Source organism: Streptomyces sp. LBL (genome assembly GCF_029893585.1).
GTDB lineage: Bacteria > Actinomycetota > Actinomycetes > Streptomycetales > Streptomycetaceae > Streptomyces.
Genome location: NZ_JARXYX010000006.1, coordinates 114668 through 230010, shown reverse-complemented (window position 1 = coordinate 230010; position 115343 = coordinate 114668). Strand labels below are relative to the sequence as shown.

The 115343-nt window shown below is 69.9% G+C and carries 104 protein-coding genes, 5 tRNA genes, 1 pseudogene and 1 riboswitch (2 of these 111 running past the window's edge); of the genes and pseudogenes, 36 read left to right on the top strand and 74 right to left on the bottom strand.

The genetic code is table 11. From position 1 onward, the window contains the following. Both M2271_RS09725 and M2271_RS09720 read left to right on the top strand, forming a co-directional pair. Positions 1–459, top strand: the 3' end of a protein-coding gene (locus tag M2271_RS09725) for an LOG family protein (RefSeq protein WP_280886707.1). The gene continues 663 nt to the left of window position 1, outside the view; only the last 459 of its 1122 coding nucleotides appear in the window; its start codon lies beyond the left edge, outside the window; the stop codon is at positions 457–459. Positions 460–614: 155 nt separating this feature from the next. Beyond that, the gene (locus tag M2271_RS09720; protein WP_280886706.1) at positions 615–1337 is read left to right on the top strand and encodes an LAETG motif-containing sortase-dependent surface protein; all 723 of its coding nucleotides are present in this window, start codon (positions 615–617) and stop codon (positions 1335–1337) included. Positions 1338–1541: 204 nt separating this feature from the next. Here the strand turns inward: M2271_RS09720 and M2271_RS09715 are convergent, their stop codons facing one another. The 9 genes from M2271_RS09715 to rpsB all read right to left on the bottom strand — a co-directional run bounded on the left by M2271_RS09715 (position 1542) and on the right by rpsB (position 11727). Further along, positions 1542–2564, bottom strand: coding sequence for an ABC transporter ATP-binding protein (locus M2271_RS09715; RefSeq protein ID WP_280886705.1), 1023 nt, complete (start codon positions 2562–2564; stop codon positions 1542–1544). After that, positions 2565–4166 carry an iron ABC transporter permease gene (locus M2271_RS09710; protein WP_280886786.1) on the bottom strand — a complete coding sequence of 534 codons (1602 nt, stop codon included), beginning with the start codon at positions 4164–4166 and terminating at the stop codon, positions 2565–2567. A gap of 47 nt (positions 4167–4213) precedes the next feature. Beyond that, on the bottom strand, positions 4214–5293 hold the full coding sequence (locus M2271_RS09705) for a thiamine ABC transporter substrate-binding protein (RefSeq protein ID WP_280886704.1): 1080 nt from the start codon (positions 5291–5293) through the stop codon (positions 4214–4216). 88 nt (positions 5294–5381) lie between these two features. Further along, positions 5382–5489: riboswitch (TPP riboswitch) on the bottom strand. 71 nt (positions 5490–5560) lie between these two features. Next, positions 5561–6667, bottom strand: coding sequence for a 23S rRNA (adenine(2503)-C(2))-methyltransferase RlmN (gene rlmN / locus M2271_RS09700; protein WP_280886703.1), 1107 nt, complete (start codon positions 6665–6667; stop codon positions 5561–5563). A 290-nt stretch (positions 6668–6957) separates the two neighbouring features. Continuing rightward, a complete protein-coding gene (locus M2271_RS09695; protein ID WP_280886702.1) occupies positions 6958–8163 on the bottom strand; it encodes a phosphatidate cytidylyltransferase in 1206 nt (401 codons plus the stop codon). Next, positions 8163–8720 carry a ribosome recycling factor gene (gene frr / locus M2271_RS09690; protein ID WP_280886701.1) on the bottom strand — a complete coding sequence of 186 codons (558 nt, stop codon included), beginning with the start codon at positions 8718–8720 and terminating at the stop codon, positions 8163–8165. The genes M2271_RS09695 and frr overlap by 1 nt, the downstream gene beginning before the upstream one ends. A 167-nt stretch (positions 8721–8887) precedes the next feature. Then, positions 8888–9646: a UMP kinase gene (gene pyrH, locus M2271_RS09685; protein ID WP_280886700.1), complete on the bottom strand. Its 759-nt coding sequence runs from the start codon at positions 9644–9646 to the stop codon at positions 8888–8890. A 190-nt stretch (positions 9647–9836) separates the two neighbouring features. Beyond that, positions 9837–10673 (bottom strand): translation elongation factor Ts, encoded by an 837-nt coding sequence (gene tsf, locus M2271_RS09680; protein WP_280886699.1) that lies wholly within the window; start codon positions 10671–10673, stop codon positions 9837–9839. A 94-nt stretch (positions 10674–10767) separates the two neighbouring features. Continuing rightward, positions 10768–11727, bottom strand: coding sequence for a 30S ribosomal protein S2 (gene rpsB, locus M2271_RS09675; RefSeq protein ID WP_280886698.1), 960 nt, complete (start codon positions 11725–11727; stop codon positions 10768–10770). 272 nt (positions 11728–11999) lie between these two features. Here rpsB and M2271_RS09670 point away from each other — a divergent pair, with 272 nt between their 5' ends. Continuing rightward, a complete protein-coding gene (locus M2271_RS09670; protein ID WP_280886697.1) occupies positions 12000–12602 on the top strand; it encodes a M23 family metallopeptidase in 603 nt (200 codons plus the stop codon). Positions 12603–12678: 76 nt separating this feature from the next. Here the strand turns inward: M2271_RS09670 and M2271_RS09665 are convergent, their stop codons facing one another. The 18 genes from M2271_RS09665 to proS form a co-directional block, all read right to left on the bottom strand. Continuing rightward, the gene (locus M2271_RS09665; RefSeq protein WP_280886785.1) at positions 12679–13236 is read right to left on the bottom strand and encodes a helix-turn-helix domain-containing protein; all 558 of its coding nucleotides are present in this window, start codon (positions 13234–13236) and stop codon (positions 12679–12681) included. A 94-nt stretch (positions 13237–13330) separates the two neighbouring features. Beyond that, positions 13331–14173 carry an RNA polymerase sigma factor WhiG gene (whiG, locus tag M2271_RS09660; RefSeq protein ID WP_280886696.1) on the bottom strand — a complete coding sequence of 281 codons (843 nt, stop codon included), beginning with the start codon at positions 14171–14173 and terminating at the stop codon, positions 13331–13333. A gap of 271 nt (positions 14174–14444) precedes the next feature. Then, a complete protein-coding gene (dprA, locus tag M2271_RS09655; protein WP_280886695.1) occupies positions 14445–15605 on the bottom strand; it encodes a DNA-processing protein DprA in 1161 nt (386 codons plus the stop codon). Then, positions 15602–17227 carry a YifB family Mg chelatase-like AAA ATPase gene (locus M2271_RS09650; RefSeq protein WP_280886694.1) on the bottom strand — a complete coding sequence of 542 codons (1626 nt, stop codon included), beginning with the start codon at positions 17225–17227 and terminating at the stop codon, positions 15602–15604. Before M2271_RS09650 ends, dprA begins: the two co-directional genes overlap by 4 nt. 1 nt (position 17228) lies before the next feature. Then, positions 17229–17591 carry a YraN family protein gene (locus M2271_RS09645; protein ID WP_280886693.1) on the bottom strand — a complete coding sequence of 121 codons (363 nt, stop codon included), beginning with the start codon at positions 17589–17591 and terminating at the stop codon, positions 17229–17231. A 137-nt stretch (positions 17592–17728) separates the two neighbouring features. Further along, positions 17729–18037, bottom strand: coding sequence for a DUF2469 domain-containing protein (locus M2271_RS09640; protein ID WP_005311352.1), 309 nt, complete (start codon positions 18035–18037; stop codon positions 17729–17731). 56 nt (positions 18038–18093) lie between these two features. Beyond that, the gene (locus tag M2271_RS09635) at positions 18094–18621 is read right to left on the bottom strand and encodes an NUDIX hydrolase (protein WP_280886692.1); all 528 of its coding nucleotides are present in this window, start codon (positions 18619–18621) and stop codon (positions 18094–18096) included. Beyond that, positions 18611–19387 (bottom strand): signal peptidase I, encoded by a 777-nt coding sequence (lepB, locus tag M2271_RS09630; protein ID WP_280886691.1) that lies wholly within the window; start codon positions 19385–19387, stop codon positions 18611–18613. The genes M2271_RS09635 and lepB (M2271_RS09630) overlap by 11 nt, the downstream gene beginning before the upstream one ends. Positions 19388–19466: 79 nt before the next feature. Then, complete coding sequence (lepB, locus tag M2271_RS09625) at positions 19467–20471, bottom strand: signal peptidase I (protein ID WP_280886690.1); 1005 nt, start codon at positions 20469–20471, stop codon at positions 19467–19469. After that, on the bottom strand, positions 20359–21462 hold the full coding sequence (lepB, locus tag M2271_RS09620; protein WP_280886689.1) for a signal peptidase I: 1104 nt from the start codon (positions 21460–21462) through the stop codon (positions 20359–20361). Before lepB (M2271_RS09620) ends, lepB (M2271_RS09625) begins: the two co-directional genes overlap by 113 nt. Continuing rightward, the gene (gene lepB, locus M2271_RS09615; protein WP_280886688.1) at positions 21455–22180 is read right to left on the bottom strand and encodes a signal peptidase I; all 726 of its coding nucleotides are present in this window, start codon (positions 22178–22180) and stop codon (positions 21455–21457) included. The genes lepB (M2271_RS09620) and lepB (M2271_RS09615) overlap by 8 nt, the downstream gene beginning before the upstream one ends. A gap of 45 nt (positions 22181–22225) precedes the next feature. Beyond that, positions 22226–22576 (bottom strand): 50S ribosomal protein L19, encoded by a 351-nt coding sequence (gene rplS, locus M2271_RS09610; RefSeq protein ID WP_280886687.1) that lies wholly within the window; start codon positions 22574–22576, stop codon positions 22226–22228. A gap of 133 nt (positions 22577–22709) precedes the next feature. Continuing rightward, the gene (gene trmD, locus M2271_RS09605; protein ID WP_280886686.1) at positions 22710–23543 is read right to left on the bottom strand and encodes a tRNA (guanosine(37)-N1)-methyltransferase TrmD; all 834 of its coding nucleotides are present in this window, start codon (positions 23541–23543) and stop codon (positions 22710–22712) included. Beyond that, positions 23543–24097: a ribosome maturation factor RimM gene (rimM, locus tag M2271_RS09600; RefSeq protein ID WP_280886685.1), complete on the bottom strand. Its 555-nt coding sequence runs from the start codon at positions 24095–24097 to the stop codon at positions 23543–23545. The genes trmD and rimM overlap by 1 nt, the downstream gene beginning before the upstream one ends. Positions 24098–24203: 106 nt before the next feature. Next, positions 24204–24443, bottom strand: coding sequence for an RNA-binding protein (locus M2271_RS09595; RefSeq protein WP_005479813.1), 240 nt, complete (start codon positions 24441–24443; stop codon positions 24204–24206). Between the two features lie 5 nt (positions 24444–24448). Then, positions 24449–24877, bottom strand: coding sequence for a 30S ribosomal protein S16 (gene rpsP / locus M2271_RS09590; protein WP_280886684.1), 429 nt, complete (start codon positions 24875–24877; stop codon positions 24449–24451). A 337-nt stretch (positions 24878–25214) separates the two neighbouring features. Beyond that, positions 25215–25817: a hypothetical protein gene (locus tag M2271_RS09585; protein ID WP_280886683.1), complete on the bottom strand. Its 603-nt coding sequence runs from the start codon at positions 25815–25817 to the stop codon at positions 25215–25217. Positions 25818–26193: 376 nt separating this feature from the next. Then, the gene (gene proS / locus M2271_RS09580) at positions 26194–27609 is read right to left on the bottom strand and encodes a proline--tRNA ligase (RefSeq protein ID WP_280886682.1); all 1416 of its coding nucleotides are present in this window, start codon (positions 27607–27609) and stop codon (positions 26194–26196) included. A gap of 199 nt (positions 27610–27808) precedes the next feature. On the opposite strand from proS, the gene M2271_RS09575 reads away from it, so the two are divergent. Continuing rightward, on the top strand, positions 27809–28657 hold the full coding sequence (locus tag M2271_RS09575; RefSeq protein WP_280886681.1) for an SAM-dependent methyltransferase: 849 nt from the start codon (positions 27809–27811) through the stop codon (positions 28655–28657). A gap of 232 nt (positions 28658–28889) precedes the next feature. On the opposite strand, the gene ffh is transcribed toward M2271_RS09575, so the two are convergent. Then, on the bottom strand, positions 28890–30440 hold the full coding sequence (ffh, locus tag M2271_RS09570; protein WP_280886680.1) for a signal recognition particle protein: 1551 nt from the start codon (positions 30438–30440) through the stop codon (positions 28890–28892). Between the two features lie 341 nt (positions 30441–30781). Here ffh and M2271_RS09565 point away from each other — a divergent pair, with 341 nt between their 5' ends. The 5 genes from M2271_RS09565 (at position 30782) to M2271_RS09545 (ending at position 37144) form a co-directional block, all read left to right on the top strand. Next, positions 30782–31516 (top strand): iron-containing redox enzyme family protein, encoded by a 735-nt coding sequence (locus M2271_RS09565; RefSeq protein WP_280886679.1) that lies wholly within the window; start codon positions 30782–30784, stop codon positions 31514–31516. 235 nt (positions 31517–31751) lie between these two features. After that, positions 31752–32183, top strand: a complete 432-nt coding sequence (locus M2271_RS09560) for a DUF2000 domain-containing protein (RefSeq protein WP_280886678.1) — start codon at positions 31752–31754, stop codon at positions 32181–32183. Between the two features lie 28 nt (positions 32184–32211). Next, entirely contained in the window at positions 32212–32616 is a 405-nt protein-coding gene (locus M2271_RS09555; RefSeq protein WP_280886677.1) for a CU044_2847 family protein, read from the top strand. Between the two features lie 25 nt (positions 32617–32641). Next, on the top strand, positions 32642–33382 hold the full coding sequence (locus tag M2271_RS09550; RefSeq protein ID WP_280886676.1) for an SUMF1/EgtB/PvdO family nonheme iron enzyme: 741 nt from the start codon (positions 32642–32644) through the stop codon (positions 33380–33382). Between the two features lie 72 nt (positions 33383–33454). Further along, the gene (locus M2271_RS09545; RefSeq protein ID WP_280886675.1) at positions 33455–37144 is read left to right on the top strand and encodes an NACHT domain-containing protein; all 3690 of its coding nucleotides are present in this window, start codon (positions 33455–33457) and stop codon (positions 37142–37144) included. Positions 37145–37226: 82 nt separating this feature from the next. Here M2271_RS09545 and M2271_RS09540 read toward each other — a convergent pair whose 3' ends face one another. From M2271_RS09540 to M2271_RS09525, 4 genes are all read right to left on the bottom strand, one after another. After that, complete coding sequence (locus M2271_RS09540; protein WP_280886674.1) at positions 37227–39674, bottom strand: [protein-PII] uridylyltransferase; 2448 nt, start codon at positions 39672–39674, stop codon at positions 37227–37229. A gap of 26 nt (positions 39675–39700) precedes the next feature. After that, a complete protein-coding gene (locus M2271_RS09535) occupies positions 39701–40039 on the bottom strand; it encodes a P-II family nitrogen regulator (RefSeq protein ID WP_280886673.1) in 339 nt (112 codons plus the stop codon). Further along, on the bottom strand, positions 40036–41379 hold the full coding sequence (locus M2271_RS09530) for an ammonium transporter (protein ID WP_280886672.1): 1344 nt from the start codon (positions 41377–41379) through the stop codon (positions 40036–40038). The genes M2271_RS09535 and M2271_RS09530 overlap by 4 nt, the downstream gene beginning before the upstream one ends. Before the next feature lie 328 nt (positions 41380–41707). Further along, positions 41708–43132 (bottom strand): hypothetical protein, encoded by a 1425-nt coding sequence (locus tag M2271_RS09525; protein ID WP_280886784.1) that lies wholly within the window; start codon positions 43130–43132, stop codon positions 41708–41710. A 529-nt stretch (positions 43133–43661) separates the two neighbouring features. Here M2271_RS09525 and M2271_RS09520 point away from each other — a divergent pair. Further along, positions 43662–44318, top strand: a complete 657-nt coding sequence (locus M2271_RS09520) for a bifunctional DNA primase/polymerase (protein WP_280886671.1) — start codon at positions 43662–43664, stop codon at positions 44316–44318. A gap of 263 nt (positions 44319–44581) precedes the next feature. Here the strand turns inward: M2271_RS09520 and ftsY are convergent, their stop codons facing one another. Continuing rightward, entirely contained in the window at positions 44582–45793 is a 1212-nt protein-coding gene (ftsY, locus tag M2271_RS09515) for a signal recognition particle-docking protein FtsY (protein ID WP_280886670.1), read from the bottom strand. 296 nt (positions 45794–46089) lie between these two features. Between ftsY and M2271_RS09510 the strand changes: the two genes are divergently transcribed. Then, positions 46090–47061, top strand: a complete 972-nt coding sequence (locus M2271_RS09510) for an LLM class flavin-dependent oxidoreductase (RefSeq protein WP_280886669.1) — start codon at positions 46090–46092, stop codon at positions 47059–47061. Positions 47062–47185: 124 nt separating this feature from the next. On the opposite strand, the gene M2271_RS09505 is transcribed toward M2271_RS09510, so the two are convergent. The 4 genes from M2271_RS09505 to M2271_RS09490 form a co-directional block, all read right to left on the bottom strand. Beyond that, positions 47186–48604, bottom strand: coding sequence for a sugar porter family MFS transporter (locus M2271_RS09505; protein ID WP_280886668.1), 1419 nt, complete (start codon positions 48602–48604; stop codon positions 47186–47188). Between the two features lie 222 nt (positions 48605–48826). Continuing rightward, the gene (gene smc / locus M2271_RS09500; RefSeq protein ID WP_280886667.1) at positions 48827–52423 is read right to left on the bottom strand and encodes a chromosome segregation protein SMC; all 3597 of its coding nucleotides are present in this window, start codon (positions 52421–52423) and stop codon (positions 48827–48829) included. A gap of 253 nt (positions 52424–52676) precedes the next feature. Further along, positions 52677–52880 (bottom strand): hypothetical protein, encoded by a 204-nt coding sequence (locus M2271_RS09495; protein WP_030667279.1) that lies wholly within the window; start codon positions 52878–52880, stop codon positions 52677–52679. A gap of 378 nt (positions 52881–53258) precedes the next feature. Beyond that, complete coding sequence (locus tag M2271_RS09490) at positions 53259–53540, bottom strand: acylphosphatase (protein WP_280886666.1); 282 nt, start codon at positions 53538–53540, stop codon at positions 53259–53261. 169 nt (positions 53541–53709) lie between these two features. Here M2271_RS09490 and M2271_RS09485 point away from each other — a divergent pair, with 169 nt between their 5' ends. Both M2271_RS09485 and M2271_RS09480 read left to right on the top strand, forming a co-directional pair. Further along, positions 53710–54960, top strand: coding sequence for a CAP domain-containing protein (locus M2271_RS09485; protein WP_280886665.1), 1251 nt, complete (start codon positions 53710–53712; stop codon positions 54958–54960). Positions 54961–55092: 132 nt separating this feature from the next. Further along, entirely contained in the window at positions 55093–55494 is a 402-nt protein-coding gene (locus tag M2271_RS09480) for a helix-turn-helix domain-containing protein (protein ID WP_280886664.1), read from the top strand. 74 nt (positions 55495–55568) lie between these two features. Here the strand turns inward: M2271_RS09480 and M2271_RS09475 are convergent. Continuing rightward, positions 55569–56790, bottom strand: a pseudogene (locus tag M2271_RS09475) (RNA-guided endonuclease TnpB family protein). A gap of 486 nt (positions 56791–57276) precedes the next feature. Here M2271_RS09475 and M2271_RS09470 point away from each other — a divergent pair. Genes M2271_RS09470 through M2271_RS09460 form a run of 3 tightly spaced genes read left to right on the top strand, consistent with a single transcriptional unit; the run spans position 57277 to position 61719 of the window. Further along, positions 57277–58554 (top strand): MFS transporter, encoded by a 1278-nt coding sequence (locus M2271_RS09470; protein ID WP_280886663.1) that lies wholly within the window; start codon positions 57277–57279, stop codon positions 58552–58554. 32 nt (positions 58555–58586) lie between these two features. Beyond that, positions 58587–61022 (top strand): glycoside hydrolase family 3 C-terminal domain-containing protein, encoded by a 2436-nt coding sequence (locus M2271_RS09465; RefSeq protein ID WP_280886662.1) that lies wholly within the window; start codon positions 58587–58589, stop codon positions 61020–61022. A 37-nt stretch (positions 61023–61059) separates the two neighbouring features. Next, positions 61060–61719 (top strand): TetR/AcrR family transcriptional regulator, encoded by a 660-nt coding sequence (locus M2271_RS09460; protein WP_280886661.1) that lies wholly within the window; start codon positions 61060–61062, stop codon positions 61717–61719. Between the two features lie 427 nt (positions 61720–62146). On the opposite strand, the gene M2271_RS09455 is transcribed toward M2271_RS09460, so the two are convergent. The 10 genes from M2271_RS09455 to recG all read right to left on the bottom strand — a co-directional run bounded on the left by M2271_RS09455 (position 62147) and on the right by recG (position 70656). Then, positions 62147–62359 (bottom strand): cold-shock protein, encoded by a 213-nt coding sequence (locus tag M2271_RS09455; RefSeq protein ID WP_280886660.1) that lies wholly within the window; start codon positions 62357–62359, stop codon positions 62147–62149. Positions 62360–62654: 295 nt separating this feature from the next. Beyond that, positions 62655–62891 carry a hypothetical protein gene (locus tag M2271_RS09450; protein ID WP_280886659.1) on the bottom strand — a complete coding sequence of 79 codons (237 nt, stop codon included), beginning with the start codon at positions 62889–62891 and terminating at the stop codon, positions 62655–62657. Positions 62892–63280: 389 nt separating this feature from the next. Then, the gene (gene mutM / locus M2271_RS09445; RefSeq protein ID WP_280886658.1) at positions 63281–64156 is read right to left on the bottom strand and encodes a bifunctional DNA-formamidopyrimidine glycosylase/DNA-(apurinic or apyrimidinic site) lyase; all 876 of its coding nucleotides are present in this window, start codon (positions 64154–64156) and stop codon (positions 63281–63283) included. An 84-nt stretch (positions 64157–64240) separates the two neighbouring features. Further along, positions 64241–65056 carry a ribonuclease III gene (rnc, locus tag M2271_RS09440; protein ID WP_280886657.1) on the bottom strand — a complete coding sequence of 272 codons (816 nt, stop codon included), beginning with the start codon at positions 65054–65056 and terminating at the stop codon, positions 64241–64243. Positions 65057–65075: 19 nt separating this feature from the next. Further along, positions 65076–65249 (bottom strand): 50S ribosomal protein L32, encoded by a 174-nt coding sequence (gene rpmF / locus M2271_RS09435; protein WP_003951102.1) that lies wholly within the window; start codon positions 65247–65249, stop codon positions 65076–65078. A 2-nt stretch (positions 65250–65251) separates the two neighbouring features. Continuing rightward, positions 65252–65914, bottom strand: a complete 663-nt coding sequence (locus tag M2271_RS09430) for a DUF177 domain-containing protein (RefSeq protein WP_280886783.1) — start codon at positions 65912–65914, stop codon at positions 65252–65254. Between the two features lie 151 nt (positions 65915–66065). Further along, positions 66066–67211: a cell division initiation protein gene (locus tag M2271_RS09425; protein WP_280886656.1), complete on the bottom strand. Its 1146-nt coding sequence runs from the start codon at positions 67209–67211 to the stop codon at positions 66066–66068. Positions 67212–67268: 57 nt separating this feature from the next. Then, the gene (gene coaD, locus M2271_RS09420) at positions 67269–67748 is read right to left on the bottom strand and encodes a pantetheine-phosphate adenylyltransferase (protein WP_280886782.1); all 480 of its coding nucleotides are present in this window, start codon (positions 67746–67748) and stop codon (positions 67269–67271) included. A 26-nt stretch (positions 67749–67774) separates the two neighbouring features. Then, positions 67775–68362, bottom strand: coding sequence for a 16S rRNA (guanine(966)-N(2))-methyltransferase RsmD (gene rsmD, locus M2271_RS09415; protein ID WP_280886655.1), 588 nt, complete (start codon positions 68360–68362; stop codon positions 67775–67777). A gap of 80 nt (positions 68363–68442) precedes the next feature. Next, positions 68443–70656, bottom strand: coding sequence for an ATP-dependent DNA helicase RecG (gene recG, locus M2271_RS09410; protein ID WP_280886654.1), 2214 nt, complete (start codon positions 70654–70656; stop codon positions 68443–68445). A 170-nt stretch (positions 70657–70826) separates the two neighbouring features. Between recG and M2271_RS09405 the strand changes: the two genes are divergently transcribed. Further along, on the top strand, positions 70827–72656 hold the full coding sequence (locus tag M2271_RS09405; RefSeq protein ID WP_280886653.1) for an HSP90 family protein: 1830 nt from the start codon (positions 70827–70829) through the stop codon (positions 72654–72656). After that, positions 72653–75709 (top strand): tetratricopeptide repeat protein, encoded by a 3057-nt coding sequence (locus tag M2271_RS09400; protein ID WP_280886652.1) that lies wholly within the window; start codon positions 72653–72655, stop codon positions 75707–75709. Before M2271_RS09405 ends, M2271_RS09400 begins: the two co-directional genes overlap by 4 nt. A 227-nt stretch (positions 75710–75936) precedes the next feature. On the opposite strand, the gene M2271_RS09395 is transcribed toward M2271_RS09400, so the two are convergent. Continuing rightward, a complete protein-coding gene (locus M2271_RS09395) occupies positions 75937–77856 on the bottom strand; it encodes a DAK2 domain-containing protein (protein WP_280886651.1) in 1920 nt (639 codons plus the stop codon). Between the two features lie 257 nt (positions 77857–78113). On the opposite strand from M2271_RS09395, the gene rpmB reads away from it, so the two are divergent. Next, positions 78114–78299, top strand: a complete 186-nt coding sequence (rpmB, locus tag M2271_RS09390; RefSeq protein WP_107021922.1) for a 50S ribosomal protein L28 — start codon at positions 78114–78116, stop codon at positions 78297–78299. 273 nt (positions 78300–78572) lie between these two features. Here the strand turns inward: rpmB and thiD are convergent, their stop codons facing one another. Then, positions 78573–79376, bottom strand: coding sequence for a bifunctional hydroxymethylpyrimidine kinase/phosphomethylpyrimidine kinase (gene thiD / locus M2271_RS09385; RefSeq protein ID WP_280886650.1), 804 nt, complete (start codon positions 79374–79376; stop codon positions 78573–78575). Then, positions 79373–80338 carry a thiamine-phosphate kinase gene (locus tag M2271_RS09380; protein WP_280886649.1) on the bottom strand — a complete coding sequence of 322 codons (966 nt, stop codon included), beginning with the start codon at positions 80336–80338 and terminating at the stop codon, positions 79373–79375. The genes thiD and M2271_RS09380 overlap by 4 nt, the downstream gene beginning before the upstream one ends. A 206-nt stretch (positions 80339–80544) precedes the next feature. On the opposite strand from M2271_RS09380, the gene M2271_RS09375 reads away from it, so the two are divergent. Continuing rightward, a complete protein-coding gene (locus M2271_RS09375) occupies positions 80545–80778 on the top strand; it encodes an Lrp/AsnC ligand binding domain-containing protein (protein ID WP_020138723.1) in 234 nt (77 codons plus the stop codon). 20 nt (positions 80779–80798) lie between these two features. After that, entirely contained in the window at positions 80799–81305 is a 507-nt protein-coding gene (locus M2271_RS09370; RefSeq protein ID WP_280886648.1) for a DUF3515 domain-containing protein, read from the top strand. A gap of 207 nt (positions 81306–81512) precedes the next feature. Here M2271_RS09370 and M2271_RS09365 read toward each other — a convergent pair whose 3' ends face one another. Genes M2271_RS09365 through M2271_RS09355 form a run of 3 tightly spaced genes read right to left on the bottom strand, consistent with a single transcriptional unit; the run spans position 81513 to position 84581 of the window. After that, entirely contained in the window at positions 81513–82670 is a 1158-nt protein-coding gene (locus tag M2271_RS09365) for a D-alanine--D-alanine ligase family protein (RefSeq protein WP_280886647.1), read from the bottom strand. Between the two features lie 58 nt (positions 82671–82728). Beyond that, entirely contained in the window at positions 82729–83739 is a 1011-nt protein-coding gene (locus M2271_RS09360) for an NAD(P)H-dependent glycerol-3-phosphate dehydrogenase (protein WP_280886646.1), read from the bottom strand. Further along, positions 83736–84581 (bottom strand): lysophospholipid acyltransferase family protein, encoded by an 846-nt coding sequence (locus tag M2271_RS09355; protein WP_280886645.1) that lies wholly within the window; start codon positions 84579–84581, stop codon positions 83736–83738. The genes M2271_RS09360 and M2271_RS09355 overlap by 4 nt, the downstream gene beginning before the upstream one ends. 154 nt (positions 84582–84735) lie before the next feature. Here M2271_RS09355 and cofC point away from each other — a divergent pair, with 154 nt between their 5' ends. Next, entirely contained in the window at positions 84736–85374 is a 639-nt protein-coding gene (gene cofC / locus M2271_RS09350; RefSeq protein ID WP_280886644.1) for a 2-phospho-L-lactate guanylyltransferase, read from the top strand. A gap of 9 nt (positions 85375–85383) precedes the next feature. Then, positions 85384–85587 carry a hypothetical protein gene (locus M2271_RS09345; RefSeq protein WP_280886643.1) on the top strand — a complete coding sequence of 68 codons (204 nt, stop codon included), beginning with the start codon at positions 85384–85386 and terminating at the stop codon, positions 85585–85587. 187 nt (positions 85588–85774) lie between these two features. On the opposite strand, the gene M2271_RS09340 is transcribed toward M2271_RS09345, so the two are convergent. From M2271_RS09340 to leuC, 4 genes are all read right to left on the bottom strand, one after another. After that, positions 85775–86422, bottom strand: coding sequence for an HU family DNA-binding protein (locus M2271_RS09340; protein ID WP_280886642.1), 648 nt, complete (start codon positions 86420–86422; stop codon positions 85775–85777). 136 nt (positions 86423–86558) lie between these two features. After that, positions 86559–86789 carry a hypothetical protein gene (locus M2271_RS09335; protein ID WP_280886641.1) on the bottom strand — a complete coding sequence of 77 codons (231 nt, stop codon included), beginning with the start codon at positions 86787–86789 and terminating at the stop codon, positions 86559–86561. Between the two features lie 307 nt (positions 86790–87096). Next, positions 87097–87690 carry a 3-isopropylmalate dehydratase small subunit gene (gene leuD / locus M2271_RS09330; protein ID WP_280886640.1) on the bottom strand — a complete coding sequence of 198 codons (594 nt, stop codon included), beginning with the start codon at positions 87688–87690 and terminating at the stop codon, positions 87097–87099. Positions 87691–87695: 5 nt separating this feature from the next. Continuing rightward, the gene (gene leuC / locus M2271_RS09325; protein WP_280886639.1) at positions 87696–89126 is read right to left on the bottom strand and encodes a 3-isopropylmalate dehydratase large subunit; all 1431 of its coding nucleotides are present in this window, start codon (positions 89124–89126) and stop codon (positions 87696–87698) included. 187 nt (positions 89127–89313) lie between these two features. Here leuC and ndgR point away from each other — a divergent pair, with 187 nt between their 5' ends. Further along, positions 89314–90030 carry an IclR family transcriptional regulator NdgR gene (gene ndgR, locus M2271_RS09320; protein ID WP_280886638.1) on the top strand — a complete coding sequence of 239 codons (717 nt, stop codon included), beginning with the start codon at positions 89314–89316 and terminating at the stop codon, positions 90028–90030. A gap of 128 nt (positions 90031–90158) precedes the next feature. Here ndgR and M2271_RS09315 read toward each other — a convergent pair whose 3' ends face one another. Next, positions 90159–90644, bottom strand: a complete 486-nt coding sequence (locus M2271_RS09315) for a DUF4188 domain-containing protein (protein WP_280886637.1) — start codon at positions 90642–90644, stop codon at positions 90159–90161. A 126-nt stretch (positions 90645–90770) separates the two neighbouring features. Between M2271_RS09315 and M2271_RS09310 the strand changes: the two genes are divergently transcribed. Then, entirely contained in the window at positions 90771–91418 is a 648-nt protein-coding gene (locus tag M2271_RS09310) for a MerR family transcriptional regulator (RefSeq protein WP_280886636.1), read from the top strand. A 47-nt stretch (positions 91419–91465) separates the two neighbouring features. On the opposite strand, the gene M2271_RS09305 is transcribed toward M2271_RS09310, so the two are convergent. The 9 genes from M2271_RS09305 to M2271_RS09265 all read right to left on the bottom strand — a co-directional run bounded on the left by M2271_RS09305 (position 91466) and on the right by M2271_RS09265 (position 95541). Next, positions 91466–91538 (bottom strand) — tRNA-Glu (locus M2271_RS09305). A 30-nt stretch (positions 91539–91568) separates the two neighbouring features. Beyond that, positions 91569–91640, bottom strand: a tRNA-Gln gene (locus M2271_RS09300). A 20-nt stretch (positions 91641–91660) separates the two neighbouring features. Further along, positions 91661–91733 (bottom strand) — tRNA-Glu (locus M2271_RS09295). Between the two features lie 64 nt (positions 91734–91797). Then, a tRNA-Glu gene (locus M2271_RS09290) sits at positions 91798–91870 on the bottom strand. Between the two features lie 42 nt (positions 91871–91912). Beyond that, positions 91913–91984: transfer RNA gene (locus tag M2271_RS09285), tRNA-Gln, on the bottom strand. 90 nt (positions 91985–92074) lie between these two features. Continuing rightward, complete coding sequence (locus M2271_RS09280) at positions 92075–92806, bottom strand: HAD family hydrolase (RefSeq protein ID WP_280886635.1); 732 nt, start codon at positions 92804–92806, stop codon at positions 92075–92077. 97 nt (positions 92807–92903) lie between these two features. Beyond that, entirely contained in the window at positions 92904–94388 is a 1485-nt protein-coding gene (gltX, locus tag M2271_RS09275; protein WP_280886634.1) for a glutamate--tRNA ligase, read from the bottom strand. Further along, entirely contained in the window at positions 94372–95166 is a 795-nt protein-coding gene (locus tag M2271_RS09270) for a fumarylacetoacetate hydrolase family protein (RefSeq protein WP_280886633.1), read from the bottom strand. The genes gltX and M2271_RS09270 overlap by 17 nt, the downstream gene beginning before the upstream one ends. A 180-nt stretch (positions 95167–95346) precedes the next feature. Next, a complete protein-coding gene (locus M2271_RS09265) occupies positions 95347–95541 on the bottom strand; it encodes a hypothetical protein (protein WP_280886632.1) in 195 nt (64 codons plus the stop codon). Positions 95542–96143: 602 nt separating this feature from the next. On the opposite strand from M2271_RS09265, the gene M2271_RS09260 reads away from it, so the two are divergent. The 8 genes from M2271_RS09260 to M2271_RS09225 all read left to right on the top strand — a co-directional run bounded on the left by M2271_RS09260 (position 96144) and on the right by M2271_RS09225 (position 106926). Further along, positions 96144–100052 carry a nitrate- and nitrite sensing domain-containing protein gene (locus M2271_RS09260; protein WP_280886631.1) on the top strand — a complete coding sequence of 1303 codons (3909 nt, stop codon included), beginning with the start codon at positions 96144–96146 and terminating at the stop codon, positions 100050–100052. A gap of 9 nt (positions 100053–100061) precedes the next feature. After that, positions 100062–100475 carry a roadblock/LC7 domain-containing protein gene (locus M2271_RS09255; protein ID WP_030667329.1) on the top strand — a complete coding sequence of 138 codons (414 nt, stop codon included), beginning with the start codon at positions 100062–100064 and terminating at the stop codon, positions 100473–100475. A 110-nt stretch (positions 100476–100585) separates the two neighbouring features. After that, entirely contained in the window at positions 100586–100981 is a 396-nt protein-coding gene (locus M2271_RS09250) for a DUF742 domain-containing protein (protein ID WP_280886630.1), read from the top strand. Further along, complete coding sequence (locus M2271_RS09245) at positions 100962–101537, top strand: ATP/GTP-binding protein (protein WP_280886629.1); 576 nt, start codon at positions 100962–100964, stop codon at positions 101535–101537. The genes M2271_RS09250 and M2271_RS09245 overlap by 20 nt, the downstream gene beginning before the upstream one ends. Before the next feature lie 389 nt (positions 101538–101926). Continuing rightward, the gene (locus M2271_RS09240) at positions 101927–105259 is read left to right on the top strand and encodes a nitrate- and nitrite sensing domain-containing protein (RefSeq protein WP_280886628.1); all 3333 of its coding nucleotides are present in this window, start codon (positions 101927–101929) and stop codon (positions 105257–105259) included. 10 nt (positions 105260–105269) lie between these two features. Next, a complete protein-coding gene (locus tag M2271_RS09235) occupies positions 105270–105683 on the top strand; it encodes a roadblock/LC7 domain-containing protein (protein ID WP_280886627.1) in 414 nt (137 codons plus the stop codon). A 96-nt stretch (positions 105684–105779) separates the two neighbouring features. After that, complete coding sequence (locus tag M2271_RS09230; RefSeq protein ID WP_280886626.1) at positions 105780–106364, top strand: DUF742 domain-containing protein; 585 nt, start codon at positions 105780–105782, stop codon at positions 106362–106364. Continuing rightward, complete coding sequence (locus M2271_RS09225) at positions 106345–106926, top strand: ATP/GTP-binding protein (protein ID WP_013000463.1); 582 nt, start codon at positions 106345–106347, stop codon at positions 106924–106926. Before M2271_RS09230 ends, M2271_RS09225 begins: the two co-directional genes overlap by 20 nt. A 612-nt stretch (positions 106927–107538) precedes the next feature. Here M2271_RS09225 and M2271_RS09220 read toward each other — a convergent pair. After that, on the bottom strand, positions 107539–107895 hold the full coding sequence (locus M2271_RS09220; protein ID WP_280886625.1) for a hypothetical protein: 357 nt from the start codon (positions 107893–107895) through the stop codon (positions 107539–107541). A 147-nt stretch (positions 107896–108042) separates the two neighbouring features. Here M2271_RS09220 and M2271_RS09215 point away from each other — a divergent pair, with 147 nt between their 5' ends. Together M2271_RS09215 and M2271_RS09210 are read left to right on the top strand one after the other, a co-directional pair. Further along, on the top strand, positions 108043–108894 hold the full coding sequence (locus M2271_RS09215) for a helix-turn-helix transcriptional regulator (protein ID WP_280886624.1): 852 nt from the start codon (positions 108043–108045) through the stop codon (positions 108892–108894). Positions 108895–108903: 9 nt separating this feature from the next. Next, positions 108904–109092: a DUF397 domain-containing protein gene (locus M2271_RS09210; protein WP_280886623.1), complete on the top strand. Its 189-nt coding sequence runs from the start codon at positions 108904–108906 to the stop codon at positions 109090–109092. Between the two features lie 192 nt (positions 109093–109284). Here the strand turns inward: M2271_RS09210 and M2271_RS09205 are convergent, their stop codons facing one another. The 3 genes from M2271_RS09205 to M2271_RS09195 all read right to left on the bottom strand — a co-directional run bounded on the left by M2271_RS09205 (position 109285) and on the right by M2271_RS09195 (position 111618). After that, on the bottom strand, positions 109285–109479 hold the full coding sequence (locus M2271_RS09205; protein WP_280886622.1) for an acyl-CoA carboxylase subunit epsilon: 195 nt from the start codon (positions 109477–109479) through the stop codon (positions 109285–109287). A gap of 65 nt (positions 109480–109544) precedes the next feature. Continuing rightward, entirely contained in the window at positions 109545–111140 is a 1596-nt protein-coding gene (locus tag M2271_RS09200) for an acyl-CoA carboxylase subunit beta (protein ID WP_280886621.1), read from the bottom strand. A gap of 154 nt (positions 111141–111294) precedes the next feature. Then, positions 111295–111618 (bottom strand): hypothetical protein, encoded by a 324-nt coding sequence (locus M2271_RS09195; protein ID WP_280886620.1) that lies wholly within the window; start codon positions 111616–111618, stop codon positions 111295–111297. 102 nt (positions 111619–111720) lie between these two features. Between M2271_RS09195 and M2271_RS09190 the strand changes: the two genes are divergently transcribed. Next, a complete protein-coding gene (locus M2271_RS09190) occupies positions 111721–112329 on the top strand; it encodes a YceI family protein (protein WP_280886619.1) in 609 nt (202 codons plus the stop codon). A 195-nt stretch (positions 112330–112524) separates the two neighbouring features. Here the strand turns inward: M2271_RS09190 and M2271_RS09185 are convergent, their stop codons facing one another. Both M2271_RS09185 and cimA read right to left on the bottom strand, forming a co-directional pair. Next, positions 112525–113904 (bottom strand): hypothetical protein, encoded by a 1380-nt coding sequence (locus M2271_RS09185; RefSeq protein ID WP_280886618.1) that lies wholly within the window; start codon positions 113902–113904, stop codon positions 112525–112527. A 215-nt stretch (positions 113905–114119) separates the two neighbouring features. Continuing rightward, positions 114120–115343, bottom strand: the 3' portion of a protein-coding gene (cimA, locus tag M2271_RS09180) for a citramalate synthase (protein WP_280886617.1). Its footprint extends 381 nt past the window's final position; the window shows 1224 of its 1605 coding nt (coding positions 382–1605); its start codon lies off the right edge, out of view — the gene reads right to left on this strand; the stop codon is at positions 114120–114122.

The following is a 115343-nucleotide window of genomic DNA, read 5'->3' as shown; positions in this document are numbered from 1 at the left end:
CTCGGCAAGACACCCGGGTTCACGCCCTCGGTCTCCGAGTGGGCGCGGGCCGCCTTCGACGTGCGCGACCGCTGGCCGAAGGGCGGACCCTCCGTCGGCATCCCGACCTGGTTCTACGGCCATGAGCCGCCGAACGCCTTCGCCGGGCACATCGCCAAGTACTTCGCCAACGCCACCCGTGAGGACGGTCTGCTGGCCCGCTGCACCGCGGGCGTGGTGTTCCTGCCGGGGGCCGCCGGGACCGTACAGGAGATCTTCGACAATGCGACGCCGAACTACTACGAGTCGCGTGGCGAGCCCACCCCGATGGTCCTCGTGGACCGGACGCACTGGACGGAGAAGCTGCCCGCCTGGCCGCTGTTGCGGGCGCTCGCGCGGGAGCGGTCGATGGAGGCCCGAATAGCCCTGGTTGACCGGATCGAGGAGGCTGCCGGGGAACTGAAACGCCTCGGTGGTTAATGAGAAGGTAAAACCAACACCTGTACCCTGCATCTGCGTTGACACTACTTATGCAACGCTTATAGACCTGTGAGCCTCCTGGGGAATCGGTGATGGTGACACCACCTCACCTTCCCCTCCACCCCCCGCATTTGCGCTTCCTGTGAAGGACAAACGTGGCAGTCCTGTCCATATCCCGCCGTAACGCCAAGCGCACCGCGCGCATCCTCGGTGTCGCCTCCGCCTCGGCCGCGCTCGCACTCGGTGCCGCCGGCAACGCGCTTGCCTGCAACATCAGCGAGTTCTCGGCCGAAGCCAAGTGTGACGGCACCAAGGGCGTCATCACCGTCACCGACGTGGACCGCTCGGGCACCCCGGCCGTCGTCTCCGTGTTCCTCGAGAACAACGGCGCCGACGTGAAGAAGATCGGCCAGCAGGAGGTCAAGGGCGAGGCCGGCGGTGTCACCCTCTCCTTCGACGAGGACTGGCAGCCGAACGCCGTCTACCGCGTCCACGTCAAGGCCGGGAACCAGGTCGACGAGGACATCAAGCCCAACCTGACCACCCCGTCCACGGCCTGCAAGACCGAGGACACCCCGACCCAGCCCCAGACCCCGACCCAGCCCGAGACCCCGAAGCCGTCGGCCTCCGCCTCGACCCCGGCCGAGGACACCGACAGCCCCACCCCGGCCCCGACGCCCTCGCAGAGCGAGAGCACCGCCCCGGCGGGCGCGGCGAGCAACGCCCCGTCCCCCGCGACCGGTGACTCCAACCTCGCCGAGACCGGCGCGGACTCCAACACCGGCATCATCGCCGGCGTGGCGATCGCCCTGGTCGCCATCGGTGGCGGCGCCGTCTTCTTCGGCCTCCGCCGTCGCGGGGCGAACAGCGCCCGCTGACCCGCCCCACGCACACAGCTGTGGCCCGTCCCCGCACGAGGTTCTCCAGGGGGCGGGCCACAACTGTGTCATCAGAAGATCTCGCCGGTTACAGCCAGAACTCCCGCTGGACCCAGAACACGACCCAGAACACCCACGGGGCCCGCTCGCCCGACACCTGCGGCTCCGGGTCCACCGCGCCGACGCCACCCTTGCGCGTCCGTCTCAGTCGAGCACGACGATTTCCGCCGCGTCGAACTCCACTCCGACCATGTCCCCGACCTCCGGCGCCGCCCGCAGCGCGCACGCCGCCTCCAGCCGGGGCGCGTCCTCCTCGGGCCGCAGACGGACGGCGACATGTGTGCCCTTGAACGTCCGCGCGGTCACCGCGCACCGCAGCCCCTCGTCCGTGCCCACCAGCCGTACGCCCGCCGGCCGCACCAGCAGGCGGCGCACGCCCTGCGCGGCCCCCACGGGGACCGGCAGCTTGCCCCACGGGGTGTCGGCGGCCTCCCCGGCGACCGTGCCCTCGACCACGTTCTCGAAGCCGAGGAAACGGGCCACGAACTCGTCCGCGGGGCGCTGCCACACCTCAAGTGGTGTACCGGACTGGGCGATCCGTCCGTCCCGCATCACGACGACCCGGTCGGCGAGCGCGAAGGCCTCGCCCTGGTCGTGGGTGACCGCGAGCACGGTGGTGCCCAACCGTCCGAACACCTCCCGCAGTTCGACGACCAGCCGCTCCCGCAGCGACCGGTCCAGCTGCCCGAGCGGCTCGTCCAGCATCAGCAGCCGCGGGCGGGGCGCCAGCGCCCGGGCCAGTGCCACCCGCTGCTGCTCACCCCCGGACAGCGAGGCGACGGCCCGGCGTCCGGCCCCCGGCAGCCCGACCAGGTCCAGCAACTCCCGTACCCGATCGCCCTGTTCCCCCTTCGACGCCCCGTGCATCCGCAGCCCGAACGCCACGTTCTGGCCCACGTCCCGCTGCGGGAACAGCTGGTGGTCCTGGAACATCAGCCCGACCCCCCGCTTGTGCGCGGGCACCCCGGCCTGGTCGCGGCCGCCCAGCAACACCCGCCCGCCGTCCAGGGGTTGCAGTCCCGCCACCGCCCGCAGCAGGGTCGACTTGCCGCTGCCGCTGGGCCCGAGGACGCACACGATCTCCTCCTCGGCGACATCGAGGCCGACCCGGTCCAGCACGGCCCGCCCACCGAACCGTACGGTCGCGTCCTCAAGACTCAGCAGCATCTAGAACTCCCCGGTCCCCTCGGTGCGCAGCCGCTCAAGGACCAGCAGCGCCACCGCGCACACGATCATCAGAATCGTCGAAAGGGCCATCGCCTGCCCGTAGTTGACCTCGCCGGCCCGCCCGAGCAGCCGGGCCACGGCCACCGGCAGCGTCGGGTTGTCCGGTCGCGCGATGAACACCGTCGCCCCGAACTCCCCCAGTGACACCGCGAAGGCGAACCCCGCCGCGATCAGCAGCGCCCGCCGCACCATCGGCAGATCCACCTCGCGCCACACCCGCCAGGGCGACGCCCCGAGCACCGCCGCCGCCTCCCGCAGCCGTACATCCACCGCCCGCAGCACGGGCAGCATGGTCCGTACGACGAACGGCACGCCGACCAGCGCCTGGGCCAGCGGCACCAGGATCCACGAGGACCGCAGGTCCAGCGGCGGTTCGTCCAGCGCGATCAGGAACCCGAACCCGACGGTCACCGCGGACACCCCGAGCGGCAGCATCAGCAGCGCGTCGAAGCCCCGTACGAACCGCCCCGCGTCCCGCCGGGTGAGCGCGACCGCGGCGAGAGCGCCGATCACCACGGCGATGGCGGTCGCGGCGACCGCGTACTGCAGGGAGTTGCCGATCGCCTCGACGGGCGGGACGAGGAAGAGCCCGCCGTCCTCGCGGGTCAGCGCCCGGTAGTAGCCGAAGTCGGGCGCGTCCAGGGACCGCCGCACCAGCACGGCCAGCGGCAACAGGAGCAGGACGACGATCGAGACGAGGACACCGGCCAGCAGCGCCCACTGGCCCGCCCCGCGCGGCCGGCGCGCGGTCGTCGCGGCGTCCACCAGCCGCAGGGCGGTCTCCCGCCGTCGTACCGTCCACGCGTGCAGGGCGAGGACCGCACCCACCGCCACGAACTGGATGATCGTCAGCACCGCCGCCGTGGACAGGTCGAAGATGTCCGTCGTCTGCCGGTAGATCTCCACTTCGAGCGTCGAGAAGGTCGGTCCGCCGAGGATCTGCACGACCCCGAACGAAGTGAAGGTGAAGAGGAAGACCATCAGCGCGGCGGCGGCCACGGCGGGCGCCAGCGCGGGCAGCGTGACCTGCCGCCAGGCCCGTAGCCGGGACGCGCCGAGCATCCGCGCGGCCTCCTCCTGCCGAGGATCGAGCTGCGCCCAGAGCCCGCCGACGGTCCGGACGACCACCGCGTAGTTGAAGAAGACATGCGCGAGCAGAATCGCCCACACCGTGGTGTCCAGCCGTACGCCCCACAGCTCGTCCAGCAGCCCGCCGCGCCCCACCAGCGCCAGGAACGCCGTCCCGACCACGACCGTCGGCAGCACGAACGGGACCGTGACGACGGCCCGCAGGACCTGCTTGCCGGGGAAGTCGAAGCGCGCGAAGACATACGCGCCCGGCAGCGCCACCAGCAACGTGAGCGTGGTGGAGGCGACCGCCTGCCAGGTGGTGAACCACAGGACGTGCCGGACGTCGGACTGCGCCACGACCTCCGCGATCCGCCCGAACTGCCAGCTCCCGTCGACCTTCAGGCCGCGCGCGACGATCGCGGCCACCGGGTAGGCGAAGAAGACCGCGAAGAACGCGACGGGCACGACGATCAGCCCGAGCCGCGCCGCCGCCTTCCTCTTGAAGCCCTGGCGGGGGGCTACTTCAGTACGAGCGAGGTCCACGACTTGACCCACTGGTCACGGTGGTCGGCGATCCGGGCCGGATCCAGAATCTCGGGATCCTTGGCCTGCGGCCCGAACTTCACGAACTCCTCGGGCACCTGCGCGCCCTTCCGCACCGGGTAGACGAACATGTTCAGCGGCATGTCGTCCTGGAACTCCTTGGTGAGCAGGAAGTCGAGGAACGCCTTGCCGCCCTTGGTGTTCTGGGCGTTGCTCAGCAGGCCCGCGTACTCGACCTGCCGGAAGCAGGTGCCGGTGGCGACGCCCGTGGGCGCGGTCTTCGGCTTTGGATCGGCGTAGATCACCTCGGCGGGCGGCGAGGAGGCGTAGGAGACGACCAGCGGCCGGTCGGCCTTGGCCTTCTTTCCGCCTGCGGAACCGGAGAACTCCTCGTTGTAGGCCTGCTCCCAGCCGTCGACGACCTTGACGCCGTTGGCCTTGAGCTTCTTCCAGTAGTTGGGCCAGCCTCCATCGCCGTACCGCGCGGCGGTGCCGAGCAGGAACCCGAGGCCGGGCGAGGAGGTGGAGGCGTTCTCGGTGACGAGGAGGTTCTTGTACGCCGGCTTGACCAGGTCGTCGAAGGAGCCGGGCGGGGCCAGCTTGTGCTTGCTGAAGTACGCCTTGTCGTAGTTGACGCAGATGTCACCGGTGTCGATCGGCGTGACCCGGTGCTTGTCCTGGTCGACCCGGTACGCGGGCAGGACCAGATCGGAGCCCTTGGCCTCGTACGACTGGAAGAGGCCGTTGTCGAGCGCCCGGGACAGCAGGGTGTTGTCGACGCCGAAGAAGACGTCGCCCTGCGGGTTGCCCTTGGTCAGGATGGCCTTGTTGACGGCCTGTCCGGCGTCGCCGTCCTTGAGGACCTTGACCTTGTAGCCGGACTGCTTCTCGAAGTCCGCGAGGACGTTCTTCGACACGACCCACGAGTCGTGGCTGACGAGGGTGACGGACTTGGAGCCACCGCCGCTCCCGCTGGCGGACGATCCGCACGCGGACAGGCCCGCCAGACCCAGTCCGACGACCACGGCCGCGAACCGCCTGCTGGTGATGCTCACTGAATTCCTCCTGGGTTGACCAGGAAGAGACGCGGCCCTGCCCGGGGCCGTCGGAGGATTCCACCGGTTCCCGGGCAGGGCGCAACAGCTTGAGTGATGACCGAACTTCCTACCCAGAATGACCTGGGCAAGGTTCAGAGGGTCTGCGGCCTGGTTGCCGCACTCTCAGCGCTGTGGCGCTCCCCTGTCGGAATATGAAGATGTCGGGCTGTGAAGATGTCGGGCTGTGAAGTTGTCGGGCTATGAAGATGTACGTACGGCCTCAGGTTACCGCTCGGTGGCCGCGAGCTGGCCGCAGGCCCCGTCGATCTCCTGTCCCCGGGTGTCCCGGACGGTCACCGGCACACCATGGGCGGCGATCGCCTCGACGAACGCCTTCTCGTCCTCGGGTCGGGAAGCGGTCCACTTCGACCCCGGCGTCGGGTTCAGCGGAATGAGATTGACGTGCACGGGCTTGCCCCGGAGCAGCCGCCCGAGCCGGTCGCCCCGCCAGGCCTGGTCGTTGATGTCCCGGATCAGCGCGTACTCGATGGACAGCCGCCGCCCGCTCTTCTCGACGTACTCGAAGCCGGCGTCGAGGACCTCGCGCACCTTCCACCGGGTGTTCACGGGGACGAGGGTGTCGCGCAGCTCGTCGTCGGGAGCGTGCAGCGAGATGGCGAGACGGCACTTGAAGCCCTCGTCGGCGAAGCGGTGGATCGCCGGGACAAGTCCGACCGTCGAGACGGTGATCCCACGCTGCGAGAGCCCGAGGCCGTCCGGCTCGGGGTCGGTGAGCCGCCGGACTGCCCCGACGACCCGGTTGTAGTTGGCGAGGGGCTCGCCCATGCCCATGAACACGATGTTGCTCAGCCGCGCCGGACCGCCCGGGATCTCGCCGTCCCTGAGGGCCCGCATCCCGTCCACGATCTGGTGCACGATCTCGGCGGTGGACAGGTTCCGGTCCAGCCCCGCCTGCCCGGTCGCACAGAACGGGCAGTTCATCCCGCATCCTGCCTGCGAGCTGATGCACATGGTCACCCGGTCCGGGTAGCGCATCAGCACCGACTCGACGAGCGTCCCGTCGAACAGGCGCCACAGCGTCTTGCGGGTGGTGTCCTGGTCGGTCGACAGATGCCGGACGACCGTCATCAGCTCCGGAAGCAGCGCCTCCTGAAGCCGGCCACGGGAGCCGGCCGGGATGTCCGTCCACTCCTGCGGGTCGTGCGCGTACCGCGCGAAGTAGTGCTGCGAGAGCTGCTTGGCACGAAACGGCTTCTCACCGACCGCGGCCACCGCTTCCTTACGCTCGGCAGGCGTGAGATCGGCAAGGTGCCGCGGCGGCTTCTTGGCTCCGCGCGGGGCGACGAAAGTGAGTTCTCCGGGTGCAGGCATAACCCGTCCAGTGTCGCAGATCAACTCCGGCAGCCCAGGCCAGTGCGGGGTGGGGGTGGTCACCCGTGGGTGCCGTCTGTCAGCTGTGGTCGGCCTCGGACGGCCCAGGGACGGCCCAGGGACGGCCCAGGGACGGCCCAGCTCTGAAGCGAGGATGCCGTGATCACTGCTCTGTCCATACGGATCCGGTCCGCACGGACCGCGCTGAACCGCCGTTCCGGTAGGTGGCAGGGGCCCATGACACCTCACCCGGAACGCGTGGGGCCCCCGCCGAAGCGAGGGCCCCACGGTCAGCCCGACCCGACGAAGATCACCAGCAGCAGCCACACCACAGGAGCCGTCGGCAGAAGCGAGTCCAGCCGGTCCATGATTCCGCCGTGGCCCGGCAGCAGTGAGCCCATGTCCTTGATGCCCAGGTCCCGCTTGATCATCGACTCGCCCAGATCGCCCAGCGTGGCCGTGGCCGCGACCGCGAAGCCGAGCAGCAGACCCTGCCACCAGGTGCCGTCGTCGATCAGGAACTGCATGCACAACGCGCCCGCCACCATCGCGAACGACACCGCGCCCAGCAGGCCCTCGCGGGTCTTGCCGGGGCTGATCCGCGGAGCGAGCTTGTGCTTGCCGAAGCGCCAGCCGACGGCGTACGCGCCGGTGTCGCTGACGACGGTCAGGAGCAGGAACGTCAGCACGCGACGCGGTCCGTCGTCGGCGGTCAGCATCATGGCGACGAAGGTGGCCAGGAACGGGACGTAGAAGGCCGCGAAGACACCCGCCGTGACGTCCTTGAGGTAGCCCTCCGGCGGTTCCGTCATCCGCCACGCCAGGACGGCCAGCGCGGTGAGCGCCATCGCGATCCAGGCGCCCTCGGCGCCCCGGGCGTACCCCGAGACGACCATGGCCGCGCCGCCGACCGCGAGCGGGACGAGGGGCGCCTTGATGCCCTTGCGCTCCTCCAGCCGACTGGTCAGCTCCCACAGGCCGACGACCACGGCGACCGCTATCACGCCGACGAAGACGGCCTTGACGACGAACAGGGAGGCGACGATCACCACACCGAGTCCGACCCCGACCCCTATGGCCGCACCCAGGTCACGGCCCGCGCTCTTCTTCTGCGGCGCGGACGCCGGCTGCGAGGCGTCGGGCATGGGCTCCGGATTCTGCGGCGCCGTCCCGTAGGGCCGCGCCTGCGGCGTGTCGTAAGGCCCATGGGACAGGACCTGCGGCGTGTCGTCGCGGAACAAGGGGCCGCCCGCCCGAGCGGCCCCCCGGACGTCATCCTGGTCTGAGCCGTACCCGGGTTCGTCGGGCACGACGGGCATGGGGCGAGTGTGCTGCGCGTCATGCGCATCGTACGCCGGACCCGCCGGGGCAGCCCCCTGGACAGGCCTCTGGTCGGACGGTCCCCAATACCCGGCAGGTGCCCCGGCTGGTGAACCGGCATGCGACCCGGGGGGTGACCCGGCTTGTGGCGGAGCGCCCCAGGAAGAGTCGTTCATCAGACCTCGAGCAGCTCGGCTTCCTTGTGCTTGAGGAGCTCGTCCACCTGGGCGACGTACTTGTGGGTGGTGTCGTCGAGCTCCTTCTCCGCACGGCGGCCCTCGTCCTCACCGACGTCGCCGTCCTTGACGGCCTTGTCGATGGCGTCCTTGGCCTTGCGGCGCACCGCTCGGATGGAGACCTTGCTGTCCTCGGCCTTGGTCCGGGCGACCTTGATGTAGTCGCGGCGGCGCTCCTCGGTGAGCTCGGGGAACACCACGCGGATGATGTTGCCGTCGTTGCTCGGGTTGACGCCCAGGTCGGAGTCGCGGATCGCCTGCTCGATGTTGCGCAGCGCGCTCTTGTCGAACGGGGTCACGACCGCCATGCGCGGCTCCGGCACGGAGAACGAAGCCAGCTGGTTGATCGGCGTCAGCGCACCGTAGTAGTCGGCCACGATCTTGTTGAACATCGCCGGGTGCGCACGGCCGGTGCGGATCGCGGCGAAGTCCTCCTTGGCAACCACGACGGCCTTCTCCATCTTCTCCTCGGCCTCGAGGAGGGTCTCTTCGATCACCAATTGCTCCTGCGTGTCTTGAGTAGGCCCGGCCGCGGTTCCTCGGTGAGGGCGGCGGTCGGCTGCGTCGCGTCTTCTTGTGCACGTTTCCCGACCGGCAGGACATTGTCCATCCCCCGGTCAGGGTCCGTCCCGTCCGTCCCCCGGGCGGGATGGCTGCCGGGTCGTCAGTCCCGGCTGCCCTGGTCACCCACAAGCGTGCCGATCTTCTCACCCTTGACGGCGCGCGCGATATTGCCCTCCGCCAGAAGCTCGAACACCAGGATCGGGAGCTTGTTGTCACGGCACAGGGTGATCGCGGTCATGTCCGCGACCTTGAGGTCGCGGGTGATGACCTCGCTGTAGCTGAGCGAGTCGAACTTGACGGCCTCGCGGTTGGTCTTCGGGTCGGAGTCGTAGACCCCGTCCACGCCGTTCTTGCCCATCAGCAGCGCCTCGGCGTCGATCTCCAGGGCGCGCTGGGCTGCGGTGGTGTCGGTGGAGAAGTACGGCATGCCCATACCGGCACCGAAGATGACCACGCGCCCCTTCTCCAGGTGGCGCACGGCACGCAGCGGGATGTACGGCTCGGCCACCTGCCCCATGGTGATGGCGGTCTGCACCCGGCTGTCGATGCCCTCCTTCTCCAGGAAATCCTGGAGGGCGAGGCAGTTCATGACCGTACCGAGCATGCCCATGTAGTCGGAGCGGGCCCGGTCCATGCCGCGCTGCTGGAGCTCCGCACCGCGGAAGAAGTTGCCGCCGCCGATGACGACGGCGATCTGCGCGCCGTCGCGCACGACGGCCGCGATCTCGCGGGCGATCTTGTGCACCACGTCGGGGTCGACACCCAGGCCGCCGCCGCCGGCGAAGGCCTCTCCGGACAGCTTCAGCAGAAACCGCCCGCTCACATTGCCGTCGTCGCTCTTCTGAGCCTTGGTGGTCATGGAGATCCCGCCTCTTTCACGTGATGCACATGCGAAGAAGGCCATTGCCGGTGGGGTGTCGTTCGCATCCCATGCGCGGCAATGGCCTCCTCGTCAGATCTGCTGTCGTCCCGCACGCACGCGTGCGTGAGGGCGTACGCGGACGACACCTACGACCCTATCGGGGTCGCGCGTCGAGCGCGGTACGGACTCAGATGCCGACCTTGATGCGCGTGAAGCGCTTCAGGGTGACACCGGCCTCGTCCAGAACCTTCTGGACCGACTTCTTGTTGTCGAGCGCGTACGGCTGGCCGAGCAGCGTGGCGTCCTTGAAGAAGCCGTTGAGGCGACCCTCGACGATCTTCGGCAGGGCGGCCTCGGGCTTGCCCTCGGCGCGGGTGGTCTCCTCGGCGACGCGGCGCTCGGACTCGACGACCTCGGCTGGCACGTCGTCCTTGGAGAGGTACTTCGGCGCGAAGGCGGCGATGTGCTGGGCGACACCCTTGGCGATCTCGGCGTTGGGCTTGTCCAGCTCGACCAGGACGCCGATCTGCGGCGGCAGGTCGGGCATGGTGCGGTGCATGTACGCCGACACGAAGCCGTCCGCGAACTGCGAGAAGCGGTCCAGGACGATCTTCTCGCCCAGCGTGGCGTTGGCCTCGTCCACGAACGCCTGAACGGTCTTGCCGGGCTCGATCTCGGAGGCGAGCAGGGCCTCCAGGTCGGCGTAGGGGCTCTTGGCGACGTGCTCGGCGATCGCGGTGGCGACGGCCTGGAACTTGTCGCCCTTGGCGACGAAGTCCGTCTCGCACTTCAGCTCGACGAGGACGCCGGAGGAGTTGTCGTCGGCGATGATCGAGACCACGGCGCCGTTCTCGGCGGAGCGGCCCTCGCGCTTGGCGACGCCCTTCTGGCCCTTGATACGAAGCGCCTCGACGGCCTTCTCGACGATGCCCTCGGCCTCGTCCAGCGCCTTCTTGCAGTCCATCATGCCGGCGCCGGTGAGCTCACGAAGCTTCTTGACGTCGGCGGCGGTGTAGTTCGCCATGATTCTGGAATCTCTCTCGAAGTCTGAAGATCTACGGGCCGGACGGCGGGGACTTTGTGGTCCCCGCCGTCCAGAACCCGAAGATGGTGAGGGGTCAGGCCTGCTCGGCGTCCGCGGCAGGGGCCTCGGTGGCGGCCTCAGCAGCGGGGGCCTCGGCCGGAGCCTCAGTGGCGGGGGCCTCCTCGGCAGCCTCGGCCGGAGCCTCAGCAGCCGGAGCCTCAGCGGCGGGCGCCTCGGCGGCAGCGGCCTCAGCGGCCGGAGCCTCAGCCTCGTCCGCCTTCTTCTCACCCTCGAGCAGGTCGCGCTCCCACGCGGCCAGCGGCTCGCCCGCGGCCTTCTCGCCCTTGCCCTCGGTGGCGACACCGGAGCGGGAGATCAGACCCTCGGCGACCGCGTCGGCGATCACACGGGTGAGCAGGGTGACGGAGCGGATCGCGTCGTCATTGCCCGGGATCTTGTAGTCGACCTCGTCGGGGTCGCAGTTGGTGTCGAGGATGGCGACGACCGGGATGTTGAGCTTCCGGGCCTCGCCGACCGCGATGTGCTCCTTCTTGGTGTCCACGATCCAGACGGCGCTGGGCACCTTGGACATCTCGCGGATACCACCGAGGGTCTTCTCCAGCTTGGCCTTCTCGCGCGAGAGCACGAGAAGCTCCTTCTTGGTCAGACCGGACGCGGCGACGTCCTCGAAGTCGATCTGCTCAAGCTCCTTGAGGCGCTGCAGACGCTTGTACACGGTCGAGAAGTTGGTGAGCATGCCGCCCAGCCAGCGCTGGTTGACGTAGGGCATGCCGACGCGGGTGGCCTGCTCGGCGATGGCCTCCTGCGCCTGCTTCTTCGTGCCGACGAACATGACCGTGCCGCCGTGGGCGACGGTCTCCTTGACGAACTCGTAGGCGCGGTCGATGTACGACAGCGACTGGAGCAGGTCGATGATGTAGATGCCGTTGCGCTCCGTGAAGATGAAACGCTTCATCTTCGGGTTCCAACGACGGGTCTGGTGACCGAAGTGGACGCCGCTTTCCAGCAGCTCCCGCATCGTGACGACGGCCATGGCCGTTCTCCTTGGTGTTCTCGGTTGTGCCGCGGGTGCCGGACGGCACTCGCGCCTGACGCCCGTGATGCGCCTTGCCGCTGGGGACCGAGAGGCGCTGACACCGACCATGTGACGGTCTGGTGGCGGGGCGTGCGAAGTCGACCCGGTGACCCGGATCGCCAGAAGAAGTGTACGGGACCCGCGCGGTACCGGGTGACGCCGTTGTCCACAACGGGGAAGTTGTCCACAGGTCCGGGCCGTCCTCCGGGCGGTTGCGGGACGGTTCTCGCATGCGAGCGAAACGATGCGCGGGTGTCCGGGGGCGTACGTGTCCGGTGGTGCTGTCGCTGCTGACGGCGGCGCTGTTGACCTGCACGGTCCGGCCCGGCGGCGAGCGGATCTCCCTGGGCCCGGCGGCCACGGACACGACGGTACCGGCCATCGGCCGCACCTGGCCCGTGGGCCTCAACCCGCCGGTCCTCCGCGGCTGGGAGCCCCCGGCGACGACGTACGGCCGCGGCCACCGGGGCGTGGACCTGTCAGCGCCGCCCGGCACCCCGGTACGGGCGGTGGCGGCGGGCCGGGTCTCCTTCGCGGGCAGGGTCGCGGGCAAGGGTGTCGTCTCGGTGGAGCTGACGGGGACGGGCGACCCACCGCTGCGCACGACGTACGAGCCGGTACGGGCGTCGGTGTCGAGGGGCGACGAGGTCGCCGCGGGCGAGGTGATCGGCACGGTGGAACAGGCGGGTTCACATTGCGCGACCATGTGCCTCCACTGGGGCCTGCGGCGAGGCGAGACCTACCTGGACCCGCTGTCGCTGTTGCCGACGTGGCTGTTGCACCAGGGCCCGTCGAGGCTCCTGCCGGTGATCGACGTACCGCTACCGGGGTAGCCGGTCCACGCCGGCCGCCCCAGCCGCACACAAGGGCAGGGATGCGGGGCCCACGTCGGCCCCGCAGGAGCCGACGTCAGCCCCGTACAGCCCGCAAAGCCATCCCCACGGCGGCCTCCGTGATCACCGATGGCTCCTCCGCCGCACCCAGCTCGATCCTCCGCACAGCCGCGTCGACCATCCCTTGCAGCAGCATCGCGGCCATCCGAGGTTGCGCGTGCCCCATCTCCCCCAGAGCCTCCACGATCATCGCGACCAACCCCCCGTGCGCGGCCCGGATCTTCTCCCGGGCCCCCCCGTCCAGTTCACTCACGGAGATGGCGACCACAGCCCGGTGGCGCCTGTCCCCGACCAACGCCAGCTGCTGCCGCACATACGCCTCGACCTTGGCCTCCGGGCCGTCCGCCGCGGCCATCGTCGCCGACACCTCCGCCGCCCAGACGGGAAAGTCGACCTCGCACAGCTCCTCGACCACCGCGGCCCGCGACCGGAAGTACTCGTACACGGACGACCGGGCAAGCCCCGTCCGCTCGGCGAGGGCGGGGAAGGTCAGCGCCTCCGTCCCGCCTTCGGACAACAGGGAACGAGCCGCGTCCAGCAGGGCGGCTCGCTGCATCGACCGGTGCTCGGCCACGGAGGCCGCTCGAATCCTTGGCACGTCAACCACTTTACGGACGGACCACCCCGGAGGGGAGTCCCGGCACCGGACCTGGCCTCATCCGGCCAGGTCAACGACCAAAGCCGGCCAGCTTCGCCCGCAACTGCAGCACGGACTTGGTGTGAATCTGACTCACCCGGCTCTCGGTGACCCCCAGCACGTTCCCGATCTCCGCGAGTGTGAGCCCCTCGTAGTAGTAGAGCGTCACGACGGTCTTCTCCCGCTCGGGCAGTGTGTTGATCGCCCGCGCCAGAAACCGCCGCAGCTCCCGGCCCTCGGCCACCTCGACGGGGTTGTCGGCAGCCGTGTCCTCCAGCGTGTCCATGAGGCTGAGCCGGTCGCCGCCCTCGCCGCCGACGTGCAGCAGCTCCTCCAGGGCCACCACGTTGGCCAGCGACAACTGACTGAAGACGGCATGGAGATCGTCCACCGCGATCCCCATCTCGGCGGCCACCTCCACCTCGCTCGGCGTCCGTCTGAGCTGCGCCTCCAGCGTCGCGTACGCTCGCTCGACGTTGCGCGCCTTCTGCCGCACCGACCGCGGGATCCAGTCCAGCGCCCGCAGCTCGTCGATCATGGCGCCCCGGATCCGGGTGATCGCGTACGTCTCGAACTTGATCTCCCGGTCGACATCGAACTTCTCGATCGCGTCGATCAGCCCGAAAACGCCGGAGGACACGAAGTCGGCCTGCTCCACATTGGGCGGAAGCCCGACACTCACCCGTCCCGCCACGTACTTCACGAGCGGCGAGTAGTGCAGGATCAGCTGCTCGCGCAGCCGCTCGTCCCCCGTCGCCTTGTACGACCGCCACAGCTCCTCGAGCGTCGAGGGAGCGGGCGGCCGCACGCTGCCGCCCTCGCGGGCGGCTGGGGGTTGCGCCGCCCGGTCGGACCCGGAGGTGTGCTGGGGCATACGTCGCCTTGTGCCGTTCTGCTGCGAAGTGGTACTGCCTGGGGGAGCTGTCGGCCTGATGCCGAGTTGCCTGTCCTCGTCGGAATCCTCGTGAGCGTAGCGTGACTGACGTGTCGCGGTGTGCGAACGACCTGGCTCGGGCCGTACGAAGATACGTTCCGCTGGACGCCCCACCGAGGCGCACCCCTCGCTCTGCGTGATGGCGGCATCACACCAACTGCGGGGATTTGCAAGGGCGTCAGGGTTCCCCCGGACGGCCGAACATGCTCGGTCAACCCCCATGGCGGTCACTCCGTACGAAGATCATTGACTGGCGTGTCAACTTCCAGCCGTCGCCGTGTCGTTCGACGTAACCAAGTGCTCGGAGTTCGTACAGTCTCGCGACGGCGTCGTCCTGCGTGGTCTGCGCACCGCGGGCGATCTCCTCCACGGTCGCCGTGTCACGCCCCGGCAGAGCGGCCAGAACCCGCCGGGCGGCGGCGTGGAGAAGATCGCGCGGCAGCACGGGCCCGCGCCGCTCCGGGGCCAGCTCCCCCATGTCACCGACCAGTTCGACGACCTCCGCGGCGTCGGTGACCAGCACCGCGTCCTGCCGCAGCAGCTCGTGCACACCGGCGGAGAGACCGCTGGTGGCGGGCCCCGGGACGCCCATGGTGTGCCGGCCCAGCCGCCGTGCCGCCCGGACCGTGACCAGGGAACCGCTCCGATAGGCGGCCTCGACCACCACGGTCCCCCGGGTGAGCGCGGCGATCACCCGGTTCCGCAGCACGAATCTGCTCGGCGTCGGATGGTCCCCGGGCGGCAACTCCCCGACCACCAGCCCCTGTTCCGCGATCCTCGTGATCAACTGAGTGTGCCCGCGCGGGTAGGGCCGGTCGACCCCGCAGGCGAGGACGGCGACGGTGGCGCCGCGCGCGCCGAGGGCGCCACGGTGGGCGGCCCCGTCGACGCCGTAGGCGCCTCCGGAGACCACCACCCAGCCCCGCTCCGCGAGGCCGGCGGCGAGGGTGGCCGCCATATGAGCGCCGTACTCGGTGCAGGCGCGGGCGCCGACGACCGCCACCGACCTGAGCGCCCACATCCGCAGGCTGGGCCGGCCCCGCACCCACAGCCCCAGGGGCCGGGCGTCGCCGAGATCGTCGAGCTGTCCGGGCCACTCGGCGTCACCGGGACCGACGAACCGCACCCCGGCGGCCCGTGCGACGGCGAGGTCCTGCCGTGGCTCGGCCCGCGCGGCCCGAGCAACCAGACCGGCCCACCGCTTCTCGCTCACCCCCGACAGCGCCTCCCCGCCGTCCCGCAACCTCCGGACCACTTCCCGCACCCCGAACTCCCGCACCCACCGCCCGGCGACCTCGTCCCCGGGCTCGATGACACGGGTGAGGAATACACGGTCGAGCAGCTCACCACGCGGATCCTCCTCGACGCTCACGTCAGCGCCCCGATGGCCATGGGAACGCCGCGTGGCACTCCGGTACGCAGTTGCAGGGCCAGGGCGACGTCGGTCGCGTCGGGACGGTCGTGGCCGACGAGGTCGGCGACGGTCCAGGCCACGCGTAGGACCCGGTCGAGCCCGCGAGCGGTCAGCACGCCCCGTTCCAGGCTCCGCTCCGCCTCGCCCATGGCACCGGGGGCGGCGTGCCAGCGGTTGCGCAGCTCACGTCCGGGCACCTCACTGTTGGTGCGCCAGGGAGTGTCGGCCAGCCGGGCCAGCGCCCGGGCTCTGGCTTCCCGGACCCGGTCGGCCACGGTCGCTGTGGACTCGCCCCGCGCACCCCGCCCGCTCAGCTCGGAGCGGGTGACCCGGTCCACCTCGACGCGCAGGTCGACCCGGTCGAGCAGCGGGCCCGACAGCCTTGCCTGGTAGCGCCGGATCGCCGCAGGCGGGCACTCGCACAGGTCGCCCGTCAGGGAGAAACGGCCGCACGGGCAGGGGTTGGCCGCGAGCACCAACAGAAACTTCGCCGGGAAGCGCACCACGCCGGCGCTGCGCGCGATCACCACGTGCCCCGCCTCCAGGGGCTGCCGGAGAGCGTCCAGAGCCTGACTGCCGAATTCGGGTGTTTCATCCAAAAAAAGGACGCCGCGATGAGAAAGCGAGACCGCTCCGGGCCGGGCGACGCGCTGGCCGCCGCCGACCAGCGCCTGCATGGTCGCCGAGTGGTGCGGGGCGCAGTAGGGGGCGATGTCGATCAAGGGCTTGCCCGGGGGCAGCAGCCCCGCCACCGAGTGGACCGCCGTGACCTCCAGCGACTCCTCCCGGCTGAGCCGGGGCAGGAGGGCGGGCAGCCGCTCCGCGAGCATGGTCTTGCCGGCTCCTGGCGGTCCTTCCAGGAAAAGGTGGTGTCCGCCCGCCGCGGCGACCTCCACCGCCGTACGCGCCGACCTCTGGCCCACGACATCGGCGAGGTCGTGGCCGTGGTCGAGCTGGGCGGCACCCATGCCGTGCATGCCCGTGGCCGCGCCCGTGCCCGGCACGCACAGGCCGGCGAGCAGCGGGTCGGGGCGGCCCGGCTCGTCGGGTTCCTCCTCGGGTACGGGTTCGTCCGCGAGGACCGCGATCAGCTGCCGCAGACTGCGCACCCCGAGTACGGACACGCCCGGCACCAGGGCTGCCTCGGCGGCGGCGCACTCGGGCACGACCACGTGCTCGTAGCCGGCGTCCGCCGCGGCCAGCACCGCCGGGAGGATGCCCCGGACCGGCCGGACGCGTCCGTCGAGGCCCACCTCACCGATCATCACGAGGTCGGCGAGCACCCGCGGGTCGATCCGCTCGGCGGCGCCGAGGACCGCGCAGGCAATTCCAAGATCGAACCCAGATCCGGACTTCGGCACCGAGGCCGGGCTGAGCCCCACCGTCAGTTTCTTCTGCGGCCACTCGGCCCCCGAATTCACCACCGCGGCCCGAACCCGGTCCCGGCTCTCCGTCAGGCTCTTGTCCGGGAGCCCCACCAGCGTGAACGCCGCGACCCCGGGTTCGAGGTCGGCCTGGACCTCGACCACCACGCCCTCCACGCCCACCAGCGCCACCGAGCACGTCCGTGCGAAGCCCATCTCAGACCACTCCCCGCACATGCTCGACGACGGGTGCGCCGCGGCTGGGCAGGACCACACCCACCAGGTCGATGCGGACGCCTCCCGGCGGCGCTCCTCCGTGGGCGTGGATCCAGCGTTCGGCGAGGCCTCGGAGCCGCTCCGCCTTCTCGGGGGTCACGGCGGCCATCGGATGCTCGAAGAGCCCCACCCGCCGTGTCTTGACCTCGCAGACGACCAGAACGTCGCCGTCCCGTGCCACGATGTCGATCTCACCGGTCCTGCCGCAGCGCCAGTTGCGCTCCACGACCGTCATCCCGGTCTCGACCAGCCGCCTTGCGGCCAGCGTCTCGCCATACCTGCCGAGTGCACTGCGTGCGTTCATGCCGGCACCACCTCCGGCACCAACGGTCGCGCAGACGAGCCCACCGAGTTGATCTTGGTGGACTACTCACCGGTTGTGGAAAACTCCGTCACCCCTGCGAGGGATCACTCTCCCGAGGGATCACCCCACCGACGGCTTCAGCTGCCCGGCAGCTCCAGGTCGCTCTTGTTCAGCTCCTCGATGTTCACGTCCTTGAACGTGAGGACGCGTACCTGTTTCACGAAGCGAGCCGGCCGGTACATGTCCCACACCCAGGCATCCGCCATGGACACCTCGAAGAACACCTCACCCTGCACCGAGTGCACCTGCATCTCGTAGTCGTTGGTGAGGTAGAAGCGCCGCTCGGTCTCGATCACGTATTTGAACAGACCGACGACATCGCGGTACTCCCGGTAGAGCTTGAGCTCCATCTCGGTCTCGTACTTCTCGAGGTCCTCGGCGCTCATGGCATGTTCCCCTTCAGCCGTGCGATCCCACCATTGTGCGCCAGTCCCGCGAGCCCCTAGACGATTTCGGTGTCCAGGGTCACGGGCCCGGCCGGGGGACCTTCGTCGAGCAGCCTCTGGAGCAGCTCGGCGAGTCTGGTCGGATACACCGTCTCATGTGCCCGGGTCAGTTCCTGGCACGTCCACCAGCGCGCTCCGGCGACGCTGCGCCGCTCCAGCTCGGTCAGGCCCGTCGCCTCGATCGCCGTCCGGGTGGTACGGGCCAGGAAGTACCACTCGTCCTGGTCCCAGCGGCGGCCCGCGAACGGGAACGAGCACAGCCGTCGCCACAGCACCGGGCCGAGGTCGACCTCGGTGATGCCGGTCTCCTCCGCGAGTTCCCTGAGCGCGGCCTCTTCACGAGTCTCGTCGCCCTCCAGGCCGCCGCCGGGCGTGAACCACCAGTCGTCGGCCGGATCGTCCGGCTCGTGGCCGTGCAGCAGCAGGATGCGGTCCTGCGGGTCGAGCAGCACCACCCGGGCCACCCTGCGCGGTCCGCCCGCGAACGCGCCCTCGGAGGAGGGCTCGCCCGCCTCAGTGGGCACCGGCGGACCCCGCCCGCGGCCGGGAGCGGCCCATCCGCTGGGCGATCGGGCCGTACGCGCCACCGCCGAGGACGAGTACCCCACCGAGGACGATCAGGACGACGACCGTCCGCAGCGGACCGGGCGCGGAGAGCGGGCCGAGCGTCTCGAAGCCGGTGGGCTTCGTCTTCAGCATGCCGTTCATGGGCCACACCACGGCGTCCACCCGGGCCCTCACCGCGTTCCGCGACACCGTGCCACTGGCCGCGTCGGTCAGGTGGGCGGTGGAGTCCAGGGAGCCCTGACGCTCGTCACCGAGCAGGAAGAGCCGGCCCTTGGGCACCGTCACGGTCGGGAAGTCCGTGACCTCGGCGAGGCTGCCCGGGGGCAGATACGGCTCGTCGATCTGCTTGCCGTTGACCGTCAGCTTGCCCTTGGTGCAGCAGGACACCGTGTCCCCGCCGATGGCGACGACCCGCTTGACCACGAGGGCGTTGCTCACCCAGGCCGTGTCCTTGAAGACGACCACATCGCCCCGGCGTACCTCGTCGCCGTCCACCCGCTCGGCCAGGATCCGGTCGCCGGCGTCGATCGTCGGCGTCATCGAGCTGGTGGGCACGGTGTACGGCCGGTAGATCACCGCTCCCCAGGCGAATCCCCCGAGGAACAGCACAATGCCCAGTGCGACGGCCAGTCCGGACAGTCGCTGTCCGGTCCGGCTGCCCACCGGGCCCGTGCCTGTGCCGCCGCTGCGCGGGGCCGTACGTGTCGTGCTCTCACCAGCCATGGGTCCGCACCCTACCCGGCGGTACCTGACCCGGTCAGCCCTTCCGGCCCGGCCGAGGTCACAGCCGCACCGGCGTCCCTCAGCGCGTCTCGGTGGCGGCGGTCCTCCTGCGGCGCCACAGGACCACCGGTACGACACCGACGAGGGCGATCCCGTTCGGCGCGACCGTGAGGACGGCGGAGCCGACGGACGCCGAGGACCGGGTGTCCAGACCGTCCTGGTCGAAGGTGTCCGGGACCGGCAGGGTGCCCCAGCGGTTGATCGGCCAGGCCTTCACGACGGCCCGCCCGACGACCTCGTCCACCGGCACCATGCCGTGGTGCTTGTCGCTCTGGTTGTAGCGCGAGTCGCGCGAGTTCTGCCGGTGGTCGCCCATCACCCAGATGGAGCCCTTCGGTACCTTCACCGTGAACTGGCCGCCCTGGTCGTCGACGCTGCACGGGGTGTTGCCGGGGTACACGTACGGCTCGTTCAGGGCCTTGCCGTTGACCATGAGCGGGCCACTGTCCTTGCAGGAGATGGTGTCGCCGCCGACGCCGATGACGCGCTTGATCAGGTCCTTCTCCTCGGCGGACGGCATCAGGCCGATCCAGCTGAGGAACGTCTGTACCGCATTCGGGTTGGCCGTCGGCTCGCCCGCCAACCAGCTGTCGGGGTCGTGGAAGACCACGACCTCGCCGCGCTCGGGCTCGGATCCGAACCACGGGGTGAGCTTGTCGACCAGAACGCGGTCACCCTCCTGGAGGGTGTTCTGCATCGAGTCGGACGGGATCGAGAAGGCCTGCACCAGGAAGGTCTTGATCAGCAGCGCCAGCACCAGGGCGATACCGATCAGGATGGGCAGCTCCTTCCAGAAGGAGCGCGACTTCTTCACCTGGGGCGTCGAGCCACCGTGCCCCTGGCCGCCCGTCCCGGTCCGCCCGGTCGTCGTGCCGTCCTCGGGCGTCGTACCGTCCCCGGTCGCCCCGGAGTCATTCCCGGAGGTCACGGCGCTGTCCGCGGCCGGGACGGCATTCTCCGCGGAGCCTCCGCGGTGTTCCTCGCCGTCGTGTCCGGACCGTGCGCCAACCGCCACATCCCCCACGCCAACTCCTTACTCTGTGCCGCTGCCGCCTGCCCCGTACGCGGCGCAGGCCCACCACTCCCATAACGAGCGGGAGTTCCGCAGGGCTCGGGAGTTGGACCGATCCGTTCGGACCGTCGGGAGCAACCCTAAGCGACGGCGGAGCAGCCGCGGTCGACCCGGAGACCGAGTCGGACACGGAAGCGTAGGTTTTCGGCTCCTCCAGTTGGGTCCAGTGCCCGAACGGCCAGGCGATGACCATGGCCCGGCCCACCACGGAGTCCTCGGAGACCGTGCCGCCGTAGTCGGTGTTCTGGTGCGCCCGGGAGTCCGCGGAGTTGGCCCGGTGGTCGCCCATCACCCACAGCCGCCCCTGCGGGACGGTGATGGTGAACGGGGTCGTGGACGGGGCGTTGCCGGGATACAGATAGTCCTCGTTCAGGGGAACGCCGTTGACGGTGACCTTCCCCTGCGGGTCACAGCACTTGACGGTGTCGCCACCGACGCCGACGACCCGCTTGATGAGGTCCTTCTCGTCGTCCGACGGCAGCAGGCCGATGAAGGTGAGCCCCTCCTTGACCTGCTTGACGACGATGGGGTCGTTCTTCTTCGTGGCCGGCTGCTCGTCCTGGAGCCAGCCGCCGGGGTCCTTGAAGACGACGACGTCCCCGCGCTCGGGCTTGGACCCGAACCACGGGGTGAACTTGTCGACCAGGACCCGGTCGCCGATCTGGATCGTCTGCTCCATCGAGCCGGACGGGATCACGAACGCCTGGAGGAGGAAGGTCTTCAGAACGAGGGCTATGAGGACGGCGACGCCGACGAGAAGAGGTATCTCCTTGATCGCGGAGCGCCTGCGGCGCCGCTTGACCTTGCGCTGGAGCCTGCGCCGCTCGGCGCGGCTGCGTCCGGCGCCCGTGTCCGCGCCGGACAGGGCGCGTCGGGAGCCGGTGGGCAGCAGGTTGTCGGCCGCGCTGGCCGACGTACCGCGCGGTCTGCCGCGGTTACCCATGGGCGCCCACCGTGGCCGGCTCTTCCGCGACGGATACGCGCGCGTAGGCGGCGGGCCGGTGCAGGCGGGTGAAGTGGTCGCCGGGCCACAGGATCCAGTCGGTGCGGCCGATGACGTCGTCGACGGGGATCATGCCGCCGCCCGGGGAGCCCAGATGGTCGCGGGAGTCGCTGGACCTGCTCCGGTGGTCGCCGAGGACGAAGAGGGTGCCCGGGGGCACCTCGACGTCGAAGGGCACCGTGGACGGGCTGTCGCCGGGATACAGGAAGGCCGACTCGTCGACGGACCGTCCGTTCACCTCGATCCTCCCCTCCTCGTCACAGCAGACCACGCGGTCTCCCCCCACACCCACAACGCGTTTGATGTAGTCGGCGTCCCCGAAGTACCCCGTTCCGTCGAACACGACGACATCACCACGCTGTGGATCGGCACCGAAACGGTACGCCAACTTATTTACGAGAACGCGGTCCCCGATCCTCAATCCGTTTTCCATGGATCCGCTGGGAATCCGGAAGGGTTGCAGCACGAAGGTGCTGAGCAGCAGCAGGAACACCAGGCAGACCAGCAGGGTGAGGGTGATCCGCCCGCCGGGCAGCCGGTCGGAGACCCGCAACGAGAAACGCGACCGGTCCTCCGGTCCTCCCGGGTCCGAGATCTCCTCGGTATCGGAAAGGCTGGAGGAGCGGTCGCGCCCCGTCGGCTGTGCTTCGGTGTCCATCAGGGCCAGATGCTATCCGGCCCGGCTGTGACGCCCGAAAAGCGCTCAGTTGTCGCGCTTCTCCTTGATCTTCGCAGCCTTGCCGCGCAGGTCGCGCAGGAAGTACAGCTTCGCGCGACGCACGTCACCGCGGGTGACGAGCTCGATCTTCTCGACGATCGGAGTGTGCACCGGGAAGGTGCGCTCGACGCCGACGGAGAACGAGACCTTGCGGACCGTGAAGCTCTCGCGGACACCGGCGCCCTGACGGCGGATGACGACGCCCTTGAACTGCTGCACACGGGAGCGGTTGCCCTCGATGACGCGCACGTGGACGTTGACGGTGTCACCCGGGCGGAAGGCCGGGATGTCGCTGCGCAGCGACGCGGAGTCGACGGAGTCGAGCAGGTGAGACATTTCGTCTGCTTTCTACGGTGATGCCACAGGTCATCAACGGGAATTAGGTGTCCAGAAGGAGGCTGTCCGCGTCGGGGCGGGCGTCGTGTCCCCCTGTGGCAGGGGCGCACGCCGGACGGCGCACAACAGCGACCTATTCTTCCACGCCCTCTGGCCTGCGCCAAAATCGGCCGTACGGCTCACCCTCCGGGTCCGGTGCCCAGCCCAGGATGGAGAGCATCTCGCGGTCCTTCTTGTCGAAGGCCTGCGGGGCACAGCGCTCGATCAGGTCGGGCCGGTGGGCCGCCGTACGCCGCAGGGCCTCGTCGCGGCGCCAGCGGGCGATCTTGCCGTGATGGCCGCTGACCAGCACGTCCGGGATCCCGCGTCCGCGCCACTCGGGCGGCTTGGTGTAGACGGGCCCCTCCAGGAGGTTGGCCATGGCTCCGGGAGCGAAGGAGTCGTCCCGGTGCGACTCGGCGTTACCCAGGACACCGGGCAGCAGCCGTGCCACGGCCTCCGTGACGACGAGGACGGCCGCCTCGCCGCCGGCCAGGACGTAGTCGCCGATGGAGACCTCGTAGACGGGTATCCGGGCGGCGTACTCGTCGATGACACGGCGATCGATGCCCTCGTAGCGAGCCGGCGTGAAAAGCAGCCAGGGGCGCTCGGAGAGCTCGACGGCGAGCTCCTGGGTGAAGGGGCGGCCGCTGGGCGTGGGGACGATCAGGACGGGCGCGTGGGAGCCCGCCTCGTAGCCGTCCGCCAGGACGGAGTCCAGCGCGTCGCCCCAGGGCTCGGTCTTCATGACCATGCCCGGTCCGCCGCCGTACGGCGTGTCGTCGACGGTGTTGTGCCGGTCGTACGTCCAGGACCGCAGGTCGTGCACGTGCACGTTCAGCTGTCCACGCGCGCGTGCCTTGCCGACGAGAGAGACGTTCAGCGGTTCGAGGTACTCGGGGAAGATCGTGACGACGTCGAGGCGCATTACGCCTCTTCCTCGGCGGCGTCGCGTGAGGAGGCCACGACGGCGTTGTCGTCGATCAGCCCGGGCGGCGGGTCGATGACGGCCTTCTGCTCCTCGAGGTCGATCTCCGTGACGATCTTCTCGACGAAGGGGATCAGGACCTCGCTGCCGTCGGGGCGCTCCACGACGAACAGGTCCTGCGAGGGCAGGTGCGAGATCTCGGTGATACGGCCGACCTCGACGCCGTTCTTGGTCACCACGTCCAGATCCATCAGCTGGTGGTCGTAGTACTCGTCCTCCTCGTCGGGGAGCACCTCCGGGTCCACCTCCGCGATCAGGAGGGTGTTGCGCAGCGCCTCGGCGGCGCTGCGGTCCTTCACGCCCTCGAAGCGCAGGAGGAGACGGCCGCTGTGGACACGGCCGGTCTCGATGGTGAGGGGGCCCGTGGCGGCGGGGTCCGTGCGCAGGACGGCACCGGGCGCGAGCCTCAGCTCCGGCTCGTCGGTGCGGACCTCGACGGTGACCTCGCCCTTGATGCCGTGGGCACGACCGATGCGAGCGACTACCAGCTGCACTGTGCTTGCTTCTCCTGATCTCCGACAGCCTCTGGGGCTGCGTGCACGACAACGGGCCGGGGACGGCCCAGTGGCCCTCCCCGGCCCGAGCCGGTGCTGCGTTGCGTCAGCGGACGTGGTCCACGTCGACGAGGTCGACCCGGACACCGCGGCCGCCGATGGCGCCCACGACGGTTCGCAGGGCGCGTGCGGTGCGACCGTTGCGGCCGATCACCTTGCCGAGGTCGTCCGGGTGGACCCGGACCTCCAGCACACGCCCACGACGCAGGTCACGCGAGGCGACCTGCACGTCGTCAGGGTTGTCGACAATGCCCTTCACGAGGTGCTCGAGCGCCTCTTCGAGCATGCTGCTCAGGCCTCGGTCGACTCAGCCGAAGAGGACTCAGCAGGAGCCTCGTCCTTCTTCTCGGTCTTCTTCTTCTGGGTGATCGCCTCACCCTTGCCCTCGTCTTCGCCACCGAGCGCCTCGAACAACGGGCGCGCGGCCTTCTCGGCCGGCTGGAGCAGCGGAGCCGGGGCGGGCTCGCCCTTGAACTTCTGCCAGTCGCCGGTCTTCTTCAGGATGGCGAGCACGGGCTCGGTCGGCTGCGCGCCGACGGAGAGCCAGTACGCGGCGCGGTCGGCGTCGACCTCGATGCGCGAGGGGTTCTGCACCGGGTGGTACAGGCCGATCTCCTCGATCGCACGACCGTCACGACGGGTGCGGGAGTCGGCGACGACGATGCGGTAGTGAGGCGCACGGATCTTGCCCAGACGCTTCAGCTTGATCTTGACTGCCACGGGAGTGGATTCTCCTGAATTTGACGTGATGGGGCACGGCAGATGGCCGCGTGGGGTTGCGGTACCCGAGTGCCCGATGGACGCGTCAGCCGGAGGAGAGAGGGGTCCTATGCGACTGTCGAGTACAGCTAGCCATTGTGCCACACCCCGCGAGTCGCTTCTGACCGAGGCTGCGGTGGGCATGCCTGAGGGACACCCGGCGCTGCGATGAACAGCTCGGGTGCGCCACCCGGCGCCGCCGGGTGCCGTCGGCGGGACCGCGCGACGACACCCTCGCGCCCGTTCCTCAGGCTCGACCGACAGCCACGAGATGCCGGTACTCGCGCCCTCGGCCGGGTCAGCCCGCCGCCGCGCCCACGGCCTCCGGAATCCGGAACGGCTTCCCGCAGCCGCCGCAGACGATCGGCGCCTGGGCCAGCACCGACGGGACGACCCGTACATTGCGGCCGCAGTCGCAGACCGCCTTGACGCGGACGCCGCCACCGGAGGAGCCGTGGCGGGCGGCCGGGCCGCGGAAGGTGCGGGAGGTTTCGGACGTGGTCGCCACCGAGTGGGCCTTGAGGGCCCGCTGGAGACGTTCCACGGTCGGGCGGTAGCGGCGCTTCGCCTCGGGGGTGAGCGTGACCAGGGAGAAACCGCTGCTGGGATGCGGCTCCTCGGGGTGGTCCAGGCCCATCTCCTCGGCGATCGCAAGGAATCTGCGGTTGTGGTAGCGGCCGGCACGGGAGGTGTCGCGGATGCCGCGCGCGGCGGCGATGCCATGGACTGCTTCGTGAAGCAGTCGCTCGAAGGAGAGCTCGTGACCGCACGCGGACGACGACTCCCCGATCAGGGATTCTGGCGCGGCAAGATCGGGCAGCTCGGGGTGGTACCGCTGAACGTCGGCCCACGCCTGTGCCAGCTCTGCGGCGAGAACAGGTGGTGTCTGTGTCGTGCTCACGTAATGACAACGAGCCAGAGTGCCGCTGTGTTCCTATTCCGGGCCATCCCAAATAATTTGCACGTACCCGTCAGTTGCCGCTGATGCGTCCTGACGAGGGCGGGTGCGCCGATCTGGGGAGAAGCCTCACAGCTCATACAAAGGTGGTGCGTAGCCTGACGTACGCCCAACCGTCTCCCACCACCACTCAACGGTGGCTGATTCGGGCGGCCCCCCTCGACCGCCCGTCTCCCCCACCACCCTCAACGGTGGCCGATTCGAGCCGCACTCTTGACGGGCGCGCGTAGATCGCGTCCATACGCCGGGGCACGTGCCGTCCGCCGTTGCGCAAGAGGCGTTTCGGTCGCGCTCCCGCCGGCCGGCCGAGGCTGCAGCTTCAGTAGGCGCGCGCGACGACCGCCACGTTACCGGGCGCGTCGTCGGCGTCGGGCACCGACCCGTCCTCGGCGACCAGACACCGTACGGTCACCGCGTGCTCGGCCAGCCTGGCCTCGCCCTCTTCGCCGAGCACCGCCCACGGGACACGCGCCCAGCGGCCGGCAGCGGCGGCCTCGACGGCCTCCTCGATCGTCGACACGTCCGAGGTGCGGGACACACGGCGCTCGCGGGACTGGGCCAGCAGCAGCGCCTGGTCCTCTTCGAGGATCGCGGGCACGAGTCCCGCCAGTGCGTCCAGGGACACCGACTCCTTGCCGCCCGGGATCCGCCGCGCCAGCATCGCGGTGCCGTTCTCCAGGTCACGGGGCCCGACCTCGACCCGGACCGGTACGCCCTTGAGCTCCCAGTCGACGGCACGGCGGCCGAACGGGGTGTCCACCCGGTCGTCGACCTGGACGCGCACACCCGCCGCTCTCAGCCGATCGCCGATCTCGTGGACCTTGGCCAGTACCGCTCCGTCGTCCTTGACCGCGAGGACGACGGCCTGGGTCTGTGCCAGCCGCGGCGGGACACGCAGGCCGTTGTCGTCACCGTGCATCATCACCAGTGCGCCGATCATGCGGGTGGTCGATCCCCAGGAGGTCTGCCACACCAGTTCCTGTGTGCCGTCCTTCGACAGGTACGAGGTGTTGAATGCCTTGGCGAAGTTCTGGCCCAGTTCGTGGCTGGTGGCCATCTGCAGGGCCTTGCCGTCGCCCATCATGCCTTCGAGCGTGAGGGTGTTGACGGCGCCGGCGAACCTCTCCCTGACGGTCTTGCGGCCGGGCACGACGTCCATCGCGAGGACGTTCACCATGAAGTCCTCGTAGACCCGGCGGTGGATGTGTGAGGCGAAGTCGCGGGCGTCCTCGTAGGTGGCGTGCGCGGTGTGGCCCTCCTGCCACAGGAACTCCGTCGTCCGCAGGAACAGACGGGGCCTGAGCTCCCAACGCACCACGTTCGCCCACTGGTTGATCAACAGAGGCAGGTCGCGGTAGCTCTGCACCCACTTCGAGAAGTAGTCGTTGACGATCATCTCCGAGGTGGGCCGGACGACCGCCGGCTCCTCCAGTTCCTTGCCGCCGCCGTGCGTGACGACCGCGAGTTCCGGCGCGAAACCCTCGACGTGGTCCGCCTCCCGCGTGAGGTACGACTGCGGGATCAGCAGCGGGAAGTACGCGTTCTGGGTGCCCGTCTCCTTGATGCGGGCGTCCATCTCGGCCTGCATCCGCTCCCACAGCCCGTACCCGTACGGTCGGATCACCATGGTGCCGCGCACCGGCCCGTTGTCGGCCAACTCGGCCTTGGCGATCAGATCCTGGTACCAGCGGGGGAAGTCTTCCGAGCGCGGGGTGAGAACGGGTGCCTTTGCCATGGCGCGATGTTACGGGCCCAGGTTGCGGGCAGGTGAAATCTCGCCACAGGCGCCCTCGATGCGCAAGCCGGACCCGACGACCCCTGGACGCACGGGCGAGTGCGGAGTTATCTGGCATACGGGGGGAGTGCGAGCGCACTGCACGGGGGCTACGGAAACGGGCACAGGGGAAACTCTCGGCGGATTGGGGCGCTTACCTATGACACCTACGCTCGTGCGACAGCACCGGCCCGGCGCGGGTTCGGCATCCCGCGTGGACCCGGGGGCACGCGCGCGTGACTGGTCCGAAATCCAGGAGCGGATGCTGGTGCCGCTCTACGAGGCCGTCTACGAACGACTCGAAGTGGGCCCGCACACCCGGCTGCTGGGCCTCGGCTGCGGTTCCGGTCTGGCCCTGCTGATGGCGGCCTCCAGAGGGGCCGCGGTCACGGGTGTCGACCACTCCTCCTCCGAACGGCTCGCCCTCGCCCGGGAGCGGCTGCTGCCCGAGACGAGGGGCAAGCGCGCGCGGGGCGGCATCCGGCTGGTGGGGGGAACGCCCGCGGACGCCACGACGCCCGGGTACACCCTGGTGACCGCCTTCGAGCCCATCGGGTGTCTCGCCGGCGACTCCGAGGGGGTCGGTGAGCTGCTCGCGTCGGCGACGCCGCTGGCGGAGCGGGGAGCGTCCGTGGTGCTGGCCGGCTGGGGTCCGGCCGAGCGTTGCGCCACGACGTCCGTCCTGCGGGTGGCCACCAAACTGGCGGATCCGCTGCGCGGCACGGGTGGTTGGCGCTCCGCCCTCCGGGACGACCTGGAGGAGGTCGCCCAGCGCGCCGGACTCAAGCCGGACGGCTCCGGCCGGGTCGCCTGCCCCTTCGGGTACGCCGACACCCACAGCGCCGTACGCGGACTGCTGTCGACGGGACTCTTCGACGCGGCGATCTCCGCGACCGACCCGGTCCAGGTGGACAAGGAGCTGACGGAGGCCCTGCATCCGCATCGGCGCCGGGACGGCACGGTGTGGATGCCGAACGTGTTCCGGTATCTGATCGCGCGCACGCCCTGAGCACGCTCAGGGCAACCAGCAGATCGGCCGGAACCAAGCGGTGCTGAACACCGGAGGGCGCCCCTCCGGAGAAAGGCACCCTCGGCGTCGTACGAAAGCCTCGTAGGAATGCGTCGCACGAAAGCTTCGTACCCGGATGCGTCGCACGAAAGCCTCATGCGAATGCGTTGCACGCATGCCTCGCACCAGACCTTGCACGAATGCGTCGTACCAAGCCTCGTACGACAGGCCGTCAGCCCATGAACTTCTTGAACTCGTCCGGCAGCTCGAAGTTCTGCGGGGCCTGCTGGCCCGGCACGCCCAAGGCGCCGCCCTCGGCCGCGGCGGCGCGGCGCGCGGCCTCCTCCTGCTCCTGCTGCTTGCGCTTCATCGGGTTGCCGGAGCGCTGCTTGCCCTTGGCCTTCTTCGGCTGCTTCTTCGACCGGCCGGGGCCGCCGCCCATACCCGGAACCCCCGGCATGCCCGGCATGCCGCCGCCCTGGGCCATGCGGGACATCATCTTGCGGGCCTCGAAGAACCGCTCGACCAGATTCTTCACCGCGCTGACCTCGACGCCGGAACCCTTGGCGATACGGGAGCGGCGCGAGCCGTTGATGATCGTCGGCTCCTGACGCTCGGCCGGGGTCATCGACTTGATGATCGCGGCCGTGCGGTCGACGTCCCGCTCGTCGAGGTTGGCGATCTGGTCCTTGATCTGGCCCATGCCGGGCAGCATGCCGAGCAGCTTGCTGATGCTGCCCATCTTCCTGACCTGCTCCATCTGGGCCAGGAAGTCGTCCAGGGTGAAGTCCTCACCCTTCTTGGACGCCAGCTTGGAGGCCATCTTCTCGGCCTCTTCCTGACTGAACGTCTTCTCCGCCTGCTCGATCAGGGTGAGCAGGTCACCCATGTCGAGGATGCGGGAGGCCATTCGGTCAGGGTGGAACGCGTCGAAGTCCTCGAGCTTCTCGCCGTTCGACGCGAACATGATCGGCTTGCCGGTCACCGAGGCGATCGACAGGGCGGCGCCACCCCGGGCGTCACCGTCGAGCTTGGAGAGGACGACACCGTCGAAACCGACGCCGTCACGGAAGGACTCTGCGGTGTTGACGGCGTCCTGACCGATCATCGCGTCGACGACGAACAGGATCTCGTCGGGCGAGACCGCGTCGCGGATGTCCGCGGCCTGCCGCATCAGCTCCTGGTCGATACCGAGGCGGCCGGCGGTGTCCACGATCACGATGTCGTGGACCTTGGACTTCGCGAAGTCGATGGAGTCCTTGGCGACCTTGACCGGGTCGCCGACGCCGTTGCCCGGCTCGGGCGCGTAGACCGCGACGCCCGCCCGCTCGGCGACCACGCTGAGCTGGTTCACGGCGTTCGGGCGCTGGAGGTCGGCGGCGACCAGCAGCGGTGAGTGACCCTGCTCCTTCAGCCAGCGGCCGAGCTTGCCCGCGAGGGTGGTCTTACCGGCACCCTGCAGACCCGCCAGCATGATCACGGTGGGCGGCTGCTTGGCGAAGCGCAGGCGCCGGGTCTCGCCGCCGAGAATCGTGACGAGTTCGTCGTTGACGATCTTCAGGACCTGCTGGGCCGGGTTCAGCGCCCTGGAGACCTCGGCGCCGAGGGCACGCTCCTTGACGTTCTTGATGAACGTCCGCACGACGGGCAGGGCGACGTCCGCCTCGAGGAGCGCGATGCGGATCTCACGCGCCGTGGCGTCGATGTCCGCTTCGCTCAAGCGTCCCTTGCCGCGCAAGTTCTTGAAGGTCGCTGAAAGGCGATCGGAGAGAGTATCGAACACGGCGCTCGCGGTCCTCGGGGTCGTCGGGGCTGGCTTGGGAATCGCCCTCCAGCGTAACGGGCCACATGCGGTCGGGTCTCCATCGCGGGCCCATGGTCCGACATCCCCGGCGCCCCAGGACCGGACAGCTCCCCGTAGCCCAGCTGTTCCGCCCACGACGCCGTCGGTCGGGCAACCGGTTCACGCCATGGGCCGAGGCGGTATCCGCCATTCCTGGGCAGCATCCGCACGAGTGGGCTGCACCCTCTCCCGCTCCCCTTGATCCCCCGCGATCCTGAGGAATCCGGGCGTGTGCACCCGAAGACGCCATCAGAGAACAAACCGGAACCCCGGGGGTCCGAATGTTCGCACCGGAGATCAGGAAACAGGTCGATTCGGCCCTGGCCGCGGTACGCGCCCATCCACTGGCGACTGCCGCGGCAGCCGGCACGCTTCCGCTGGAGAACGCGCACCGCTGGGTCTTCTGCGCGGGGCGCGAATCCCGTAGTTTCCCCTGGATTCTCAGGGAACTGCTGGCCTGGAGCGACAACGACAAGGTACGCCGGATCCTGCAGGAGAACCTCGACGACGAGCTGGGCTCCGGCGACCCTCGGCACGCGCACTTTCTGCACTACCTGCACCTGCTGGACCAGCTCGGAGTACCGCGGGACGACTTCGACTCCTACGCCGAGCGCGCAGGCATCGGCCTGGCGCTCAGTCTCGCCTTCAACGTGGCCAAGTGCCGCAGCGCCGGCCGCGCCATCGGTTACATGCTGGTCAACGAGGCCATGACTCCGGTGACGTACACCGCGGCCCGGGAAGCGCTCACTGCCCACCACCCGGACCTGCACACCGACTTCTTCGACCTGCACATAGAAGTGGACGACCAGCACGTGGCCGCGTTGTACGAGGCCGTGGAAGCCCTCCCGGACTCCGAGGAGACGGAGCTGCGGTTCGGCATCGCGCTCGGGCAGCGTGGGATGGAGATCCTGCTCGATGAGGCGTACGGCGTGTTCGACGCCCACACCGAACCGCTCCGCATCACGGACGACCGCTGGAACCCGCTGAGCGGGACGCCGGACGTCTCCCAGGAGTAGGGCGGCGGGCACATGCCCGGGCCAGCCAGGTCACCGGCGATCATCCTTGATCGCCGGTGTCCGTACATGGTCGACAAAGAACGAACGTGGTCGCCAAAGACCGTTCATGGTCTCGGCGACCACCTCCTTTGTCGCCCTGCTGATCGATTCACCCAGAGCCACGTGATCACGACGTGAGGTTATGTAGTCTGCCGAACCACCTGGCCGACCCGACATTTCAGCAAAGGATCCGCGCGTGACCTACGACTACCGTGCCAAGAAGGCGGTGCTCGCCCTCGCCTCCCACCTGGAACCGGGCGTGGCCCTGAACGTGGCCGGGCACCTCGCCGTCGCTCTCGGGGCCCATGGCGACGACGGCGACCTCATGGGGCGGGACGTACTGAAGGACGCGTCCGGTCTCCCCCACACCGGGATCTCCAAGTACCCGGTCATCGTGACCAAGGTGAAGCAGAACCGGCTGCGCCGACTCGTGACCGAGGCCAGGGAGCGCGGTGACGTCTTCTGGGCCGACTACCCGGAGCAGATGCTGGCCACGGGCCACGACGACGAACTCGCGGACGCCGTCGCCGCCACCGCGGACGAGGACATCCGTTATCTCGGCGTGATCGTCTACGGCGGCCTCGACGCGGTCAGCGCGCTCACCGGGCGCTTCAGCCTCTGGCAGTAGATCCGGCACCGGTTTCAACGGGGGACACATGGCAAGTGAGCGACTGACACTCTCGGACGGCTCCGTGGTGTGGGTGGAGGCGGTCTCCGCGGTACAGGAGGAGGAGGTCGCGTTCCGGCGGAGACAGACGGCGTTCTCCGAGATCCTGCCCTCGGTGGTGACCCTCTGCCAGGATCTCGGCGACGCTCTGAAAACGGTCGCTCCCCACCGCACTCAGGTGCAGTTCGGTGTCACCTTCAAAGCGGAGAGCACCGGCCTGTCCGCCTTGATCGCCAAAGCGGGCGTCGAGGCGAACTTCCTGATCACCCTCGAGTGGTCCCGAGACCGCCACACCGACGCACAGGACCCAGAGCCGACGGGCGCGGCAGAGGACGAGGAAGAGGACGAGAACGAGGAAGCACCGAGTTCAGCTCCGTCTCCAGGCACCGACTGACCAGCCGCGCGCAAGGGCGGCTGCGGTGTTTCTGAACGGCCATGAACTGGTGGACATCCCCGAAGGCATGTCCTGTCTGGGCAGCTCCGAGCTCGACCCGTACGCGGGCGAGCTGGAGTTCCCCATGCGTGAGGTGTACGTCTCGGCGTTCCGTATGGCCCGTCACCCCACCACCCGTCGCCAGCTCGCGGTGTTCCGGCGAGCGGCCGGCTGGGAACACCCGTCCGACACCGTCGTACTGGACGATCCCGCGGCCGAACACCAGGCCGACCTGCCCGCTGTCAACGTCTCCTGGGAGCTGGCCCAGGAGTACTGCGGCTGGCTCGGCGAACGCTCCGGTCTGTCGTTCGCGCTGCCCACTGAGGCCGAGTGGGAAAAGGCGGCGCGTGGAGGAGACGACCGGATCTGGCCCTGGGGCGACGAGTTCCGGCCGGAGTTGTGCAATTCCGCCGAGAGAGCCGAGAACGGTGCGGCCGGCTTTGTTCCGGTCCACGAGTTGGCGGAGGGCCAGTCCCCCTACGGGTGCCTGCACATGGCGGGCGGGGTGTGGGAGTGGTGCGAGGACTACTACCACAGCCACGCCCACCAGGAGGCGGAGTTCATCGACCCCTTTGCCGCCCGGCCCGCCTCACAGCGGGTCGTCAAGGGCGGCTCCGCCTACTGCACCAAGGAAATCGTCCGCCCCGCCTGCCGCGACTGGACGAACTCGTACAACCAGGGAGGGGCTGATGACGGCTTCCGGGTATGTGTGCGTACATGGCGCTGAGCACCGCCGCCCGCGGCGTGTGTGCGTACGTGGCGCCGAGCGGCGCCCGCGGCAACCGGGCCGGAGCCGGTGATGAGCACCGACGGGTCGGGCGCCGCAGGCCGCGCGATACCCCAGGCGGTGGTGGCCGCCGTCGACGCGGCCGTCGTACGCGTCACCCAGGGCCCGGACTCCGTCGGCACCGGCTTCTTCGTCCTGGCGGGCTGGATCCTGACCTGCGCCCACGTCCACGACCCGGACAGCCCTGCCCGGCTGCGGATCTACTGGCACGGGACCGAACTGACCGTCATGAACACCGTCGGACCGGGCGACTCCGGAACCCCGGACCTGGCGCTGATCCAGGTGGACTGCACCGACCACCCGATCCTTCCGATGGGCCCCAGCGGATACGGCATCTTCGACTTCTACGCCTACGGCCACCAGTGGGAGGACCGCGGTTACCGCGGCTACCCGGCCGCCGGACAGGCCAACGGCACCACGACATACCGCGGCCTGCCCGGTCTCCCCCAGGAACCCCAACGGCTGCTGGTCCTCAGCCGGGCGACCATCAGACCCGGGATCAGCGGCGGCCCCCTCTACTCGCTCGCGGACGACCGTGTCGTCGGCGTGATGAAGCGCTCGAACCCCGACGGAGGCGGATACGCGGTGCCCGTCGAGGACGTCGAGTTGCTCCACCCGAATCTGCTGGCGGAGAACGCCGAGGCTGTCGCCCAGGCGGGCGGCCGAGTACACGGCGAGGAACGCTCGGCGGCCGTCCTCGGGTACCTGATGAACCTGCAGCGCGAACACTCGTACGTGGCCTTCGCGAACCTGGAGCGGGACGTGCGCCTGGACGAGGTGTACGTGACCCTGACGCTCGCGGCCGACACCCTCGACGGCACCTCGTACTCCCGCCGTTCCAGCGGCGGGCTGCACGCCCTGCCGGACGGCGCCCCGGAGAAGCGGGACGCCAGGCGAGACCGTGGCAGCCCACAAGCGCGGATCCGCCAGCCGGACGTCCCGCTCGGCGAACTGCTGTCGGCGCCCTGCGCGACGGTGCTGGGCGAACCGGGGGCGGGCAAGACAACGTTCCTGCGGCATCTGCTGGTCCGATCCTGCCGTGGCGAGCTGTTCGGCGGAGATCTCCCGGTCTTCGTACGCATCGCATCACTCACCGACGAACCCGGGTGTCTGCGGACCTACCTCACCCGCGCCTACCCCGCCGTCGCCAACGAGTTGCTCAGCGCCTGTGACGCGGGCAAGGCGGTCTTCTTCCTCGACGGCCTCGACGAGGCGCCCCCGTCGTTGCAGCGCCGGATGGCAGAGGAGGTCCGCCGCCTGCTCGGCGCCCAGAACCGCTTCTACGTCTCCTGTCGGACGGTGGCCTTTCCACGCGGGCTGCTGCCCGGGACCTTTCGCACCTTCGAGTGCGTGGGCTTCAGCAGGAGTCAACGCGGCCGTTTCCTGGCACGCTGGTTCGCGGACCGGCCCACTACCGCCCACGACATAGAACGGCAGATCGACGAGAGCCCCGCACTCTCGAAGTTCGGGCAGAACCCCCTGATGCTGTCCCTGCTGTCCGCCGCCCAGGGCGATCAGGACGAGATACGCATACCCCGACAGCGGACCGAGCTGTACGCGGTGCTGGCGGACGTTCTGCTGAACGGCCGGGAGTCCCCCGGTGTGCGGTCCTCTCCCCTGCTCAAACGCTCCTTCCTGAGCTGGCTCGCCCTGGAGCTGATGACCCGGCGCCGGGAGTCGTTCGGCGAGGAGGAGTTCTACGGACTCTGGAACGACTATGTGGCCCGGCGGCCCGCCGGAGCCGCTCCGGCGGACTCGCCGTACGACATGCTGAGAACGCTCGCGGAGCAGGACGCGATCCTGCTGCGCGGAGCGGACGGTCGGTACTCCTTCCTGCACCTCACCTTCCAGGAGTACTTCGCGGCCCGTGCCCTGAGTGCCGCCTCCCCGGAGCAGGACAACCCGTTGTTCGGCCACTGCCACGATCCGCGGTGGGAGGAGGTCACACGGCTGTACACGGGTCTCCTTCAGGAGACCCGCGCCGAGGAGTTCATCCGGCGACTGGCCTTCACCCCTGATGGAGAGGCGCGTTCCGTGGAGGCCCTCACGCTCGCCGCGCGCTGCGCGTCGGAGGCGCTCCCGGAGGCCGCACCGGTGTGCGACGAACTGCTCGACCGACTCGGACCGGTGGCCTTCGGCCGCGGATCCCCGTTCAGCGTGGAGGCCACACACGCCGTGTCCGGGCTGGCGGCCGCGTTTCCCGAATACGTGGACACGGTCGCCGCGCGGCTGTTCCCGCGGGAGGAGGCGCCGCCCCTCGACGTCTTCCTCAAGTACGTGGCCTTCCTGGGGCTGGTCGCCAGCGGCACGGCCGGCACCGTACTCGCGGGCATGCTCCGCAACCTGCTGGCCACGGACCCGACGACCGCTGCCGAGCCCTTGGCCGCACGGTACGACCTGGAGGGCTACGTTCTGTCCACGGTCGAGGTGATCGAGGCGCTCGGCCGCTGCGGCAGACCCGAGGCGGTGCCGCTGCTCGCGCCTCTTCTGGAGCACCCGATGAGCGCGGTGGCGGGCGCCGCCGGACAGGCGCTCACCGAGATCCCGCTCACCCCCGAAACCATCCGCCCGCTCCTGACCGGAGGCGACGGAGCTCCCCTCGGTCGACTGCGCGCACCGCTCGCCGTGCGTGTCATCTCGTCCGAGTTCGTGCGGCAGACCATGCGCACGCTCTTCGTGGACGCGCCCGACCCGCTGAGCCAGCTGTCGATCCGGCATGCCGTCGACCCCGAGTGGGTGGAAGGTGACGGCCGCTTCCATGCCCGGCTGCTGTCCGAGGCGCCCGACGACCACTCCCGCGCGAACATGCTGTGCCTCACCTCCCTCGGTGTCTACGCCGAGCACACAGAGCACGTGCTGGCGACCGCGCTGGACCCCGCGGCCGATCTGCGGCTGCGCGCGGCGGCCGTGTCCTTCCTGCTGCGCTGCCGGCCCAAACACACAGCGGAGCTGGTCACCGGACTGCTCGACGAGGGAGATCGGACGCTGGTGGCGGCGGCCACGGCTGCTCTGGCCCGCTCGGGCAGCACCCAGGCGCACGGCATCCTGCTGGAGCGCTCCTTGCGCCCCGGCCAGGACTGGTTGCTCAGCCTGTGCCTGCGGCTGTTCTCCCAGGTGCCCATTCCGGCCTGCCGAAGCTGGCTGCGCACAGTCCTTGCCGAGAGATGCGGACCGGACGACAGCGAGCGGCTGCGCCGGGTCATTTTCTGCTCGGCCACCCTGCGCGACCTGTCCGTGCTGCCGGCCCTCGGTGGCTTGCTGAGTCACTCGGGCCCCGACGGCCTCGCCGACCGCGTCATGGCATACCGCGCGCTGGCCCGGCTCGAACACCCGCGAGGCGAGGCGCTCCTTCTGCGGGCCCTGGCCGTGGAGGACGACTCGATGGCGGCGGTGCAGGGCATCGACGCGCTCGGAACATTGCGCACCCCGAACGCGGAATCGACGCTGATGTCGTACCTCGATCCGGCGACGTGGCCCAGGCGCTGGCCCGCACGCGCACCCCATCCCGGCCAGGGCGAGCAGCGCCCGTCCGACCAGCGGGTCCTGGCAGCCGTGGTCGCTCTCGCCCGGACCGGGACGGTGCGCGCGGTCGGTGCCCTGGAACAGCTCGGCGGCCGGCCCTCGGAGAGCGCAGGGCTGCGCCGGGTGGCGTACGAGGCGGTGCGCACCATCCGCTACTACTCCGAGACCGAGGAGGCATAGCTGCGGCGCCGCGGAAACGGGCGAGCAGCCGCCGGCCGGACCACGGAACGCGCCGACCGAGCTGCGGGGCCAGGGCCTCCGCTCAGCCCCGAAGTGCCTCCTGCAAGGTGCGCGCCACGGCGGCCGCCTCCGCGCCGGGGAGCGGGGCGCCCGCCGGGCCGGTCACGTAGAAGGCGTCCACGGCATTGGCGCCGAGCGTCGACACATGCATGCTCCGCACCCGCACCTTCGCCTCCTCCAGCGCCCGTCCGATCCGGTGCAGCAGTCCGGGAGCGTCATGCGCGCGGACCTCGATCACCGTGGCGAGCCGCGAGGCGGCCGGGGCGACCGTCACCGTTGCCGGGGGCGCCACGACACCGCGGCGGCGCGGATAGGCAGCGTCCCGCTCGGCGAGGCGGCCGACGATGTCCAGTGAGCCGTCGAGGGCCCGTACGAGGTCGGCGCGGAGCCGGGCGGCCTGCGGCAGGGAGCCGTACTCGGCGGCGACCCGCCAGTTCAGCAGCAGCGCGGAGCCCTCGACGCCGTCCGGCAGGTCCAGGGTGCGCAGTTCGGCCGTGCGGACGGTGAGCCGGTGCACGGCGAGGACACCGGCCACCGCGGGCAGCACGCCGGCCTGGTCCGGTACGGCGATGAGGAGTTCCACACCGAGCGGCTCGGGGTCGCCGGACGCCTGGTCCTCGGTCGGCGGTTCGGTCTGCGCGCGCAGCGACAGCACGGGGCCGCCCGTCGCCATGGCCTCGATCGAGAGCCGCTCCTGTTCGGCGGTGGGCGCGGCATCGTCGGGGTCCTCCGGTTCGTCGCCCGAGAGGACCGCGGAGACCCGCTTGACCAGGTCGGCGACGAGCGAGCCGCGCCAGGACGACCAGGCGGCCGGGCCGGTGGCCAGCGCGTCCGCCTCGGTGAGCGCGTGCAGCAGCTCCAGCGTGCTCTGCGAGCCGACCGCCTCGGCGACCGAGCGCACGGTGGCCGGGTCCTCCAGGTCACGCCGGGTGGCCGTGTCGATGAGCAGCAGGTGATGACGTACGAGGGCGGAGAGCACGGCCACCTCGGCTCGGTCGAAGCCGATGCGGGTGGCCACGTCCTTGGCGATGATCTCGCCGGCCACGGAGTGGTCGCCGGGCCAGCCCTTGCCGATGTCGTGCAGCAGCGCGGCGACCAGGAGGAGGTCGGGGCGGTGGACGCGGCGAGCGAACTCGGAGGCGCGCACGGCGGTCTCGATGAGGTGCCGGTCGACGGTCCAGATGTGCACGGCGTTGCGCTGCGGCCGGCAGCGCACCCGCTCCCAGTCGGGCAGCAGCCGGGTGATCAGGCCCTCGGCCTCCAGCGCCTCCCAGACGTCGATGGTGGGCTGCCCGGAGCCGAGCAGGGTCACCAGCTGCTCACGGGCCTCGGCGGGCCAGGGCGTGGGCAGGGGGCGTACGGCGGCCGCCATCCGCCGTACGGCGTGCAGGGACAGCGGGAGGCCGGCCTGCGCGGCGGCGGCCGCGGCACGCAGCGGGAGCACCGGATCGCGTTCGGGGCGCGCGGCGCGGGCGAGCACCACCTCGCCGTCCTGTTCCACCACGCCTTCGGCCAGCGGAGACCGCTCGGGGACGGGCTTGCCGCCCCCGAGCATGGCGCGCAGCCGCGGCCGCACGGCGCGCGACTTGAGCACGCGCCCTACTTCACGCCAGGTGACATCACTGGCGTACGAGATGACCCGCGCCGCCTCGTACACCTGCCGCAGCAGGGTGTCGGCGTCGAGCAGACCGAGCTCGGCCGCGACCTGGTCCTGTTCCTGGAGTCCGAGCCGGTCGGTCGCGCGGCCCGTGGTCAGGTGCAGGGCGTCCCGGACGTCGAGGAGCCGGCGCCGGGCGTGATCGAGGCCCTCGCGCGGGGCGTCGGCCAGCCAGGAGGCGGCGACGGCGCGCAGGGCGGTGGCGTCGCGCAGACCGCCGCGCGCCTCCTTGAGGTCCGGTTCCAGCAGGTATTGCAGCTCCCCCTGCCGCTCGGCGCGCTCGGCGCACAGCTCCTGGAGCTCGGGGAGACGTTTCGGTGCCTGGTTGCGCCAGTCGGCGAGGACGGCGGTCCGCAGGCCGGCCGTGAGACCGAGGTCACCGGCGAGGTGGCGGGCGTCCAGCAGTCCCAGCTGCACCTTGATGTCCTCGGCGGCCGTCTTCCGGGCCTCGGAGGACGTACGGACCGAGTGGTCGAGGGCCAGGCCCAGGTCCCAGACGGGGTACCAGAGACGGTCGGCCAGGGCGGCGACCGCGGCGGAGTCGCTGCCGTCGTGCAGCAGGAGCAGGTCCAGGTCGCTGCGGGGGGACAGTTCACCGCGGCCGTAGCCGCCGACGGCGACCAGGGAGACACCGCTCAGGCCCTCGACGCCCGCCCCGAACAGCCCCGACAACCAGTCGTCCGTGAGTTCGGACAGCGCCGCACGGCGCGGCGGCCCTGACCTCGCCCCCTCGGTGAGGAGGCGCAGCCGGGCCGCCGCATAGCCGCTGGGTCCCGAGTCCTCTGCATCCTTACGCATGTCCGTACTCGTCACCCAGTGGCTCCTGTTCTCTTCTTCTGTCAGAGCGCGTCCGGGCCGCGCTCGCCGGTGCGGACCCTTACGGCGGTCTCGACCGGGAGGGACCAGACCTTGCCGTCACCGATCTTGCCGGTGCGGGCCGCCTTGACGATGACGTCGATCAACTGCTCGGCGTCGTCGTCCTCGGCCAGCACCTCGATGCGGATCTTCGGGACCAGGTCGACGGTGTACTCGGCACCGCGGTAGACCTCGGTGTGGCCCCGCTGACGACCGTAGCCGCTTGCCTCGGTGACCGTCAGACCGTGGACCCCGAAGGCCTGGAGGGCTTCCTTGATCTCGTCGAGCCGGTGGGGCTTCACGACAGCGGTGATGACCTTCATGCGTCCACCTTCTTGCTCTGCGCCGCGGCGGCCAGGGCGGGACCGGTGGTGGTGACGACACCGCCGCCGGCGCCGCTGAAGTCGTATGCGGTCTCGGCGTGCTCGGCCTGGTCGATGCCGGCGACCTCCTCGTCCTCGGTGACCCGCATGCCGATCGTCTTGTCGATCAGGAAGGCGAGGATCGCGGAGGCGACGAGGGAGTAGGCGAGGACCGCGAAGACACCGGCGCACTGCTTCCAGAACTGCGTCATGCCGCCGCCGTAGAAGAGGCCCTCGACGTCGGACTGGCCGTGGCCGCTGGCGAAGAGGCCGATCAGCAGGGAGCCGACGACACCGCCGACGAGGTGGACACCGACGACGTCGAGCGAGTCGTCGTAGCCGAACCTGTACTTCAGGCCGACCGCCATGGCGCACAGCACACCGGCGATGACACCGACGGCGATCGCGCCGAGCGGGGAGACCGCACCACCCGACGGGGTGATGGCGACCAGACCGGCGACCGCGCCGGAGGCGGCACCCAGGGTGGTGAACGCGCCGTGGCGGATCTTCTCGTAGGCGAGCCAGGCCAGCATGGCGGCGGCCGTGGCGACCTGCGTGTTGACGAACATCAGCGCGCCGACGCCGTCGTCGTTGCCGAGCCAGGAGCCGGCGTTGAAGCCGAACCAGCCGAACCACAGGAGGCCCGCGCCGAGCATGACCAGCGGCAGGCTGTGCGGACGCATCGGGTCCTTCTTGAAGCCGACCCGCTTGCCGATGACCAGGATCACGCCGAGCGCCGCGGCACCCGCGTTGATGTGGACCGCCGTACCACCGGCGAAGTCGATCACGCCCAGGTCGAAGGCCCAGCCGCCGGCACCCCAGACCCAGTGCGCGACCGGGAAGTAGACGACCGTGGCCCACAGGGCGACGAACAGCGCCCAGGCCGTGAACTTCACCCGGTCCGCCAGGGCACCGCTGATGAGGGCGGGCGTGATGATGGCGAACATCATCTGGAAGATCATGAAGACGAAGATCGGGATGGTGTAGCCGTCCCACAGCTGGGTGAGACCGACGTTGCTCATGCCGACCCAGTCCGAGTTCCAGCCGATGAGGCTGCCGGAGTCGGTACCAAAGGCCATGGAGAAGCCGTACAGCACCCACAGAATGGTGACGATCCCTATGCTGATGAAGCTCATCATCAGCATGTTCAGGGTGCTCTTTACGCGGACCATGCCTCCGTAGAAGAAGGCCAGGCCCGGGGTCATGATCAGCACCAGGGCAGAACAGATAAGCATGAAGCCTGTGTTTGCGGACGACAGCTTAGGTGCGTCCGCCGCAAGCATGATGGCGGCTGATGCCATCGGCGTCTCCTCGTCATTGGTACGGCCCCGTGCGGGCGAAGCCTTGAGCGGTCATGAGGGGTGGGCCGGTTATGCGCCCTGACATTGACGCAGCGCGGTTTCGATGGAAGCCCCTCATTGTTTCGCCGCCGTGACGAAGGCGCCTTGCGTGTTACGCCTCGATGAACTGGCAGATATGGGCCGAGTCGATCGTTATCGTGGCGCAACCTTCGGGTGAAGGAAGCAGGCCGGCCGCGGTCGGCCCTCCGATGACCTGGCATGGGGGAGCCGAGTCGGGCAGTTCGGGAGGGCCGGCCGCGGCCGGGGCTCAGGGGGCCGGGCCGCCCTGTCAGACCGCCGAGGCGGTCTCGGGCAGCTCGACGGCGAGCTGGTCGGTGAGGTCCACGACCTCCGCGAGATCACCGAAATCGCGTACGGCCGTGTCGACCGTCTTTCGGATACGAGTGCTGACCCGCTCGGAGCGGACCTTCTTGGCGAGCTGCATGGCCTGCGCGGTCAGCACGGCGCTCTGCTCGGGCTCCCGCTGGAGCAGGTGGACGGTGGCCATCCCGATCAGGTTCAGTGCGTACGACCGCTGGTGCTCCTCGTCCTTGGCGAAAAGTTCGACGGCCCGCCGCATCAGGGGATCGGCGAGGGAGGCGTAGGTGGGGCTGCGGCCGGCGACATAGGCGAGGTCGCGGTAGGAGTGGGAGTTCTCGCCGTACAGCTCGGCCTCGGAGAAGAAACGGATCCAGTCGGGGTCCGGATCGTCCCACTCGTCGGCCTCGGCGAAGACGTCCTCAGCCATCCGCACCGCCCGTTTGCACTTACCGGGCTGCCCCATGTTGGCGTACGCGCGGGCCTCCATCGCATACAGCATGGACTGGGTGCGCGGGCCGGCGCAGTCCCGGCTGCCGTACTGCGCGAGATGGATCAGCTCCAGGGCGTCCTCGGGCCGCCCCAGGTGGATCATCTGGCGGCTCATGCTGGACAGGACGTACGAGCCGAGCGGCTTGTCGCCCGCCTCCTTGGCGGCGTGGAGGGCGAGGACGAAGTATTTCTGCGCGCTGGGCTGCAGCCCGACGTCGTACGACATCCATCCCGCCAGCTCGGCGAGCTCGGCGGCGACCTTGAACAGCGTGCGGGTGGTCGCCTCGGGCTGGGGTTCCTGGAGGAGGTCCGTCACCTCGTGCAGCTGGCCGACGACCGCCTTGCGGCGCAGGCCGCCTCCGCACTGGGCGTCCCACTGGCGGAACATCATCGTGGTCGACTCGAGGAGGTCCAGCTCGGGCCGGGACAGCCGGCCGCGACGGGACGAGTCCGACGCGGGCTCGGGCTCCTGGTGCGGGACGGAGGGCGCGGGCACCAGCCAGCGCTGCATGGGCTCGATGAGGGACGGGCCCGCGGACAGCACCAGCGAGGTTCCGAGGAAGCCGCGCCGCGCCAGCATCAGGTCGCTGCGCGAGAACTCGCTGAGCAGGGCCACCGTCTGCGGGCCCGTCCAGGGCAGGTCGACGCCGGTCGCGGAGGGCGACTGGCGGGCGGTGCGCAGTCCGAGGTCCTCGACGGAGACGACACAGCCGAACCGCTCGGAGAACAGCTCGGACAGGATCCGGGGGATGGGTTCGCGGGGGTTCTCGCCGTCCAGCCAGCGGCGGACCCGCGAGGTGTCGGTGGAGATGTGGTTGGCCCCCAACTGGCGGGCCCGGCGGTTGACCTGGCGTGCCAGCTCGCCCTTGGACCAGCCGCTGCGCACGAACCACGAAGTGAGCAGCTCGTTAGGGCGTTTATCGACGTTCGCAGCGTTCGCAACGTTTGCCGCGTTCGCTGAGTTTGTCGTGTTTGCCCCACTACTGCCGTTGCCGCTCACTGGAACGCCCCCATCCCTGAGACCACTTGTCACCGAGTGCGCCAAGCCTTATCAGAATGCCGGTAAATACGGCCTCCCGTCCGGCAGTTGTCATCCTTCGAACGGGAAGCCGAGTTGCCTCCGGCATACCCACGAGTGCATGTGCCCCAGGACTCGTGCACTCAAAGTAATCTCTCGATCACGCGCCCAGCCATGGGGATCCCGGAAACGCCACCATTCGCCACCCCTTCGAATGAACCCACAGCGGCGTCAGCGCGATTGACTTGACAGAGAAGAAACAGGAGTGGGCGGAGCGATGCATTCAGGGGCGCACGCCGCCGAGCGCACCACCTTGGGCACATTCGAGCGCCGCGTGAACTCGAAAGTGGCAACGGAGAGTCACCAGTCGAGTTCGCCACGTAACCATCGGCGCGGCGGACACGTTGGAGGGGGCATGGGCTTCACGATCGGCGGCATTCGGGAGATCCGCTCCAGTTCTCGTCGGCGCGGTCGCTCGTCGGAGTGCACCGCCGTCGCCGAGTTCACCGGGCTCTGGGGCTGGGACGTGGTCCCGGGCGCGCGCGCCGCGGCGGGCGCCTGTTCGTGCGGCCGCGCCGACTGCGCCGCCCCCGGCGCCCACCCCCTCGACTTCGTATCCCGGGTCCCGGCCGGCGCCACGCTCGACGAAGTGACCCGTGCCTGGGCGGAGTCCCCCGGCGCCGCGGTGATGCTGCCGGTCGGCCGGGCGTTCGACGTGATCGAGGTGGCCGAGCCCGCGGGGCGCCGCGCGCTGATCCGTCTGGAGCGCATGGGCCTCCCCGTCGGCCCGGTGGCCTCGACCCCCGAGGGCCGCGCCCACTTCTTCGTCGCCCCCGGCGCCGCCGCCGAACTCCCCGAACTGCTCTACCGCATGGGCTGGGACGACCCCACCTCCCTCGACCTGCGCGGCCTCGGCCCCGGTACGCACATCACCGCCCCGCCGTCCGACCGGGGCGGGCTGGGTCCGGTGCGCTGGCTGCGCCCGCCCGAACTGGACACGGCCACGAACCCCCCGGCGGCGAGGCTGCTGTTGGGCATGCTGGCCTACGTGGCACACCGGTCGCGCGCCTAGCCGTACACCACGTGTGCGGAGCCGTACGCCGCGTGTGCCGAGCCGTATACGCCGCGCGCAGAACCGTAGATCTCGCGCGCGGAGCCGTAGACGTCGCACGCAGACCGCAGACCTTCGGCGCGGACCCACAGACCTCGTGCGTGAAGCCGTAGACGTCGCACGCAGACCGCAGACCGCAGACCTCGTGCGCGGACCGTACACAGCGAAGCGCCCGCTCCCCCACTGCACCTTGGGGGCGGGCGCTTCTTCGCGCAGGCTTCCGGTCAGTCGCCGATCAGCGCGTCCACGAAGGCTTCCGGCTCGAACGGCGCCAGGTCGTCGGCTCCCTCTCCCAGGCCGACCAGCTTCACCGGCACACCCAGCTCCCGCTGCACCGCGATCACGATGCCGCCCTTCGCCGTGCCGTCCAGCTTGGTCAGGACGATACCGGTGATGGCGACGACCTCGGCGAACACGCGGGCCTGGACCAGACCGTTCTGGCCGGTCGTCGCGTCCAGGACGAGCAGAATCTCGTCGAGCGGCGCCTGCTTCTCGACGACCCGCTTGACCTTGCCGAGCTCGTCCATGAGACCGGTCTTGGTGTGCAGGCGCCCGGCGGTGTCGATGAGCACGACGTCCGCGCCGATCTCCTTTCCCTCCTTCACCGCGTCGAACGCGACAGAGGCAGGGTCACCGCCCTCGGGTCCGCGCACGGTGTGGGCCCCGACCCGGTCGCCCCAGGTCTGCAGCTGGTCGGCGGCGGCGGCCCGGAACGTGTCGGCGGCACCGAGGACGACACTGCGTCCGTCGGCCACGAGCACGCGCGCGAGCTTGCCGGTGGTGGTGGTCTTGCCGGTCCCGTTGACGCCGACGACCATCACGATGCCGGGCTTACTGGTCTCCGGCTCGGTCCTGACCGTGCGGTCGAAGTCGGTGCCGAGCAGCTTGAGCAGCTCCTCGCGCAGAAGGCCGCGCAGTTCGTCCGGCGTGCGGGTGCCGAGCACCCGCACCCGCTCCCGCAGCCCCTCGACCAGCTCCTGGGTCGGGGCCACTCCGACGTCGGCGGTGAGGAGGATGTCCTCGATCTCCTCCCAGGTGTCCTCGTCGAGGTGTTCGCGCGACAGGAGCGTGAGCAGCCCCTTGCCGAGTGCGTTCTGCGAACGGGAGAGCCGGGTCCGCAGGCGGACCAGACGGCCGGCCGTGGGCTCCGGGACCTCGATCTCGGGGATCGCGGGGGCTTCTGCGGCAGGGGGCTCCTCGACGACGACCGGGGTCGAGCCGTCCGGGAGATCAACCTCCTCGATGGTCCGGCGCGGTTCGTCGCGCGGCGTCTCGGCCTCGTCGCCGACGTGCGGCTCGGCCGGAGGGGCGGTGATGTCGGGCGCCGAGGGGGGCGGCGGGGGCAGCGACTTCTTGCGCCGGCTGCCGACCACGAGCCCGGCGAGCGCGCCGAGCGCGACCACGGCGATGACTACAGCAAGGATGACGGTTTCCATAACCCACCCAGTATCGGCCATGGGCCCGACCGAACCCAGCTTGTGTCTTCCTCCGAGGAAAGGGGGAAGATCTCGGGATCTAATAGAACCGACGTGCGATGGCTGCCCATGGGCACCACCCGTCGGCGAGTACGGTCCCGACCGGGTGGCGACGGTCGTGATCCCGGGCCGTGCACGGCCCTGCCGAAGCCGGCGGTCACCGGAGCCGCCCCTGGCGAAGGGCCCGCACCTCTGGCCGTCTGACGTACCGTCAGCTACCGTCCCCCTTCCCACCCACCGTGTGAAGGGGGACTCCCATGCCCGTCACGGTCGTCCGTTTCAACCTGGTCGAGCCCGGCGCCACCCCCGCCTCGCTCAGCGCCCGCTACCGGGCCGCGCTGGAGATGGCCGCGTACGCCGACGACCACGGGATCACCACCGTGCAGACCGAGGAACACCACGGCGTCGACAACAACTGGCTGCCCTCGCCGTTCGTCTTCGCGGGCGCGGTGTTCGGGGCCACGCGCCGGATCGCGGTCACGGTCTCGGCGATCATCGGCCCGCTGCACGACCCGCTACAGCTGGCCGAGGACATCGCCGTACTGGATCTGCTGAGCGGCGGACGGCTGGTCACCGTCGCCGGGATCGGATATCGGCCCGAGGAGTACGCACTGTTCGACGTGGAGTGGAAGCGGCGGGGCCGGATCCAGGACGAGGTGCTGGAGACGGTGCTGAAGGCCTGGACGGGTGAGCCCTTCGACCACCAGGGCCGTACGGTACGGGTCACCCCGCGCCCCTACTCCGACCCGCACCCGCTGCTCCTGGTCGGCGGCTCCTCGAAAGCCGCCGCCCGCCGGGCCGCCCGCCTCGGCCTGCCCTTCTTCCCCAGCGCGCACCTCCCGGAGCTGGAGGCCTACTACAAGGAGCGGCTCGTCGAGTACGGCACCGAGGGCTGGACCATGATGCCGGCCGCCGAGACCCCCCTGCTGCACCTCGCGGAGGACCCGGACGAGGTGTGGAACCGCTACGGTTCCTGCTTCCTCCACGAGGCACGCACGTACGCCTCCTGGCAGTCCGGCGACATCCGATCGGCCGTGCGGTCGGCGGCCACGACGGTGGACGAACTGCGCGCGGAGGGCGTGTACCGGATCCTCACCCCCGACGAGTGTGCGGCCCAGGACCTGGCCAGCCTGGTCCTGCATCCGCTGGCGGGCGGGATGCCGGTGGAGGAGGGGTGGCGGAGCCTGCGGTTGTTCGCGGAGCGGGTGGTACCGCGGCTGGCGGGCTGACCCGGGTACGAGGACCGCCGTCGCGGCTCGGACAGTGGCCGAGCCGCGACGGCGGCAGATACGGGGAGAGGGCAGCGGGGACTTGACCCCTCTCCCCGAGTTCAGGGGGTGCCTCGGCAGAGGCTCAGCCCATTTCCTCCAGGGACTTGCCCTTCGTCTCCTTGACGTACTTGAGGACGAACGGGATGGAGAGCGCGGCGAAGACCGTGTAGATCACGTAGGTCACGGAGAGGTTCCAGTCGGACAGCGACGGGAAGCTCGCGGTGATGGCCCAGTTGGCGATCCACTGCGCGGCGGCGGCCACACCCAGGGCGGCGGCACGGAGCTTGTTCGGGAACATCTCGCCGAGGAAGACCCACACGACCACACCCCAGGACAGGGCGAAGAAGAGCACGAACACATGGGCGGCGATCAGGGCGACCCAGCCCTGCGTGGCCGGCAGCTTGCCGCCGACGAGGTCGTAACTGAACGCCCAGGCCTCCAGTGCGAGACCGACCACCATGCCGACGGAGCCGATGATGGCCAGCGGCCTGCGGCCGACGCGGTCGACGAAGATCATGGCGATCACGGTGCCGACGATGTTGATGATCGACGTGGTGAACGAGTAGAAGAACGAGTCCGCCGGGTCGACACCGACCGACTGCCACAGCGTCGAGGAGTAGTAGAACGCGACGTTGATGCCCACGAACTGCTGGAAGACCGAGAGGCCGATGCCGACCCAGATGATCGGCTTGAAGAAGAAGCTGCCGCCCAGCAGGTCCTTGAAGGCCGACTTGTGCTCGCTCTTCATGGCGAGCTCGATCTCGGTGACCCGGGCGTCCAGGCCGGCGTGGTTCCCCTCGACCTCTTCGAGGATCTCGCGGGCGCGCTCGCGCTTGCCGACGGAGATCAGGAAGCGGGGGGACTCGGGGATCGCGAAGGAGAGCAGACCGTACAGGACGGCCGGGACCACCATGACGCCCAGCATGACCTGCCAGGCCTCCAGGCCCATCAGCTTGCCGCGCTGGTCGCCGTCGGCGGCGTTCAGCAGACCCCAGTTGACCAGCTGGGAGATCGCGATGCCGATGACGATCGCGGCCTGCTGGAAGGAGCCGAGACGGCCGCGGTAGGCCGGCGGGGCGACCTCGGCGATGTAGGCGGGGCCGATCACGGACGCCATACCGATGGCGAAGCCGCCGACGACCCGCCAGAAGGCGAGGTCGTACAGGGCGAAGGGCAGCGCCGAGCCGACGGCGCTGATCGTGAAGAGGACGGCGGAGATCTGCATGCACCGGATGCGGCCGATGCGGTCGGCTATGCGTCCGGCGGTCGCGGCGCCGATGGCGCAGCCGATCAGGGCGATGGCAATGACCTGAGCCAGGGCCGCCGACCCGACGTCGTAGCGGCCACGGATGGCCTCGACGGCACCGTTGATCACGGAGCTGTCGTAGCCGAAGAGGAAACCACCCATCGCGGCCGCCGCCGCGATGAAGATGACGTGCCCGAGATGATCGGGGTGAGCCGATGCGGCTCCTGACTTGGATGCCTGCGCTGTGCTGGTCACGTGTACTCCTCGGGCCACCGGCAACGCCGCCGGCGGGGGTTGACCCTTCGAGGTAGGTGGTACCTGAAGGTAAAAGCAACATCGCCGAGACTATGCCTTCGAGTTTCGAAGTCAATAGGCGGCAACTGTGACGAACACTGCCCGCGGGTGACGGTGTTGCGTTCAAGAGTTGAAGGAATGAGGGAGATGGGGAAGTGACGGAGTGGAGGGACCTGAAAGAGGTCAGCGAAGCCGCTGCGAGATGACCTTCGAGACGCCGTCACCCTGCATGGAGACGCCGTAGAGCACGTCGGCGACCTCCATTGTCCGCTTCTGGTGCGTGATCACAATCAGCTGGGACGCCTCCTGCAGCTCCTGCATGATCCGGATCAGCCGCTGGAGGTTGGTGTCGTCGAGCGCCGCCTCGACCTCGTCCATGACGTAGAACGGGCTGGGCCGCGCCTTGAAGATCGACACCAGGAGCGCCACGGCGGTGAGGGAGCGTTCGCCACCCGACAGCAGGGACAGCCGTTTGACCCTCTTGCCCGGCGGCCGGGCCTCGACATCGACGCCCGTGGCGAGCATGTTGTCGGGATCGGTCAGCACCAGCCGCCCCTCGCCGCCCGGGAACAGCCGGCTGAACACGCCCTCGAACTCGCGGGCCGTGTCCCGGTAGGCCTCGGTGAAGACCTGCTCGACGCGCTCGTCGACCTCCTTGACGACCTGAAGCAGATCGGCGCGGGTCTTCTTCAGGTCCTCGAGCTGCTCGCTGAGGAACTTGTGACGTTCCTCCAGCGCCGTGAACTCCTCCAGGGCCAGCGGGTTGACCTTGCCGAGCTGCTGGTACGCCCGCTCGGCGGCCTTCAGCCGCCTCTCCTGCTCGGCCCGGTGGAACTGCTTCGGCTGGTTGCGCGGGTGCTCCGGATCCTCCGGCAGCTCCTCGCCATCGGCGGGGGGCGAGGGCGGCACCAACTGGTGCGGGCCGTACTCGGACACAAGCCCTGCCGGTTCCACACCGAATTCCTCCAGCGCCTTGGTCTCCAGCTGCTCGATCCGCAGCCGTTTCTCGGCGCCGAGTACCTCACCCCGGTGGACTGAATCCGTCAACTTGTCGAGCTCGGCCTTGAGATCGCGGCCCGTGTTCCGGGCGGCGGTCAGCTCCTGCTCACGGCGGGCCTTGGCGGCCTCGGCGGCGGTGCGCTCCTCGTCGGCGCGGGCGAGGGAGACCTCGATGTGCGCCAGCAGCTGGCGGGCGCCGGAGGCGACGGCCTCCGCGACGGCGGCCTCGTGTCTGAGCCGCGCCTGCCGCTGTGCGGCACGCGCGCGTGCCTCGCGTTCCGCACGGGCGGCCCGGTCCAGCGCATCGGCCCGTCCGGACAGCCCCTTGACCCGTTCCTCGTGCGTACGGACTTGAAGCCGGGCCTCCATCTCGGTCTGCCGGGCGTTGGCCCCGTCGGCGGCGAGCCGGTCCCGTACGGAGGTGTCGGGCTCCTCCTCGACCGGCATCTCCTCGGCGACGGCGAGCCGTTCGGCGAGTTCCTCGACCTCCTGGAGAGCCCTGTCGAGCGCCTCCTGCGCCCGCGCGGCCGCTGCGACGGACCGTTCGGCCTCCCCGGCGGCCCCCCGTGCCTGCCCGGACAACCGCCCGAGTTGCTGCGCCACAGCCGACTTCTCCCGGTCGGCGGCCCTGCGCCGCTCTCCCGCCTCGTCGACGAGCGCGGCACACTCCTTCCGCCGTTCGACGGCCGCGTGCTGCGCCTCGGTGAGTTCCTCGCACCGCACGGCCAGCTCTTCCAACTCGGCGGCGGCCTCGTCCACGGAGGCCTGCACTTCGAGGAGGCTCGGCGCCCCGGCGGACCCGCCCTGCGCGAAGTACGCGCCGAGCAGATCGCCTTCGGCGGTCACGGCGGTGAGATCGGGGCGTGCGCAGACGAGATCCTCGGCATCCTCCAGGGTGCCGACGACGACGATCTGGCGCAGGAGGCGTCGTACGGCCGGCATGAGGTCGGAGGGAGCGCGGACCAGGTCGGCGGCGAAGGGAGGACCGTCGGGGCGGGCACCTCCGGAGGACGGGACGGCGCCGGGACCCGGGCTCACGGCGGGGTCCGCCCTGTCCTCCGGCGCCCCCGCCAGCAACAGCGCCGCCCGCCCCGCGTCCTGCTTGCGCAGGAGGCGGATCGCGTCGGCGGCGACGGACGGGGTGGTGACCGCGAGGGCGTCGGCGGCGGCGCCGAAGGCGGCGGCCAGGGCGACTTCGTGGCCCTGAGCGACGGTCAGGAGTTCGGCGGCGGGGCCGAGCAGGCCGCTGAGGCGGTCCTTCGCGGCGAGCAGCGCGCCCGTTCCGTCCTTGCGGCGCAGGCCCAGGGCGAGGGCCTCGTGGCGGGCCTGGGTCGCGGCCCGTCTGCGCTCCACCGCGGTGGCCGCCTCCCGCGCCGCCGCGAGCGCGGCCTCCGCCTCGGCGAGTTGCCGTCTGTCCGCCTCATGCTGCTCGGCGAGTTCGATGTCACCGGCGTCGAGGCCGTCGACCTCGGCCTTGAGTTCCTCGTACTCCTCCTGCGCGGCGACGGCCCGCTCCTGCGCCTCGTCGCGGGCTGCGGCCAGCCGGTCGATCTCGGCCTGCGCGGAGGACGCGCGCGAACGGGCCGCGTTGACCTGGCCGTTCAGTCGGGCGAGGCCCTCGCGGCGGTCGGCGATCGCACGGGCGACGTCCTTCAGGCGCCGCTCCTCATGTGCCAGCTCGCGTTCCAGCTCGGCGCGGTGGGCGACCGTGTCCTCCAGGGCACGCTCGGCCGCCTCCAGGGCCGCTTCGAGCTCGGCCTCCTGCTCACGGATCCGGGCGGCCTCGCGCTCCATGTCCTCGGGGTCACGCCCGCGCCGCTCCTCGGGAGGCGCCGAGGTGGCGCTCTTCACGCGCGCGTCGGCCAGCGAGATCGTGCCGCGCACCCGCTCGGCGAGCTGGGAGAGCTCGTACCAGGTCTGCTGGGCTCGCTGGAGCCGGGGGGTGAGCTGTCGTACCTCGTCCTCCAGGAGCGCTTCGCGCTGGAGCGCCTTCTTCAGCTCCAGCTCGGCGGCTTCCTTGCGTTCCTTGAGCGCGGCCTCGTCCGCGACCTCGGCCCTGAGCGCCTCCCGCAGCCGTACGAGATCGTCGGCGAGGAGGCGCAGGCGCGCGTCGCGGAGGTCGGCCTGGATCACGGCGGCCCGCCGGGCGACCGCCGCCTGCCGGCCGAGCGGTTTGAGCTGGCGCCGGAGTTCGTCCGTCAGGTCCTGCACGCGCGCGAGGTTGGCCTGCATCGCGTCCAGCTTCCGCAGTGCCTTTTCCTTGCGCTTGCGGTGCTTGAGGACCCCGGCCGCCTCCTCGATGAAGGCGCGGCGCCCGGTGGGGTCGGCGTGCAGGACGGAGTCGAGCTGGCCCTGGCCGACGATGACGTGCATCTCGCGGCCGATACCCGAGTCGCTCAGCAACTCCTGGATGTCCAGGAGCCGGCACGTGTCGCCGTTGATCTGGTACTCGCTGCCGCCGTTGCGGAACATGATCCGCGTGATGGTGACCTCGGCGTACTCGATGGGCAGGGCCCCGTCGGAGTTGTCGATGGTCAGGGACACCTCGGCGCGGCCCAGCGGGGGGCGGCCGGTGGTGCCGGCGAAGATGACGTCCTCCATCTTGCCGCCGCGCAGCGACTTGGCGCCCTGTTCGCCCATGACCCAGCTGAGCGCGTCCACCACATTGGACTTGCCCGAGCCGTTCGGTCCGACGACACAGGTGATCCCCGGCTCGAACCGAAGCGTGGTCGCCGAGGCGAAAGACTTGAACCCGCGGAGGGTCAGGGCCTTGAGGTGCACGCCGCTGGACTCTACCTGCCGGAGATGTCCCACTCCATGAACCCACGGTTTCACCCATGAACGTGCAGGGCACACCAGACGTTAAAGACGGTGAAAGGATGCGGGGGTCAGGAAAACGGGGAAGGGGATCGGGGAGCCGGAAGCGGGGGCACAGAAAGAAGGGACGCCGAAGCGTCCCTTGCAACTCTGACAACTTAGCGGTTTATATGGGCTTCCCCACCACTGCGTGAGCTGTCGTGGAGCGATGCAGTGATCAGGTCAGCGCAGGCTCCGCCTGGTGTGCGTCGATGCTCTCCATGATCCTGTCGTGAGAAGCGGCAGCCGCGAGCGAGTCGTTTTCGGCCTGGATCCGTACAAGCTCGGATTCCAGGTCTTGGACGCGCTGCTGGAGCCGTCGCATCTCGGCGAGGAGTCGAGGGTCGGAGCCGCCGACGTAACCGAGAAGCGCCTTTGCCATGATGGATGGTCCTCCACAATGAGTGACCGACCGAAGCGGTGTGGGTCGTGAGGGATTCGCACCCGCGATGCTTGGCACTGTTGAGTTGTGCTGCCGTTCATCCATGCCAAACAGCTAAGGTGCGCGGGGTGCTTTTAGCGTCTCACCAAAAAGTTTGACGGTCAACACGATCACGCCCGTATTGGCGGACAACCCGGGTCCACGCGGCCTGGACCGGCGGCGCTGCGACTCCTTCGGGGCCCTCGGAGCATGGCGGTCATACGTAGGTGGGGAGCCTGTCACGGCATGCCCTTCTTGGCAACCACCAGGCCCTTTCTGCTCCGGGCAATTGCGCATGGCATGCCCCTCCGCTTTCGCCCGGGCCGTTCTACAGATCGCTCAGCGGATGGCAAAGCTGTCGTAGCCCCCGCGCGGTGTGTCCCAGATCTCGGTGACGCCGTCTACGCGGCCGGGCGTGTCGTCACCCTGGAGCCAGTCGAGGAGTCCTTGGCACCCCGGACGCGGGCCCTCGGCGACCACCTGGACCCGGCCATCGGCCAGATTGAGAGCAAAGCCACTCAGGCCGCCGATCTCCAGGGCCTTGGCCCGCGTGAACCAGCGGAAACCCACACCCTGGACGCGTCCCCGCACCCAGGCGACCAGTCGCACATCCTCGCTCATTGGTGCAACCTAGCCGGGGAATGTCTCTCCGGTCACTTCCTCCTCTGGCGCCATGCGGTACCGTCCAGCACCAATGAATCTCATACGAAACTCACTCGATCGTGTGGGTTTCGTGACCTTGGTTGGCCGGGGGGACGTGTCGACCGCCAAGACGAGGAAGGCAAGGTACATGGGACGGCACCGACGCTCCGCCGCCGGCCGCGCCGCCACGGGCCGCGCCGCAGGAGATACACAGACAGACAGCTCTTTCACAGGGAGCAGTCATCCGCAGGACCCGTACAGCTTCGACCACGACCCGCGGGGCTCCTCCGTTCACAGCGCGCAGGGCTCGTACGCGGGAGGCCACCCCACCATGGGCATCGCCTCCTATCTGAACCCCGAGGGTTACGCCGAGACCCCCGACCCGGCCCCGGAGACGTACACCGAGACCCCCGACCCGACCTCCGACGCGCACACCGACACCTCCGCGCGGAGTGCCGCCTACCTCTTCGCGTCGGAGGAGGACTACGCCACGGTCTTCGGCACCGACGGCTTCAGACCGGGCGGAGGGGCCGGGCGCGGGCGCTCCCGGCGTCGCAAGAAGAGGACCGCGACTCCGGTCAAGACCGGCCTGCTCGGCGTCTCCGCGGCGGTCGCCCTCGGCACGGTCGCGGTCGCCACGGGCGCCGTACCCGGCCTCGACAACTACAAGATCGGCGGGGACGGCGGAGGCAGCGGCAAGGTGCAGGCCGCCGGTACGCCCACCAACAGCCCGGCCGAGCAGGGCGGCGCCGACGGCAGCGCCCAGAGCCGCGAGGAATCCACCTCGACCAGCCGCGGCGCCGACCGTTCCGCCTCGCCGACGCCCGCCCCCTCGACCTCGTCGGCGGCTCCGACCACGACTGCGCCGGAGAAGCCGAAGGCCCCGCCCAGCAAGAAGCCGGAGACCACCCTGCCTCCGGGCGGTCAGGACACGAGGGCGCCCAAAGCACCCAAGGCACCCAAGGCGCCCAAGGTGCCGAAGAAGCCGGAGCAGACCCACGCCCCCGCGACCGTGCCCGCCGAGGTCCAGGCCGCGGACGAGGTGCTCAAGCTCGTCAACGAGGAGCGGGCGAAGGTGGGCTGCGACGCGGTCTCCGCGAACAGCGCGCTGTCGAAGTTGGCCGGGGGCTTCAGCGAGGCCATGGCCAAGGACGGCTTCTTCGACCACACCGACCCGAGCGGCGCGACGCCGTGGGACCGGGCGGCCGAGGCCGGGATCACCGGCCTCGGCGGCGAGAACATCGCCCGGGGCCAGACCGACGCGGCCGCGGTGATGGATGCCTGGATGACCAGCCCCGGCCACAAAGCCAACATTCTCAACTGCGACTTCACGACGCTGGGCGTCGGTGTGCACTTCGGGTCGGGCGGCCCGTGGTGGACGCAGGACTTCGGATACTGACGCAGGACTTCGCACACTGGAGAGCGCCCGGCCGGCGTCGGCCGCCGTTCAGACCACGGCTCGGTCCCGCACGCACTAACTCCTAGTTAGTACAATCTGTCGGTTAGCGCTGCGTTCGCGTACGCTTGACTCATGGACACCACGCAGGAGCGCACGGCGGCGCAGGACCTCCCGTTCGACGTGTTCGCCAAGGCATGTCCTTCGCGCGGCACCCTGGAGCACGTCACGGGGCGCTGGGGCGGGCTCACCCTGGGCGCCCTGCACGAGGGCTCGCTGCGCTTCAACGAGTTGCGCCGCCGGGTCGACGGCGTGAGCGAGAAGATGCTGTCCCAGACGTTGCACGCGCTGGAGCGCGACGGCCTGGTCCACCGCGAGGCGCAGCCCACGAACCCGCCCCGGGTGGACTACGAACTGACCCCCCTCGGCCGCGAGGTCGCCCAGCGTCTGCTGAGCCTGATCCACTTCATGGAGGGCCGGATGGACGAGGTGCTGGAGGCCCGGGAGCGTTACGACGTGACGCGCGGGGCGCGCTGACAGCGCGGGCAGAATTGACTTGCTCCTCGGGCTGAAGCCCGAGGATTCTGGCCTTCTCGATCGTTGCTGTGCCGCTACGCGGCACGTGGTTCGGCCGGGAATCCGGGGCTTCCTGTTTCTTCGCGCTGTGCCGGGATTACTCCTGGTCTTACCGGCGCTCCGCAGGCTGATACCGCCAGTCCGGCGGCCCGTTTGACGTTGATCGCGGCGTTGTGGTCCCGGTCGTGGACGGTGCCAGGCGGTACAGGTCCATTCCCGGACGTTGAGGGGTTTGGGTCCGTCCTTGACTCCGCAGGTGGAACAGGTCTGGGAGGTCGGCTCGAACCGGCCGATCTTCACCAGGGTGCGCCCGTACCGGGCCGCCTTGTACTGGAGCATGCCGAGGAACGAGGACCATCCGGCGTCGTGCACGGACTTGGCCAGCCTGGTGCGTGCCAGTCCCGCCACCGACAGGTCCTCCACGGCGATCCCTTGGTTCTCGCAGATCAGCTGGGTGGAAAGCTGGTGGTGGAACTCGCGGCGCGCGTCGGTGACCTTGGCGTGGGCGCGAGCGACCTTCAGCCGGGCCTTCTCGCGGTTCTTCGAACCTTTCTGTTTACGGGACAGCTCCTGCTGGGCCTTCTTCAGCTTCTTCTCCGCGCGCCGCAGGAAGCGCGGGGAGTCGATCTTCGTGCCGTCGGACAGGACCGCGAAGTGGGTCAGGCCGAGGTCGATGCCGATGGTGAGGTCGGTGTCGGGCATCCGGGTCGCGTCGGCATTGGGGTCGGTGTCGATGACGAAGGAGGCGAAGAACCTGCCGGCCGCGTCCTTGATGACGGTGACGGAAGAGGGCGTGGTGGGCAGCGTGCGAGACCACTTCACCTTCACCGCCCCAATCTTCGGCAGGTTCAGCCGGCCACTGTCGGTGATGGACCAGCGGGCATTGGCGGTGAACCGGATCGACTGCCGCGTGTCCTTGCGGGACTTGAACCGGGGTGCGCCCACTTTCGGGCCCTTGCGGGCGCCCTTGAGGGAGGCGAAGAAGTTGCGGTACGCGCTCTCGGCGTCGCGCAGGGACTGCTGGAGCACCACTGCGGACACCTCGCCCAGCCAGGACCGCTCCACCGTCTGCTTCGCCTCGGTAATCAGCCTCTTCGACAGCTCTGCGGCTGTGGGGAAGGGCTGCTCGGCCGCTCTGGCCTCCTCACGGGCACGCACCGCGTCGTTGAACACGACACGGGCGCACCCGAACGCCCTCGCCAACGCCCTCCGCTGGCCGGCATCCGGGTACACGCGAAATGAGTACCGGAGCTGCATGACCAGCACACTAGGCAGGCCGAACAAGCGCCGCCACCGGGAACACCAGAGCGAACCGTCACCCTGACGCGCGGTCCGGCTCCGCCGGAACGACCCCGCGACACTCCGCGTCGCAGGTACAGGATTCGCCTCATCACCGGGGTGAACCCCGGTGCACTGTCAGACCCTCTACGCCCAGGCCGGTACGGACGCCAGGCCCTGCCCGCCGGGGCTGGTGAAAGAGTCTGCCCCCACGGTGCGGGCGGCTCCCGCGGGCCCGTACCGGGAGACCACCGCACGAGGCCGACGCGGACGCGAATGCTGCTGCGCATCACGACCTGGTAAAGCCCTTAACTAGCACAAATGGCGTATTGGTGTGCATTCCGAAACCTTTATATAACGATTCCACATACAGACCGTGTACTCGGTCTGTACGCATGGTCGGTTCTCGGCCACTATGTCGACCAAGGCGCCTGACGGCGATCGGATCGCAACGAGGAGGCTGTTATGGCTGTGGTGGGATCAGGGGTCGAGGCGGACGTCTCGAAGATGACGAGCCCTCCGGTACGCCCGGCGGGCACATGTCTGGTGACGACCATGGCCTTGGCTCAGCTGGGGCTGTTCCTCGCCCTGGCGGCTCCGGTGTTCGTCGGCTTGGCGATCAAGGTGCAGGACGTGGCGCCGGGGCATGAGGTGGCGGCGCTGGGGCTGGTGGCCACCGTGGGCGCGGTGGCGGCGTTCGTCGCGAATCCGGTCTTCGGACGGATCAGCGACCGCACGACCGGCCGGTTCGGGCGGCGTCGGCCGTGGCTGGTGGCGGGCGCCCTCGGCCTGGCGCTGTGCCTCCTGGTCATCGCGACAACGCAGAGTCTGGCGGTGCTCGTGGTGGCGTGGTTCTTCGGACAGGCGTCGGCGAATGCGGCGCTGGCCGCCCACGTGGCGACGGTGGCGGATCAGGTGCCCACTTTCCAGCGCGGGAAGGTCGCCGGGCTGCTGGGCGTGGTGCAGAACTGCGCGATTCTGGGTGCCGCCTACGCCGGCAAGTACTTCAGCGGGGACCTGCTGGTGCTGTTCCTGGTCCCCGGTCTGGTGGCGGTGGGACTGATGCTGCTGTTCGCGGTGGTCCTGCCGGACCGTCCGCTGCTGCAGCGCCCGCCGAGCGGGGGCGGGCTCAGAACGCTGCTGCAGACGTTCTGGGTGAATCCCCGCAAGTACCCGGACTTCGCCCTGGTCTGGGCGTCGCGGTTCCTCCTGGTCACGGCGTCGTACCTGTTCACCACGTTCCGGCTGCTCTACCTGCAGCACCAGTTCTCGTTGTCGCTCGGCCGGGCGACGGCGGTGATGGCCACCGGCGTTCTTGTCTACACGATCACTCTGGTCATCGCCGCGCAGAGCACCGGGCTGCTCTCCGACCGGCTGCAGCGCCGCAAGGTGTTCGTGTTCACGGCGACGCTGATCTTCGGGCTCGGCCTGATCCTGCTGAGCCAGGCCGACACTGTCGGGATGTTCTATGTGGCCGAAATCGTTCTCGGACTTGGGTACGGCATCTACATGGGCGTGGACCTGGCGCTGGTGATCGATGTACTGCCCGACCCCGACAACGCGGCGAAGGACCTCGGGGTGTTCAACATCGCCAACGCCGCCCCGCAGTCGATCGCACCGGCCCTGGGCGCGGTGCTGGTCGGACTGGGCGGCAGTCACAGCTACGGGTTGTTGCTCGGGACCGCGGCCGTGGTGTCTGTGGCGGGTGCGCTGGTCATCGTCCCGGTGAAGAAGGTCCGTTGAGCCCCCGACCCGGTCGAACTGAGAAGGACATCATGACCGTTGACGAACTCGACCACCCGGCGGGCCGGATCGAGAAGGCGATCGAAGTGCTCGACCTCGAGCAGAAGGTGCGCCTGCTGACCGGAGCGGCGATGTTCGCGCTGCACGCCGAGCCCGCGATCGACCTGGGTGAGGTGCGGCTGTCGGACGGCCCCACCGGCGTGCGGGGCCCGGAGTTCACCGGCGGCCGCAGGTCCTGCCTGCTGCCCAACGCCACCGTACTGGCCCAGCACTGGGACGCGGACGTGGCCGAGCAGGTCGGGGAACTGTTGGCGGAAGAGGCGGCCGACCATGACACGCACATTGTGCTCGGCCCGACGATCAATCTGCATCGCACTCCCCTGGGCGGGCGGCTCTTCGAGACCTTCAGCGAAGACCCTCTGCTGACCGGTGCGCTGGCAAGTGGTGTCGTCCGCGGGCTCCAGCGGCACGGTGTCGCCGCCACTCCGAAGCACTTCCTGGCCAACGAGTCCGAAACCGACCGGACCACGGTCGACGCGGTCATCGACGAGCGGACGCTGCGCGAGGTCTATCTGCTGCCGTTCGAGATGGTGGTGACCGACGCCCGAGCATGGTCGATCATGGCCGCCTACAACGGGGTCAACGGGACGGCCTCCACCGAGCACGCCGAACTCATCGACGGCGTCCTCAAGGGCGAGTGGGGCTTCGATGGCGTGGTGATGTCCGACTGGTACGCCACCCGGTCGACTGCGGCCAGCGCCAACGGGGGCCTGGATCTGGTGATGCCCGGCCCCGGTGGCCCCTGGGAACACCACCTGGTGGCCGCCGTACGCGCCGGCGAGGTCGAGGAGAGCTCCGTCGACGAGCACCTCCGGCGACTTCTGCGACTCGCGGCCAGGGTGGGCCAACTCCCGGCCCCCTGCGCCGACTCGTCTCGCGTGCTGCCGGCACCCGACAGCCCCGTCCGCCGGGAACAGTTGCGGCGGCTCGCCGCGGGCGGCATGGCGGTGCTGACCAACCGCGACGCCGCGCTGCCTCTCTCACCCGACGTCTCAAGCGTGGTCGTGATCGGGCGCCATGCCATCGAGACCATCGCCCAGGGCGGCGGCTCGGCAAAGCTGCGCCCGCCCCACGTGGTGCCCGTCGCCGACGGACTGACCGCCGCGCTCGGCCCGGGCCGGGTGTCCGTGATCGACGGAGTGGAGGTCCGGCACCGCCCGGTGCCGGTCCCCGATCTGCTGCGCGACCCGGAGACCGGACGGCCCGGCATGCGGGTCACCGCCCGCGACGCCTTCGGTGAGGTGGTGGACTCCCGGCACGTCGAAGTGACCGAACTCGTCACCGGTCGCGGCAGTTGGCTCGACAGCGCGGACACCATCGAACTGACGGCCCGCATCGGCATGGACGCGCCGGCCCGCATGCAGGTCGGCGTGACCGGCCTGGGCGAATGGACCGTACGAATCGGCGCCGAGCGGTACACCGTCTCCCAGGACGGTGCCGCCGCGTTCTCGGCAGGCGTCCTCAACCCACCGTCCTGGACCACGAACCTCGACCTCGAACCCGGTGCACTCCTCACGGCCACCCGCCCCCGGCTGACGGAACACAGCCGATGCGGCCTGATCGCCCGCCCGGCCTCGCCCTCGCCGGCCGCGGCGATCGGCGCGGCGGCGCGCGCCGCCGCGGGCGCCGATCTGGCGGTCGTGGTCGTCGGTCTGACCGACGAACAGGAAACCGAAGGACTCGACAAGACGACACTCGCGCTGCCCGGCGAGCAGGACGCCATGGTCGTTTCGGTCGCCGCGGCGGCGAAGCGCACCGTGGTCGTGATCAACGCGGCGACCCCGGTACTCATGCCCTGGCTCGACCGGGTCGACGCGGTGCTGTGGGCCGGACTGCCGGGCCAGGAAGCCGGTGACGCGGTCGCTGCCGCTCTGCTCGGCGAGATCGAACCGGCCGGTCGGCTGGTCACCACCTTCCCGGCCCGGGACGGCGACGGACCAGTCTGGGGCACCACCCCCACCCACGGCGCACTCGCCTACGCCGAAGGCCCCGCTTTCGGCTACCGCGGGTGGGCCGCGGATCAGGGTCCCCGGCCACTGTTCTGGTTCGGCCACGGGCTCGGCTACGGCGCCTGGCGTTACGAACACGCCGCCCTGGACGTCCAGGGCGGCACCGTGCGGAGTGTGCGGGCGCAGGTCACCAACATCGGTTCCCATGCCTCCCGGGAGGTCGTGCAGGTGTACCTGCGACCCGCCGACCCGGCCGAGCCGATCCGGCTCATCGGCTGGGCGGGGGCGAGGGTCCTCCCGGGTGAGACGGCCACCATCGAGGTCACCTGCGACGCCCGCACCCAGCGGAGTTGGGACACTGGCGCGCAGACCTGGCGGCCCCTGGAGGGCAGCGAAGTAGTGATCGCGCGAGGTCTCGGCGACATCCGAACTACCCTGGCCATGCACGAACCCCGCTGACCGGATCCGGACCGCCTGGCATTGAGGAGCACCGCACATGTCTTTCCCACCCCGCTACCGCACCCCTCGTGCGAGGTCCAGGGTGGAGGCGGCAGGTGCCGAATCCCGTGCCAAGGCGGTCCGGGCCGCCGTCGAGCTCTTCTCCACCGCGGGCTACCGCGGAACCAGCATCGCCCTGGTCGCCGAGAAGTCCGAGCTGTCCCAGTCCGGGCTGCTGCACCACTTCCCCAACAAAGCCGCCCTCCTCGCGGCGGTGCTGGAACACCGTGAAACCGAGGACAGCCAGTTCCTGTCGGGTCCCGACGACCGCGCGCCGCTCGGCTGGGCGGCCTTCGACGCCCTCACCGGCCTGGTGGCGCGCAACTCCAACCGGCCCGAACTCGTCGGGCTGTTCGTACAGCTCTCCGCCGAGGCCACCGAGCCCGGCCATCCCGCCCATGCCTGGCTACGCGACCACTACACCAGCACCCGGAGTTGGCTGACCGACGCCATTCGGGACGGCCAGGACCGCGGCGAGATTCACCCCGCCGCACCCGTCGCCTCCCTCGTCCACCTGACCGTCGCCGTCCTCGACGGACTCCAGCAGCAATGGCTGCTCGACCCCGGCGGCTTCGACATGGTCGGCGAATTCACCACCTTCGTCTCCGGCCTGCACGCGCAATGGGACACCACCCCCACGACAAGCGACACCGCATAGCCGCCGACACGCCCAGGCGCCGGGGAGCTGGGGTCCGTCTTCAAACGGATCTTGCCCAAGCGGGACGCGACCGCCTTCACCAGGGTGGTCTTGCCCGCTCCGGACACTCCGACCACGGTCAGCAGGACGTCTCTGGGCCTCGTCACCGCGTTCACCGCTCCGACGAGCCGGTCCATCTCGGCTTCCCTGATGACGCGGGAGCCCGGCGCCCTGTCCGGTGAGCCGGTCCCGACGACCGTGAGGGCTACCGGCTGCCCTGGGCGTGGCTGACCTCGGACAGGAGAACTTGGCCGTTTGCCAGGAGCGTTTGACGACCAGTTGGTTCTACCCGCAACGTTTGACCCCCGCGGCAGCATCGTCTGCCGCCGCGCGGGCCGGCCACCGACTCAGCTCCGTCCCTCCAGCAGACGCTTCCCTGATCAGGGGCTCAGGCCTCCGGGATGACCTCGTCCGCCTGCATACCCTTCTGGCCCTGCACCGCGATGAAGGACACCTTCTGACCTTCCTTGAGACTCTTGAAACCGTTCCCCCCGATCGCTCTGAAGTGCACGAAGAGGTCCGGACCGGCCTCGGGGGTGATGAAGCCGAACCCCTTCTCGTCGTCGAACCACTTCACGGTGCCGGACTGCCGCTCCGCCATATCCACTCCCTCGAATCACCTACTCGGACTGGACGTGCAGGACGCCCAACGAGCTGATCATTCCCGACGGCTGGGACGATACCGGGAATTCTCGACCTTGTCGCACAAAATGATCGGAGCCAGTCGGTGGTTCCGCTGCCGGTGGTGCGACTGCCGGTGCGGCGCGATGACACAGCGGCCGCTGACGGGTTGACGGGCAGGGCGGCGTGAGGTGGTGAACCGCATCCGGGGTCACGAGGCAGGCTGCGGCTCCACAGGGTTTGAGGCGGCTCCCGGAGGCGGTGCCGGACGCACCCTACGGCTTGACTACCGTGGTGGGAGCCGGGACGAGCAGGCCGTGCAGGGCATACTCCACCAGCTTGCGCACCTCTTTGGGGGCGAGCGATCCGTGCCCGGACAGCAGGCGGAAGGCATCGCAGACGCCCGCCCGCTGCACCCCCTGCCACCTCCGATCACCGACCCGGACGCCGTCGCCCACCTCGACGTACGACGACGCGACCGCCTCGGCGGCACCCCCCACGAGTACCAGCATGCGGCCTGACCTGCACGGACGAGATTCTCGGCAGGGACAACGTCGGACCCGGCTACCGGGCTCTTGACCTCTTCGGTCACCGGGACCTGGTCCTGCGCCTCAGCCACGGGACCGGCTCCGGCATCATCGCCCGTGGCCAGGGCCTCGGCCAGCTCTGCCCGAGCGATCACCCGACGTTCCAACACGGCTTCCACCGCACCGAGTTCAGTCAGGATGCGCTCCGCCTCTGCCTGAAGACTGTCGACCCGCACCCGGGCAGCGGCCTCCCGTTCCTCCAGCAACCCCATGACCGATCGCCACCGGCCACCTCCGCATCGTCCACTCTTCCCTCATGGGAGTTGAACTCAGGCGACGTCGAACCTACGCTGCCAACGAAGTAGAACCGCGTCTCACCTGGGAAAACGCTCTCTGCTGCTCTTTGTGACGGGCTGGCACTTCGGGCAGAAGTAGGAGGAGCGGTTCATGAACGGGGCTCTCCTGATCCCCGTTCCACACCGGTTACATGCCTGGCCAGAGCGCCCATATACGTTCAAATCTCTGCTGAAGTAGCCCGACTCGCCGTTGACGTTGACGTACAGGCTGTCGAAGCTGGTGCCGCCGACCGCGAGGGCCTCGGTCATCACGTCCCGGACGTGGCCCAGGAGTTCGGCGGTGCGGGGGCGCGTGAGGTTCGCGGTCGGACGCTCGTAGTGGATGCGGGAGCGCCAAAGGGCCTCGTCCGCATAGATGTTGCCGACGCCGCTGATCAACGACTGGTCCAGCAGGGCCCGTTTGACGGTGCTGCGCTTGCGTCGCAGGGCCTGGTGGAAGGCCTCGTCGTCGAAGAGCGGGTCGAGGGGGTCGCGGGCGATGTGCGCGATCACGTCGGGCAGTCCGTCGGGGCTCGTGTCGTGCAACGACAGGCCGCCGAAGGTGCGTTGGTCGACGAAGCGGAGTTCGGTGTCGACCTCGTCCGCGAACCGCACCCGGATCCTCAGGTGCTTCTCGTCGGGCGCCGCGTGCGGCTGGACCAGCAGCTGGCCGCTCATTCCCAGGTGGGCCAGGATCGCCTGCCCCGTGTCCTCAAGGGGCAGCCACAGGTACTTGCCACGACGACTGGGCGTGCCGATGCGGTGGCCCCCCAGCCGGTGGGCGAAGTCGTCGGGGCCGGCGAGGTGGCGGCGTACCGCACGCGGGTGCAGCACCTCGGCCTCGGCGACCGTCCGATGGGCGACCCACCGCTCCAGACCGCGGCGGACGACCTCGACCTCGGGCAACTCGGGCATGGGACTCCCCCGTGACAAACCGGTGTATGAGCCGAGCGCCCGCCCTCACACAAGGGGGCGGGCGCTCGGATCGTGCTCGTTCGGTCAGGCGGAGACGGACGACGGACCTTCGTCGTCCTCCACGGGGGCCTTCTCGACCACCGTCTCGGCGCGCTCGTCCGCTGCGGCCCGGATGGACCGCCACGCGGATTCCGCGGCCTGCTGCTCCGCCTCCTTCTTGCTGCGGCCGGTGCCGGTGCCGTACGAGACGCCTCCGACGCGGGCGGCAGCAGTGAAGGTTTTCTCGTGATCGGGGCCGGTCTCCGTGACCAGGTACTCGGGGACACCGAGGCCTTCGGTCGCGGTGAGCTCCTGGAGACTGGTCTTCCAGTCCAGGCCGGCTCCGAGATTCGAGGACTTCTCGATCAACGGGTCGAACAGGCGGTGCACCAGCTCCGCCGCCGAGTCCAGCCCTTGGTCGAGATAGACCGCGCCGATCACCGCTTCCAAGGTGTCGGCGAGGATGGATGCCTTGTCCCGGCCGCCCGTTCCCTCTTCACCGCGGCCCAGCCGGATGAAGGAGCCGAGGTCGAGCCCGCGGCCGACCTCCGCCAACGCACGCGAGTTGACCACCGCGGCCCGCAACTTGGCCAGCTGGCCTTCGGGCAGGTCGGGGTGGATGCGGTACAGCGTGTCCGTGACCACGAGGCCGAGGACGGAGTCCCCGAGGAACTCCAGACGCTCGTTGGTCGGCAGACCGCCGTTCTCGTACGCGTAGGAACGGTGGGTCAGCGCACGCACCAGAAGGGCGGACTCGAGTGTGTACCCGAGCCGCCCTTCCAACAGCGTGTGGGACGAGGCCGTGTTGTCCGCCGGGTCGCCCGCGCCAGCGCGGACACCGTTCTTCTTTGGCGTGGACACAGTGCCTCTCACCAGCCGCTCAGACCTCGAGGACCTGGCGCTTGTTGTAAGTGCCGCAAGAGGGGCACGCGATGTGCTGCTGCTTGGGCTCGTGGCAGCGCTCACACGCAACCAGGGTGGGGACCGCAGCCTTCCACTGCGACCGGCGGTGGCGCGTGTTGCTGCGCGACATCTTCCGCTTCGGAACAGCCACGGCTACTTCTCCTGCTTCTCGTCGACGCGTGCTGATGGAAGCGCGTCGCCGCTCATGTCGTCCTTCTCGCCGTCTCCGAGTGAACCGGCGAGTCCCTGCAGTGCCGCCCAACGAATGTCGACGGCGTCATGGTGGTGGTCCGGGTCGTCTGCAAGGCGCGCGCCGCACTGGGCGCACAGACCTGGGCAGTCTTCCTGGCACACCGGCTGCATCGGCAGTGCGAGCACCACCGCATCACGCAGCACGGGTTCGAGGTCGAACAGACCGTCCTCGATGAAGAGCCTGTCCTCGTCTTCTGCGGATCCCTCGGCGTCGTCGGCCGGCTCCGCTTTTACGCGGCCCCGGTCGTCGGCGTCAGGGTACGAGAACATCTCCTGGAAGTCCGCTTCGAGCTGCAGCTCAAGCGGCTCCAGACACCTTACGCACTCCCCCTCGGCCGTTGCACGGGCGGTGCCTGTGACAAGCACCCCTTCCATGACCGACTCGAGCCTGAGCGTGAGCTTCAGCGGGGCGCCTTCCGGCACTCCGACGACCCCCAGGATCCCGAGATCCTTGGGGGCATCGATCGTGCGGGTCAGGCGCTGCAGCGCACCAGGCCGCCGACCCAGCTCGTGTGTGTCGAACACGAGGGGGTTGCGGTGGTCGAGGCGGGCGTTCAGGGCCATCCCTGCTTTCGATCTGATGAGCTCGGTGACGCTGCCCTTCGGTGTTCCCGGGCAGCGTTGATCGCGGACGTACACGCGACCGAAGAGCCAGGATACTGGACCTTTCGCTCACGGCCCAATCCGGTGGCCGCCCCCGACCGGGACCCGGCTGTCAGCCGTTGCCGCGCCCCTGCTCGTACGCCCGCATCTGCTCCGCGCTGATCATGGCGGTGTCGAACAGGCTGGTCTCGTCGAGGGCTTGCGGCTGCTGCGGGGCGTACCCCTGGTGGTTGTTCCCCTGGTGGTCGTGCTGGTCCGGGTGCTGCTGGCCCTGGTGCTGCCGGCCTTGACCCGGGTCGTAGTCGGGCTGCCCGCCGTCGTAGCCCTGGAAGGGGGCACCTCCCGCCGGAGCGTAGCCGGGGGTGGGGGAATACGGGTCGGCCTGCTGGTAGCCGTACTGGTCCTGCTGGGCGCCGTACTGCTGCTGGTAGCCGCCGTAGGGGTCGGGCTGCTGCTGGTAGCCGTACGCCGGCTGCATGTCCTGCTGGTCGTACTGCTGCGGTACGGGCTGTTCGGCCGGGGCCGCCGGGGCGTCCCGCTCGGCGAGGGCGACCAGGTCGGCGAGGTAGTCGGCGTCGCTGGAGTGCTGGACGGTGGAATGGTCGGCGGCGAGGGCGCCGAGGTCGTCGCTGGCGATCCGGCCGTGCAGCTTCTGACGGCCGCGGCCCACGGCCTCCAGGGTCTTGGCGAGGACCGCCTCGAAGGCGCCGAGCTTGACGTCGACGTACTCGTCGGCGGTGCGGCGCAGGGTCTCCGGGTCGTGACTGCGCTCGGGGGCGTCCTCGTCCTCGTAGCCCTGCTCGTCGACGCCCGGACCGGTGCCGAGGAGCTTCTCGCGGCCGCGGCCGACCGAGCCGAGGGTCTTGGTGAGGACGACCTCGAAGTTGGCGAGCTTGGAGTCGACGTAGTCGTCGGCCTCCGCGCGGATCTCCTCGGCCTCCTGGCGGGCCTCGGCGAGGATGCGGTCGGCCTCGGCCTGGGAGCGGCGGGCGACCTCGGTGTCGGAGATCAGGGAGCCGCGCTCGGCGTGCGCCTGGCCGATGATCCGCTCGGCCTCCTGGCGGGCATGCTCGACCATCTGCTCACGGTCACCGATCAGCTCCTGGGCCTGCGCCAGGGAGCCGGGCAGGGCCGCACGCACCTCTTCGAGCAGCGCGAGCAGGTCGGCGCGGTTGACCACGCACGAGGCCGACATGGGCATCGACCGGGCACCGGAGACCGTGGAGACGATCTCGTCGAGCTTCTTCTGCACGTCCACCTGTGCTCGCCACTCTCTACAGCCGGGTTGGAGACGGACGGGACGACTTTAGCCCCATCAGTCCTTGCGCAGGCGCTCGTTGAGGGCCTCGAGGACCGTGGGCGGCACCAGGTGGGAGACGTCTCCGCCCCAGGTCGCGACCTCCTTGACGAGTGAGGAGGAGAGGAAGCTGTACGTCGGGTTGGTCGGCACGAAGAGCGTCTCCACACCCGACAGGCCGTTGTTCATCTGGGCCATCTGCAGCTCGTAGTCGAAGTCGCTGACCGCGCGCAGACCCTTGACGATGGCCGGGATGTCGCGTTCCTTGCAGTAGTCGACGAGGAGGCCGTGGAAGGCCTCGACGATCACGTTGCCGTACTCGGCGGTGACCTCGCGGATCAGGTCGATCCGCTCGTCGATCTCGAACAGGCCCCTCTTGGACTTGTTGATCATGACCGCGACATAGACCTCGTCGTAGAGACGAGAGGCGCGGGAAATGATGTCGAGGTGTCCGTTGGTGATCGGGTCGAACGACCCGGGACAGACGGCGCGGCGCACTTGAGATCCCTCGCTCTCCGGTCCGGTCATGGTGCGTCTTCGCACGTAGAGGCGGCGCGACCGTACCAAAACGTTCCCTCGCCGTAGCGACGGGCCCGGATCGCTTCGAAGCCGTCCGGCCAGTGGAAGGTGCCGCCTCTGGTGCTGCGCTCCACGGTGACGAGAGCGTGGGCCACGAGCCACCCTTCCGTACGGAGTGTGAGCAGAATCTCCCGAAGATCGTCGTCCGTCACGGCGTACGGGGGGTCCAGGAAGACCAGGTCGTACGGCTGGGCCGGCGTCCCGGTCCGGATGACCTGCTCGGCCTTGCCCGCCCTGACCTCGGCGCCGGGCAGACCCAGGCTCTTCACGTTTTCGTGGATCGTGCGGACGGCCTTGGCGTCGGCCTCCACGAGCAGGGCGTGACCGGCGCCCCGGGAGAGGGCCTCCAGGCCGACGGCGCCCGAGCCCGCGTACAGGTCGAGGACCCGCTCGCCGTCCGGGGGGCCGCCCAGGAGGGACTGCCAGGTGGAGAAGAGGCCCTCGCGTGCGCGGTCGGAGGTGGGGCGGGTGCGGTTTCCCTGCGGGACGGCCAAGCGGCGTCCGCCGGCTGCCCCGGCGATCACGCGGGTCATCTGTGGTCCTCGGTTGTGGGCGTCTGTAGGTTCAGTGTGGCTGGTCGCGCGGTTCCCCGCGCCCCTGGGGTGGGCATGCTTCACCCCTTTTCCAGGTATTGCTCCCTCTCCTCGTCCAGCAGCGCGTCCAGGGCCGTGCGCAGACCCGGCAGCCGCTCCAGGTCCGGATCGGCCGCCACGACGGCTGCCGCCTCCTCCCTCGCCTCCGCGATGATCTCCTCGTCCTCGATGACGGCGAGCATCCGCAGGCTCGTGCGGGCGCCGGACTGGGCCTGGCCGAGGACATCGCCCTCGCGGCGCTGTTCGAGGTCGATACGGGAGAGTTCGAAGCCGTCGAGGGTGGCGGCCACAGCGTTCAGGCGCTGGCGGGCCGGGCTCGCCTCGGGCATCTCGGTGACCAGGAGGCACAGGCCGGCGGCGGAGCCACGGCCCACCCGGCCGCGCAGCTGGTGCAGCTGGGAGACGCCGAAGCGGTCGGCATCCATGATCACCATCGCGGTGGCGTTGGGAACGTTGACGCCGACCTCGATGACCGTGGTGGCGACCAGGACGTCGGTCTCGCCGGCGGCGAAGCGGCGCATGACCGCGTCCTTGTCGTCGGGGTGCATACGGCCGTGCAGGACCTCGACCTTCAGGCCTTGGAGGGGCCCCTTGGCGAGCTGGTCGGCCACCTCGACGACAGCGAGCGGCGGACGCTTCTCGGCTTCGTCCTCGGCGGACTTCCTGCTCTTCTTCGGGTCGTCCTCCTCGTCCCCGATACGAGGGCATACGACGTACGCCTGGTGGCCGTTCTCGACCTCCTCACGAACCCGCTCCCAGGCCCTGGCCAGGAAGTGGGGCTTGTCGGCGGCCGGAACGACATGGCTGGCGATCGGGGAGCGACCGGCCGGGAGCTGGTCGAGGACGGAGGTCTCCAGATCGCCGAAGACGGTCATGGCGACCGTGCGCGGAATGGGCGTGGCGGTCATGACGAGCAGGTGCGGCGGCTGCTTGCCCTTGCCGCGCAGGGCGTCCCGCTGTTCGACGCCGAACCGGTGCTGCTCGTCCACCACGACCAGCCCCAGATCGTGGAACTGCACCTTGTCCTCGATCAACGCGTGCGTGCCGATCACCATCCCGGCCTCCCCGGTGGCGAGGTCCAGCATCGCCTGACGGCGCGCGGCCGTCCCCATCGACCCGGTCAGCAGCACCACCTTGGTGGCCTGCTCGGCCCCACCCAGCATCCCGCCCTCGGCCAGCTTCCCCATCATCTCGACCACCGACCGGTGATGCTGCTGGGCCAGCACCTCGGTGGGCGCGAGCATGGCGGCCTGCCCGCCGGCGTCGACCACGGTGAGCATGGCGCGGAGGGCCACCAGCGTCTTTCCTGAGCCCACTTCGCCCTGGAGCAACCGGTGCATCGGATGGTCCGTCGCCAGGTCGTCGAAGATCTCCCGGGTGACCTTCTGCTGGCCGTCGGTGAGGGTGAAGGGGAGGCGGTCGTCGAAGGCCGTCAGGAGACCGTCCGGCTTGGCTGCGCGGGGGACCGCCGGGAGCTGGGCGTCGGCGTGGCGGCGGCGGGCGAGCGCGACCTGGAGGACGAAGGCCTCGTCCCACTTCAGGCGGGAGCGGGCGTCGTCGATGTCCGCCTTGGTGTGCGGGCGGTGGATCTTCAGGAGGGCCTCTGGGAGGGGGACCAGGCCGCGGCCGTCACGAAGGGAACCCGGGAGGGGGTCGACGGCTTCCTGGGCGTTGGGCAGCACCGTCTGGACCGCCTTGCCGATCTTCCAGGACTCCAGTTTGGCGGTGGCGGGGTAGATCGGGATGAGGGCGCCGGCCCAGGTCTCCACCGTCTCCTCGGCGTCACCTTTGAGCAACTCGTACGCCGGGTGGGCGAGTTGGAGGCGGCGGTTGAAGAGGGAGACTTTGCCCGCGAACATCGCGCGGGTACCCGGGAGGAGTTCCTTGTGCGGCTTGTGAACGCCGCTGCCGAAGAAGACGAGTTGGAGGCGGCCGCTGCCGTCCGTGATCGTGACTTCCAGGCGCTGCCCCTTGCCCCGGGGGGCCTTGGAGGAGGCGAAGCTGTGCAGGCGGGCGTCGGCGACCTGGGCGACCACGGTGACGTGCTCGTCCATGGGGAGGTCGGCGAGGTGGGTGAGCTGGCCGCGCTCCTCGTACCTGCGGGGATAGTGGTGCAGGAGGTCTCCGACGGTGTGCAGGCCGAGATGCTCGGCCATCACCTTCGCGGTGGCGGGGCCGAGCACTGACTTCAGTGGTTGCTTCAGTGGTTCTTCCAGTGCGCGCACGAGATCCATTGCACACCACACCACTGACAATGCCGTACAGGTCGTGGGAAACCCCTGGTCAGACGGCTGGTTGGAGCCGTAGGATGACGCGCTCCCGGCACCAGCCATCCCGCGGTCACCGCCCCACCGGGACCGCCCGACCCCGCGCCGTCGCCCGTCCCCTCACCGGCGCTGTGACGATGGACTCCCAGACCGCACAGGCATCCCAGGCATCCCAGGCACCCCATACGTTCCAGGTCGACCTCCGCGGCCTGGTGGACCTGCTCTCCCATCACCTCTACTCCAGCCCCAAGGTCTATCTGCGCGAGCTCCTGCAGAACGCGGTGGACGCGATCACCGCCCGGCGGGCGGAGGAGCCGGACGCCCCTGCCCGGGTGCGGCTGTACGCCGAGGGCGGGTCCCTGCGTGTCGAGGACACGGGCGTCGGGCTCACCGAGTCGGACGTGCACACCCTGCTGGCGACCATCGGGCGCAGCTCCAAGCGGGCCGACGCGCTCCAGGAGGCCCGCTCGGACTTCCTCGGGCAGTTCGGCATCGGGCTGCTCGCCTGTTTCGTGGTCGCCGAGCGGATCCGGGTGGTCAGCCGCAGCGCCCGTGCGCCGGATGCGGCGCCCGTGGAGTGGACGGCGAGCGACGACGGTTCGTACACCGTGCGGACGTTGCCGGCCGAGGCCCGCCCCGAACCGGGCACGACCGTGCATCTGACGGCCCGGGCCGGGGCCGGCGAGTGGCTCACGGGGGAACGTGTCCTGGCGCTGGCGCGGGAGTTCGGGTCGCTGCTGCCGTACGACGTGCGGGTGGGCGAGGAGGCGGTCACCGATCTGCCCGCGCCCTGGGACCGGGCGTATCCGAGTCCCGCGGGACGCCGGGTGGCGCTGGCCCGGCACTGTCACGACCTGTTCGGTTTCACCCCGCTGGACGCGATCGACCTGGCCGTGCCGGTCGCCGGGATCCGTGGGGTGGCGTACGTCCTGCCGTCGGCGGTCAGCCCGGCCCAGCGGGCAGGTCACCGGGTGCACCTGAAGGGCATGCTGCTGACCGAGCGGGGCGAACAGCTGCTGCCCGACTGGGCGTTCTTCGTGCGCTGCGTCCTGGACACCGACAGCCTGCGGCCCACGGCCTCGCGCGAGTCGCTCTACGAGGACGAGACGCTGGCGGCCGTTCGGGAGGCGCTGGGCGAACGGATCCGGTCCTGGCTGACGGGCCTGGCGGCCGGTGATCCGGAACGGCTGGCGGCGTTCCTGTCGGTGCACCACCTGGGGGTGAAGTCCCTCGCGCGGCACGACACGGAGATGCTGCGCACGATGCTGCCGTGGCTGCCCTTCGAGACGACCGACGGACAGCTGTCCCTGGAGGAGTTCGCGCAGCGGCACCCGGTGGTGCACTTCACGCGGACCGTCGAGGAGTTCCGGCAGGTCGCGCCGATCGCCTCCGCACAGGGTGTCGGAGTGATCAACGGCGGCTACACGTACGACAGCGAACTGATCGAGGCGCTGCCCTCGGTGCGGCCGGGGACGGTGGTCGCCGAGCTGGACGCCGACACCGTGACGGCGCACCTGGACGCGGTCGACCCGGCCGAGGAACTGGCGCTGTCCGGCTTCCTGGCGACCGCGCGGGCGAAACTCGACCCCCTGGGCTGTGATGTCGTACTGCGCGCCTTCCATCCCCTCTCCGTGCCGGCACTGCACCTGGACGACCGGGCGGCCCGGCACGAACAGGCCCGGGCGGAGGCCGAGGAGCAGGCCGACGACCTGTGGGCGGGCATCCTCGGCTCGCTGCGGGGCAGCGCCCCGCGCGCGCGGCTGGTGCTCAACCATCTCAACCCGCTGATCCGGCGGATCAGTTCACTCGGCGACCCGGAACTGATCGGCACCGCCACGGAGTCCCTGTACGGGCAGGCCCTGTTGATGGCGCAGCGGCCGCTCAGACCGGCGGACTCGGCACTGCTGAACCGGTCGTTCATCGGCCTCCTGGAATGGGCCACGCACAGCGAGGACGGTCACCGATGAGTGAGATCACGGACTTCGACGGCCTCCGTCAGGCAATGGCGGAGAACTCCGAGGAGCCGGAGGGGCCGGGACGCAACGCGCGCGCGGAGCAGCTGCTCGTCGAGGCGGAGCGGCTGAACATCCCGCTCGGGGTGATCGAGGCGCTCGGGCACCAGCTGAAGGTCTACAACTACAGCTCCGAGAAGGACAAGATGTTCGTCCCGTTCGCGCGCCTGCTGCGCATGTGGGACGAGCGGCCCGAGGACTTCGACGAGTACGAGACGCACTCGCTGCACTGGGTCTTCAAGTGGATGTCGGCCGGCATGCTCGACCAGCCGCACATCCCGCTGGCGTCCGTCGAGAAGTGGCTCGGCGAGATGGAGCACCGCTACCGGCTCGCCGGTCACTCCGAACGGGCCGTGCGCAGTGCCGAGTTCAGTGTGGCCGCGCACATCGGGGACGTGGCGCGGGCCGATCGGGCGTACGCCGCGTGGCTGGCCGCCGACCGGGACAGCATGGCCGACTGCCACGCCTGCGAACTGCACGGGCAGGGCTGGTGGCAGACGGAGCGGGGCCGGGACGCCGAGGCGCTGGAGCTGTGGGGCCCGGTCCTCACGGGCGAGTTCAGCTGCGCCCACGAGCCGCACACGATCCTCTCGGCCTCCCTGGCCCCCTTGCTGCGGCTGGGCCGCGTGGACGAGGCGCGGGCCCATCATCTGCGGGGCTTCCGGCTCGTGCGGGCCATGGAGAGCATGCGCGGCGCCTACGCGTCCCACGTCGAGTTCTGCGCGCTCACCGGGAACGAGGCACGGGGCCTTGAGCTGCTCGCGGAGCGGCCGGAGTACTTCACGGACGGCGGACAACCGCGCAGCGGGCTGAGCTTCATGACCGTGGTGGCGCTGCTCATGGACCGGCTGACCGAGCTCGGACTCGGCGACCAGCGGGTGCCCGGGCCGGCGGGCCGGGCATGGACCGCACGGGATCTCGCCGCCCACGCGCGCGGGGAGGCCCTCGCACTGGCCGCCCGCTTCGACGGACGCAACGGCACCGGGTACGTCAGCGAGCGGGCACGCGCGCGTATGGCGCAGCGGCCGCTGGTGGAGCGGCTGCCGTTGGGGGTGCGTTCGGTACGGACGGTCTCCGTGCCGGCGGTGGCGGCCGCACCGGCGTCCGCGTCCCCTCAGGAGCCCGATCTGGCCGCGCTGCTCACCGAGGCGCGGCGGCTGTCGGACACCCTGCAGCCGAACGCCGGCGATGCGTGGGCGGCCGTGGCCCTGGCCGCGGAGGGCGTCGAGCTGACCGCCCGCGACCAGGCGGAGATCGCCGACCACCGGGCGATGGACCTCGGCCCGGAGGGCATACCGCTGTTCGAACGCGCCGCCGAGCTGTACGCGGAGGCGGACGACCCCGGTGAGGCACTGGCGGCACACACGCGTGCGGCCTACGTCCACGCCCTCGCGGGCCACGTGGACGAGGCGCTCTCGGCGGTCACCGGCCCCTACGACGAGATCCTCGCGCTGTACGCCGAGGGCGAGACGGGCGTACGGCAGACGGCATCGGTGCTGATGGGACGGGCGCGCATTCTGATGCGGCGGGTGCAGGAGGGGGACGCCGCCCTTGAGGAGCCCGGTGCGGACGAAGAGCCTCTTGAGGGCCCCACCGAAATCGACCGCTCTCAGGGTGACGTAAGCCCTGGCGGCGGCTCGTTCGCGCCGGTGCTCGCCGAGGCGGAGACGGCCGTCCGGGAGGTGCTGGCCCTGGTCGACGGGCACATCGGGGACGACGTCCGGCTCGCCGCGCGGGCCGCCGAGGCACAGGCGATGCTCGCGGAGCTGGCGACGCGGTCCGGGGACGTGGAGACGGCCGCGGAACTGTTCACACGGGCGGCGGAGGGCTTTGTCGGGGCCGGACTGCCGTGGTTCGCCGTGGAGTACGAGGCCCGGCTCGCCGCACTCGCGCACCACCTCGGAGACCTGGCCGAGACGGAACGGGCCTTGCGGTCCGCCCTGGAGCACGGCGGACCGCACCTGGAGCCGACGGGACGGACGCAGCTGCACCTCCAGCTCGCCGAGGTCGTCGGCGGCCGGGGGGAGGCCGAGGAGGCCGCCGAGCACGCCCTGGAGGCGGCGCACTGGGCCGACGAGGCCGGTGAGGGGCCGACGCTCGGTGCCTGGGCCCGGCACCAGCTCGGCGGGTTCCTGGTGCGGCAGGGCCGCTGGGCGGAGGCCGCGGAGGTGCTGGAGTCGGCGCTGACCGACCTGAGCGTCGAGACGCACGGCGACGGCGCGATCGTGCAGACGCAGTGGTGGCTCGGCGACTGTCTGAGCGAACTCGGCGAGCACCGCGAGGCGGCCGAACGGCGGCTCCAGGCAGCCGAGATCGCCCGGCACTGGCCGGAGCAGCACGATCACGCGACGCTCGCCCATCTCGCCGCCGAGTCCCTCGGGCAGGCGGGGCTGCCCGCCGAGGCGGACCGGGCCTACACGCGCGCGGGCGACCTGTGGCGGGCCCTGGACAACGTCCACGGCCTCGTCCGCTCGCTGCGGGCCCGAGCCTGGCTCGCGCTGCGCAGCGAGGACGGGACCGACGCTGCCCGGGAGTTGATGGCGGGCGCGGTCCGGGAGTGCGAGGCGGCGCTGGGCGCGGCCCCTGACGACGAAGAGACGCGGCTGCGGCTCGTGGCGGAACGTGGCCACACCCACCGGCAGTTCGGCGACCTGCTCGCCCGTTCGGCAGCCGAGGACACCGAAAACGCCGAGGGCCCCGAAGGCCCCGCGGACCCCGCGGGCCCCGCGGACGTCTCGGTCCGGACCGTGCTGGAGGAGGCCCTGGCCCAGATGGCGGAGGCGATCGTCGTGTTCTCCGCCCTGGGGCCCGAGGTCCTGCCCAGCCGCACCGGCGCCGAACTCGCCGCGGGCTGGCTGGAGGCCGACCTCAGCCGTCCCGGAGACGCGGCGGCACGCGCGCGTGCGGTACTGGCGGCGCACGCCGGCGACCCGGACGAGACCGCGCGGGCACGCCGGTCCGAGGCCCGGCAACTCCTCGACGTGGTGGAGCAGCGGACGGCCGGCTGAGCAGCGGGTGGGGGAACAGGCGGCCGGCTGAGCGGCAGGCGGGATACCGGACGGCCGGCTGAGCAGCAGACAGGGAACAGCCGGCCGACCATGCAGCGGGCGAGAGAGACAGGCTGCTGCGGTGCGACGGCGGAACAGACAACCGGCTGAGGGCCGCAGCCGAACACGCGAGCGACTGAAGGGCGGCAGCTGAGCACACGAGGCTGAAAGACGGCGACGGAACGTCGCTATTCGACGCCGATGAGCAGCACGGCCCCCTGCCGTCCGCCCTGGTACACCACGGTGTCGACGGCGAGGTACGCCTCCCGTACGTGCGTCTCCAGCTGGTCGGCGACGGTGTCGGGGGCCTCGTCACCGAGGACGAGGGTGACCAGTTCACCGCCGGCCGAGAGCATGCGGTCGAGGACGGTCTCCGCGGTCGCCCGGACGTCCGCGCCGATCACGGCGACGTCGCCGTCGATGAGCCCGAGGACGTCACCGGCCTGGCAGATGCCGGCCATGGTCCAGGACTGGCGCTCCGCGACGACGACCTCGGCATACCGGGTGGCCCCGGCCGCCGAGGTCATCGTCACGACGTCCTCGTCGAAGCGGCGCTCCGGCTCGTGCACGGCGAGCGCGGCGATGCCCTGGACCGCGGAGCGGGTCGGGATGAGGGCCACCCGGATGCCCTCGGTGCGGGCCTGTTCGACGGCAGCGGCGGCGGTGTGCCGCAGGTCCGCGTCGTTGGGCAGCAGCACCACCTCGCGCGCGTGGGCTCGCCGTACGGCCTCCACGAGCTCTCCGCTCGCGGGCGGCTCCCCGGGCCGGGCGAGCACCGTGGTCGCACCCGCCTCGGTGTACAGCCCAGCCAGTCCCTCGCCGGGCACGACGGCCACGACGGCACGTTGGGCCCGCTCCCGGGGCGGCCGCTCGGCGCCGGTGGTGTGCACATCGCCGAGCCCGAAGTGGGTGATCCGGATCCGGTACGGCCGCCCGGCCTCGACACCCGCCTCCACGGCGGCGCCGGCGTCGTCGACGTGGACATGCACGTTCCACAGCCCGTCGCCGCCCACCACGACGAGCGAGTCCCCGAGGGCGTCGAGCCGCGTCCGAAGCCGCGCGACCGCGTCGTCCGCCGCCTCCAGGAGGTAGATGACCTCGAAGGCCGGCCCGTGCTCCCCCGGTCCCGCCGACCCGTCCGCGCAGGCTTCCCCGTCCTCGGGGTCCTCGGGATCCGAGGACCCGCGCGCGGGGGACGCCGGATCGCCGTGCGTCTCCTGCCCGAAATCCTCCTCATCCTCCACATCCTCATCCTCCACCACGCGCGCGTGGAGGGCCGCGGTATCGGCCTCGGGGAGGAGGTCAGAGGCTTTCCTGACCTCGTCCCCGGATCCCGTACGGACGTACGACATCCCCTGAGCCTCGCGCCCGCCCGCCTGCCCGCTGTCGGTCCCGTCGTGCCCCACGCGCGTGTGCACGTACACCCCGGAACCGGACACCGCGCCGGGCGACTCCCCCGTGAACGTCTGCACCAGGGCCCCGAGGACCGCCACCAGCCCCCGTCCGCCCGCGTCGACCACCCCGGCGCGCCCCAGGACGGCCAGCTGGCCCGGGGTGGCGGCAAGGGCGGTGCACGCTCCCTCATGGGCGGCCCGGGCCACCGCCGCGCAGTCGCCCACGGCTGCGGTGGCCGCGTCGGCCGCGGCCGAGGCGACCGTGAGGACCGTGCCCTCGACCGGGTGGGCCACAGCCTGGCGAGCGGAGTCGGCCGCGTGCCGCAGAGCGAGCCCGAGGCCCGGCCCGTCGGTGTGAGCGGTCTCACCGTCGGCGGCGAGCACCTGCCCCATGCCCCGCAGCAACTGCGCCAGGATCGTCCCCGAATTGCCCCGCGCGCCTATCAGGGCCCCGTGCGCCATCGCCCGCAGGGCATCGGCGAGGGTCGGCCGGCCGGCGGCCCGCCCGGCCTCGTGGCCTGCGAACACCGCCTCCACAGCCCCGGCGGCGGACTCCACGGTCAGATACAGGTTCGTGCCGGTGTCCCCGTCCGCCACGGGGTAGACGTTGATCGCGTCGATCTCCTCGCGCGCCCGTCCGAGCGCGGCCAGCGCGAGACCGCACCAGGTGCGCACCGCGAGAGCATCGAAGAATGTCTGCGGCACCTGCGCCACCTGCGCCTCCTTGAACTGCTGGACGTGGGACGCAGCGTAGACCTCGGGGCGTTGTCCAGCGGAAGAGGGCCGGGGGCAGGGCCCTGAGCAGCCATGGTAGTTTCGTTCTGCTGGCGCAGTCGTTGTATGCTGCTCCGGTTGCCCGATCCCGATCGGGCTCTCCCCCTGGCAGCGCCACTCAGATCTCTGATCCTACGATCTCGATCCCGGCATGCCGGGATCCACCGTAAGAGCATCTGAAGTCTTTGGAGTGACCCGTGGCTGCCAACTGCGACGTCTGTGGCAAGGGGCCGAGCTTCGGCAACAGCATCTCGCACTCGCACCGCCGTACGTCCCGTCGCTGGAACCCGAACATCCAGCGTGTACGTACTGTGGTCAGCGGGACGCCGAAGCGCGTGAACGCTTGCACCTCGTGCATCAAGGCCGGCAAGGTCTCGCGCTGACGCACATCCCCCACCTCTCGACTTCGGTCGATGCGGGGGACCCCCATCGCGCGCGGCCACTGCTGGTTCGCTGCAAAAAGCCGGTCCACCTCGTGCGGACCGGCTTTTTCGCGCGCTCGACCACGCGCACGTGCTCACTCACCCGTACGGCCCCTCACCTGGGGCCGACCTGGCGCTCGGTGGCGCCCCCGAGCGCGTACCAGAACCCAGAACCGCTGGCGCTGCGCCGGCTCCTCAAAGGTCAAGAGGCTGATCAAGAAGGCGGCGACCGGCTCAGACCCCGGGACCACCCGTCCTGAACGCCCAGCCGTGATCCACCGGCCCGATGCCGTCCCCGAGTGCGAACCCGGCGGCGATCGCCCCGGTGACGTACTCCTTGGCCGCCGCCACCGCCTCCGGCACCGTCTGCCCCTTCGCGAGCTGCGACGCGATCGCGGACGCGAGGGTGCAGCCCGTGCCGTGCGTGTGCCGGTTGTCATGGCGCGGCGCGCGCAGCCAGTGCTCCTCGGAACCGTCGGTGAGCAAGTCGACGGCGTCGCCCGGCAGATGACCGCCCTTGATCAGCACCCAGCGCGGGCCGTACGCCAGCACGGCGGCCGCGGCCCCCCGAAGACCCTCTTCCGACTCCACGTGCACCCCGGTCAGCTGGGCCACCTCGTCCAGGTTCGGCGTCGCCACGGTGGCCACCGGCAGCAGCTTCGTCCGTACGGAGTCCAGCGCGGACGCGGCCAGCAGTGAATCCCCGTGCTTGGATACCCCCACCGGGTCGACGACGGCCGGTGCGTCCGTCCCGCCGATCAACTCGGCGACCGCCTCGACGAGTTCCACGGACGCCAGCATCCCGGTCTTGACCGCCTGTACGCCGATGTCGTCCACGACACTCCGGTACTGCGCCCGCACCGCCTCCACCGGCAGCTCCCAAGCGCTCTGCACACCGAGGGAGTTCTGCGCGGTGACCGTCGTGATCACGCTCATGCCGTGCACGTCGAGCGCGAGCATGGTCTTCAGGTCGGCCTGGATGCCCGCGCCCCCGCCGGAGTCGGAGCCCGCCACGGTCAGCACCCTGGGCAGGCTCATGACTCGATGTCCCCGAAGTGGTCCCAACCGCCCTTCTTGGTCCACGGTGCCCCGTCGACGGTCACCTGGGGCAGCGCCGACGGGTTGAGCACCTCGCCGATCACCTTCCAGCGGGCCGGCAGCTTCACGTCCGGTGGGAAGGTCGCCACGATCGCGTGGTCCTCTCCCCCGGTGAGCACCCACTGCATGGGGTCGACGCCGACGGCCTGCCCGATGTCGTGCATCTGGGACGGGATGTCGATCGCGCCGGAGCGGATGTCGATACGGACCTTGCTGGCCTCCGCGATGTGCCCGAGGTCCGCGATCAGCCCGTCGCTGACATCGCACATCGCGGTCGCCCCGAGTCCGGCGGCGGCGGGACCGGCGTGGTACGGCGGCTCGGGACGCCGGTGCGCCTCCACGAAGGCGCGCGGCGAGCGGAAGCCGCGGGAGAGCACCGCGTACCCGGCGGCGGACCAGCCCAGCCAGCCGGTCACCGCGACGAGGTCACCGGGCTGGGCGTTCCCGCGCGTCACGGGCTCGTTGTTGCGCAGGTCGCCGAGCGCGGTGATCGACACCATGATCGTGTCGCCGCGGACGACGTCCCCGCCGACCACGGAGGCGCCCGCGACCTGGCACTCGTCGCGCAGCCCGTCCATCAGCTCGCTCGCCCAGGTCACCGGGAGTTCGGCGGGGACGACCAGACCGAGCAGCAGCGCGGTCGGAACGGCGCCCATGGCGGCGATGTCGGCGAGGTTCTGCGCGGCGGCCTTGCGGCCCACGTCGTAGGCGGTGGACCAGTCGCGGCGGAAGTGCCGGCCCTCCAGGAGGATGTCGGTGCTGGCCACGACCCGTCGGTCGGGCGCGGCGACCACCGCGGCGTCGTCGCCGGGGCCGACCCGGACCGCCGGGGTGGTGGTGAGACGGGAGGTGAGCTCCCTGATGAGCCCGAACTCACCGAGCTCACCAACAGTGCCCTTCATTACCCTTACACCCCTTCTGTCCCTGTCCGTGCCCGCTCGCGCGTCACCAGTGTCCTCGATACGGTCGAGGTGACCGTCAACTTCTGTCGTGCCCGTGCTCCGGCGCGCACGTCACGGCCCGCGCGGGTCTCCCCGCGGCGAGCGGCGACGCGATACCGTGGCGTTCCTTTTCCCCACATGATCCTCGTGGCCGCCCTGGAGGTTCCGTGGTACAGGCGTACATCCTGATCCAGACGGAGGTCGGCAAAGCGTCGACCGTCGCCGAGACGATCAGCAAGATCCCCGGAATCATTCAGGCCGAGGACGTGACAGGACCGTACGACGTCATCGTGCGCGCCCAGGCCGACACCGTGGACGATCTCGGCCGCATGGTGGTCGCGAAAGTCCAGCAGGTGGACGGCATCACCCGCACCCTGACCTGCCCGGTCGTTCATCTGTAGCCCCCGTCTACCCTTGACCGGTGAACTTCTTCCGTCACCGGCGCCCCATCCTCGTCGGGCCCGCGTGCGTTCTGCTGATCACGATCGCGGGCTGCTCCTCAGCAGACGACAGCGCGTCGGCGGCGGTTCCCCGTCCGGGCGCGAAGGCCGCCCGGTTGTGCCGGGCCCTGGACAAGGTACTGCCGCCCACGGTGGACGGTGAGAGCCGTCACGATCCCGAGCCCGCCTCCGCGTTGACCACGGGCTGGGGAGGCCCGCAGATCATACTGCGCTGCGGTGTCACACAGCCGCCGAAGATGATCGACCCGAAGGTGGCGCAAGGTGCCGACGCGGACGCGGTCGCCGGCGGGGTGAACGGCGTCGACTGGCTGATGGAGAAGCGGGACGGCGGGACGTACCGCTTCACCACGGCCAATCGCAGCGCGTATGTCGAGGTGACGGTGCCGAAGGGACCGGACAGCTCAAGCGTCCTGATAGATCTCGCACCGGCTATCAAGAAGTCGATCCCCGAAGGGATCGCCGACTAGGCGCCGCGACGGCTGAACCGACTCGGCCGACTCAGTCGGTTCAGTCGGTTCAGCCGACTCAGTCGGTTCAACCGTCGCAAGAGTGTGGAGCGTCGGTGGCTGGTCGCGCGGTTCCCTGCACCCCAGCCGGGCCCGCACCCCCAGCCTGGTCAGCGCAGGAACGCACCCCCAGCCTGGTCAGCGCAGCCCCGCACTGCCGGTCGTCGGTCAGCGCAGCCCCGTCGAGCGGCGCAGGGCCGCCTGGATCAAGTGGTCCACCAGCTCGCCGTACTCGACACCGCTCGCCTGCCACATCTGGGGGAACATCGAGATCGGCGTGAAGCCGGGCATCGTGTTGATCTCGTTGATGACGAAATCCCCGTCCGCCGTGAGGAAGAAGTCCGCGCGGACGAGGCCCTCGCAGGAAGCCGCCTCGAAGGCGTCCACGGCGAGCTTCTGCACCTCGGCCGTCTCCTGGGGCGTCAGCGGGGCGGGGACGATGCCGGGCGTCGAGTCGATGTACTTGGCCTCGAAGTCGTAGTAGGCGTGAGCGTCCGGCGGCGGGATCTCGGCGGGGACGGAGGCACGCGGGCCGTCCTCGAACTCCAGCACCCCGCACTCGATCTCACGGCCACGCAGCGCCGCCTCCACGAGGATCTTCGGGTCGTGCCGCTGGGCCTCGGCGATCGCCTCGTCCATCCCCGAGAGGTCGTCCACCTTGGTGATGCCGATCGACGAACCCGCGCGCGCGGGTTTCACGAACAGCGGCCAGCCGTGCTCGCCGGCGAAGTCGACGATCTTCTTGCGGGCGGCCGACTCGTCGCGCTCCCACTCACGCGGCCGGATCACCACGTACGGGCCCACCTTGAGCCCGAAGGAGGTGAACACCCGCTTCATGTACTCCTTGTCCTGGCCGACGGCCGAGGCGAGCACACCCGAGCCGACGTACGGCACACCGGAGAGCTCCAGCATGCCCTGGAGGGTGCCGTCCTCACCGTACGGGCCGTGCAGCACCGGGAAGACGACGTCGATCTCGCCGAGCACCTTGGGCACCGATCCGGGCTCGCCGTAGACGACTTCGCGGTTCGTGGGGTCGACGGGGAGCACCACGCCGCCCTCGCCCGACTCGGCGAGATCCTCGACGCTGGGTGTGCGGCGCTCGGTGATCGCCATGCGCTCGGGTTCGTCGGCGGTGAGCGCCCACCGGCCGTCGCGGGTGATACCGATCGGCAGGACGTCGTACTTCGTCCGGTCGAGGGCCTTGAGGACGGCCCCGGCGGTGACCATGGAGATCCCGTGTTCGGAGCTGCGCCCGCCGAACACGATGGCCACACGCGGCTTGCGAGGCGGCTGGTCAGGGCTCTGGGAGAGGTTCTCGGTGCTCATATCGGCTTGAGAATACCCGGTGGTAGGGCCACGAGGCAGCGTCCGCCGCGGGGTTCGCTCAGCGTCGTTCCGGCTTCGCGCTGCGCGACATCAGCTCCTTGAGAGCGACCACGGGCGGCTTGCCCTCGTGCACGATTCCCACGACCGTCTCGGTGATGGGCATGTCGACACCGTGGCGCCGGGCCAGATCCAGCACGGACTCACAGGACTTGACGCCCTCCGCGGTCTGCCTGGTGACGGCGATGGTCTCCTGCAGGGTCATGCCCTTGCCGAGGTTGGTGCCGAAGGTGTGGTTGCGGGACAGCGGCGAGGAGCAGGTCGCCACCAGGTCGCCGAGCCCGGCGAGTCCGGAGAACGTCAGCGGGTCGGCGCCCATCACGAGGCCCAGCCGGGTCGTCTCCGCCAGCCCGCGCGTGATGAGCGAGCCCTTGGCGTTGTCGCCGAGACCCATGCCGTCCGCGATGCCGACGGCCAGCCCGATGACGTTCTTGACCGCACCGCCGAGTTCGCAGCCCACGACGTCGGTGTTGGTGTACGGGCGGAAGTACGGCGTGTGGCAGGCCGCCTGGAGCCGCTGGGCGACGCCCTCGTCGGTACAGGCGACCACCGCGGCGGCCGGCATCCGGGCGGCGATCTCACGGGCGAGGTTGGGCCCGGTGACCACGGCGACACGGTTCTGGGGCACCTTGGCGACGTCCTCGACGACCTCGCTCATCCGCATGGCGGAACCGAGTTCGACGCCCTTCATCAGCGACACGAGGACCGTGTCCGGCGCGAGCAGCGGCGCCCACTCGGCGAGGTTGGCGCGCAGGGTCTGGGAGGGGACGGAGAGGACCGTGAAGTCGGCACCGGCGGCGGCCTCGGCCGCGTCCGTGGTGGCCCGCATGGTCTCCGGAAGCTCGACACCGGGGAAGTAGTCGGGGTTCGTCCGGGTGGAGTTGATCGCTTCCGCGACCTCCGGCCGGCGCGCCCACAGGGTGACCTCACATCCCGCGTCGGCGAGCACCATGCCGAACGCCGTGCCCCACGAACCGGCGCTGAGGACCGCCGCCTTGACCGGCTTGCTCACGTGCTCTGCCCTTCTGCCCGCTTCCTCTGTGTCTGCTGTGTCTGCGCCTGGGGCTGCGTCTGCGCCTGCGCCTGCCTCCGTGTCTGTGCCTGCACCTGGGGTTGCGTCTGCGCCCGGGTCCGGCGCCGCTGCTCGATCCGCTCGCGGCGCGGGTCGTAGGGCGTGGCCGGTGCCTTCTCGCCGCGGATCTCCTCCAGCTGGCGGGTGACGGCGGCCATGATGACCTCGGTCGCCTCCTTCAGGAGGTCCGGGGTCATCTCCTTGTCGTAGAAACGCTGCAGGTCCACCGCGGGTCCCGCGAGGACGTGGTGGGTCTTGCGCGGGAAGAGGTCGGGCTTCCTGGCATACGGCGGCAGCACCTTGTTGGCGCCCCACTGGGCGACCGGAATCACCGGGCACTTGGTCTGCAGGGCGACGCGCGCGGCACCGGTCTTGGCGGTCATGGGCCAGCCGTCCGGGTCGCGGGTGAGGGTGCCCTCGGGGTAGAAGGCGACGCACTCGCCGCGCTCCACGGCCGCGATCGCGGCCCGGAAGGCGCTCAGCGCGTCCGTGCTCTCGCGGTAGACGGGGATCTGTCCGGTGCCGCGCATCGCGGCACCGACGAATCCCTTCCGGAAAAGGCCGCTCTTCGCCAGGAATCGCGGAACGCGGCCGGTGTTGTACTGAAAGTGCGCGTACGCGAAGGGATCGATGTGCGAATTGTGGTTCACCGCCGTGATAAATCCGCGATCAGCCGGAATGTGTTCCATTCCGCGCCAGTCCCGCTTGATCAGAACCACCAGCGGCGGTTTGCAGAGCACCGCTGCCAGGCGGTACCAGAAGCCGATTCTGCGGCGCGGCACGCGGACACCTTCCTCTAGGGCCTGAGGGCCGCACAAGTGTCGCCCCAGGCCGCCGGTCTGTCGAGAACACCGTACGCCCCGGCTCCTCGACCGCCAGAAGGCCCGGTGACGGCTGAGTAACAATGGCCGGGACAAGACTAAGGACGGAACGCTCGTGCAGTGGACGTTGGTCGTACCCGTGAAACCCCTGGAGCGGGCGAAGAGCAGGCTCTCGGACACCGCCGCCGACGGGCTGCGCCCGGGCCTGGCCCTCGCCTTCGCCCAGGACACCGTGGCGGCCGCGCTGGCCTGCCCTGCGGTGAAGGATGTGGCAGTCGTCACGGGCGACCCCTGGGCCGGCCGCGAGCTGGCCGAACTGGGCGCCCATATCGTCTCCGACGAGCCGCAGGGCGGCCTGAACGCGGCTCTGGCGCACGCGGTGGCCGTCGTACGGGCAACGCGCCCGGAAAGCGCCGTGGCGGCCCTGAACGCCGATCTGCCGGCACTGCGCCCACTCGAACTGGCCCGGGTGCTGGACGCGGCCGTGGAATTTCCCCGCGCCTTTCTCCCGGACGTCGCCGCAATCGGCACCACTCTGCTGGCCGCCCGGAAGGGCACGGAATTGCAGCCCGCCTTCGGCACGGATTCCCGGGCCCGCCATCGCGCCTCCGGAGCCGTGGAACTCGTCCTCGACGCGGTGGACTCCGTACGCCAGGACGTGGACACCGGCGCCGACCTGCGGGCCGCGCTGGCCCTCGGAGTGGGGCCCCGCACGGCGGCTCAGGCCGCGCGGCTGCTGCTGTACGGGCAGTAGGCTGCCGCCATGCAGGCCACCGCATACACGTACGACCCCGACAGCCGCAGTGGGCAGGTGCTGCTCGACGACGGCACCCCGGTGCCCTTCGACGCGCCGGCGTTCGACGCGGGCGGGCTGAGGCTGCTGCGGCCCGGGCAGCGGGTGCGCATCGAGACGCAGGGCGAGGGCGAGGCGCGCCGGATCACCCTGGTGACCCTGCAGACGTTCTGAGGACGTTCTGCGCACGCCCCGAACAAGCTCCGAACCCGCCGGCAGGCTCCGACAAGTTCCGAACCCGCCGGGTCCTGCCTGAGGTTCTGAGCGTCCCGGAAGCTCTCCCAGGGGCGCGTGGACGTGGACACGCCGCGGGCCGGGCTCCATGCGGAGTCCGGCCCGGCGCGTGAGTGCCCCTGTGCCCCTACCTCTTGCGGGCGGTGGCCTTCTTGGCGGTGGTGGTGCGAGCGGCCGACTTCTTGGCGGGGGCCTTCGTGGCCGTCGCCTTCTTCGCCGGGGCCTTCTTGGCCGTGGCCTTCTTCGCGGTGGTCTTCTTCGCCGCGGTGGACTTGGCGGTGGCCGTGGTCTTCTTGGCGGGCGCCTTCTTGGCCGCGGTCTTCTTCGCCGCGGTGGCCGTGGTCTTCTTGGCCGTCGTCTTCCTGGCGGTGGTCTTCTTCGCCGCGGCCGTCCTGGTGGTGGCCTTCTTGGCCGCCGCCTTCTTGACCGTCGCGGAAGCCCCGCCGGTCAGGCTGCCCTTGGGCGCCTTCTTGACCGCGACATCGTTCTTCGGGAGCTTCTTCGAGCCGCTCACCAGGTCCTTGAAGCCCTGGCCCGCGCGGAAACGCGGAACGGAGGTCTTCCGGACCCGAACCCGCTCGCCCGTCTGCGGGTTGCGGGCGTAACGGGCCGGGCGGTCGACCTTCTCGAACGAACCGAACCCGGTGACCGAGACCCGGTCCCCCGCGACGGTCGCCCGGACGATGGCGTCCAGGACCGCGTCGACAGCGTCGGCGGCCTGCTGGCGACCGCCCAGCTTGTCGGCAATCGCTTCTACGAGCTGCGCCTTGTTCACGTCTTCCCCTTCGGAGACATTGCCAGAACGAAAGTGTTCAAGCTTTTTCGCACGTTAGGCAGATATATACCGCAAATCAAACACGAAACGGGCTTATCACCCGCGCGCCGCACCGAACTCGGCTGTTCTGGACTGTTCAGCGTTCCTCTTCGGGGATTCGACCCGCGTCGAGGTCCGCCATGAACCCCTCCAGACGCCTTGCCGCATCGGCGAGATCGTGCTTGGCCGCGGCCGTAATGACCAGCAGCTTCCGGGCCAGCGCCATCCGTACGCCCTCCGGGACTTGCAGTGCGCGCACTCTTGCGTGCGCTTCCTTGAGTTGGTCCGCGACCGCCGCATACAGCTGGAGTTGGCCGTCGTGTTCCATGCACAGATTGTGCCATCTGGGGCGAGTTGTCGCCTGCTCAGGGTGCAACTGCCGCCTCAAACGGCCTTCCGGACAGGCGCGGAAGGGGCGGGCTCACAGCCCGCGTACCCCGGCAACAGCCTTGGTAACGTGGGAAGTTGGGCAGCCCCGCGACCGCGCGCAGGGCCGTTCGGGTGCGGACACAGCTGTACCCCCGATCGGGCTGATCGGGGGTACAGCGGGGGTGTCGCGGTGGCCGAAACTCGACCTCTTCAGTTGACCCGGAAGGTCCTGGGAGGCAGGCGGACCAGACCGGGAGACGCTCGGATCAGACCGGGAGCGTCCTCGGCTTGTACGAGGGGCGCTTGGCCTCGTACGCGGCGATGTCGGCCTCGTTCTGGAGGGTGATGGAGATGTCGTCCAGCCCGTTCAGCAGCCGCCAACGGGCGTTCTCGTCGAGCTCGAAGGGCGCGGTGATGCCCTCGGTGCGCACCTCGCGGGCCTCCAGGTCGACCGTGATCTCGGTCGTGGGGTCCTTCTCCGCGAGGTCCTGCAGCGCGTCCACGATCTTCTGCTCCAGAACCACCGTGAGCAGGCCGTTCTTGAGCGAGTTGCCGCGGAAGATGTCGGCGAAGCGGGAGGAGATGACGGCCTTGAAGCCGTAGTTCTGCAGTGCCCAGACGGCATGCTCACGGGACGAACCGGTGCCGAAGTCGGGGCCGGCGACCAGGACGGTCGCACCCTTGCGCTCGGGCTGGTTGAGGATGAAGGACGGGTCCTTGCGCCAGGCCTCGAACAGCCCGTCCTCGAAACCGTCCCGCGTGACCTTCTTGAGCCAGTGAGCAGGGATGATCTGGTCGGTGTCGACGTTGGAGCGCCGCAGCGGGACGGCCCGGCCGGTGTGCGTGGTGAATGCTTCCATAACTCTCAGACTCCAGCGGGCGTACGGGTCTCGGCGTCGGACAGGTCGGCCGGGGAGGCCAGGTGGCCCAGCACCGCTGTCGCGGCCGCGACCTGCGGCGACACCAGGTGCGTACGACCGCCCTTGCCCTGCCGGCCCTCGAAGTTGCGGTTGGAGGTGGACGCGGAACGCTCACCGGGGGCCAGCTGGTCCGGGTTCATGCCCAGACACATCGAGCAGCCCGCGTGCCGCCATTCGGCGCCGGCCTCCTTGAAGACCACGTCCAGACCCTCGGAGACGGCCTGCAGACCCACCCGCGCGGAGCCCGGGACCACCAGCATCCGCACGCCGTCGGCGACTTTGCGGTCCTTGACGATCTCGGCGACGGCGCGCAGGTCCTCGATGCGGCCGTTGGTGCACGAGCCTACGAAGACGGTGTCCACCTTGATGGAGGTCAGCGGCTGACCGGCGTCCAACCCCATGTATTCCAGGGCCTTTTCGGCGGCGACGCGCTCCGAAGCGTCTTCGTACGAAGCAGGGTCGGGGACGTTCGCCGAAAGCGGTGCGCCCTGGCCGGGGTTCGTGCCCCAGGTGACGAACGGCGACAGTCCGGCGGCCTCGATGACGACCTCGGCGTCGAACTCGGCGTCCTCGTCCGTCCTGAGCGTCTTCCAGTACGCGACGGCCGCGTCCCAGTCCGCGCCCTTGGGGGCGTGCGGGCGGCCCTCGAGGTACGCGAAGGTGGTCTCGTCGGGGGCGATCATGCCCGCGCGGGCGCCGGCCTCGATCGACATGTTGCAGATGGTCATCCGGGCCTCCATCGAGAGCTTCTCGATGGCGGAGCCGCGGTACTCCAGGATGTAGCCCTGACCGCCGCCGGTACCGATCCTGGCGATGATCGCCAGGATCAGGTCCTTGGCGGTGACGCCGTCGGGCAGTTCCCCGTCGACCGTGATGGCCATGGTCTTCGGGCGGGCCAGGGGCAGCGTCTGGGTGGCCAGCACATGCTCGACCTGCGAGGTGCCGATGCCGAACGCCAGACCGCCGAAGGCGCCGTGCGTGGAGGTGTGCGAGTCGCCGCAGACGACGGTCATGCCGGGCTGGGTCAGACCCAGCTGCGGGCCGACGACGTGCACGACACCCTGCTCGGCGTCGCCCAGCGGGTGCAGGCGCACCCCGAAGTCGGCGCAGTTCTTGCGCAGCGTCTCCAGCTGGACCCGGGAGACCGGGTCCGCGATGGGCTTGTCGATGTCGATGGTCGGGGTGTTGTGGTCTTCGGTGGCGATGGTCAGGTCGAGCCGCCGCACCTGGCGACCGCCCTTGCGCAGACCGTCGAAGGCCTGCGGGCTGGTCACCTCGTGCAGCAGGTGCAGATCGATGAAGAGGAGGTCGGGCTCGCCCTCGGCGCGCCGGACGACGTGGTCGTCCCAGACCTTCTCCGCGAGTGTCCTACCCATCGCTTTCCCTCCGGCCGACAGGTCACGTCCGGCCCAACTAGAGATCTTGAGGTAGCGGCGCCCGCGCCCCTGCGTCCGGGCATCCGCCGCCGGGCCCCTGTTCCGCGGGCCGCTATGTCTTCCAGAGTGGCGCGTTCCACCGAAAATTGAACTTGCGTTTCACAGAGTGAGACGCGAGTATCGTTTCATGGACAACAGTAGCGGCGTCGGCGTTCTGGACAAGGCAGCCCTTGTCCTGAGCGCCCTGGAGTCCGGTCCGGCCACCCTCGCGGGTCTGGTCGCGGCGACCGGGCTGGCACGACCCACGGCCCACCGACTGGCCGTGGCCCTGGAACACCACCGCCTGGTGGCGCGTGACATGCAGGGCCGTTTCATTCTCGGTCCCCGGCTGGCCGAGCTGGCGGCGGCTGCGGGCGAGGATCGCCTGCTCGCCACCGCCGGACCGGTGCTCACCCACCTCCGCGACCTCACGGGCGAGAGCGCGCAGCTCTACCGCCGCCAGGGCGACATGCGCATCTGCGTCGCCGCGGCGGAGCGCCTGTCGGGCCTGCGGGACACGGTCCCGGTCGGCTCGACGCTCACCATGAAGGCGGGCTCCTCGGCGCAGATCCTGATGGCCTGGGAGGAGCCGGAGCGCCTGCACCGCGGCCTCCAGGGCGCCCGCTTCACGGCCACGGCCCTGTCGGGCGTACGGCGCCGGGGCTGGGCCCAGTCCATCGGCGAACGCGAGCCGGGCGTCGCGTCCGTCTCCGCACCTGTGCGCGGCCCCTCCAATCGCGTGGTGGCCGCCGTCTCGGTCTCCGGACCCATCGAGCGCCTGACGCGCCACCCGGGCCGGATGCACGCCCAGGCCGTCATCGACGCGGCCGGCCGCCTCTCCGAGGCCCTGCGCCGCACGGGCTGACTGCCAAGCCCGTGCGACACCGGGAAGGCCGGCCTCAACGCCGCGGCAGGCCCCTCCCTACAGGCCCCTCCCTACAGGCCCCTCCCTGCAGGCCGCTCCCGACAGAACCCGGCGAGCCGCGGACACACTCAGGAGATCCGGAGCCGGTCGACCGCCCGGTCACCCCGCCGGCCGACCGGAACGACTCCGGTGGCCTTCCCCAGGCCGAACGCGGGCATGTTGACGTAGATCGACTCGTACGACCCCGTCGGCGCGACGTATGTCTCGTGCCAGATGCCGACCTTGCCCTTACCCTCGCGCAGCCGCCGGTTGAAGGCGGCCCAGGCCGGCCGGTGTCCCCTGTCCGGCACCGACGCGTAGGCGAGCAGCTTCTCCTTCGAGTCCCAGTACTGCACCACGTACAGCACGCGCGGGAAGCCCAACAGGAACTGGAAACCGAGCAGCCCGCTGCCCTTCTCCCGCGACAGCTCCGCGAGCATCGGGCCCATGGCCCTGGCCACCGGCAGCCAACTGCGCGGCGCGGCAAAGCTGTTGATCCGCATTCCGACCAGGAAGACGACCACCTCGTCCTCGGTCACCGCCGTCGTGCGCCCTTCGATCGGCTTGGCACCCATCGCGTCCCCACTCCCTCGCGTCACGAAACCCAACGATTGGATAGTGTCGCTATCCATGCTTGGATAGTGACACTCCCCAAGAGGGGATGCAAGAGGAAACGCACAAGGAAAGAGGGTGCGAGGCGGATGCGACTGGCAGAGCTGAGCACGCGCAGCGGTGTCACCACGGCGACGATCAAGTACTACCTGCGCGAAGGGTTGCTGCCCCCTGGCCGCCGCATCACCGCCACGCAGTCCGAGTACGACGAGGAGCATCTGCGACGCCTGCGCCTGGTGCGCGCGTTGATCCAGGTGGGCCGGATCCCGGTGGCCTCGGCCCGGGAGGTGCTCGCCGCCCTGCAGGACGAGGGCCTCGACCGGAACGAGCGGCTGGGCACCGCCGTACGTGCCCTGCCGCACGGGCCGGCGCCCGATGAGAACGACCCGGCGACCGAGGTGGGCCGGCGCACCGCCGACGCTCTCCTGGAACGGCTCGGCTGGAGCTACGACCCGTCGTCCGAAGCTCCCACCGCACCGGCGTACGGGATGTTGGTGACCGCGATCGCCACCCTCTCCCGGCTCGGTTACCCGTGCTCCGCCCAGGACTTGGAGCCGAACGCCCGCGCGATGGAGCGGCTGGCGGTCACCGATCTCGACCTGGTGGAGCGCTACCGGACTCCGGAGGAACAGGTGGAGGCCGCGGTGGCGCTCACCGTGCTGTACGAGCCGGTGCTGCTGAGCCTGCGCCGACTGGCGGAGGCTCAGGAGTCGCGCCGCCGATTCGGCGGCACGTGACGGGGAAAAGCCGAAGGGCCCTTCCGAGGAAGGGCCCTTCTGTCGCGTACCCCCGACCGGATTCGAACCGGCGCTACCGCCTTGAGAGGGCGGCGTGCTAGGCCGCTACACAACGGGGGCCCTAGCGATCCTGCGTTTCCGCAGGCCGAGCTGGTCTACCAGGACTCGAACCTAGAATGACGGTACCAGAAACCGTAGTGTTGCCAATTACACCATAGACCAATGTGGTTCAGACCAGTTCGTACCCCCGACCGGATTCGAACCGGCGCTACCGCCTTGAGAGGGCGGCGTGCTAGGCCGCTACACAACGGGGGCCCTAGCGATCCTGCGTCTCGGGAACAACGGGTGCGACCCGGATTGCTCCCGCGGGAAGGATCTGTACCCCCGACCGGATTCGAACCGGCGCTACTGCCGTGAGAGGGCAGCGTGCTAGGCCGCTACACAACGGGGGCGTTGCAGAGTTGGTCTCCGCAGTTGCAGATGAGCTCTGCGAGCTGGCCTACCAGGACTCGAACCTAGACTAACGGAACCAGAAACCGTCGTGCTGCCAATTACACCATAGGCCACTGAAACGCAATCCCATGTGGGGATCTTGTTTAGCTTGCGCCTCCGGCTCCGGACCTTTCGGCCCGCTCACCGGCGGCGCAGGAAGAACATTACCTGAAGGTGGACGGGGCTCCAAAACGTGTATCCGCGCCGAGGACCGCGGGGAGTTCGGCGAGGGAAGCGATCCTGCGGGGGCCCACCGGCGGCGCCACGGTCGCGTACACACCCCCACGGTCGATCCACACGGACAGCAGTCCGGCGTCCGCGGCACCCCGTCCGTCGATCTCCGGATGGTCGCCTACGTACGCCACTTGGTGCGGGGCGAGCCTCAGGGCGTCGCAGGCCGCGAGGAAGGCGCCGGCCTCCGGCTTGGAGACGCCGAGCTCCGCCGCGCACAGGATGGCCTCGAAGCGGTCGTGCACCCCCAGGGCACGCAGCTTGCGGTCCTGGACGTGGATGCTGGAGTTGGACAGCACGGCGTGTCGGTGGCTGACGGCGAGCGTGTCCAAGGCGGGCAGGACGTCCGGGAAGAGCGACCAGGCCCTCTCGTAGTGACCCAGGTAACGGCTGAACCAGGCGTCTGCCTCGTCGTCGGTCAGCTTCTCCCCCAGGAAGACCCGTACGCGATCCCGGCGCTGTCCCTCGAAGGACGTCTCCCCGGCCGAGAAGCGGGCCCACTGCTGGTCGGTGATCTCCCGCCACCGTGCCAGGGCCCGCTCCGGGGTGCCGTAGCCGGCGAGCAGGCCCTCGGCCACCAGATGGCCGCGCATGCCCTCGCGGTCCGCGGTGGTGTAGTCGAAGAGGGTGTCGTCGACGTCCCAGACCACGGCCCGAATGCTCATGGTCCGACGGTAACGCGGGGACCCACGGCCCGTCCGGCGGAACGACGAAGGTGCGGCACCCCCACACCGGGGGTACCGCACCTCACGGGCGTACGGGTTACGCCGTCAGCTTCGCCAGTGCCGCGTCGACGCGGGCCAGGGTCTTCTCCTTGCCCAGGATCTCCAGGGACTCGAAGAGGGGCAGGCCGACCGTGCGGCCGGTGACGGCGACGCGGACCGGGGCCTGGGCCTTGCCGAGCTTGAGGCCGTGGGCCTCACCGGCGGCCAGGACGGCCTCCTTCAGGGACTCCGGGGACGTCCAGTCCGCGGACTCCAGCTTCTCGCGGGCGGTGCGGAGCAGGGCGTCGCTGCCCTCCTTCATCGCCTTGGTCCAGCTCGGCTCGTCGAAGACCGGCTCGGGCAGGAACAGGAAGTCGACGTTGTCGGTGATCTCCGAGAGGACCTTGAGGCGGGTCTGGGCGTGCGGGGCGATGGCGTGCCACTTGGCCTCGTCGAAGTCCTCCGGGGCCCAGGGGGCGAACGGGGCCTTCAGCCAGGGGGCGCAGCGCTCCGTGAAGTCCTTCACGTCCAGCAGACGGATGTGGTCGGCGTTGATCGCCTCGCACTTCTTCAGGTCGAAGCGGGCCGGGTTGGGGTTCACGTCCGCGATGTCGAAGGCCGCGACCATCTCGTCCATCGTGAAGATGTCCTGGTCGGCGGAGAGCGACCAGCCCAGCAGGGAGAGGTAGTTCAGCAGGCCCTCGGGCAGGAAGCCGCGCTCTCGGTAGAGATTGAGCGACGACTGCGGGTCACGCTTCGACAGCTTCTTGTTGCCCTCGCCCATGACATAGGGGAGGTGGCCGAACTGCGGGGTCTGCTTCGCGATGCCCAGCTCGGTCAGCGCCTTGTACAGGGCGATCTGGCGCGGGGTCGAGGACAGCAGGTCCTCGCCGCGCAGGACGTGGGTGATCTCCATCAGGGCGTCGTCGACCGGGTTCACGAGCGTGTAGAGGGGCGCCCCGTTGGCTCGTACGATCCCGTAGTCGGGGACGTTCTCCGGGGTGAACGTCAGCTCGCCGCGGACCAGGTCCGTGAAGGTGATCGTCTCGTCCGGCATGCGGAAACGGACGATGGGCGTGCGGCCCTGGGCCTGGTGGTCGGCGACCTGCTCGGCGCTCAGGTCGCGGCAGTGGCCGTCGTAGCCGGACGGCTTGCCGGCGGCGCGGGCGGCGTCGCGGCGGGTGTCCAGCTCCTCCTGGGAGCAGTAGCAGTGGTAGGCGCGGCCGGCGACCAGGAGCTTGCCGGCGACCTCCTTGTAGAGGTCCATGCGCTGCGACTGGCGGTAGGGCGCGTGCGGGCCGCCGACCTCGGGGCCCTCTTCCCAGTCGAAGCCCAGCCAGCGCATCGAGTCGAGGAGCTGCTCGTAGGACTCCTCGGAGTCACGGGCCGCGTCGGTGTCCTCGATGCGGAAGACCAGGGTTCCCTGGTGGTGCCTGGCGAACGCCCAGTTGAACAGGGCGGTGCGGACCAGGCCCACGTGCGGGTTACCGGTGGGCGACGGGCAGAATCGGACGCGAACGGGTGCGCTAGCCACGCTTGACAACCTTGTTGGTGAGAGTGCCGATGCCTTCGATGGTGACGGCGACCTCGTCGCCGACGGTGAGGGGTCCGACGCCTGCCGGGGTGCCCGTGAGGATCACGTCACCGGGAAGCAGCGTCATGGCCTCGGTGATGTTGACGATCAGGTCCTCGATGGAGTGGATCATCTCGCTCGTGCGACCCAGTTGGCGCTGCCGGCCGTTGACGGTGAGCTGGATGGTCAGGTCGGACGGGTCCAGATCGGTCTCCACCCAGGGGCCGAGCGGGCAGGAGGTGTCGAAGCCCTTGGCCCGGGCCCACTGCTTCTCGCGCTTCTGGACGTCGCGCGCGGTGATGTCGTTGGCGCACGTGTAGCCGAGGATGACGTCCTTGACGCGCTCGCGCGGGACCTCGCGGCACATGCGGCCGATGACGACGGCCAGTTCGGCCTCGTGGTGCAGGTCCTCGGAGAAGGACGGGTACTGGATCTCGTCGCCGGGGCCGATCACCGAGGTGGACGGCTTGAAGAAGGCGAACGGGGCGTCCGGCACCTCGTTGCCCAGCTCGCGCGCGTGCTCCGCGTAGTTGCGTCCGAAGGCCACGACCTTGTTGGGGAGCACCGGGGGCAGCAGCCGCACCCTGGTCTTCGCATCGGAAGATGCCAGCGGGACCTTCGTACCGGAGAGCTCGAAGTCCCTGAACGGGATGCCCTTGATGATGTCGAGGACGAGCTCGTCCGGCCGGTCGCCCTCTACCGCGCCGAAGGCGACGTTCCCGTCGATGGAGAATCTGGCGATGCGCACGGGATCCTTGCGCCCCTCACTGAGAACTGGTGTGCGTGTCGGCCGACCGGCTTGCCCGCGAGCCGACGCTGGACGCTCCAGGCTAACCGGTCGGGGGGCGTGATCATCGGGTCCACCGCGGGAGGCACGGAAACGAATGTGGCTCCCCGGTCACCCGGGGAGCCACACCGCGGCCGGCGACTACTCGGCGGCCTCGGGCCGGGGGGCGACGGGGGCCTCCATCAGCACCGTACGCTTGGGGTTGGCGGTCTGCTCGGGGAGGACGACGGAGTGCTCCGGCTGCTCCGGGGCCTGGAGTTCGTCGGCGTCCTTCAGGTGGGCCAGCGTGGTGCGCCGCGGGTTGGCGATCTTGTGGAACATCATCGTCGTCTTCACGGTTCTTACGAGACCCGTTCTGTACGTGCGCCGGTCGAGCCAAAAGGCCCCGCGGCCGACGCGGGTTGTCGGATATGCCATCCCTGTAAAGCGTCAGGCTAAACACGCCATTCCCCGCCGAAGCCGCGAACACCCCATGGTTCTCATGTGAGTTTGCTCACGGGTGCACCGGCAAAAGGGTTATAACGGACCGACAACTCGCCCCAACGAAACGGACATTGACCCCCTGAAGGCATCATTCCGCTCCCGATCATGGCGACTGGGACACCCTCGCTCCCGAGGGACTCGCGGGCATAAGTCCGTTATGAAGGAGATCAAATGACACAACCGGTAACTTCGCACTCACGTTCTGTTATTTAGATAACGGCTCGGCCTTCGGGCCTTGTTGGAGATCCGGCACTGTGCTGGAATTCCACGGACCGCCGCGGGATCGAGCCGGCGCGCAGGGGGCGCACAGAAGCGCCGAGTGGCGGCGGGAAGTGGGGGATCCAGCGCCGGTTACTCACGACCATCAGGGTGCGTATTTCAGGACGCTCCCTACGACGCCGACACCGTCCTTCCGTTCACGCGGAAGGACGCCTGGTCCAGAGGTTGCGACGCTAGTGCAGGGACGTTTCAAGAGGGATGGCAGTGCTTCGGCCGAGCCGGAGCCGCACGGCGGGACCGGCCCGACGGCCGGCAACTCCTCGCCCCCGCACGCCCAGAACCCGGGCCCGGCCGCGGTCGGCAACGGCGGTGGGCGCCCCGGCGCGTCCAAGGCGTCGAACCCGTCCGCTCCGACCACGCCACCGGTGAAGCCACCGAAGAGCCCGACCGGCCCCGGTCCGCGAGCAGCCCTGCGCAACTGGCGCATTTCCACCCGTCTGGTGGCGCTGCTCACGCTCCCCGTCGTCGCGGCCACCACGTTGGGCGCGGTGCGCATCAACGACTCCATGAACGAAATCCAGCAGCTCGACAACATGAAGCTGCTGACGGAGATGACCAAGCAGGCCACCGAGCTCGCCGCCGCGCTCCAGGACGAGCGCGACGAGTCGGCCGGCCCGCTGGCGCACGGAGCGTCCACCGACTACACGGTCAAGGGCGACCGCACCAAGACCGACCGGGCCGTGCAGGCCTTCACGGCCGCCGCGGAGGACATCGACCCCGCCGACCTCCAGGGCGTCCGGGAGACCCTCGTCGGCCTCGTCCGCGACCTGAGCGGCCTGTCGAAGATCCGTGGCTCGGCCTACCAGACCAAGAACAACGCCTCGCAGACCGTCGAGGGCTACCACCGCCTCATCACCCACCTGCTCGACCTCTCGCAGGACATGGCGGAGGCCACCAGCAACCCGGAGATGATCCAGCGCACACGCGCCCTCGCGGCCTTCTCCTCCGCCAAGGAGTACGCGTCCATCCAGCGCGCGGTCCTCGCGGCGGCGCTGCCCGCCAGCAACACCGTCTCCGGCACTCTCACCGAGAACGACCGCCTGTACGCCCAGGGCGCCGCGGAGAGCGAGGACTCCGACCTCGCCAGCTTCCGCAGCATCTACGGCACGGACCGCGCCACCGAGCTCCTCAAGCCCGTCGAGGAGGGCAACCCCACCATCCAGGCCACCGACCAGTACGGCGGCCGTGCCTTCCAGACCGGTCTCGCCGACCTGGACAAGCGGTCCTACAAGGACTGGGTCGACGACAGCTCGATCAAGCTCGAACAGATGGGCGGCGTCGAGCGCACGCTGCTCGAGGACATGGAGCAGAAAGCCCGCGAGCTGCGCAACGTGTCCCAGCAGGACGCGATCTTCTCCGGTGTCCTGATCCTGCTCGTCCTCGGTATCTCGCTGGTCGGCGCGTTCGTCGTCGCCCGCTCCATGATCCGCTCGCTGCGCCGGCTCCAGGAGACGGCCACCAAGGTCGCCCAGGACCGGCTGCCCGAGCTGGTCAAGCAGTTGTCCGAGTCCGACCCGCAGGACGTCGACACGTCCGTGGAGTCGGTCGGTGTGCACTCCCGGGACGAGATCGGCCAGGTGGCCGCGGCCTTCGACGACGTGCACCGCGAGGCGGTCCGGCTCGCCGCCGAGCAGGCCCTGCTGCGGGGCAACGTCAACGCGATGTTCACCAACCTCTCGCGCCGCTCCCAGGGTCTGATCCAGCGCCAGCTGTCGCTGATCTCCGAGCTCGAGTCCCGCGAGGCCGACCCGGACCAGCTGTCCTCGCTGTTCAAGCTCGACCACCTCGCGACCCGCATGCGCCGTAACGGTGAGAACCTCCTCGTCCTCGCCGGTGAGGAGCCCGGCCGCCGCTGGACCCGCCCGGTCCCGCTGGTCGACGTGCTCCGCGCCGCCGCGTCCGAGGTGGAGCAGTACGAGCGCATCGAGCTTTCCTCCGTGCCGACCACCGAAGTGGCGGGCCGGGTCGTCAACGACCTCGTCCACCTGCTCGCCGAGCTGCTGGAGAACGCGACGTCGTTCTCCTCGCCGCAGACCAAGGTCAAGGTCACCGGTCACGCGCTGCCCGACGGCCGCGTTCTGATCGAGATCCACGACACCGGTATCGGCCTCTCCCCCGAGGACCTCGCGGCGATCAATGAGCGGCTCGCCTCGCCGCCCACCGTGGACGTCTCCGTCTCCCGCCGCATGGGTCTGTTCGTGGTCGGCCGGCTGTCGCAGCGGCACGGCATCCGTATCCAGCTGCGGCCGTCCGACTCCGGCGGTACGACCGCGCTGGTCATGCTCCCCGTCGATCTCGCCCAGGGCGGCAAGAAGCCCCAGCCGAAGCCCGGTCAGGGTGCCGCCGGTGGTGCCATGGCCGCCGCGGCGGCCGGTGTGGCGGCTGCCCGGCGCGGCAACGGCCAGCCGGGCGCCGGTGGCGGTGCGCTGGGTGGCGGTGCCCCCGCGGGCGGTCGGCTGAACCCCGGTCAGGGACCGCGGGCCGCGCTGCCCGGGCGGGACGCGGGCGGTCATCCGGGTGCGCCGGGCGGAGCGCGCGGGCCGCAGGGTCCGGATGCGCCCCAGCAGGGCCGGCCGGCTCCAGCGGGCGCCGGCTTCGGCGGTCAGGCTCCGGGTGCGCCGCAGGGCCTGCAGGCCGCGGGCACCGGTGGACCGCAGGGCCAGGCCCCGTTCGGAGGCGGTCGGGACGCGTTCGGCGGCGGACGGGACGCCTTCGGCGGCGGTCGGGACGCGTTCGGCGGCGGACAGGATGCTTTTGGCGGCGGACAGGACGCCTTCGGCGGCGCCCGGGGTGCCGTACCTCCGCAGTCGCCGTCCTCGAACAAGGGCTCCGAGTCGAAGGGCCGGCGCCGTCGGCCGCAGCTGCCCGGACGCGGTGGCGCGCGGGCCGAGCTGCCCGGCGGCGACCAGCAGCCCCGTACGCCCAGTTGGAGCGACGAGAACGCCCAGCCTCCGGTGCCGCGTACCTCGCTGGACGCCCCGCGCGGCCATGACGAGCAGGACCCGGCGCAGACCTCCCGGATACCGCGGATCGACGACCGGCAGGGCCCGGGCGCGACCGCGGAGATGCCGGCGATCCCGCGGCTCGACGCCCGTCAGGATCCCGGGTCCATGTCCGAGTTCACCCGTTCGGACTTCGACGCCCCGGCGTCCGGCTCCCCGCAGAGCACCGGGCAGTTCCCCCGCCCGGGCACGAGTGGCGGGCAGGACGGCCGGAGCGACCGGCCGGATCAGATCACCGGCGGCCCGTTCGTCCGCTCCGACATCTTCCGCACCTCGGGCGAGCAGAACAACCCGGTGACGTCGTCGGTCACGGACCCGTTCGCCTCCCCACAGGCGTACGACAGCGGCTCGACCGGACAGTTCCCGCAACCCGGCTACGACGGTGCCGGTGGCCAGTTCGCCCGGCCCGGGTACGACGACGGCTTCACGGGCCAGCACTCCCTGCCGGAGAGCCAGCACCCCGCCAACGCTTCTTCCTCGACGGGCCAGTTCGAGCGTCCGCAGGTCAACGGCGCGCGTGACTCCGACTTCGGTGCTCCGCGCCCGCCGGCCCCGCAGCGTCCGCAGCAGCGGCCCGATGAGGGACGGCGACCGGACGGGTGGGAGCTGCCGCCGGCGGGTCCCGGTGACGGCCGTACGCCGCTGTTCGACACGCTCGAGACCAACTGGTTCCACGGGCAGCAGAACGGTCAACAGAACGGCCGTCAGGGCCCCGACTCGGCCGCCGCCCCTCCGGCGGCCCCGCACCAGCAGCCGCACACTCCGGCTGCCCCTCAGCGTCCCGTCGCCAGCTCCTGGCGCAGCTCTCCGAACGACGAACTCGTCCGGCAGGCAGAGCGCGTCCGGCAGCCGGCCGCGGGCGGCATCACCACCTCCGGTCTGCCGCGCAGGGTGCCCCGGGCGAACCTCGTCCCGGGCACGGCTCAGCAGCAACAGCACCAAACCGGTCCGCAGGTCTCGCGTGCGCCTGATGACGTACGCGGCCGGCTGACCAATCTCCGTCGGGGCATCGCGCAAGGTCGACAGGCCGGTACCGGCCAGACCGGCAGCTTCCCGAGCCCCACTCACCAGCAGGAGCACTAGTTGAGCCCGATGAGCCAGGCGGCACAGAACCTGAACTGGTTGATCACCAACTTCGTGGACAACACTCCCGGGGTGTCCCACACCGTCGTCGTGTCCGCCGACGGACTCCTTCTGGCAATGTCCGAGGGTTTCCCACGCGACCGTGCCGACCAGTTGGCAGCCGTCGCGTCCGGACTCACCTCACTGACAGCCGGCGCCTCCCGGATCTTCGAGGGCGGCGACGTGGCACAGACGGTCGTCGAGATGGAGCGGGGATTCCTGTTCCTGATGTCCGTCTCGGACGGCTCGTCGCTGGCCGTACTCGCACACCCCGACTGCGACATCGGCCTCGTCGGCTACGAGATGGCGCTCCTGGTCGACCGCGCGGGTGCCGTGCTCACGCCCGACCTGCGCGCCGAACTCCAAGGCAGTCTGCTCCACTGAGCCGTATCGGATCCACCCGTCTCACCAAATAACCGTCCGGCCGCCACAATCCCCCCACCGGCCCCTTATGACGGCTTGCTGACCGACTTGCTGTCCCGCCCGGAGGATTCATGACCCCGCCCACCGCTTCTCATGATCCGTACGCGGAGCCGTACGAGGATGAGGGCGACCAGCCGCTGGTACGTCCCTACGCGATGACCGGCGGCCGGACCCGGCCGCGCTACCAGCTCGCCATCGAGGCCCTGATCAGCACCACGGCCGACCCGGCGGCGCTCATGGGACTTCTCCCCGAGCACCAGCGGATCTGCCACCTGTGCCGCGAGGTGAAATCGGTCGCCGAGGTCTCGGCGCTGCTGACCATGCCCCTGGGCGTGGCCCGGATTCTTGTCGCGGACCTCGCGGAGGCAGGACTCGTCGCCATCCACCAGCCGGGTGGCGACGAAAGCACCGGCGCTCCCGACGTGACACTGCTCGAAAGGGTGCTCAGTGGACTTCGCAAGCTCTGACGGAGGCCGGACGACCACGTCCGCGAAGATCGTGGTGGCGGGTGGCTTCGGCGTGGGCAAGACCACGTTCGTCGGCGCCGTCTCGGAGATCAACCCGCTGCGTACCGAGGCCGTGATGACGTCAGCTTCGGCCGGCATCGACGACCTCACCCACACCGGAGGCAAGACCACCACCACGGTGGCCATGGACTTCGGCCGCATCACGCTGGACCAGGACCTGATCCTGTACCTGTTCGGTACGCCGGGCCAGGACCGTTTCTGGTTCATGTGGGACGACCTGGTGCGCGGCGCCATCGGCGCGATCGTCCTGGTGGACACCCGCCGTCTCGCCGACTGCTTCCCCGCGGTCGACTACTTCGAGAACAGCGGCCTGCCGTTCGTCGTCGCGCTCAACGGCTTCGAGGGGCACCAGCCGTACCAGCCCGAGGAGGTGCGCGAGGCCCTGCAGATCGGCCCCGACACCCCGATCATCACCACCGACGCCCGGCACCGCTCCGACGCCAAGGGCGCCCTGATCACGTTGGTGGAGCACGCTTTGATGGCACGTCTGCGGTAGCGCCCAAATCGTCCGGGTCATACGGAACTTGTCGGAGATGTGACGGAGCCGACTGTGTCTCTTGACACGGTCGGCCCCGGTGTTCATAACGTTTCGGCAGAAGAATCGGGTGGTACCGCCACGCATCGCGGTCAACTGGTCTCGCTGTGCGCATGCAAGCCCCGTCTTTTGACGGGGCTTGCTCTTTATGACCGTTTTATCTGGGGCTTACATCACTCGAATCCTCACTCCGCACTGTTTGGAGGTGCGGAGGACGACGTGCTGGAATGCGTGAACTGCCTAATAGTCAAAGACGTACTCACCCGTCGATGGCTCTCTGGGTTCTGAGACACTGCGGCACAGCGTTGCGGCACAACGTTGGTGCCGACCGCCGGAAGGTTGTTGGTCGAGTGAGGCGAAGCAAGAACGGTCCCGAGCCGTCGGCCCGGGGCAACTTCACCCCGCCGCCGCGCGGAGCGGCGCCCGCCCCTGTGCCCGGATCGGAGCCAACGGCCGGGCCCGCATCGAGCGGCGGCCGTTTCTCTCCACGCAACTGGCGGGTGCCGACCCGGCTGAACGCGATCCTGCTCATACCCGTGCTGGTCGGCCTCGTCATGGGCGGCTTCCAGGTGAAGAGCTCGATCGACACCTGGCGGGAGGCACAGGACGCGGAGGACACCGCGGTTCTGGTACGGGCGTCCCTCACCTACGCGGACGCGCTGTTCACCGAGCGGGACGTCTCCGCCGCGCCGCTGCTCAAGGGCAAGAGCCAGAGCGCCCAGGACAAGGCGACGGTCACCCAGGTCCGCTCCGCGACGGACAAGGCCGCCGACGCCTTCGACCAGGCGGCGCAGAGCATGCCGCAGAAGACCGGCCTGCTGCGCCGTCTGCAGATCTTCCGCGACGAGGAGCCCAAGCTCCAGGCACTGCGCACGGCCGCGTACACGACCAAGCTCACCGGCGTACAGACCGAAGAGGGCTACGTCCAGATCGCCCACCCCTTGATGGAGTTCTCCAACGAGCTCGGTCTGGGCACCGGAAACATCACCAGCTACGGCCGTACGGTCTACGCGATCTCGCTCACCAAGGCCGCCCTGTCGGTGCAGCGCGCCATCGGCATGCATCTGCTGATCGGCCCGGGTCCCAAGGTCTCCGACCTGGGTGCCCAGCGGGTCGCCCTCTCCTCGTACGCGTATCTGGAGGGCATCGCCGTCGAGGAGTACATCGGCGGTGGCACCGCGGCGGACGCGCAGAAGCTCACCGAGGCCGAGAAGAAGATCCGTGCGGACGGCGTGGCGATGGCCCAGGAGGCCAAGGCGAAGGACCCGTCCTACGTGCCTCCGCCGTCCAACCCGGCCGACATGGTCAGGGCCATCTCGACGCTCCAGACGACCGACCCCTCCGCGCGGGACGCGCTCGCCCGGCAGGGCATGACCGCGAGCAACTGGTGGGCGGTCAACACCCTCAAGTACAACGCCTACCGGCAGATCGAGTCGGACCTGGCCGACAAGGCCGTGGCCGAGGCCTCGGACATCGCCGACAACGCCAAGAGCGACGCCCTCGTCACCGGTGCCGTCGTCGTGGTCGCCCTGCTCCTCGCGTTCATCCTGGCCGGCACCGTGGCCCGGCAGATGAGCCGCGCGATGCGCCAGCTGCGCAACGCCGCCTTCGGCATCGCCGAGCAGCGCCTGCCGATGCTGGTCGACCAGCTCTCGCGCACCGATCCGGGCCGCGTGGACACCCGCGTCCAGCCCATCCCGATCACCACCCGGGACGAGATCGGCGAGGTCGCCCGCGCCTTCGACCAGGTCCACCGCGAGGCCGTACGACTGGCCGCCGAGCAGGCCATGCTGCGGGGCAACATCAACGCGATCTTCACCAACCTCTCGCGCCGCAACCAGTCCCTGATCGAGGGCCAGCTGACCCTGATCACCGACTTGGAGAACCGCGAGGCCGAACCGGACCAGCTGGAGAACCTGTTCAGGCTGGACCACCTGGCCACCCGTATGCGCCGCAACGGCGAGAACCTCCTGGTCCTCGCCGGTGAGGAGCCCGGCCGCCGCTGGGACCAGCCGGTGCCGCTGGTCGACGTGTTGCGCGCCGCCTCCTCCGAGGTGGAGCAGTACGAGCGCATCGAGCTGTCCGGCGTCCCGGAGGCCGAGATCCACGGCCGCGCGGTCACCGACCTCGTGCACCTGCTGGCCGAGCTTCTGGAGAACGCCACCACGTTCTCCTCGCCGCAGACGAAGGTCCGCGTCACCGCGACCCGGCTGCCCGACGGCCGCATCATGATCGAGATCCACGACAAGGGCATCGGTCTCACCGCCGAGGACTTCGCGGACATCAACCACAAGCTGGCCAACCCGCCGACCGTGGACGCCGCGATCTCCCAGCGTATGGGCCTGTTCGTGGTCGGTCGGCTGTCCGACCGGCACGGTATCCGCGTGCAGCTGCGCCCCTCGGGCGAGCAGGCCGGCACCACCTCGCTGGTCATGCTGCCCGACGCGATCACCCACGGCGGCGGCGGCGAACACCAGCCGGAGCGCGACGAGTTCACGGTCTCGCAGATCATGCCGGAGCAGAGCTTCGGCGGCGAGAACTTCAACGCCGGCCTGCCGACGCGCACGGCCGCCGAACTCGGCTTCGACGACAGCCGCTACTCCGAGGTCCCGGACGACATACGGGAGCTGGACCCGGTGGGCCGCTCGCTGATGCGCGAGGAGCGCCGGGCGGCCCTGGAACCCCAATCGCCGGACCAGGAGCCGGGCTCACAGGGACCCGAGACCCCTTCGTACCCGGAGGCGTTCGACGCACCGTCCCCCTACGACACCGGCCAGGGCGGATTCCCGGAGCAGCAGCCGAACTCCTTCGACTCTCAGCCGACGTACGGGGAGCAGCACCAGCAGCCGTACGGGGAGCAGCAGCCGACGTACGAGGAGCGGCAGCGCTCCTACGATCAGCCGGAGCAACCGTCGTACGACGAGTCGTACTACGCGCCGAACGGCGGTCTGCCGCAGAACGACGCCTTCTCGCCGAACGGCGGCTATCCGGAGCCCACCTACCCGGAGCAGGTTCAGGAGACGCCCGCGCCGGCCCGTGGCGCCGCCCCGGAGGCGTTCCGCGCCTTCGATGAGCCGTCCTACCGGGACGACTGGCCGCCGCAGCCCGACGGCTACGGCAACGGATATCCGGACCAGTACACTCCGGAAGCGGAATCTCCGCAGGCCGGTGACGTGGGTGAGCGTGAAAGCGTAGGCTTCGACCGTCCGGGACCGACCCCCTCCGCCGCCCACGAGATGACCGATGCCGGGCTCCCGCGTCGGGGATCGACCCCGAGCGGCATGAACGGCTCGGGCGGCATGAACGGCTCGGGCGGCGCGCGGCACACGAACCAGGAGCCCTCGGCTCCCGCGCCGGACAGCACCGGCACCGAATCCTGGCGCTCGGCGAACGACGCGCGCTGGCAGCAGGCCTCACAGCTCAAGAAGCCCAAGGCGGGCGGGGTGACCTCCTCCGGTCTGCCGCGGCGGGTTCCCAAGGCCAACCTGATCGAGGGAGCCGCCGAAACCACCCCCCAGGGGGGCCCACAGGTCTCCCGCGCTCCCGAGGACGTCCGGGGCAGGTTGAGCAACCTGCGTCGAGGGGTCGAGCGGGGACGTAACGCAGGCAGTGACGAAACGAACGGCCAGGCCACTGGGAATCAACACGGTGGTCCTGACAGCACCTACAACCAGGAGCGTTAGTGTGAGCCCGATGAGCCAGGCGGCACAGAACCTGAACTGGCTGATTACCAACTTCGTGGACAACACCCCCGGGGTGTCCCACACGGTGGTGGTCTCTGCCGATGGACTCCTTCTGGCGATGTCCGAAGGCTTTCCGCGCGACCGCGCCGACCAGCTCGCGGCCGTCGCCTCCGGTCTGACGTCTCTGACGGCAGGCGCCTCCCGTATCTTCGAGGGCGGCAGTGTGAACCAGACGGTTGTGGAGATGGAGCGGGGATTTCTCTTCATCATGTCCATCTCCGACGGCTCGTCGCTCGCGGTTCTCGCACATCCGGATGCGGACATTGGCCTTGTCGGGTACGAGATGGCACTCCTGGTGGACCGTTCCGGTACCGTCCTGACGCCCGATCTGCGTGCGGAGCTCCAGGGGAGCCTGCTCAACTAACAGACAGACGGTGCTTTTTGGCCTCCTAAGGCCATAAGGTTTCGGAACGCGGCTCCACAGGGATGGGTGCCCGGCACAGTCGGAGGAGGAGAGAAAGTGGCAACACCCCCAGGCGGTTCACCTTCGGGTAACTGGTCGTACGGATCCGGCCAGGGTCACGGCGACGGTTCCCAGAACCCCAACCGTTACAACTTTCCCTCCACCCCGAGCCGGCAGCGCCAGCAGCCGTACGCGCCCCAGGGCCCCGGTCCGTCACCGTACGACCAGCCCCCGGCCCCGCGCATCCAGCCCGTACAGCCGCATCGACGCACCCCTGAGCCGGCGCCCGCGGGGGCGGCGAACAACCCGCTGGTGCGTCCGTACGCCATGACCGGCGGCCGGACCCGCCCGCGCTACCAGCTCGCCATCGAGGCGCTGGTGCACACCACCGCGCAGCCGCACCAGATGCAGGGCCAGTTGCCCGAGCATCAGCGGATCTGCAACCTCTGCCGTGAGATCAAGTCGGTGGCCGAGATCTCGGCCCTCCTGACCATCCCTCTCGGTGTGGCCAGGATCCTCGTCGCCGACTTGGCGGAGGCGGGCCTGGTCGCCATCCATCAGCCCGGCGGCGACGAGAGCGCCGGCGGCCAGCCAGCCGTGACATTGCTCGAAAGGGTGCTCAGTGGACTTCGCAAGCTCTAGCGGAGGGCCTTCCCGCTCCACCACGTCCGCGAAGATCGTGGTGGCCGGCGGCTTCGGCGTGGGCAAGACCACGTTCGTCGGCGCCGTCTCGGAGATCAACCCGCTGCGCACCGAGGCCGTGATGACGTCAGCTTCGGCCGGCATCGACGACCTCACCCACACCGGGGACAAGACGACCACGACGGTCGCCATGGACTTCGGTCGCATCACGCTCGACCAGGACCTGATCCTGTACCTCTTCGGTACGCCCGGCCAGGACCGTTTCTGGTTCATGTGGGACGACCTCGTGCGCGGCGCCATCGGCGCGATCGTCCTGGTGGACACCCGCCGTCTCGCCGACTGCTTCCCCGCGGTCGACTACTTCGAGAACAGCGGCCTGCCGTTCGTCATCGCCCTCAACGGCTTCGACGGCCAGCAGCCGTACAACCCCGACGAGGTCCGCGAGGCGCTCCAGATCGGCCCGGACACCCCGATCATCACGACGGACGCCCGCCACCGCTCGGACGCGAAGTCAGCGCTGATCACGCTGGTGGAGCACGCGCTGATGGCCCGTTTGCGGTAGGCGGCTTCCCGCGAGAGACAGATGGGGGCGGCAGCCATTCAATGGCTGCCGCCCCCATCTGTCTCTGTATCTGCGTCTGCATCACGGCAGAAGTGGCACACCATCCCCCACAGCGCCCGGCTGCTCCGGAATGAGCGGCAGAGCAGCTCCAGTATGTCGAGCACGGAGGCCAGCAACTCCATTGCCGCACGCCGCCATTAATGGTTCCCAGGAGATTCTTGCGTACGTCCGAGCCCTTGATCTCGTGCTGGATCACATCGGACAGCTGCTCGGCTTTGCGCAGCTGTGGCCGGTAGTGCTTCTTCACCTCAAGGAAGTCCCACGTGAGGTCCTTCACCTGGGAACGCGGCACAGTGAACCCTCCGACGACGAGCACGGGTGGCGCGTCGGGACGGGCAGGATCGAGCGTCTGCCCGTTCCCCGCCTCGTCGATGTAGCAGAGATGCACTGAACCGAACCTCCCCGAAAACACATCTGTGGCCGCCCCCGAAGGGACGGCCACAGGGTCTGCGCAGCCATATGCGCGATATTTTGTGTGCTGCTCCGCAGCTTGCCAACGCCCAGCCCGCCCGGTCAAGGCGAACGTCACGCCATGTTGACAGTGGTTTTCAGTCAGTGGCGCTGCCCCGGGCCGGCTGCCCAAGTGCCGCGAGCAACCCCGCTCCCCAACGAGTCGGGCCACACGAGACTGCCAGTACTGCCGGGGCGCATGGAGATGAGCTGCGCAGCCCGCTCGGGGTTACGCAGCGACATACGGAACCCGCCATCCAAGGCCGAGACTTGGGCGCTTCCGTCGTCGTGGGCGAGGCCCCAGGCGGCGACGCGGGCGTCGCGGTCACCGTCCTCGGTGATGTATTCCTCGACCACAGCGAAGAGGCGGGGTGCGGTGGCGTTGACGAGGGCGTGGATCTCGTCGGTGAAGCCGTCGGGACGGTCGGGCTTCGGGAGGCCCGGGGATACGGTGGTCATGGCAATTTTCCTTTGCGTGCAGGGAGTTGCGTGTGAGAACGATAGACATGAACGCATAGATCTATGCCGTAAATTCTGTATGCTCTATGCGATTCACCCGTGTGAGGGACGTGCAGCACTCCCGCACGGACAGGAGAGGAGAAACCAGTGGCAGCGACTGGCCCACCCACGCTGAGGCAGCGACGACTGGGAACCGAGCTGCGCAAACTCCGCGAGCGGGCTGGGCTGAGCTCTACGGCGGGTGCCGCGCGCATCGGCGTACAGCAGGCCCGGATGAGCATGATGGAGGCAGGGCGCCACGGCGTCAGTGACGAGCGCGTACGTGCGCTGGCACTCGCCTACTCGTGCGACGACAGCGACTTGGTTGAGGCGCTGGCTGCGATGACTGGGCGTCGCGGCCGGGGTTGGTGGGACGAATACCGAGAGCTGCTCCCGCCCTCACTTGTCGAGGTCGCCGAGTTCGAGGCCGACGCCACCGAGCTGCGAGTCGGCGTGGTTGTCACCATGCCGGGCCTCGTTCAGACCCTCGACCACGCACGCGCGGCCTTCCAGCAGAGCGTCCCCTCCCTGCGCCCGTACGAGATCGAGCACCGGGTCTCATTCCGCATCAAGCGTCAGGCGATCCTGTTCGCGGAGAGGCCGACCCCGTACACCGCGATCGTTCACGAGGCCGCACTGCGGATGCGGGTGGGCTCCCCGGGCGTGATGCGCGACCAGCTTCTGCACTTGAACGAGATGAGCGAGCGCGGAAACATCCGCATCCTCGTCGTCCCCTTCGACCAGGTCGACTTTCCAGCCTCGGGGCAGCCCATCAGTTACGGGTCAGGACTCGTCCCGCAACTGGACACGGTCCTACTCGACTCCGACCACGGCTGCGACTTCCTCGACGCTGAAGCCCAGTTGCATCGATACCGCTCCGTACTCGACCGCATGGAGGCGTGCGCGCTCGCGCCCCATAAGACCCGCGACTTCATCCGCCGCCTGGCCAAAGACCTGTGAGGGAAGCCCGTGCATGCCTACACCTGGCAGAAGTCCTCGTACAGCACCGAGGGCGCGAACTGCCTCAACCTCGCCGCCGCACCCGACGGCACCCTCCGCCTGCGCGAGAGTGACGACCCTGACCGAATACTGGCCGTAGATCGAGAGGGACTCTCCGCGCTGCTGGCGACGATCAAGGAACCTCGGGGCAGCAACTGACGTGTCCGACCTGGAACGGCCTGTGCCCAACGTCCGTACGGTTGACACAGGGGCCCGGAACAGATGCTGGTCAAAGACTGTCAGGGCCTCTACCGGGCCGCTCTGGGCACTCGTAAGCCGAGTCGTCATGGAAACAGCAATCGCCGGACGGACTCCTCGCGGAGTCCGTCCGGCGATGGGGCAAGCAGGTGCTCAGCCGTGCCAGCTGTGCGGGGCCCGGAAGCCGGGCTCGCGCTCCAGGCGGCGCCAGCCGGCCTTGCGGTGGCCGCGGTGGGCCGGGGCTTCGGACGGCTGGGCGGCGGCGCGTGCCAGGAGGATGGCGGTGATGGCGGCGACTTCCTCGGGCTCGGCGTGGCCCTTCTCGACACGAATGTCAGGGGTGCTCATGGGCTTCAGTCTCCGTGAGAGAGGTTTCCGCGGGGGATCCCCCGGGTTACAGCGGATCCGCTGGGTTACTGCGGGGGGTTGCCGTGCTTGCGGGACGGCAGGTCGGCGTGCTTGGTGTGCAGCATCGCCAGGGACTGGATGAGGACCTCGCGGGTTTCCGCCGGGTCGATGACGTCGTCCACCAGACCACGCTCGGCCGCGTAGTACGGGTGCATGAGCTCGGACTTGTACTCCTTGACCATCCGGGCCCGCATGGCCTCGGGGTCCTCCGCGTCGGCGATCTGGCGGCGGAAGATGACGTTGGCGGCACCCTCCGCACCCATCACGGCGATCTCGTTCGTCGGCCACGCGTACGTCAGGTCCGCACCGATGGACTGGCTGTCCATGACGATGTACGCACCTCCGTAGGCCTTGCGCAGGATCAGGGAGATCCGCGGGACCGTCGCGTTGCAGTAGGCGTACAGCAGCTTCGCGCCGTGCCGGATGATTCCGCCGTGCTCCTGGTCGACGCCCGGGAGGAACCCGGGTACGTCCAGGAACGTGACGATCGGGATATTGAAAGCGTCACACATCTGGACAAAGCGCGCAGCTTTTTCCGACGCCTCGATGTCCAGGACGCCGGCCAGGGACTGCGGCTGGTTGGCCACGATGCCCACCACCTGGCCGTCCAGCCGGGCCAGCGCGCAGATGATGTTGCGGGCCCAGCGCTCGTGGACCTCCAGGTAGTCGCCGTCGTCGACGATCTCCTCGATGACCTTGGTCATGTCGTACGGACGGTTGCCGTCGGCCGGGACCAGGTCCAGCAGGACGTCCGAACGGCGGTCCGGCACGTCCGCGGACTCCGCGCGCGGCGGGTTCTCGCGGTTGTTCTGCGGGAGCATCGACAGGAGGTAGCGCACCTCGGCGAGGCAGGTCTCCTCGTCGTCGTAGGCGAAGTGACAGACGCCCGAGGTCTCGGCGTGCACGTCCGCGCCGCCCAGACCGTTCTGGGTGATCTCCTCGCCTGTCACGGCCTTGACCACGTCCGGGCCCGTGATGAACATCTGGGAGGTCTCGCGGACCATGAAGACGAAGTCCGTCAGAGCGGGGCTGTAGGCCGCGCCGCCGGCGCACGGGCCGAGCATCACCGAGATCTGCGGGATGACCCCGGACGCCCTGGTGTTGCGCTGGAAGATGCCGCCGTAGCCGGCGAGGGCGCTGACGCCCTCCTGGATGCGGGCACCGGCACCGTCGTTCAGGGACACCAGGGGCGCCCCGGCCGCGATGGCCATGTCCATGATCTTGTGGATCTTCGTGGCGTGGGCCTCGCCCAGCGCGCCGCCGAAGATACGGAAGTCGTGGGCGTAGACGAAGACCGTACGGCCCTCCACCGTGCCCCAGCCGGTGATGACGCCGTCGGTGTACGGCTTCTTGCCCTCCAGGCCGAACCCGGTCGCCCGGTGCCGGCGCAGTTGCTCGACCTCCCGGAAGGAACCCGGGTCCAGGAGCAGCTCGATGCGCTCCCGCGCGGTCAGCTTGCCCTTGGCGTGCTGCGCCGCGGTCGCCTTCTCACCGGGGCCGGCCAGTGCCTGCGCACGGATCTCGTGCAGCTCGGCGACCCGCCCGCGCGCGTCCGTCGGCTCACCCGTCGACTCACCCGGCGCCTCATCCAAAACGGTCATGTAGCGACCTTACGAAAACCACCAACGAAAGCTCGCCGTCGACTCCGTACAGTCTCCGGACCGTTTTCCTGGTACCACTGAACAGAACCTCAGGCCCATGCAGCCGTTCCGACTGCTCAGAGGACCTCACGCTTGTAGAGGTCACACAAAGAGATCAGCCGAGAGCCACCTCACGTTCATGGGTGGCACACTCCCTCGCCGGAGTGACAATCAGACCCAGTCGGCGGTCCGTGGAGAGCACCTCGGCCGCGTCGTCCGCCCGGACCGCCTCGCGAACAGGGTGGCCCCAGACGATCTCCAGGGGTGCGCCCGTACGGGCGGCTCGCTCACGCAGAGGGTAGCGGTACGGGCCCCGGCGGCGGACCAGCACGCTCGCTCTGGCGGACGCGGTCGGTCCGCGCACCGTACCGGCCTGCCGGAAGGTGGCGGCGGTGAGGCCCGAGGGAGGGAGCGTGCTGGTCCGCCTGGCGGTATTCACGCCACGATTTCGCCGATGACGTTGATGTGCGCCCGGAATAGGTCTACCGTCGTCACCGTTAACCTCGTTGAATCTTCAACATCCTCTCCCCGGGAGCACATCATGGGCATCTTCGGCCGCAAGGACAGCACCGACACCGGCACCGCGGCGCCCGCCGCCGTGAACCCCGACCTCGCCGCGCTGACCGGCGACTACACGCTCGACCCGGCCCACTCGACGATCGGCTTCGTGGCACGCCACGCCATGGTCACCAACGTCAAGGGCAAGTTCCTCGACTTCAGCGGCACGCTCCACCTGGACGGCAGCGCCCCGTCCGCGTCCACGGCGTCCCTCGACGTCACGATGGACAGCATCGACACCGGGTCCCCGGACCGCGACGGACACCTGAAGAGCTCGGACTTCTTCAAGACGGACGAGTTCCCCACCATGACCTTCCGCTCCACCTCGGCCGAGGCCCTGGGCGGCGACGACTACCGGATCACCGGTGACCTGGAGATCCTCGGCACCACCAGGCCGCTCACCATCGACCTCGAGTTCAACGGCGCCGCGAAGGACCCGTTCGGCAACGAGCGCGTCGGCTTCGAGGGCAAGGCGGAGATCCTGCGCTCCGACTGGGGCCTGACCTGGAACACGGCGCTGGACACGGGCGGCGTCCTGGTCTCCGACAAGATCAAGCTGAGCTTCGACATCTCGGCGATCAAGAACGCGTGAGCTGTCCGCGCCGGTCCTCCCGGCCGCGTCTTTGAGCGTCCCCGCCCTTGAGCGTCCCCGCCCGCCGTTCCGGCACGGGGAGGGCGGGCGCTCGCGTGTGCGGCGCCGGGCGCCGTGACCGGACCGCGGTGGCCGGATCCCGCCCCTCGCCCCTTGTGTGCGCCGACCGCGTTCTCGTCATCCGGTTCGAGCGCGTCAGAACCCTCCGCCGAAGTCTCCGCCGCCCCCGCCGAAATCGCCGCCTGAGCCGAAGTCCCCTCCCCCGCCGAAGCCGCCGCCGAAGTCGTCCGAGTTGAAGTCGGCGCCGGACAGGTCGCCGCCGTCGTAGCCGCCGGTGCCGAAGTCGCCGTAGCCCGCGCCGTAGTCGGCGGCGTAGGACGGGGTGGCCATCATGCTGCCGAGCAGGGTGCCGACCAGCAGGCCGGGCAGGATGCCGCCGCCGAAGTAGCCGCCCGCCCAGGGGCCGTACGCGGGGCCCGCCTCCCAGTACGGGCGGCGGCCGTACTCGGTGTCGACCTCGCGGACCATCGGGTCACGGCCGTCGGCGAGCCGGGCCTGGTCGGCCGCGCAGACCGGGACCTCACGGGTCGCGCCGCCCGGGGGCGTCCAGGTCATGTCGGCGACCGAGGGACCGTGGCGCGGGTCGAAGAAGCAGGGCGGCCGGCGCTCGGGCAGGGGCCGGCCCTCGCGGCGGGCGGCCAGCGCGGCGAGCGAGAAGCGCCCGTCCTCCAGGGCCTGGGTGACGGCCCGTACGTCCTCCGGTTTCGCGGCCTCCGCCATGGCCGACTTCGCCCGGTCGTAGGCGTCCAGCGCCCGCTCGTAGTCCGCGCGCATGACGTCGTCCGCGCCCGCCTCCGCCGGATGGAAGTCGAGTCGGTCCAGCTCCTCGCCGAACGCGGTGATGTCCTCGTCGACGACCACCCGCAGCTTCTCCAGCGCGGCCCGCTGCTCCTCCGCGTGGCGGCGCCGGTTGCGGCGGACCAGCGTGTAGGCGCCCGCGCCGGCGACGGTCAGGACGACCCCGGCGGTGATCAGCCCGGTGGTGCCCACTCCGCCGCCGCTGTCGGAGGAGCCCCAGGTGGAGGGGGCCGAACCGCCCATGTTGGTGAGGGCGCTGTTGGTGAAGTCGCTCAGCTGGGCCCCGGTCTTCTCCCCCTCGACGGTGGTGACCAGGTTCCGCACAGCGGCCCGCGGCAGGACGGCGGAGTCGGCGCGGGCGTCGAAGCGGTCACCGAGACGGACCGCGTACAGGCCGGTGATCCCGGTGGCGGTGCGCAGCTTGGTGAAGAGGTCCTGGGTGGGGTAGCCGGCGGGCAGGACCGCCACGAAGAGCGGCTTGTCCGTCTTCTTGATCTGCCGGGCGAGCGAGTCGGCGTCCGCCCGCGACAACTGTGCCGACGCGGCGGGATCGACGTACACCGGGCTCTCGCGCAGGGCCTTGGCGACGGCCGGGACACTCGTGGCCGCGGTGGCGGTGGGGGCGCCCGCCGTCAGAACCGTCAGGACGGCCAGGACGGCGAGCACCGCTGCGAGCAGCAGCCGGATCGGACCTCGGGTCGGTAGCGCGGCCTTCATACCTCGAAACTACCCGAAAGGCCGAGGACCGGGCAGGTGAGCAGGCAGGCGTCCACACCTCCCGGCAGGCCACTGGGACCCTCTCCACCGCCTCTGCGTACCGCCCGGTCAGGAGTAGACGGCCCGCCACGGCGGCGGCCGTCGGGGCTCGGGGCTGGGCCACGGCGGCGGCCGTGGGAGGGCTTCGTGTTCAGATGCCCCCCCGTGCCGGGTGCCTACTCCGCCGGCTCCACGCCCGCCCGCAGCAGCCCGTACGCGTACGCGTCCTCCAGGGCCTGCCAGGACGCGGCGATGACGTTCTCCGCGACGCCGACCGTCGACCACTCCCCCGCCCCGTCGGACGTGGAGATCAAAACGCGGGTGGTGGACTGGGTGCCGTGGACGCCCTCCAGGATGCGGACCTTGTAGTCGACGAGGTCCAGCTTGGCGAGCTGGGGGTAGATCTTCTCCAGCGCGACTCGCAGGGCGCGGTCCAGGGCGTTGACCGGGCCGTTGCCCTCCGCCGTGGCGACGATGCGCTCACCCTTGGCGTAGAGCTTGACCGTGGCCTCGTTGGCGTGGGTGCCGTCGGGGCGGTCCTCGACGATCGCGCGCCAGGACTCGACCTCGAAGTACTTGAGGGGCCTGCCCTCGATCTCGGCGCGGAGCAGCAGCTCGAACGACGCGTCCGCGGCCTCGTACGTGTAGCCCTTGAGCTCGCGTTCCTTCACCCGCGCGACCACCCGGCCGACCAGCTCGCGGTCGTCGCCGAGGTCGACACCGAGTTCCTTGCCCTTGAGTTCGATCGAGGCGCGGCCCGCCATGTCCGACACCAGCATCCGCATGGTGTTGCCGACCAGCTCCGGGTCGATGTGCTGGTACAGGTCCGGGTCGACCTTGATCGCGGAGGCGTGCAGGCCCGCCTTGTGGGCGAAGGCGGAGACGCCGACGTAGGGCTGGTGGGTGGAGGGGGTGAGGTTGACGACCTCGGCGATCGCGTGCGAGATGCGGGTCATCTCCCGCAGGCGGCCCTCGGGCACCACCTTCATGCCGTACTTCAGCTCCAGCGCCGCGACCACCGGGAACAGGTTGGCGTTGCCGACCCGCTCGCCGTAGCCGTTCGCCGTGCACTGGACGTGGGTCGCGCCCGCGTCCACGGCTGCGAGGGTGTTGGCGACCGCGCAGCCCGTGTCGTCCTGGGCGTGCATACCGAGCCGGGCGCCGGTGTCCGCCAGCACCGTGGAGACGACCGCCTGGACCTGCGCCGGGAGCATGCCGCCGTTGGTGTCGCAGAGGATCACGACGGACGCGCCGGCGTCCGACGCCGCCCGTACGACGGCCTTCGCGTACTCCGGGTTGGCGCGGTAGCCGTCGAAGAAGTGCTCGCAGTCGACGAAGACCGTGCGGCCCTGCTCGCGCAGGAAGGAGACGGTGTCGCGGACCATCTCCAGGTTCTCGTC

What these genes read in the sequence shown, in the direction of transcription:
- M2271_RS09715 (WP_280886705.1), bottom strand. Translation starts at nt 2,564, where the DNA reads ATGCTGCTGAGTCTTGAGGACGCGACCGTACGGTTCGGTGGGCGGGCC.
- rlmN (WP_280886703.1), bottom strand. Translation starts at nt 6,667, where the DNA reads ATGCCTGCACCCGGAGAACTCACTTTCGTCGCCCCGCGCGGAGCCAAG.
- M2271_RS09695 (WP_280886702.1), bottom strand. Translation starts at nt 8,163, where the DNA reads ATGAACGACTCTTCCTGGGGCGCTCCGCCACAAGCCGGGTCACCCCCC.
- pyrH (WP_280886700.1), bottom strand. Translation starts at nt 9,646, where the DNA reads ATGACCACCAAGGCTCAGAAGAGCGACGACGGCAATGTGAGCGGGCGG.
- tsf (WP_280886699.1), bottom strand. Translation starts at nt 10,673, where the DNA reads ATGGCGAACTACACCGCCGCCGACGTCAAGAAGCTTCGTGAGCTCACC.
- rpsB (WP_280886698.1), bottom strand. Translation starts at nt 11,727, where the DNA reads ATGGCCGTCGTCACGATGCGGGAGCTGCTGGAAAGCGGCGTCCACTTC.
- M2271_RS09670 (WP_280886697.1), top strand. Translation starts at nt 12,000, where the DNA reads ATGCGAGCGAAACGATGCGCGGGTGTCCGGGGGCGTACGTGTCCGGTG.
- whiG (WP_280886696.1), bottom strand. Translation starts at nt 14,173, where the DNA reads ATGCCCCAGCACACCTCCGGGTCCGACCGGGCGGCGCAACCCCCAGCC.
- M2271_RS09650 (WP_280886694.1), bottom strand. Translation starts at nt 17,227, where the DNA reads ATGGGCTTCGCACGGACGTGCTCGGTGGCGCTGGTGGGCGTGGAGGGC.
- M2271_RS09645 (WP_280886693.1), bottom strand. Translation starts at nt 17,591, where the DNA reads ATGAACGCACGCAGTGCACTCGGCAGGTATGGCGAGACGCTGGCCGCA.
- M2271_RS09640 (WP_005311352.1), bottom strand. Translation starts at nt 18,037, where the DNA reads ATGAGCGCCGAGGACCTCGAGAAGTACGAGACCGAGATGGAGCTCAAG.
- lepB (WP_280886691.1), bottom strand. Translation starts at nt 19,387, where the DNA reads ATGGCTGGTGAGAGCACGACACGTACGGCCCCGCGCAGCGGCGGCACA.
- lepB (WP_280886689.1), bottom strand. Translation starts at nt 21,462, where the DNA reads ATGGGTAACCGCGGCAGACCGCGCGGTACGTCGGCCAGCGCGGCCGAC.
- lepB (WP_280886688.1), bottom strand. Translation starts at nt 22,180, where the DNA reads ATGGACACCGAAGCACAGCCGACGGGGCGCGACCGCTCCTCCAGCCTT.
- rplS (WP_280886687.1), bottom strand. Translation starts at nt 22,576, where the DNA reads ATGTCTCACCTGCTCGACTCCGTCGACTCCGCGTCGCTGCGCAGCGAC.
- trmD (WP_280886686.1), bottom strand. Translation starts at nt 23,543, where the DNA reads ATGCGCCTCGACGTCGTCACGATCTTCCCCGAGTACCTCGAACCGCTG.
- M2271_RS09595 (WP_005479813.1), bottom strand. Translation starts at nt 24,443, where the DNA reads ATGCTCGAAGAGGCGCTCGAGCACCTCGTGAAGGGCATTGTCGACAAC.
- proS (WP_280886682.1), bottom strand. Translation starts at nt 27,609, where the DNA reads ATGGCAAAGGCACCCGTTCTCACCCCGCGCTCGGAAGACTTCCCCCGC.
- M2271_RS09575 (WP_280886681.1), top strand. Translation starts at nt 27,809, where the DNA reads ATGACACCTACGCTCGTGCGACAGCACCGGCCCGGCGCGGGTTCGGCA.
- M2271_RS09565 (WP_280886679.1), top strand. Translation starts at nt 30,782, where the DNA reads ATGTTCGCACCGGAGATCAGGAAACAGGTCGATTCGGCCCTGGCCGCG.
- M2271_RS09555 (WP_280886677.1), top strand. Translation starts at nt 32,212, where the DNA reads ATGGCAAGTGAGCGACTGACACTCTCGGACGGCTCCGTGGTGTGGGTG.
- M2271_RS09545 (WP_280886675.1), top strand. Translation starts at nt 33,455, where the DNA reads ATGAGCACCGACGGGTCGGGCGCCGCAGGCCGCGCGATACCCCAGGCG.
- M2271_RS09535 (WP_280886673.1), bottom strand. Translation starts at nt 40,039, where the DNA reads ATGAAGGTCATCACCGCTGTCGTGAAGCCCCACCGGCTCGACGAGATC.
- M2271_RS09530 (WP_280886672.1), bottom strand. Translation starts at nt 41,379, where the DNA reads ATGGCATCAGCCGCCATCATGCTTGCGGCGGACGCACCTAAGCTGTCG.
- M2271_RS09520 (WP_280886671.1), top strand. Translation starts at nt 43,662, where the DNA reads ATGGGCTTCACGATCGGCGGCATTCGGGAGATCCGCTCCAGTTCTCGT.
- ftsY (WP_280886670.1), bottom strand. Translation starts at nt 45,793, where the DNA reads ATGGAAACCGTCATCCTTGCTGTAGTCATCGCCGTGGTCGCGCTCGGC.
- M2271_RS09510 (WP_280886669.1), top strand. Translation starts at nt 46,090, where the DNA reads ATGCCCGTCACGGTCGTCCGTTTCAACCTGGTCGAGCCCGGCGCCACC.
- M2271_RS09495 (WP_030667279.1), bottom strand. Translation starts at nt 52,880, where the DNA reads ATGGCAAAGGCGCTTCTCGGTTACGTCGGCGGCTCCGACCCTCGACTC.
- M2271_RS09490 (WP_280886666.1), bottom strand. Translation starts at nt 53,540, where the DNA reads ATGAGCGAGGATGTGCGACTGGTCGCCTGGGTGCGGGGACGCGTCCAG.
- M2271_RS09485 (WP_280886665.1), top strand. Translation starts at nt 53,710, where the DNA reads ATGGGACGGCACCGACGCTCCGCCGCCGGCCGCGCCGCCACGGGCCGC.
- M2271_RS09480 (WP_280886664.1), top strand. Translation starts at nt 55,093, where the DNA reads ATGGACACCACGCAGGAGCGCACGGCGGCGCAGGACCTCCCGTTCGAC.
- M2271_RS09470 (WP_280886663.1), top strand. Translation starts at nt 57,277, where the DNA reads ATGGCTGTGGTGGGATCAGGGGTCGAGGCGGACGTCTCGAAGATGACG.
- M2271_RS09465 (WP_280886662.1), top strand. Translation starts at nt 58,587, where the DNA reads ATGACCGTTGACGAACTCGACCACCCGGCGGGCCGGATCGAGAAGGCG.
- M2271_RS09460 (WP_280886661.1), top strand. Translation starts at nt 61,060, where the DNA reads ATGTCTTTCCCACCCCGCTACCGCACCCCTCGTGCGAGGTCCAGGGTG.
- M2271_RS09455 (WP_280886660.1), bottom strand. Translation starts at nt 62,359, where the DNA reads ATGGCGGAGCGGCAGTCCGGCACCGTGAAGTGGTTCGACGACGAGAAG.
- M2271_RS09450 (WP_280886659.1), bottom strand. Translation starts at nt 62,891, where the DNA reads ATGCTGGTACTCGTGGGGGGTGCCGCCGAGGCGGTCGCGTCGTCGTAC.
- mutM (WP_280886658.1), bottom strand. Translation starts at nt 64,156, where the DNA reads ATGCCCGAGTTGCCCGAGGTCGAGGTCGTCCGCCGCGGTCTGGAGCGG.
- M2271_RS09430 (WP_280886783.1), bottom strand. Translation starts at nt 65,914, where the DNA reads ATGGCCCTGAACGCCCGCCTCGACCACCGCAACCCCCTCGTGTTCGAC.
- rsmD (WP_280886655.1), bottom strand. Translation starts at nt 68,362, where the DNA reads ATGACCCGCGTGATCGCCGGGGCAGCCGGCGGACGCCGCTTGGCCGTC.
- recG (WP_280886654.1), bottom strand. Translation starts at nt 70,656, where the DNA reads ATGGATCTCGTGCGCGCACTGGAAGAACCACTGAAGCAACCACTGAAG.
- M2271_RS09405 (WP_280886653.1), top strand. Translation starts at nt 70,827, where the DNA reads ATGGACTCCCAGACCGCACAGGCATCCCAGGCATCCCAGGCACCCCAT.
- M2271_RS09400 (WP_280886652.1), top strand. Translation starts at nt 72,653, where the DNA reads ATGAGTGAGATCACGGACTTCGACGGCCTCCGTCAGGCAATGGCGGAG.
- thiD (WP_280886650.1), bottom strand. Translation starts at nt 79,376, where the DNA reads ATGAGCCTGCCCAGGGTGCTGACCGTGGCGGGCTCCGACTCCGGCGGG.
- M2271_RS09380 (WP_280886649.1), bottom strand. Translation starts at nt 80,338, where the DNA reads ATGAAGGGCACTGTTGGTGAGCTCGGTGAGTTCGGGCTCATCAGGGAG.
- M2271_RS09365 (WP_280886647.1), bottom strand. Translation starts at nt 82,670, where the DNA reads ATGAGCACCGAGAACCTCTCCCAGAGCCCTGACCAGCCGCCTCGCAAG.
- M2271_RS09345 (WP_280886643.1), top strand. Translation starts at nt 85,384, where the DNA reads ATGCAGGCCACCGCATACACGTACGACCCCGACAGCCGCAGTGGGCAG.
- M2271_RS09335 (WP_280886641.1), bottom strand. Translation starts at nt 86,789, where the DNA reads ATGGAACACGACGGCCAACTCCAGCTGTATGCGGCGGTCGCGGACCAA.
- leuD (WP_280886640.1), bottom strand. Translation starts at nt 87,690, where the DNA reads ATGGAAGCATTCACCACGCACACCGGCCGGGCCGTCCCGCTGCGGCGC.
- leuC (WP_280886639.1), bottom strand. Translation starts at nt 89,126, where the DNA reads ATGGGTAGGACACTCGCGGAGAAGGTCTGGGACGACCACGTCGTCCGG.
- ndgR (WP_280886638.1), top strand. Translation starts at nt 89,314, where the DNA reads ATGGACAACAGTAGCGGCGTCGGCGTTCTGGACAAGGCAGCCCTTGTC.
- M2271_RS09315 (WP_280886637.1), bottom strand. Translation starts at nt 90,644, where the DNA reads ATGGGTGCCAAGCCGATCGAAGGGCGCACGACGGCGGTGACCGAGGAC.
- M2271_RS09310 (WP_280886636.1), top strand. Translation starts at nt 90,771, where the DNA reads ATGCGACTGGCAGAGCTGAGCACGCGCAGCGGTGTCACCACGGCGACG.
- M2271_RS09280 (WP_280886635.1), bottom strand. Translation starts at nt 92,806, where the DNA reads ATGAGCATTCGGGCCGTGGTCTGGGACGTCGACGACACCCTCTTCGAC.
- M2271_RS09255 (WP_030667329.1), top strand. Translation starts at nt 100,062, where the DNA reads ATGAGCCAGGCGGCACAGAACCTGAACTGGTTGATCACCAACTTCGTG.
- M2271_RS09250 (WP_280886630.1), top strand. Translation starts at nt 100,586, where the DNA reads ATGACCCCGCCCACCGCTTCTCATGATCCGTACGCGGAGCCGTACGAG.
- M2271_RS09235 (WP_280886627.1), top strand. Translation starts at nt 105,270, where the DNA reads ATGAGCCAGGCGGCACAGAACCTGAACTGGCTGATTACCAACTTCGTG.
- M2271_RS09220 (WP_280886625.1), bottom strand. Translation starts at nt 107,895, where the DNA reads ATGACCACCGTATCCCCGGGCCTCCCGAAGCCCGACCGTCCCGACGGC.
- M2271_RS09205 (WP_280886622.1), bottom strand. Translation starts at nt 109,479, where the DNA reads ATGAGCACCCCTGACATTCGTGTCGAGAAGGGCCACGCCGAGCCCGAG.
- M2271_RS09200 (WP_280886621.1), bottom strand. Translation starts at nt 111,140, where the DNA reads ATGACCGTTTTGGATGAGGCGCCGGGTGAGTCGACGGGTGAGCCGACG.
- M2271_RS09190 (WP_280886619.1), top strand. Translation starts at nt 111,721, where the DNA reads ATGGGCATCTTCGGCCGCAAGGACAGCACCGACACCGGCACCGCGGCG.
- M2271_RS09185 (WP_280886618.1), bottom strand. Translation starts at nt 113,904, where the DNA reads ATGAAGGCCGCGCTACCGACCCGAGGTCCGATCCGGCTGCTGCTCGCA.